At 37.2% G+C, this 115,343-nt stretch carries 103 protein-coding genes, 1 pseudogene and 2 other annotated features (2 of these 106 cut by a window edge); of the genes and pseudogenes, 75 read left to right on the top strand and 29 right to left on the bottom strand.

Annotation, left to right across the window (positions count from 1 at the left end; genetic code table 11):
- Positions 1–874 carry the 3' portion of a bifunctional UDP-N-acetylglucosamine diphosphorylase/glucosamine-1-phosphate N-acetyltransferase GlmU gene (gene glmU / locus I586_RS12510; protein ID WP_010766507.1) on the top strand. The gene continues 509 nt to the left of window position 1, outside the view, so 874 of the gene's 1,383 nt are visible here — the last part of the coding sequence; the start codon falls outside the window, past its left edge; its stop codon occupies positions 872–874.
- 98 nt (positions 875–972) lie between these two features.
- On the opposite strand, the gene I586_RS16975 is transcribed toward glmU, so the two are convergent.
- Entirely contained in the window at positions 973–1,359 is a 387-nt protein-coding gene (locus tag I586_RS16975; protein WP_162139059.1) for a DUF1433 domain-containing protein, read from the bottom strand.
- A 119-nt stretch (positions 1,360–1,478) separates the two neighbouring features.
- Here I586_RS16975 and I586_RS12500 point away from each other — a divergent pair, with 119 nt between their 5' ends.
- Together I586_RS12500 and I586_RS12495 are read left to right on the top strand one after the other, a co-directional pair.
- Positions 1,479–2,615, top strand: a complete 1,137-nt coding sequence (locus I586_RS12500; RefSeq protein ID WP_010766505.1) for a Tle-like phospholipase domain-containing protein — start codon at positions 1,479–1,481, stop codon at positions 2,613–2,615.
- A gap of 16 nt (positions 2,616–2,631) precedes the next feature.
- Positions 2,632–3,045, top strand: coding sequence for a hypothetical protein (locus I586_RS12495; protein ID WP_010766504.1), 414 nt, complete (start codon positions 2,632–2,634; stop codon positions 3,043–3,045).
- A 44-nt stretch (positions 3,046–3,089) separates the two neighbouring features.
- On the opposite strand, the gene I586_RS12490 is transcribed toward I586_RS12495, so the two are convergent.
- Positions 3,090–6,851 carry a 5'-nucleotidase C-terminal domain-containing protein gene (locus I586_RS12490; protein ID WP_010766503.1) on the bottom strand — a complete coding sequence of 1,254 codons (3,762 nt, stop codon included), beginning with the start codon at positions 6,849–6,851 and terminating at the stop codon, positions 3,090–3,092.
- Between the two features lie 393 nt (positions 6,852–7,244).
- Here I586_RS12490 and I586_RS12485 point away from each other — a divergent pair, with 393 nt between their 5' ends.
- Positions 7,245–8,216, top strand: a complete 972-nt coding sequence (locus I586_RS12485; RefSeq protein WP_010766502.1) for a ribose-phosphate diphosphokinase — start codon at positions 7,245–7,247, stop codon at positions 8,214–8,216.
- Positions 8,217–8,295: 79 nt separating this feature from the next.
- Here the strand turns inward: I586_RS12485 and celB are convergent, their stop codons facing one another.
- From celB to I586_RS12470, 3 genes are all read right to left on the bottom strand, one after another.
- Positions 8,296–9,642, bottom strand: coding sequence for a PTS cellobiose transporter subunit IIC (celB, locus tag I586_RS12480; protein WP_010766501.1), 1,347 nt, complete (start codon positions 9,640–9,642; stop codon positions 8,296–8,298).
- Positions 9,643–9,657: 15 nt separating this feature from the next.
- Positions 9,658–11,049, bottom strand: coding sequence for a glycoside hydrolase family 1 protein (locus I586_RS12475; RefSeq protein WP_010766500.1), 1,392 nt, complete (start codon positions 11,047–11,049; stop codon positions 9,658–9,660).
- Between the two features lie 191 nt (positions 11,050–11,240).
- On the bottom strand, positions 11,241–12,011 hold the full coding sequence (locus I586_RS12470) for a DeoR/GlpR family DNA-binding transcription regulator (RefSeq protein WP_010766499.1): 771 nt from the start codon (positions 12,009–12,011) through the stop codon (positions 11,241–11,243).
- Positions 12,012–12,157: 146 nt separating this feature from the next.
- Here I586_RS12470 and I586_RS12465 point away from each other — a divergent pair, with 146 nt between their 5' ends.
- The 8 genes from I586_RS12465 (at position 12,158) to I586_RS12430 (ending at position 21,429) form a co-directional block, all read left to right on the top strand.
- On the top strand, positions 12,158–14,515 hold the full coding sequence (locus I586_RS12465; protein WP_010766498.1) for a helix-turn-helix domain-containing protein: 2,358 nt from the start codon (positions 12,158–12,160) through the stop codon (positions 14,513–14,515).
- 63 nt (positions 14,516–14,578) lie between these two features.
- Complete coding sequence (locus I586_RS12460; protein ID WP_010766497.1) at positions 14,579–14,869, top strand: hypothetical protein; 291 nt, start codon at positions 14,579–14,581, stop codon at positions 14,867–14,869.
- 190 nt (positions 14,870–15,059) lie between these two features.
- The gene (locus I586_RS12455; protein WP_010766496.1) at positions 15,060–16,259 is read left to right on the top strand and encodes an MFS transporter; all 1,200 of its coding nucleotides are present in this window, start codon (positions 15,060–15,062) and stop codon (positions 16,257–16,259) included.
- Positions 16,259–16,906, top strand: coding sequence for an L-serine ammonia-lyase, iron-sulfur-dependent subunit beta (gene sdaAB / locus I586_RS12450; protein WP_010766495.1), 648 nt, complete (start codon positions 16,259–16,261; stop codon positions 16,904–16,906). The genes I586_RS12455 and sdaAB overlap by 1 nt, the downstream gene beginning before the upstream one ends.
- 19 nt (positions 16,907–16,925) lie before the next feature.
- The gene (sdaAA, locus tag I586_RS12445) at positions 16,926–17,801 is read left to right on the top strand and encodes an L-serine ammonia-lyase, iron-sulfur-dependent, subunit alpha (protein WP_010766494.1); all 876 of its coding nucleotides are present in this window, start codon (positions 16,926–16,928) and stop codon (positions 17,799–17,801) included.
- A 62-nt stretch (positions 17,802–17,863) separates the two neighbouring features.
- Positions 17,864–19,294, top strand: a complete 1,431-nt coding sequence (locus I586_RS12440; protein WP_010766493.1) for a M20 family metallopeptidase — start codon at positions 17,864–17,866, stop codon at positions 19,292–19,294.
- A gap of 151 nt (positions 19,295–19,445) precedes the next feature.
- Positions 19,446–20,729 carry an LPXTG cell wall anchor domain-containing protein gene (locus I586_RS12435; protein WP_010766492.1) on the top strand — a complete coding sequence of 428 codons (1,284 nt, stop codon included), beginning with the start codon at positions 19,446–19,448 and terminating at the stop codon, positions 20,727–20,729.
- Positions 20,730–20,856: 127 nt separating this feature from the next.
- Positions 20,857–21,429, top strand: coding sequence for a hypothetical protein (locus tag I586_RS12430; protein WP_010766491.1), 573 nt, complete (start codon positions 20,857–20,859; stop codon positions 21,427–21,429).
- Here the strand turns inward: I586_RS12430 and I586_RS12425 are convergent.
- On the bottom strand, positions 21,426–22,229 hold the full coding sequence (locus I586_RS12425; RefSeq protein ID WP_010766490.1) for a MerR family transcriptional regulator: 804 nt from the start codon (positions 22,227–22,229) through the stop codon (positions 21,426–21,428). The two genes, I586_RS12430 and I586_RS12425, sit on opposite strands and share 4 nt — an antisense overlap.
- A gap of 108 nt (positions 22,230–22,337) precedes the next feature.
- Between I586_RS12425 and I586_RS12420 the strand changes: the two genes are divergently transcribed.
- On the top strand, positions 22,338–22,856 hold the full coding sequence (locus tag I586_RS12420) for a ClbS/DfsB family four-helix bundle protein (protein ID WP_010766489.1): 519 nt from the start codon (positions 22,338–22,340) through the stop codon (positions 22,854–22,856).
- A 73-nt stretch (positions 22,857–22,929) separates the two neighbouring features.
- Here I586_RS12420 and I586_RS12415 read toward each other — a convergent pair whose 3' ends face one another.
- The 3 genes from I586_RS12415 to I586_RS12405 all read right to left on the bottom strand — a co-directional run bounded on the left by I586_RS12415 (position 22,930) and on the right by I586_RS12405 (position 27,432).
- Positions 22,930–23,754, bottom strand: a complete 825-nt coding sequence (locus I586_RS12415; protein WP_010766488.1) for a VanW family protein — start codon at positions 23,752–23,754, stop codon at positions 22,930–22,932.
- Between the two features lie 302 nt (positions 23,755–24,056).
- Complete coding sequence (pgmB, locus tag I586_RS12410) at positions 24,057–24,707, bottom strand: beta-phosphoglucomutase (RefSeq protein WP_010766487.1); 651 nt, start codon at positions 24,705–24,707, stop codon at positions 24,057–24,059.
- 16 nt (positions 24,708–24,723) lie between these two features.
- Positions 24,724–27,432 (bottom strand): glycoside hydrolase family 65 protein, encoded by a 2,709-nt coding sequence (locus I586_RS12405; RefSeq protein ID WP_010766486.1) that lies wholly within the window; start codon positions 27,430–27,432, stop codon positions 24,724–24,726.
- Between the two features lie 207 nt (positions 27,433–27,639).
- On the opposite strand from I586_RS12405, the gene treR reads away from it, so the two are divergent.
- The 3 genes from treR to I586_RS12390 are packed head-to-tail and all read left to right on the top strand — an operon-like array spanning position 27,640 to position 29,665.
- Positions 27,640–28,353 carry a trehalose operon repressor gene (gene treR / locus I586_RS12400; RefSeq protein WP_010766485.1) on the top strand — a complete coding sequence of 238 codons (714 nt, stop codon included), beginning with the start codon at positions 27,640–27,642 and terminating at the stop codon, positions 28,351–28,353.
- 33 nt (positions 28,354–28,386) lie between these two features.
- Positions 28,387–29,172 carry a sulfite exporter TauE/SafE family protein gene (locus I586_RS12395; protein WP_010766484.1) on the top strand — a complete coding sequence of 262 codons (786 nt, stop codon included), beginning with the start codon at positions 28,387–28,389 and terminating at the stop codon, positions 29,170–29,172.
- Positions 29,173–29,230: 58 nt separating this feature from the next.
- The gene (locus I586_RS12390; protein ID WP_010766483.1) at positions 29,231–29,665 is read left to right on the top strand and encodes a GNAT family N-acetyltransferase; all 435 of its coding nucleotides are present in this window, start codon (positions 29,231–29,233) and stop codon (positions 29,663–29,665) included.
- Between the two features lie 65 nt (positions 29,666–29,730).
- Here the strand turns inward: I586_RS12390 and I586_RS12385 are convergent, their stop codons facing one another.
- Both I586_RS12385 and mscL read right to left on the bottom strand, forming a co-directional pair.
- Positions 29,731–29,994, bottom strand: coding sequence for a hypothetical protein (locus tag I586_RS12385; protein WP_010766482.1), 264 nt, complete (start codon positions 29,992–29,994; stop codon positions 29,731–29,733).
- A 158-nt stretch (positions 29,995–30,152) separates the two neighbouring features.
- Entirely contained in the window at positions 30,153–30,590 is a 438-nt protein-coding gene (mscL, locus tag I586_RS12380) for a large conductance mechanosensitive channel protein MscL (RefSeq protein ID WP_010766481.1), read from the bottom strand.
- A gap of 204 nt (positions 30,591–30,794) precedes the next feature.
- Here mscL and yfmF point away from each other — a divergent pair, with 204 nt between their 5' ends.
- The 5 genes from yfmF (at position 30,795) to I586_RS12355 (ending at position 36,407) form a co-directional block, all read left to right on the top strand.
- Positions 30,795–32,063: an EF-P 5-aminopentanol modification-associated protein YfmF gene (gene yfmF, locus I586_RS12375; RefSeq protein ID WP_034702532.1), complete on the top strand. Its 1,269-nt coding sequence runs from the start codon at positions 30,795–30,797 to the stop codon at positions 32,061–32,063.
- Positions 32,056–33,348 (top strand): EF-P 5-aminopentanol modification-associated protein YfmH, encoded by a 1,293-nt coding sequence (yfmH, locus tag I586_RS12370; protein ID WP_010766479.1) that lies wholly within the window; start codon positions 32,056–32,058, stop codon positions 33,346–33,348. Before yfmF ends, yfmH begins: the two co-directional genes overlap by 8 nt.
- A 402-nt stretch (positions 33,349–33,750) precedes the next feature.
- Positions 33,751–34,698 (top strand): helix-turn-helix domain-containing protein, encoded by a 948-nt coding sequence (locus I586_RS12365; RefSeq protein WP_010766478.1) that lies wholly within the window; start codon positions 33,751–33,753, stop codon positions 34,696–34,698.
- Positions 34,699–34,893: 195 nt separating this feature from the next.
- On the top strand, positions 34,894–35,472 hold the full coding sequence (gene pgsA / locus I586_RS12360; protein ID WP_010766477.1) for a CDP-diacylglycerol--glycerol-3-phosphate 3-phosphatidyltransferase: 579 nt from the start codon (positions 34,894–34,896) through the stop codon (positions 35,470–35,472).
- A 281-nt stretch (positions 35,473–35,753) separates the two neighbouring features.
- Positions 35,754–36,407 (top strand): hypothetical protein, encoded by a 654-nt coding sequence (locus I586_RS12355; RefSeq protein ID WP_010766476.1) that lies wholly within the window; start codon positions 35,754–35,756, stop codon positions 36,405–36,407.
- Positions 36,408–36,532: 125 nt separating this feature from the next.
- On the opposite strand, the gene I586_RS12350 is transcribed toward I586_RS12355, so the two are convergent.
- Genes I586_RS12350 through I586_RS12340 form a run of 3 tightly spaced genes read right to left on the bottom strand, consistent with a single transcriptional unit; the run spans position 36,533 to position 41,723 of the window.
- A complete protein-coding gene (locus I586_RS12350) occupies positions 36,533–37,963 on the bottom strand; it encodes a DUF1958 domain-containing protein (RefSeq protein ID WP_010766475.1) in 1,431 nt (476 codons plus the stop codon).
- A 17-nt stretch (positions 37,964–37,980) separates the two neighbouring features.
- Positions 37,981–40,038, bottom strand: coding sequence for a hypothetical protein (locus I586_RS12345; protein WP_010766474.1), 2,058 nt, complete (start codon positions 40,036–40,038; stop codon positions 37,981–37,983).
- A complete protein-coding gene (locus I586_RS12340; protein WP_010766473.1) occupies positions 40,035–41,723 on the bottom strand; it encodes a molecular chaperone HscC in 1,689 nt (562 codons plus the stop codon). Before I586_RS12340 ends, I586_RS12345 begins: the two co-directional genes overlap by 4 nt.
- A 161-nt stretch (positions 41,724–41,884) precedes the next feature.
- On the opposite strand from I586_RS12340, the gene I586_RS12335 reads away from it, so the two are divergent.
- The 4 genes from I586_RS12335 to I586_RS12320 all read left to right on the top strand — a co-directional run bounded on the left by I586_RS12335 (position 41,885) and on the right by I586_RS12320 (position 45,056).
- Positions 41,885–43,579, top strand: coding sequence for a patatin-like phospholipase family protein (locus I586_RS12335; protein WP_010766472.1), 1,695 nt, complete (start codon positions 41,885–41,887; stop codon positions 43,577–43,579).
- Positions 43,579–43,797 (top strand): YdbC family protein, encoded by a 219-nt coding sequence (locus I586_RS12330; protein WP_010766471.1) that lies wholly within the window; start codon positions 43,579–43,581, stop codon positions 43,795–43,797. The genes I586_RS12335 and I586_RS12330 overlap by 1 nt, the downstream gene beginning before the upstream one ends.
- Before the next feature lie 16 nt (positions 43,798–43,813).
- Entirely contained in the window at positions 43,814–44,698 is an 885-nt protein-coding gene (locus I586_RS12325) for a YicC/YloC family endoribonuclease (RefSeq protein WP_010766470.1), read from the top strand.
- A 70-nt stretch (positions 44,699–44,768) separates the two neighbouring features.
- Entirely contained in the window at positions 44,769–45,056 is a 288-nt protein-coding gene (locus I586_RS12320) for a hypothetical protein (protein ID WP_010766469.1), read from the top strand.
- A gap of 48 nt (positions 45,057–45,104) precedes the next feature.
- On the opposite strand, the gene I586_RS12315 is transcribed toward I586_RS12320, so the two are convergent.
- The 3 genes from I586_RS12315 to I586_RS12305 form a co-directional block, all read right to left on the bottom strand.
- Positions 45,105–46,553: a DUF1958 domain-containing protein gene (locus tag I586_RS12315; RefSeq protein WP_010766468.1), complete on the bottom strand. Its 1,449-nt coding sequence runs from the start codon at positions 46,551–46,553 to the stop codon at positions 45,105–45,107.
- 185 nt (positions 46,554–46,738) lie between these two features.
- Positions 46,739–47,713 (bottom strand): WxLIP family cell surface protein, encoded by a 975-nt coding sequence (locus I586_RS12310; protein WP_279615039.1) that lies wholly within the window; start codon positions 47,711–47,713, stop codon positions 46,739–46,741.
- An 81-nt stretch (positions 47,714–47,794) separates the two neighbouring features.
- Positions 47,795–48,520 carry a WxL domain-containing protein gene (locus I586_RS12305; RefSeq protein ID WP_010766466.1) on the bottom strand — a complete coding sequence of 242 codons (726 nt, stop codon included), beginning with the start codon at positions 48,518–48,520 and terminating at the stop codon, positions 47,795–47,797.
- 541 nt (positions 48,521–49,061) lie between these two features.
- Here I586_RS12305 and gmk point away from each other — a divergent pair.
- The 11 genes from gmk to I586_RS12250 all read left to right on the top strand — a co-directional run bounded on the left by gmk (position 49,062) and on the right by I586_RS12250 (position 60,802).
- Positions 49,062–49,676 (top strand): guanylate kinase, encoded by a 615-nt coding sequence (gene gmk / locus I586_RS12300; protein WP_010766465.1) that lies wholly within the window; start codon positions 49,062–49,064, stop codon positions 49,674–49,676.
- Positions 49,677–49,680: 4 nt separating this feature from the next.
- The gene (gene rpoZ / locus I586_RS12295; protein WP_010766464.1) at positions 49,681–49,986 is read left to right on the top strand and encodes a DNA-directed RNA polymerase subunit omega; all 306 of its coding nucleotides are present in this window, start codon (positions 49,681–49,683) and stop codon (positions 49,984–49,986) included.
- A gap of 211 nt (positions 49,987–50,197) precedes the next feature.
- On the top strand, positions 50,198–52,630 hold the full coding sequence (gene priA, locus I586_RS12290) for a primosomal protein N' (protein WP_010766463.1): 2,433 nt from the start codon (positions 50,198–50,200) through the stop codon (positions 52,628–52,630).
- 23 nt (positions 52,631–52,653) lie between these two features.
- Positions 52,654–53,148, top strand: a complete 495-nt coding sequence (gene def, locus I586_RS12285; protein WP_010766462.1) for a peptide deformylase — start codon at positions 52,654–52,656, stop codon at positions 53,146–53,148.
- Complete coding sequence (gene fmt / locus I586_RS12280) at positions 53,141–54,082, top strand: methionyl-tRNA formyltransferase (RefSeq protein WP_010766461.1); 942 nt, start codon at positions 53,141–53,143, stop codon at positions 54,080–54,082. Before def (I586_RS12285) ends, fmt begins: the two co-directional genes overlap by 8 nt.
- A 5-nt stretch (positions 54,083–54,087) precedes the next feature.
- Positions 54,088–55,452 (top strand): 16S rRNA (cytosine(967)-C(5))-methyltransferase RsmB, encoded by a 1,365-nt coding sequence (gene rsmB / locus I586_RS12275; RefSeq protein ID WP_010766460.1) that lies wholly within the window; start codon positions 54,088–54,090, stop codon positions 55,450–55,452.
- Between the two features lie 15 nt (positions 55,453–55,467).
- Entirely contained in the window at positions 55,468–56,217 is a 750-nt protein-coding gene (locus tag I586_RS12270) for a Stp1/IreP family PP2C-type Ser/Thr phosphatase (protein ID WP_010766459.1), read from the top strand.
- Entirely contained in the window at positions 56,214–58,388 is a 2,175-nt protein-coding gene (pknB, locus tag I586_RS12265; RefSeq protein ID WP_010766458.1) for a Stk1 family PASTA domain-containing Ser/Thr kinase, read from the top strand. Before I586_RS12270 ends, pknB begins: the two co-directional genes overlap by 4 nt.
- Positions 58,389–58,594: 206 nt before the next feature.
- Positions 58,595–59,494 carry a ribosome small subunit-dependent GTPase A gene (gene rsgA / locus I586_RS12260; protein WP_010766457.1) on the top strand — a complete coding sequence of 300 codons (900 nt, stop codon included), beginning with the start codon at positions 58,595–58,597 and terminating at the stop codon, positions 59,492–59,494.
- A gap of 13 nt (positions 59,495–59,507) precedes the next feature.
- Entirely contained in the window at positions 59,508–60,158 is a 651-nt protein-coding gene (gene rpe / locus I586_RS12255; RefSeq protein ID WP_010766456.1) for a ribulose-phosphate 3-epimerase, read from the top strand.
- Entirely contained in the window at positions 60,158–60,802 is a 645-nt protein-coding gene (locus I586_RS12250) for a thiamine diphosphokinase (RefSeq protein WP_010766455.1), read from the top strand. The genes rpe and I586_RS12250 overlap by 1 nt, the downstream gene beginning before the upstream one ends.
- A gap of 44 nt (positions 60,803–60,846) precedes the next feature.
- Here the strand turns inward: I586_RS12250 and rpmB are convergent, their stop codons facing one another.
- Complete coding sequence (gene rpmB, locus I586_RS12245; RefSeq protein ID WP_010766454.1) at positions 60,847–61,035, bottom strand: 50S ribosomal protein L28; 189 nt, start codon at positions 61,033–61,035, stop codon at positions 60,847–60,849.
- A 265-nt stretch (positions 61,036–61,300) separates the two neighbouring features.
- On the opposite strand from rpmB, the gene I586_RS12240 reads away from it, so the two are divergent.
- From I586_RS12240 to ftsY, 16 genes are all read left to right on the top strand, one after another.
- Positions 61,301–61,663, top strand: coding sequence for an Asp23/Gls24 family envelope stress response protein (locus tag I586_RS12240; RefSeq protein WP_010766453.1), 363 nt, complete (start codon positions 61,301–61,303; stop codon positions 61,661–61,663).
- Positions 61,664–61,868: 205 nt separating this feature from the next.
- Positions 61,869–63,542: a DAK2 domain-containing protein gene (locus I586_RS12235; protein ID WP_010766452.1), complete on the top strand. Its 1,674-nt coding sequence runs from the start codon at positions 61,869–61,871 to the stop codon at positions 63,540–63,542.
- 104 nt (positions 63,543–63,646) lie between these two features.
- Positions 63,647–65,683 carry an ATP-dependent DNA helicase RecG gene (gene recG, locus I586_RS12230; RefSeq protein ID WP_010766451.1) on the top strand — a complete coding sequence of 679 codons (2,037 nt, stop codon included), beginning with the start codon at positions 63,647–63,649 and terminating at the stop codon, positions 65,681–65,683.
- A 538-nt stretch (positions 65,684–66,221) separates the two neighbouring features.
- A complete protein-coding gene (gene plsX, locus I586_RS12225) occupies positions 66,222–67,220 on the top strand; it encodes a phosphate acyltransferase PlsX (protein ID WP_010766450.1) in 999 nt (332 codons plus the stop codon).
- 143 nt (positions 67,221–67,363) lie between these two features.
- Positions 67,364–67,603: an acyl carrier protein gene (gene acpP, locus I586_RS12220; RefSeq protein WP_010761893.1), complete on the top strand. Its 240-nt coding sequence runs from the start codon at positions 67,364–67,366 to the stop codon at positions 67,601–67,603.
- Between the two features lie 261 nt (positions 67,604–67,864).
- Entirely contained in the window at positions 67,865–68,872 is a 1,008-nt protein-coding gene (locus I586_RS12215; protein WP_010766449.1) for an ABC transporter ATP-binding protein, read from the top strand.
- Complete coding sequence (locus I586_RS12210) at positions 68,872–69,816, top strand: ATP-binding cassette domain-containing protein (RefSeq protein ID WP_010766448.1); 945 nt, start codon at positions 68,872–68,874, stop codon at positions 69,814–69,816. Before I586_RS12215 ends, I586_RS12210 begins: the two co-directional genes overlap by 1 nt.
- A complete protein-coding gene (gene opp4B, locus I586_RS12205; RefSeq protein WP_010766447.1) occupies positions 69,816–70,778 on the top strand; it encodes an oligopeptide ABC transporter permease in 963 nt (320 codons plus the stop codon). Before I586_RS12210 ends, opp4B begins: the two co-directional genes overlap by 1 nt.
- A 31-nt stretch (positions 70,779–70,809) precedes the next feature.
- Positions 70,810–71,715, top strand: coding sequence for an ABC transporter permease (locus I586_RS12200; RefSeq protein WP_010766446.1), 906 nt, complete (start codon positions 70,810–70,812; stop codon positions 71,713–71,715).
- 17 nt (positions 71,716–71,732) lie between these two features.
- Positions 71,733–73,511, top strand: coding sequence for an oligopeptide ABC transporter substrate-binding protein (locus I586_RS12195; RefSeq protein ID WP_010766445.1), 1,779 nt, complete (start codon positions 71,733–71,735; stop codon positions 73,509–73,511).
- Between the two features lie 238 nt (positions 73,512–73,749).
- Positions 73,750–74,946, top strand: a complete 1,197-nt coding sequence (locus tag I586_RS12190) for an MFS transporter (protein WP_010766444.1) — start codon at positions 73,750–73,752, stop codon at positions 74,944–74,946.
- A 392-nt stretch (positions 74,947–75,338) separates the two neighbouring features.
- A complete protein-coding gene (ndk, locus tag I586_RS12185; RefSeq protein ID WP_010766443.1) occupies positions 75,339–75,740 on the top strand; it encodes a nucleoside-diphosphate kinase in 402 nt (133 codons plus the stop codon).
- A 240-nt stretch (positions 75,741–75,980) separates the two neighbouring features.
- The gene (gene rnc, locus I586_RS12180) at positions 75,981–76,673 is read left to right on the top strand and encodes a ribonuclease III (RefSeq protein WP_010766442.1); all 693 of its coding nucleotides are present in this window, start codon (positions 75,981–75,983) and stop codon (positions 76,671–76,673) included.
- 23 nt (positions 76,674–76,696) lie between these two features.
- Positions 76,697–80,275: a chromosome segregation protein SMC gene (gene smc / locus I586_RS12175; protein WP_010766441.1), complete on the top strand. Its 3,579-nt coding sequence runs from the start codon at positions 76,697–76,699 to the stop codon at positions 80,273–80,275.
- Between the two features lie 26 nt (positions 80,276–80,301).
- Complete coding sequence (locus tag I586_RS12170) at positions 80,302–81,129, top strand: Cof-type HAD-IIB family hydrolase (protein ID WP_010766440.1); 828 nt, start codon at positions 80,302–80,304, stop codon at positions 81,127–81,129.
- Complete coding sequence (ftsY, locus tag I586_RS12165; RefSeq protein WP_010766439.1) at positions 81,130–82,362, top strand: signal recognition particle-docking protein FtsY; 1,233 nt, start codon at positions 81,130–81,132, stop codon at positions 82,360–82,362.
- Between the two features lie 57 nt (positions 82,363–82,419).
- On the opposite strand, the gene I586_RS12160 is transcribed toward ftsY, so the two are convergent.
- Both I586_RS12160 and I586_RS12155 read right to left on the bottom strand, forming a co-directional pair.
- Positions 82,420–83,214: an SDR family NAD(P)-dependent oxidoreductase gene (locus tag I586_RS12160; RefSeq protein ID WP_010766438.1), complete on the bottom strand. Its 795-nt coding sequence runs from the start codon at positions 83,212–83,214 to the stop codon at positions 82,420–82,422.
- 22 nt (positions 83,215–83,236) lie between these two features.
- Positions 83,237–84,079, bottom strand: coding sequence for an aldo/keto reductase (locus I586_RS12155; RefSeq protein WP_010766437.1), 843 nt, complete (start codon positions 84,077–84,079; stop codon positions 83,237–83,239).
- Positions 84,080–84,235: 156 nt separating this feature from the next.
- Here I586_RS12155 and I586_RS12150 point away from each other — a divergent pair, with 156 nt between their 5' ends.
- Entirely contained in the window at positions 84,236–84,622 is a 387-nt protein-coding gene (locus I586_RS12150; protein WP_010766436.1) for a winged helix-turn-helix transcriptional regulator, read from the top strand.
- Between the two features lie 180 nt (positions 84,623–84,802).
- Here the strand turns inward: I586_RS12150 and I586_RS12145 are convergent, their stop codons facing one another.
- The gene (locus I586_RS12145; protein WP_010766435.1) at positions 84,803–85,681 is read right to left on the bottom strand and encodes a YitT family protein; all 879 of its coding nucleotides are present in this window, start codon (positions 85,679–85,681) and stop codon (positions 84,803–84,805) included.
- Between the two features lie 197 nt (positions 85,682–85,878).
- A complete protein-coding gene (locus I586_RS12140) occupies positions 85,879–86,373 on the bottom strand; it encodes a cysteine hydrolase family protein (RefSeq protein WP_010766434.1) in 495 nt (164 codons plus the stop codon).
- Positions 86,374–86,600: 227 nt separating this feature from the next.
- Between I586_RS12140 and gshAB the strand changes: the two genes are divergently transcribed.
- The gene (gene gshAB / locus I586_RS12135) at positions 86,601–88,871 is read left to right on the top strand and encodes a bifunctional glutamate--cysteine ligase GshA/glutathione synthetase GshB (protein ID WP_010766433.1); all 2,271 of its coding nucleotides are present in this window, start codon (positions 86,601–86,603) and stop codon (positions 88,869–88,871) included.
- 130 nt (positions 88,872–89,001) lie between these two features.
- Here the strand turns inward: gshAB and I586_RS12130 are convergent.
- Positions 89,002–89,409 (bottom strand): annotated as a pseudogene (locus I586_RS12130) (hypothetical protein).
- A 15-nt stretch (positions 89,410–89,424) separates the two neighbouring features.
- Positions 89,425–89,874, bottom strand: coding sequence for a YueI family protein (locus I586_RS12125; RefSeq protein ID WP_010766430.1), 450 nt, complete (start codon positions 89,872–89,874; stop codon positions 89,425–89,427).
- A 492-nt stretch (positions 89,875–90,366) separates the two neighbouring features.
- Between I586_RS12125 and fitA the strand changes: the two genes are divergently transcribed.
- The 15 genes from fitA to I586_RS12050 all read left to right on the top strand — a co-directional run bounded on the left by fitA (position 90,367) and on the right by I586_RS12050 (position 106,125).
- Positions 90,367–91,314: an iron chelate ABC transporter permease FitA gene (fitA, locus tag I586_RS12120; protein WP_010766429.1), complete on the top strand. Its 948-nt coding sequence runs from the start codon at positions 90,367–90,369 to the stop codon at positions 91,312–91,314.
- Positions 91,311–92,279, top strand: a complete 969-nt coding sequence (gene fitB / locus I586_RS12115) for an iron chelate uptake ABC transporter family permease subunit FitB (protein ID WP_010766428.1) — start codon at positions 91,311–91,313, stop codon at positions 92,277–92,279. Before fitA ends, fitB begins: the two co-directional genes overlap by 4 nt.
- Positions 92,276–93,034 (top strand): iron chelate ABC transporter ATP-binding protein FitD, encoded by a 759-nt coding sequence (fitC, locus tag I586_RS12110; protein ID WP_010766427.1) that lies wholly within the window; start codon positions 92,276–92,278, stop codon positions 93,032–93,034. Before fitB ends, fitC begins: the two co-directional genes overlap by 4 nt.
- Before the next feature lie 328 nt (positions 93,035–93,362).
- A complete protein-coding gene (gene fitD, locus I586_RS12105) occupies positions 93,363–94,325 on the top strand; it encodes an iron chelate ABC transporter substrate-binding protein FitD (RefSeq protein WP_010766426.1) in 963 nt (320 codons plus the stop codon).
- A gap of 200 nt (positions 94,326–94,525) precedes the next feature.
- Positions 94,526–94,764, top strand: a binding site (T-box leader).
- Positions 94,765–94,863: 99 nt separating this feature from the next.
- Positions 94,864–96,540 (top strand): peptide ABC transporter substrate-binding protein, encoded by a 1,677-nt coding sequence (locus I586_RS12100; protein WP_010766425.1) that lies wholly within the window; start codon positions 94,864–94,866, stop codon positions 96,538–96,540.
- A gap of 4 nt (positions 96,541–96,544) precedes the next feature.
- Positions 96,545–97,777 carry a peptidase T gene (gene pepT, locus I586_RS12095; RefSeq protein ID WP_010766424.1) on the top strand — a complete coding sequence of 411 codons (1,233 nt, stop codon included), beginning with the start codon at positions 96,545–96,547 and terminating at the stop codon, positions 97,775–97,777.
- A gap of 72 nt (positions 97,778–97,849) precedes the next feature.
- Positions 97,850–98,077, top strand: a binding site (T-box leader).
- Positions 98,078–98,332: 255 nt separating this feature from the next.
- On the top strand, positions 98,333–99,697 hold the full coding sequence (trpE, locus tag I586_RS12090) for an anthranilate synthase component I (protein WP_010766423.1): 1,365 nt from the start codon (positions 98,333–98,335) through the stop codon (positions 99,695–99,697).
- Complete coding sequence (locus I586_RS12085; RefSeq protein WP_010766422.1) at positions 99,694–100,287, top strand: anthranilate synthase component II; 594 nt, start codon at positions 99,694–99,696, stop codon at positions 100,285–100,287. Before trpE ends, I586_RS12085 begins: the two co-directional genes overlap by 4 nt.
- A complete protein-coding gene (gene trpD, locus I586_RS12080; RefSeq protein ID WP_010766421.1) occupies positions 100,271–101,284 on the top strand; it encodes an anthranilate phosphoribosyltransferase in 1,014 nt (337 codons plus the stop codon). Before I586_RS12085 ends, trpD begins: the two co-directional genes overlap by 17 nt.
- Positions 101,285–102,043, top strand: a complete 759-nt coding sequence (gene trpC, locus I586_RS12075; RefSeq protein ID WP_010766420.1) for an indole-3-glycerol phosphate synthase TrpC — start codon at positions 101,285–101,287, stop codon at positions 102,041–102,043.
- A complete protein-coding gene (locus I586_RS12070) occupies positions 102,040–102,630 on the top strand; it encodes a phosphoribosylanthranilate isomerase (RefSeq protein WP_010766419.1) in 591 nt (196 codons plus the stop codon). The genes trpC and I586_RS12070 overlap by 4 nt, the downstream gene beginning before the upstream one ends.
- Before the next feature lie 236 nt (positions 102,631–102,866).
- Complete coding sequence (gene trpB, locus I586_RS12065; RefSeq protein WP_010766418.1) at positions 102,867–104,060, top strand: tryptophan synthase subunit beta; 1,194 nt, start codon at positions 102,867–102,869, stop codon at positions 104,058–104,060.
- Positions 104,057–104,830 carry a tryptophan synthase subunit alpha gene (gene trpA / locus I586_RS12060; protein WP_010766417.1) on the top strand — a complete coding sequence of 258 codons (774 nt, stop codon included), beginning with the start codon at positions 104,057–104,059 and terminating at the stop codon, positions 104,828–104,830. The genes trpB and trpA overlap by 4 nt, the downstream gene beginning before the upstream one ends.
- A gap of 69 nt (positions 104,831–104,899) precedes the next feature.
- A complete protein-coding gene (locus I586_RS12055) occupies positions 104,900–105,469 on the top strand; it encodes a GNAT family N-acetyltransferase (RefSeq protein ID WP_010766416.1) in 570 nt (189 codons plus the stop codon).
- A 32-nt stretch (positions 105,470–105,501) separates the two neighbouring features.
- Positions 105,502–106,125, top strand: coding sequence for a DUF1054 domain-containing protein (locus I586_RS12050; RefSeq protein WP_010766415.1), 624 nt, complete (start codon positions 105,502–105,504; stop codon positions 106,123–106,125).
- Between the two features lie 66 nt (positions 106,126–106,191).
- Here I586_RS12050 and I586_RS12045 read toward each other — a convergent pair whose 3' ends face one another.
- The gene (locus I586_RS12045; protein WP_010766414.1) at positions 106,192–106,635 is read right to left on the bottom strand and encodes a hypothetical protein; all 444 of its coding nucleotides are present in this window, start codon (positions 106,633–106,635) and stop codon (positions 106,192–106,194) included.
- A gap of 109 nt (positions 106,636–106,744) precedes the next feature.
- Positions 106,745–107,290 (bottom strand): signal peptidase I, encoded by a 546-nt coding sequence (lepB, locus tag I586_RS12040; protein ID WP_010766413.1) that lies wholly within the window; start codon positions 107,288–107,290, stop codon positions 106,745–106,747.
- Between the two features lie 194 nt (positions 107,291–107,484).
- Here lepB and I586_RS12035 point away from each other — a divergent pair, with 194 nt between their 5' ends.
- Positions 107,485–108,570 (top strand): ABC transporter permease, encoded by a 1,086-nt coding sequence (locus I586_RS12035; protein ID WP_010766412.1) that lies wholly within the window; start codon positions 107,485–107,487, stop codon positions 108,568–108,570.
- Between the two features lie 16 nt (positions 108,571–108,586).
- A complete protein-coding gene (locus I586_RS12030) occupies positions 108,587–109,261 on the top strand; it encodes an ABC transporter ATP-binding protein (RefSeq protein ID WP_010766411.1) in 675 nt (224 codons plus the stop codon).
- Positions 109,262–109,405: 144 nt separating this feature from the next.
- Here I586_RS12030 and rpsD read toward each other — a convergent pair whose 3' ends face one another.
- Together rpsD and I586_RS12020 are read right to left on the bottom strand one after the other, a co-directional pair.
- Positions 109,406–110,017 (bottom strand): 30S ribosomal protein S4, encoded by a 612-nt coding sequence (gene rpsD, locus I586_RS12025; RefSeq protein ID WP_010766410.1) that lies wholly within the window; start codon positions 110,015–110,017, stop codon positions 109,406–109,408.
- 287 nt (positions 110,018–110,304) lie between these two features.
- Positions 110,305–111,645 (bottom strand): TPM domain-containing protein, encoded by a 1,341-nt coding sequence (locus I586_RS12020; RefSeq protein ID WP_010766409.1) that lies wholly within the window; start codon positions 111,643–111,645, stop codon positions 110,305–110,307.
- 310 nt (positions 111,646–111,955) lie between these two features.
- Between I586_RS12020 and I586_RS12015 the strand changes: the two genes are divergently transcribed.
- The 3 genes from I586_RS12015 to I586_RS12005 all read left to right on the top strand — a co-directional run bounded on the left by I586_RS12015 (position 111,956) and on the right by I586_RS12005 (position 114,296).
- The gene (locus I586_RS12015; RefSeq protein ID WP_010766408.1) at positions 111,956–112,753 is read left to right on the top strand and encodes a formate/nitrite transporter family protein; all 798 of its coding nucleotides are present in this window, start codon (positions 111,956–111,958) and stop codon (positions 112,751–112,753) included.
- A 96-nt stretch (positions 112,754–112,849) separates the two neighbouring features.
- Positions 112,850–113,497, top strand: a complete 648-nt coding sequence (locus I586_RS12010) for a DNA alkylation repair protein (protein ID WP_010766407.1) — start codon at positions 112,850–112,852, stop codon at positions 113,495–113,497.
- A 22-nt stretch (positions 113,498–113,519) separates the two neighbouring features.
- Positions 113,520–114,296 (top strand): Cof-type HAD-IIB family hydrolase, encoded by a 777-nt coding sequence (locus I586_RS12005; protein ID WP_010766406.1) that lies wholly within the window; start codon positions 113,520–113,522, stop codon positions 114,294–114,296.
- A gap of 49 nt (positions 114,297–114,345) precedes the next feature.
- Here I586_RS12005 and def (I586_RS12000) read toward each other — a convergent pair whose 3' ends face one another.
- A complete protein-coding gene (gene def, locus I586_RS12000; protein ID WP_010766405.1) occupies positions 114,346–114,909 on the bottom strand; it encodes a peptide deformylase in 564 nt (187 codons plus the stop codon).
- A gap of 353 nt (positions 114,910–115,262) precedes the next feature.
- Between def (I586_RS12000) and I586_RS11995 the strand changes: the two genes are divergently transcribed.
- Positions 115,263–115,343: the beginning of a BspA family leucine-rich repeat surface protein gene (locus I586_RS11995; protein ID WP_016249981.1), read on the top strand. The gene runs 3,789 nt beyond the window's last position; 81 of the gene's 3,870 nt are visible here — the first part of the coding sequence; the start codon lies at positions 115,263–115,265; its stop codon lies beyond the right edge, outside the window.

Genomic DNA, 115,343 nt, shown 5'->3' with positions numbered 1-115,343 from the left:
TACTGGGACATTTTGTTTTGATAACGAGGCGTTATTCAATGCTTTATCTAAAATCAATACCAACAATGCCCAAGGCGAATATTATTTAACAGATATTATTGAGATCCTTAAAAAAGAAGGGAAGACCGTTGCGGCCTATCAAATGGCTGACTTTGAAGAAGCGATGGGAATCAATGATCGTGTGGCTTTAGCTGAGGCGAATAAAATCATGCACCGCCGTTTAAATACGATGCATATGAGAAATGGCGTATCCTTTATCGATCCTGATTCAACTTATATTGATGAAGGTGTCGTGATTGGTTCAGATACAGTAATTGAAGCAGGGGTACATTTAAAAGGGAAAACAGTGATCGGGGATGATTGTTTCATCGGTGCTCATTCTGAAATCGTTGATAGTGTAATTGAAGATAATGTGAAAATCACCCAATCAGTTGTCGAAGAAAGTATTATTCGCAAAGACGCAGATGTAGGTCCATTTGCTCATATCCGTCCAAAAGCTGAAATCGGCGAACGTGTTCACGTTGGTAACTTTGTGGAAATCAAAAATGCAACGGTGGCAGAAGATACTAAAGTCGGTCATCTGACTTATGTTGGGGACGCTGACTTAGGTAAAAATATTAATGTGGGCTGCGGTGTAGTTTTTGTGAATTATGATGGCAAAGACAAACATCGGACGAGCATTGGCGATCATGCGTTTATTGGATCAGCGACAAACTTGATCGCACCTGTGAATGTTGCCGCGAATTCAGTTATCGCAGCAGGTTCAACTATTACAGATGATGTAGCAGAGTTTGACTTAGCGATTGCTCGTGCAAGACAAGTGAATAAAGAAGGCTATGGGAAAAACATGCCTTATATGAATAACGAGAAATAAATGATAAAAAAGATGAATGCCAAATTTTTGGTATTCATCTTTTTTGGTGTCTAGGAGAATTAGTTGTTTTAACATAAAAATATGTGAGTTGTTAAAATTCATTCACTATACTTTGATAAACCTGTTGAATCAGAGAACCCAGAACTTGAGTTTTCTTCTTTATTTTCTCGGCGTTCCTTTTGTTGGATATTCTCTATTTCAGAAACAGTATAGGTTTTTCTACCCTTAAATTTATCATTTTTTCTTGAAAATGCTCCATCCATGACATTGTTCCTTTCAAATTCTTTTTGATAAGGCATTACACTTCCTATAAAGCTATTTGATTTGTCAGAGTTAAAATAACCATAGAAATCGAGTGATCCCATGGGATTCTTTTTTGTTTCTGTAAAAGTAAGAGAATCAATATTATTATAATTGTATTTAAAAAATAGTTCGATTCGCTCTTTCTGTTTATTTATATAATCGTTATAACTATAGTAATTCAATCCTGCCACTCCTATTATTATTATTCCTATCCCAATTAAAAATTTATACCTAGTTTTCATAGTTTTTGTGTCCTTTTTGTGTCATAATTAAATATAAGTATACCATAAGGAGAACGAAAATGAGTAAGACAGATAAAGATTTTTTTGATATCACTACTGGAGCATACCAAGGGCTACAAATTGGAAAACAAATTGAAGGTTTCGACGGTATTATGTATGAAGTAGTGGAGGTTTTAAATAATCCAGATAAAAATGGGGCAGAAGGAATTGCAGTAGCTCCTATTGTTAATGGAAAACCGGACCTGTCTAGTATCACAATTTCTTATAAAGGAACCAATCTTGCTGATATGGATGGGGATCTAAGTGCTGATGTTCAACAAGTCACCATGGGTCAAAAAAATAAATACCAAAATGTGCATGTTCCAGGTACAACCATACGTGTTCCAGTTGAAGTTAATAGTCAATTCGATACAGCATTAGCTTTTGCTGAACAAGTAAAAAATGATCCGCGATTCAAAAATGCAACTTTTGATTACACAGGACATAGTCTAGGTGCTGGGTTAGCTTCCTACGTTGCTGCTGAATTTGGAGAATATGCTACAGTCTTTTCTGCCCCAAATATTTATCGATTATTGAGTGAAAAAGCAAAAAAATGGGTTGATGCAGGACATGCCACAGATAAAATTACAAATTATACTCATATGAATGATAGTGTTGGAAATTTTGATCAATTTGGCATGCCTTTGGTGGGGAAGAGAGTCTTCACTAAAAGTAATAAAGAGTTAGAAACTTTTATCATGAGTTTATTAACATTAGGTGGACATCCTACCGATACTTTCATGGAAATGTTTAATGGTGATGGAAGTATCATGCGTTTATTTGCTCCAGCATTGCTTCGGGCAACCGCTGCACAATATGATGCTATGAAAAGTACGGCATTAGGTATAAAAAAAACAATTGAACAATATGAGTGGGATGAAGGAGAAGAAGTGATGGCTTTACAAAAACATATCCGCAGTGAAGCTAGTGGTGGAGCTTATTCTGAATTAGAAGATCATGAAATTCAAGATATTTTGAAGTCGGTCGCATCAAACTCTAAAGGGGAGCAATACTATGCTCATAATCCAGAGGTAGTCAAAGAGTTAAAGGACAAGATGGTAACGATTGGAGATAATCTAGGCGAATTTGCCCATAGTTTGCGCATGGCAGCTGTTAAAGCAGAAGCTGCAGATGAACAAATAGCAACGTCGTTTTAAGTAAGGGAGAGAAAAAATGAATTTATCAGGTATGGATTTGACTATTGGTGGAGAATCATATAGTGATGTTATTTCAAGTTTACAGCAAAAAATTACGTTTGAATCGAGCTTAAAGGAGCCCAATTCAGCTACAGTTACGTTATATAAAATCCAACTAGAACAATATCAAAAATTAGAGAAAAAAAGGGTACAAAAAATAGCGTTGCAAGCGAAGTGCGTCAGTGTATTTAATCCATTGAAGGAAGACGCTGCTCAGATGCAAAATAAAATAAAGATGGAGCAATTTGATCTAGGAAGTAGTGTTGAAACATTCGTTCAACATGCTCCAGATATGGTAAAAGGACAAGCTGGTACCTCATTTTCACATGAAGTATCGGTGATGAGAAATAGTGTAGTTGAAGCAAGTGGTATGTGTGAAGCTGTTACATAGTTAAAAAAAGATGGTCACCAATATTTGGTCACCATCTTTTTTAGTTAGCCTATTTTCCGTCTGCGGTGATATTCGTAAAATCCATAACCAGAAAAACCAATAATGAGTAAACCTAAACTACCATAAGCAATAATTGTTTCACCCAATTTCGGGTAATCCACTGTTTTATCCTCTGGTTTTGGAGTTTTTACTTTATCAGGTTTGTTTTTATCAGGATCTTTAGGATCTGGATCGGGTACAGGTTCGGGTTTATTTTTTTGGTTAAAATCGGATTCTGAAATTGAAATGATCCGTTCGCCCGGAAAAGCTTCTTTGTATTGTGATAAGTCAATATTTGTAGCAGCATCATATAAACGAAGGTTTGCACCTTGTTTTAGATGTTTAATCAAAACGCTGTCCAGAGAAATACCCTCTTCACGCTCACCACCTAGCATATCGTAGCCATCGCCACCAGCTGCTAAGAAATCATTTGTTGCCATATAATAGGTTGCTTTTTCATCGATCGGCGCAAATTTTCCGGTCGTGCGGTCTTGAACTTCAATTTGCAATACTCGTTCTCCAACAATGGTTTTGTCTGTCCCATTGCCTTCGTCTGCTGGCAGTAAAGAACCTTTTTTAGTTGAATCATAGTGTACACGAATCGTGCTGGAAACATGAAGGAAACCGCCGTTTGCACCAAGTTTTGGTTGCTTGTAGTCGTCTAAAATGATGGCACCATTTTCATCTTTTTGCGCCATTGAACGCAGGGACAATTCAAACATATCTTTGACTTGGCTACCTGTAACACTGATTTGAGAGATACTATTTCCAAATGGCATGACGGCAATAACATCACCTAACGTTACTTTGCCAGGTTCAATGTTTGCTCGAATACCGCCACCGTTTGTGACAGCAAAATCAGTTGGGTTTTTGAAGCTTTGTTTGCCGTAAGCGAGCATAGCATCTCCAATCAAATTCCCTAGATTGGTTTCTCTCGTTCGTACATTATCGCGTTCTCCATTGAATTGATAAGGATTATTTTCAATCACAACCTCTGATCCCCACTCTTCAAAATTAGCTTTAGCTTGATCAACTAAGGCTTTGACAGCAGGATTTTCCTCTAAGCTAGCTAAAGATTCTGCTGTTGTTAAGGAAGCTGTTTTTTTACTAAGGTCTGTTAAATCAACATCTACTAAACCGACATTATTCAAGTAATTCCCTGTTTGGGTATACATGACGTTTCCAAACTGTTTGCCGCCATCTACAGCTGTATGTGAATGGCCATCTAAAACAGTGATATTCAAATCAGGATATTCTTTACTTAATGTTTCAGCCAATGTATCGCCGCGCCATTCATATGGTGTAGTTTCGTCGATGCCTAAATGACCTGTTACAACATAAGCAGCAACCGCTTCGCCAGAATCTTTGATTGTGTTGATTGCTTTTTTCGTTTCAGCGATTGGATCGGTAAACGTCACACCTTTTACATTGTTTGGGTGAGTTTTAGTAGCTGTTTCTGGTGTTGTTACCCCGATAATGGCGTATTTCTTCCCAGTTTTTTCAACGATTGTGTAAGGTTCAAAGACTAGTTTTCCATCTTTAAATGTGTTGTTGGATAAGATTGGGAAGTTTAGTTTGTTCTTATATTCCATGGCCGTGTCAAATCCAAAGTCAAATTCATGGTTACCAACAGCCATCGCATCGTAGCCCACTTCATTCATGACAGCTGCCATATCCATTCCATCAGAGAAGTTAGAAATCGGTAATCCTTGAAAAACATCCCCTGCGTCAATCATAAGGTCAGGTTGTACTAAATCTTTGTACGTTTTTAATCGAGCCATGCCTAAAACGTCTTTGCCGTTGCCTTCTAAGCGTCCGTGAACATCATTAGTATGCATAATCGTGATTGATTCAGGTGAGAAGCCAGCATCGAGAACATCTTGTTTCGTGATTGGTTTGACGTTAGGTGTTCGACCATCTGCAGCAGGTTGTGTCTGCAAGGTACCATCATTCACTAGTTTAACAGCTAGGTCACGCCAGTTCTTATTGAAATGATAGCCAATCACTTCCCAGTTATTTTCAATTTCAACTGATGGATCAAGGGTTTGTTTTTCACGGATATAATCAGCGATCAAACCGCGAAGTGTTTCTGGATCAGTGGATTTGATGGGTTCTTCCGTCACGAGACCTTGTGTTAATAATCCTTCATAACGATAATTGTTCATGGCAATCGTATAGTTTGCTGCCAGATCAACTGGCTTTCCGTCGATTGTTGGATTGATTATGCGTTCTCCATGTGGTTTAGAGATATCTATTTTATAAGAAATCCCAGAAAAGACATCATAGTTGTACACACGGATTTTTTCATTAAAGCTGATGGTTAAATCATCTGGGCTAGGAGTGTTGTAGTAATCTGCTTGATTTTCCATGTATGCTAAAAGATTTTCCCCAGTGATATTAACGCTAACTAGTGTATTTGGGTATTTATAAATGTCAAAAATGTTTGAGTATGAGATGTCTCCAGCATTTAATTTACTATCTGCTTTAAAGAGAGCAGAGGCAGCAAGTTGTGCACCTGTTGCTTTTCGTTGAACATTGTTGATCAGAGAAATCATCGCAGTCGGACGCAGTTGCGCTTCAGGAATTCCTTTTACTTCTTCAGGCGGTAAAAAGTCGCCAGTCGCTGTTCCGATTTTTTCTGAGATAAATTCTCTCGTTTTATCATGGTATTCTTTCGTTTCAGCTTTTAATGTTTCATCTGCTGGGACAGTTTTAGTGCTTATGATGGCGGGAACACTGTTTTTGACGTGCCATTTGTCTCCAGTTTTTTCGAGATCAAGGTCGATCTTGATCATTTCGGTTCCAGTATCTTTAGGACCTGCTACGGGAACAAGCCCATTTGGTCCTTGGATTTTTTCTGCGAAAGAACGGTGATCATGGCCTAAAATATACGCATCGATACCAGCGACATTCGTGATGACTTGATCAGCACTTGCAGCCGGATCAGAGTTTTCACGCCCAGCATGGATTGAAGCAACAATAATATCTGTATCGTCTTTTAGTTCAGCAACCGCTCTTTCTGCTTCTTCTTTCAAAGGATTAAAAGAAAGGCTGTCGACTTTTGCACCATCCCATAAAGGAATTTGTGGGGTGGTTAAACCAATGATTCCAACGGTTAAGTCTGTGGTGCCATCACCATCTAGGTCAATCGCTTTTTTCGTGGTTCCGCCAACAAAGCGGTTGCCTGAGTCTTTAACATAGGTGTTTGCAGATAAGATTGGAAATGCTGCTTCAGTCTCTAGTTTTTTGATTAAATCCAAGCCAAAATTGAATTCATGGTTCCCCAAAACCATGGCATCATATTTCATGTAGTTCATTGCTTTGATCATTGGGTTTGGTTTCTCGATCAAAGGTGCTTTGTTGTAAAGGTCATCCGTTAAAATCGTTCCTTGGTTCATATCACCATTATCGATCAGAATCGTGCCATTAGGATTTTCTACACGGATGTTATTCACGACAGAGCTGACCTGAGACAATCCAACAGGTGTTTGTTTGTCATCTTCATAAGACCAATCCCATAGTTGGCCGTGAACATCTGAGGTGCCTAAAATAGTAAGTCGTTGAGATGTCTCCGCCGTATCAGTTGGAGTAATGGTATCTTGTTCATCCGATGTTGTACTTGAAACAGTAGCGTTATCTGGTTGTGTTGATGCAGTTGTTTGTTGCTCGATTGCTAATGCAGTAGTGGCACTGGTACCTGCAAGTAACGTTGAAACCATCAATACTTGTAACCCAAGTTGTACTTTTTTCAAAACAGACTTTTTCACAAAATTCCTCCTTAAATTTATAGCGTAACAGGCTCATCGAGAAAAATAAACTGCTGTCATTTTCCGAAAGACTGACCTGCGAAGCTAGATAATCCATAGCTTAGTACTCGCAATCAAACACTAAAAAATAATGCGCTTTCATTTTTGGTAACCTTCTAAATAGTAATATATATTTGCAAAATTGTCATTAGAAAATACGCTATTTTTTTAAAAGAAAATGACAAAATCGACATATTTTGATGTTCCTCATTTTTTTAATGCTAAGAGTGCCATAATTTTATTAGAAAATTGTATTATTTTGGAGGAATACCCTAAAATCACTTGATTTATTTTGAAAAAGTGACTACTATTTATAAGGAAACTATTGTTCAGTAAAAGAAAGTGGAGGTCCCCATGTCAAAACATTATTTTGATCCAAGATTGAAAATCTTTTCTCTTAACTCGAATCGTCCATTAGCAGAAAAAATCGCAGCAGCTGTTGGTGTCGAATTAGGAAAATCTTCTGTCACTCAATTCAGTGATGGTGAAATTCAAGTGAATATTGAAGAAAGTATTCGTGGCTCTCACGTTTATGTCATCCAATCAACAAGCAGTCCTGTTAATGATAACTTAATGGAATTGTTGATCATGATCGATGCGTTAAAACGTGCTAGTGCAAAAACAATCAACGTTGTTATGCCTTACTATGGTTATGCACGTCAAGATCGTAAAGCGCGCGCCCGTGAGCCAATCACAGCGAAGCTTGTAGCAAATATGCTTGAAAAAGCAGGAGCAACTAGAATGTTGACATTAGATTTACACGCAGTCCAAATCCAAGGATTTTTCGATATTCCAGTGGATCATTTGATGGGTGCTCCATTGATCGCAGATTACTTTATGGAACACGGGATTCAAGGCGATGATGTTGTCGTTGTTTCTCCTGACCATGGTGGTGTGACGCGTGCTCGTAAATTAGCTGAGTACTTGAAATCACCAATTGCGATCATTGACAAACGTCGTCCAAAAGCAAATGTTGCTGAAGTGATGAATATTATTGGACACGTAGAAGGTAAAACATGTGTACTAATCGATGACATGATCGATACAGCAGGGACGATTTCATTAGCTGCTAATGCATTAAAAGAAGCGGGAGCAAAAGAAGTGTATGCTTCATGTACGCACCCAGTCTTGTCTGGACCTGCATTGCAACGTATTGAAGATTCTGCAATCAAGCGTTTAGTAGTAACAGACTCAATTTATCTGTCAGATGATCGTAAAATTGAGAAAATCGATGAAGTTAGCGTTGGAGAATTAATTGGGGATGCTATCAAACGTATTCATGAAAATAAACCAGTTAGCCCATTGTTTGAAACAAAACATCGTTAAGCACAGTAGATAAATAAAAGACAGCCATTATTCTTGTATTTTTGCATACAGGAATAATGGCTGTTTTTGTAATGTCTAATTAATCTTGTTTTAGTGCAGAGGTTTGCTCTGCATACAATTTTCCATCATACATCTTGAAAAATGGATAGTAACAAACAATCGATACCGCTAAGTTAATAAACGCAATGAGCACGGCTCTAAAATCACCGCCAGTTCCAAGAAACGCTCCGATTCCAACCGGAGAAATCCAAGGAATCCCCGTAATCACTTTATTCACTAACCCAAGAGAAGTAGCAAAATAGGCAATCGTCACATTGATCAAAGGCGTCACAATAAACGGAATAATCAAATAAGGATTATACACGATCGGTGCCCCGAAAATAACCGGTTCATTGATATTAAACAAGCCAGGCAATACGGCTGCTTTACCTAGTACCTTTAACTGGTCGGATTTTGCAACGAAAATCATCAATAAAACTAACCCAAGCGTACTACCTGCACCGCCGATAAAGATATACATATTCACAAAATCACCAGCGAAAATGTTTGATCCGCCATCAATGTTTTCAGTCAATGCCACTAATAAAATCGGATTGATAAAACTGTTCTTGATTACAGCTGTTCCGTGAACCCCAACAGCCCAAAGGAGATGGATCAATAGCATGATCACAATGATCCCTAACCAAGAACCTGTCAAATCTTTAACAAACTCAAATGGTTTTGATAACAACCCATGTAAATCAGTATGGAACGCTGCTAAAATTGTGTTGATAAACAACATTACAAAAGCAATGAAAATAGCAGGAATCAATGAAGCAAAAGCTTTACTTACACCATCCGGAACGCCTTCTGGCATCCGAATCGTAATGTTCTTTTTCACACACCAACGATAAATCTGAGTGGCTATGACAGCTGTGATGATCCCAATAAAAATCCCAACACCACTAAAACGAGTGACCCAACCTCCAAGAGCAACACCGTTATACACAATCGATGTTTCACTTTCAGATTGAACCAATTGTGCAGCGCCATCAACGATGTCTGTTTGCACGATTGTCATTAAAAAGGCAAATAACCCTAAAATCGCTCCAACAAAACTACTCAGCCCATCACTTTCTTCTTTTCGATAAATATCTGTTAAATAATAAGCCGTCGCTAAACAGTAAAAAATGGCAATCGACCCAATCGACATGGTGGTAGCCACGCTATAGATCGGAGCAAATTTTAAAATCGTATTCTCAAAAAATGGTGCGAGGGGCGGAATGATCTGAGGCAAATTATTGATGATCAGAAAGATCGACCCAACGATTGTAAAAGGCACTGTAATGATCCCTGCTTGCATTATTGCGCGAATAAAGCGCAAGTTCGCAACTTTATTCAAAGGTGGCATCAATTTTGTTTCTAAAAAAGTAAATACTTTATTCATTTTTTTCTCCTTTCTTTAAGAGGGCAGTTGATTGGTATTGATCAATGATTGGTACCAATAAAAACTATCTTTTTTATAACGAGCGAGTTCCTTTTCATCCTGTTCTGTACGATCCACATAAATAAACCCATAACGCTTACTGATGCCTTCGTGAACACTAATTAAGTCAATTGCTGACCATGGGCTGTATCCAATCAAATCAACACCTGCTTCAATGGCTTGTAAGCATTGGTCGATATGTTGCTCCAAGTAGTTGATACGGTAAGGATCTTGTACTTTGCCATCTGCTGTTAACTCATCTTTGGCTCCTAAACCATTTTCGGTAATAATAATTGGCAAATGATAACGATCATAAAGAGTTTGCAAAGTTGTTTTCAAGCCATCTGGATCGATCGTCCAATTAAACTCATTTTTCTTTAAATAAGGATTGGTAAACCCTTTATAAAAGCCCCATTCCATGATGTCTTCGCTTTGTTGATCACTTATACCGTTTGCCATGTCGTCTTTTTCGGTTGGTTTTTCTACAGTAACAGTGGTATAAAAATTCATCGCGACGAAATCCGGGAAATTAGTTTCCATCAATTCTTGGTCTTCATTAGCAAACTTGATCGTAATATTATTGCGGTTTAAATAGTCTTTGAAGACTGCATTATAACGACCAAAACAAGAAAAATCTAGATAGGCCCAATTGCGAACGCTATTAAAATAAAGGGCGGCTTGATTATCCATCGGTTTACTCGTGGCTGGATAGACTAGGGAAATGTTTGGTACAGGACCAATTTGTCCACCTTCGATCAATTCGTGGCAACGCTTGAAAGCATACTTTTCAGCAATCATTAGATGATGGAATTGTTGGTATTTTTCTTGCAGCGGGATTTCTTTTCCTAGAATTTTTTTATCCACTAATAACATGATGTTTGGCTCATTGATCGTTAACCAGTGTTTTACGCGATCACCATAGGCTTCAAACAGTGTTTCAGCATAAACTTTGAAAGCATCTACGGTACTGCGATTGCTCCAACCTCCTTCATCTTCTAAAGCTTGAGGGAGATCAAAGTGATTTAATGTAATGTAAGGTTGAATCCCATATTTTAGCAATTCATCAATGACATCGCTATAGTGTTGTATTCCTTTTTGATTAAGTTCCCCTCGTCCGTTTGGAAAAATTCTTGTCCAAGCAATCGAGAAACGAAAAATGGTGATTCCCATTTCAGCTAATAATCGAATATCTTCTTTGTAATGATGGTAATGATCAACTGCTACGGTAAAATCGGCGATGTCATGGTTGTCTCGTGGTCGTGTGTCTTGAACACTTTGACCTTTACCGTCTGTTTGATAAGCGCCTTCTGTTTGATGGGCGGAAATAGATGCCCCCCATAAAAAATTCTCTGGAAATGTATGTGTCATTGGTTTCTCCATTCTATATATATTTTGTAAAGCGTTTTCTTTGGCTTTAGAATAAAGGATTACTTGAGTGAATTCAATATAATCAAAAGAACTGTTCATGAAAGAATTTTTATGAACGGTTTAAGATGAACGGTAAATGCCATTTCATCATTTATGCAAGAAAAGCCAACTTTTTTAGTATACCTTTTTTATTAAGATAACACGTGAATGGGGATTCCATGGGACTGATAATGAGTCAAAATATCAGGTGATATCGTGGAATCAGTATATAATGCATCAAATAAAAATGTTTTATCGATCATAAAGGAACTTACTGTTTCTAGGTTGAACGCAGAGGTGTAAACAATTTTTGGGCCTTTTGTATGTTGAATCATGGTGCGATAGATAAAGGATTCGTTCAATGTTTTAGTCGTAACTTCATGTGTGTTAAATCCCGCTGCTTCAATGATACAAAGGTCTGCTTGGATTTTATTGATAGAATGGATAGCAAAATCGCCCACTAGTGCCTGTGTCTCACGTTCTAATTCTCCGCCACTAAGTGAAATAACGGCTTTTTTCTTAGGATGATCGATCGCAATCGCACGGATATCGTTGGTCAAAATACTGATTTCAAAAAATGATAATGCATAAATGATTTCTTTAGAGAAATGGCCAGATCCAACAAAAAGCTGAGCTCTATTTGGCATAAAAGTACTGAATTTTTCAACAAAACTTGCTACAGGAAAAGGTTTTTGTTCATGCATTAGCGGTTGCGATAAAGGTGATTCATGAATCAACTTAACTCCGCCATAGAAACGTTCGATCATTTTTTTCTTTTCTAAAAATAGTAAATCCCGTCTGATCGTAACAGCAGAAACATTAAAAAAATTTGCTAATTCAGTAACAGTCAAGTGCTGTTCTTTTTTTAGACGTTCAAGAATATTTTCTCTTCTTTTAAACACATCGCCTTGGCTTGCTTTCATTTTTGTCCTCCCGTGTATAAAGCCTGTCGTTTTTTAAATTACTCCTAGTATAGACAATCTTTTAGAAGAAAGACAGCTTGTTTGAAGCGTAATTTGATGATATATTTTGTTAAACAACACTGAAGAAACTAAGGAAGGTCAAACTTATGGATGAATCAAAGCAATTTCCTTTCCATCTATCCTTGATGAAAGTCAGCTATGCGCCGCCACAAATCAGTGATTATTTCACGCTTTTTCTAATGCTTAGCGGCAGTGTAGTGGTCACAATGGGAGAAAAAGAATATCAACTCACTGCGGATGATCTGCTGGTCATCAATCCGAGACAACAGTTTCAAGTCAAAAGTACAGAGAAAAATTTACTGTTGTTGCTACGAATTTCCAGAACGCCGATTACGGCTCATTTTAAAGAAAATTGGCTTCCCTACATTGAATGTTCTACTGCTGGTGGAACCAAAGTGGCTGAGGCTGAAAAGATTCAACAACTAAGGGAATCGTTAGTTCATTTAATGGCTGCTTATTTCAAACAAAGTGGGGAAAGTGAGTTGGAGATTTATCAACTGTTCTTTACCGTTCTCACACAATTAGTGAAAGGATTTAAAAAAGAAGTCGTTCCTTTACCACAAGTGCCAACGGAAATTGCAGATGAACGTCTGAATCGCCTGTTAGAACAAATTCAAAAGGAGTACGACCAGCCAATCTCATTAGAAGAACTGGCTGAATCTAGCGGGATTTCTTATTACCACCTTTCACGTTCGTTTAAGAAGCAAGTCGGAGTTACATTTACCGAATATTTGAATCAGATACGGTTGATGCATGCAGCAGAAGCGTTGGTTTTAACATCTCAATCAGTCATTCGAGTGGCATTGAACAATGGTTTTTCCAACGCAAAAAATTTCCATCAAGTGTTCAAAAAGCATTATGGTGTAACGCCCGCTAATTATCGAAAAAAGTACTCATTAACCCATGATCAGGAAAAACAACCAACGGAAAGTGCTGACTATCAAGAGATAACAGGTGCAGCAGCACTACAAGAGCTGGCCAAATATTTAGTAGAAAATGATATTGAAGATGAAAATGCGGCAATTGAGCAAAGATTGCAGTTAGTTTTGCCAAAGGAAACACGACCAGAATACCATAGTAGTAAAAAAATCATCAAAATCGGGCCTGCTGGAGAAGGGTTAGCAAATGGCGTACAGAGAGAATTATGTATTTTACAAAATGAGTTAGCATTTGATTTGGTTCAATTTGAAGGCTTTTGTGAAGAGACGAATTTTGAAGATGATGTGATGCTTGTATCGGAATACATTTTAAATAATCAATGGTTTGATTTCCTAGTGAAAATCCAATTGAAACCTATGATTCAGCTTTATTTGCCTGAAAAATACACTACGACAGAGGAGGTACAATTGTGGTGTGATAAGCAGTTGAAAATTATCCGTCACTTCTTGAATCGTTATGGGAGAGATGAAGTGAATCAGTGGTATATTCAATGGTCATTGCCTAAAATCAGCGGTATCTGGAATGAAGGCAGCCGTTTTGGGTATCGCTATTTATACCGTAAACTAAAACAATTAGTACCTGCGCTCAAGTTTGGGCTAATGTCATTACGTTCATTAGATGAAAAAGAATATCAGCAATATCAATTGTTTATCATAGAACAAGCAGAACAATATTGCTTACCAGATTTTATTAGTTTTCATGCTGACCCATACGCAACTACGTTGATCAAAGATGAACATGCCATAAGGTTTAAAAAATATCAGCAAGCAATTTTAACTAGAGTAAAATCCGTGATCACAACAAGCCGAAATGAGTTAGGGGCTATTCCCCCATCTTGGCAACCAGAACTGTTTTTAACAGACTGGAACACCTTAGTTGGTGAAGGAAACACGTTTTCAGGGACCTTTTTTCGCTCGGCATTGATTTTAGAGTCAATAGTAGAACTCTCCAAAGAAGTGACTGGGATTGCGTATTGGTTGAACATCAAGGTGAAAGAACGACAGACACATATGAGGGAAGATAGCAGTTTATCGGTTTTTCTTTATGAAGAACTTCGACGTCCTTTGTTTTTTTCATTGCGTTTTTTAGATCATTTAAAAGGGGAACTAGTCGCCAGTGGTGATGGGTATCTTTTAACAAAAAATCAAGGTCAATATCAACTGTTACTTTATAATTCAAGTTATCTCGACCCGTTGTATTCAGTGGATACATTCCAAGTTCAATATCAGACGAAGAAAGTAAGAATTCATTTGAGTGAGCTACCTGCAGGAAATTATTTGATACGTGAATACGTATTGGATAAGGATCACGGTGGGATTTATAATGATTGGATCCGAGTCGGTGGGCAAGTAGAGTTGGATTATGAATTACAGAAATACTTGGAACAAAAGATTTTACCAAGGTTTGAACTAAAAAAAGAGCGAATTGATTCATTTGGCTACGAAATGGAAGCTACGTTGACATTAAATGCTTGTCAGTTGTACTTGTTTCAGCCGTTATATTAGGAATCGCCTAAGTTAATATCAACTTTTCGTATCGTTATAGAAGATGTAAATGGGGGGATTATTTTGCTTGATAAAAAGAAACAGGCCTCTACATTTGGGGTCAAGCTTGCTATTGTTAGTTACTATTTTTTGCCAAGAGCTCAAATCGTAACAGCTTCTTCTTATGTGAATCTAGCCTTTGACATTAGAAAGTTTGTTGTTTTTTTCTTAACGATTGGGTTGTTTACTGTTGCGTTTCAAAAGACTTATTCGACTAAATGGCCTAACGTCAATTTAGCTAGAATGGTCACTGGGGTCTATATATTGTACGGTTTCGCTAGTATTTTTTATAGGATGATTCTAGAATTTATTTAACCTATTCCTATTTATTTTGTAAAACAAAGCAAAAAAGACTACTACTTTTTTGCTTTGTTTTTTTATTTTGCTTCATAATGAAAATATTAACACTACATAGCGCAATTAAAGTGATTTTTATTTGTGAAATGTTTCGTATAATGAATTCATAGAAAACGTTTTCTTATATTTGAACCTATGGAGGAAAAAAATGGAGACACAAGTTGAAAAAGTAACAACTAAAAGTAGTGCTGGGTTGATTTTTGCCTTAATGGCAGGATATTCGATGATTTACATGGACAAGAGCATGATCTCTACAGCAGTTTTACCGATGGCGAAAGAATTTAATTTAGATGCAGGCCAAACGGGTATGATCATGTCCTTCTTTTTCTTAGGATATTCGTTGATGCAAATTCCAGGTGGTTGGTTAGCCGATAAAATCGGAGCAAAAAAAGTATTAATGTTGTCACTCGCAATTATTTCAATTTTTTCATTCGCTTTTGGCGCAGTAAGTAGTTTGATGTTATTCATGGCAATCCGCTTTTTTGCTGGACTTGGTCATGGAGGGTATCCACCAAGTTGTTCAAAATCGATTGCTGATAATTTTCCGCAAGAACGCAGAACATTTATTCAATCGTTGATTCTTTCAACATCAGGTATTGGTGGGATTTTGGCCTTTACTTTAGGAACAAACTTGATCAATGCAAATTGGCGTTATGGTTATCTAGCATTAGGAACGATGTTTGCAGTAGCATTCATTCTTGTAGGTATCTTTGTTCCAAAACAAGTAGTTAGTACAAAAACTGGTTCAACAAATAAACCAACAATGAAATTTAGTCAAGTAATTACAAACCGCAATGTGTTGATTTTATTTATCTCAATGTTACTATTGAACTTTTTACTTTATGGAAATATGTCTTGGTTACCAAGTTTCTTAGCACAAAAATTTGAGATCGACATTACAACGATTGGTTATTTGTTAGCTGTGAACGCAGTCTTCCAAACAGTTGCAACAATGTTTGCAGGCGTATTGTTATCAAAATTATTTTTAGGCAAAGAGCGTATGTTTATTCTTAGTGCCACAATTTTAGCAGCAGTTTTAGTTGTAGCGTTTGTTTTATCGAATAATTTAGTGTTATCAATGATTTGTTTAATCGCCGTAAGTATGGTTTCAGTAGGCGCATTCACCGCAATCTTCACATGGCCACATAAAATCATGGACCCATCCATTATTGGTTCTTCAATTGGAATTATCAATACAGGCGGAACATTAGGCGGATTTTTAGCACCAATGATTTTAGGACAATTAATCAAAGCCGCTGGTGGTTCATTTACGTTAGCCTTTGGCTTTATGGCAGCAGCGAGTCTACTTTGTGGGCTTTGTGTATTAGGAGTGAAAAAAGAAGCGTAATGTCAGACAAAAAATTTAAATACAAAAGTGCCTTTGATATCATCGGCCCAATCATGGTCGGACCCTCCAGCTCTCATACAGCTGGAGCGGTCAGAATTGGTAATATGGCAAGAGAATTATATAAACATACACCCCAAAAATTAATCGTGACGTTTTTCGGCTCATTTGCAGAAACCTATAAAGGTCACGGAACAGCTGTTGCAATCGTTGCTGGGGTTTTGGGTTTTGAAACGCATGACGAACGTATTCCAAATGCTATCGAAATAGCTGAAAAACAAGGAGTTAAGATTGAATTTTTAGTGAGTACTAAAGAAACTGAACACGCGAATACCGTTAATTTAGAATTGATCGATGAACAAGAGAAACTGAATTTGACGGCCATTTCAATTGGTGGTGGGAGTATTCAATTGACGGAAATCAATCATCATTCTACTTTGCAAGGGAATGGATTAGTGTTCACCACTGATCAAGAATCTGCTCTTCCATGCGTAGAAAATGCATTGGAAAGCCCTGAATTCGTAGAAGTTCAGCAACTAAATAAAGAGACAGTTTTCTTTGTTGAAACAGTTAGCGATATTAGTCAAAAATTAGTAGCAAAAATAAGAGAGATACCGGGAATAACAGCAGTCTTGCCAACGACCGGCTAAATTAGAGGACGTGAATTTTTTGTTTGAATCAATTGAAGAACTCGTGCAAAGAGCCAACGAGAATCAGTGTACAATATCTGAGATCATGATCGCTCAGGAAATAGAAACTTCTGGACGTACTAAAACAGAAATCATGAACCAAATGGCTTTAAACTTAGAAACAATGGAGGCCGCCGCAGCAAAAGGGATTCAAGGTGTTCGTTCTCATTCAGGTTTAACAGGTTATGATGCGAAAAAATTACAAGCTTATTTAGATCAAAAAAGTGTACTGACAGACAATACATTTGTGAAAGCATTGTGTTATGCTGTGGCAACAAACGAAGTCAACGCAGCGATGGGAATGATTTGTGCCACGCCTACAGCGGGTTCGGCGGGCGTTGTTCCAGGGGTTTTGCTGGCTTTTAGTGAAAAATTTGGCTCAACCAGAGAAGAGATGCTGAACTTTCTATTTACGGCTGCGGCTTTTGGCTTTGTTACAGCAAACAATGCAATGATTTCTGGTGCTGAAGGTGGTTGTCAGGCTGAAATTGGTTCGGCTTCAGGTATGGCCGCCGCCGCTTTGGTAGAAATGGCAGGAGGCTCACCTAAACAAGCCAGCCATGCTTTCGCCATCGCACTAAATAACTTAATTGGATTAGCCTGTGATCCTGTTGCAGGATTGGTAGAAATTCCGTGTATCAAGCGAAATGCAGGTGGTACATCCAATGCTATTAGCGCTGCAGAAATGGCTTTGGCAGGTATCGAAAGTGAAATCCCAGCAGATGAAGTAGTTGAAACAATGTATCGTGTTGGCCGAAGTATGCCGGCAGATATTCGTGAAACTGGAATTGGCGGTTTAGCTGGAACAAAAACTGGGAAACGTATCGCAAAAGAATTATTTGGGATTGACCGTTAATGAACACAAACAGACTTAAAAAAATAGAAAATTGATTGTAGTCAAGAAAGGAAGAACTAAGAATGGATGCAAAAAAACAAATTTCAGCATTAATCGATGCAAAAAAAGACCAATTTATCACAGCAGCAGATCAGATTTGGGGGACTCCTGAAACAAGATTTGCTACAACTGAATCTGTAAAACCTTTTCTAGAAATTTTAGAAAAGGAAGGATTCTCAATTGAAAAAGGTGTTGCCAATATGGAACATTCATTTGTTGCAACATATGGCAGCGGCAATCCTGTGATTGGAATTTTAGCAGAATACGACGCTTTAGGTAATTTAAGCCAAGTTGCGGATTTAGGTGAACAAAAAGCGGAAATCGAAGGCGGTAACGGACACGGATGTGCCCATAACTTATTAGGAACTGGTGCATTAGCAGGTGCTGTTGGTGTTAAAGATTTAATGGAGCAAGAAAAATTACCAGGTACAATCAAATTATTTGGTTGTCCAGCTGAAGAAAGTGGCTATGGAAAAGCCTTTATGGCAAGAGATGGTGTATTTGACTGTCTTGATGTTGCTCTTTCATGGCATCCAATGGATACAAGTATGGCTTGGGGTCTTAGCAGCTTAGCTGTTTACCAAATTTATTATAACTTTAAAGGTGTATCTGCCCATGCCGCAGCAGCTCCAGAACAAGGACGTAGTGCTCTTGATGCAGCAGAATTAATGAATATCGGCGTACAATTTTTACGTGAACATATTATTGATGAAGGACGTGTTCACTATGCATTTATGGATGCAGGTGGCGAGTCAGCGAATGTGGTTCAACCGACATCTAGTTTGTATTACTTTATTCGCGCACCAAAACTAGAACAAGCAGAAGAAATTTACAAACGTGTGAACAAAATCGCAGAAGGCGCAGCTTTGATGACTGAAACAGAATTAGAAATCGTTTTTGATTCAGCCTGTGCAAACTATTTACCAAACCAAGCAGTGACTTCAGCTATGTATGAGAACTTAACAGAGTTTGGGAATATGAATTTAACGAAAGAAGACCAAGAATATAGCCAAAGATATTACGACAGCTTAAACGATGCAACAAAAGCTGGGTTGATTGCAAGAGCGAGACAAAGCAATCCATCGGCGAGTGAAGAAGAAATCGAACGACTTGGTACAATGCCGGTCTCAGAGCAAATTAGTCCACTATTCTTTTCAAATGCAACGTCAGGCTCAACAGATGTAGGAGACGTTAGTTGGGTTTGTCCAACAGCTCAAGTCTTGATTGGGTGCGAACCACAAGGAACACCACCACATTCTTGGCAGTGGGTTGCAAACGGTAAATCATCTGTAGCACATAAAGGGTTACTAGCGGCAGGAAAAACAATTGCTACAACGGCATATGATTTATTAGTCAATCCAGAGTTAGTAGCAAAAGCTAAAGCAGAACACCAAGCAACGGTTGGTGGTAAAAAATACCAATCGGCTATTCCAGCAGAAGTTATGCCTAAATAATTCAAAAGAACTAGTTTATGCGAATCGCGTAAGCTAGTTATTTTTTACAATTAGTAGTTGTTATGATGATTAGAATTTGATAAGATTAAGTCGTGTATGTTAAAAAAATATAACTTTAAACGCTCGTTAGGTTAGTTTTAGGAGGAAAAGGATGAAAACAATAAAAGGCTTGATGTTGGGAATCATGTTTAGTTCTACACTGTTATCATTTTCGGTGCCCGCATTTGCTACAGAAGAAAGTTCAACCACTGCAAGTGAAGCAAGTGTAACGACTGAAACGTCTGTAACAAAAACAAAGGCTATTGAAGAAAAAAAGGAAATCGATATTACCCCGAAATTTAAAATCAATGAGATCAAAACCACAGTTAGTAATAAAGGAACGATCGAAGTTGAACAAGTTGAGGGCATGACAGGCTTAAAAGGAACATTCAAAGCAACCGTAGCAGATAAAAGCGTCCTTTCAATCAATGCTCAAGGGCAATGGCAAGGATTGCAAGCAGGCAAAACAACAGCATCATTGGATTTTGATTGGGATGCCAAATCAATGAAAAAAATTCAAGAAAAATACCCGAATCATCAATTGATCAAAAGAGATATCGCTCAGGAAGTTGCTGTAGAAGTGACCCCAGATGAAGAGAAGTCTGTAGATATCACGCCTAAATTTAATGTAGGAACGATCAATGCAAAAATAGGAGATACCGGCCAATTTAAAGTAGCTCCTATGGGTGGTGTGTCTAATCCAACAGGAACATATACAGCCTATATCCCAGATACTGCTAAAGATATTATTTCTGTAGATGCAACTGGAAAGTGGAAAGCCTTAAAAACAGGAACAGTAGACTTTACTTTAGATTTCAAACTTTCCGCTGAGTCAACGAAAGAGATTCAAGATAAAAACCCGGGTAGTACGTTGACGAGGCTTGATATTGCTACTATGATCAAAGCAGAAGTAAAACCAGTTGGGATAGTAGATATTACACCAACAATCGAGGGTGCTTCTATTGAAGGAAAAGTTGGAGACACTGGACAACTAAAGGTGAAACCAATTGAAGGAATCGAAGATACTACCGGCTTGTTTACAGTGTCTATTCAAGACCCCACTATCATAGAAGTAGACACGACAGGAAAATGGAAAGCCTTAAAAGCTGGGACAACCGAAGTCACGATTATGTATAGCTGGTCTGATGAAACAATGAAAAAGCTGGCTGAAAAATACCCAGGCTATGATTTTTCTATGAAAGAAATGGCACAAGTAATCAAAGTAACCATTTCAGAAAAAACTACAGGTTCAACTAAACCTGTTGGGACAACAAAACCTACAGGAAAACAATTGCCAGCAACAAATGAGACGAGTACAAATATGACTTGGATCATAGGCATGATGATTTTAGGTTTAGCCGTGGTAGGTTGGTATAAGAAAGAATCAGTAAATTAATAAGACAAAAGGCTGAACATCTAAAGGAAGCAGATGTTCAGCCTTTTTTGCGTGGCGGTTGCTAAGTTTATTTCGTTTAAACTGTAGTATAATAGGACTACGACAAAGCAAGGACAGGAGTGATCAAATGGCTATTATGGAACGACCAGATGAACGAAAAGCATTAGAAATCCTTCAGTCGGTAGAACCCCAAAAGTACCAAGATGCAGTCCTAATCGATAAACCTGATATCCAAAATCCAACACATGATATTGGTGTGGAAGTCACTCAATCCTTAAAAGAAAGTGTGCTAAAAGTGTTAGAACTAGATAGAATCAATGTACACAATGATAAAAAAATTCTTGGCATCATCAAGGAAAGATATGGCAATGATGTCCTTAAAATCGATTTACCTTTACCAGACAATACAGAGAAAAAGATTGCTATTTCAATAGCCAACTGGCATTCGCTATTTAATTTGATTGAAGCCTACGATAACAAAGTTGAAAAACTTCAAAGCGGTAATTATCAGCTGTATAAAGAAAATAATCTATTCATTTTTGTGTTTGGTGAAGATGAAAAAAGTATTCAAGAATTAGCGAAACATATCTATAGAAACAAGGTCGGTAGACAATATGATTTTATATATGTCTACAGCCAACCCATGTTATATACAATCGACCGTCAAAGAGATATTGTCTTGAATAAACTTAGTATTTAATCATTTTGCTTTTTTATTGGATAACAAATTTCTGTGATGAACAATTCTTCGTGCTCCTCTGTAGCAGGGCTGGAATGATAAATATTAAATAATTTTCCTGATAGTGTGTAGGAATTTAATTGCAGCCATTCACCCATATCAGTGTGGATTTTAGGTATCGTTTCATAAGAACCGCTAATCACGACAGAGGCAATCAGACCAGGACTAAATACTTTTGCTTCAGGATAAATGGATTTGAGCTTTTTAGGAATACCAATCATGACTTCGATATCTATAACATTTGGTGAGCTATTATGGAAGATGGCGATCGCTTGGCCTAATGTTGTTTGATCTTGGGGTCTGATTTTAGCGAATAGCGTCTGCCAAAGTTGTTCTTCATGGTAATAAGACGCTACTTTTTGGCGATAGCTAAGAACAAAGGTATCATCCATTATTTTTGATTCAATCGGATAATTTATTATTTCGACTGTGTCGGCAGCACATTTATTTTCCAGTAAAGCTAAATAGGTCAGTTGCAGCTTTTTATCAGCGATGTCCCGTTCAAGTGAATTTCGCTGTTTAGCTAAATAATCATGTAAATCAAATTCATCGTTTAAAAATGACTGGATCTCTTTCAACGGAAAACCAGCATTTTTAAGTGAAAGAATTTGATTTGCCTGATTGATTTGTTCTGGAGTATAGTAGCGATAGCCATTTTCCTTTTGGACATTCGTTGGTTTTAATAGATTGAGTTTATCATAGTGACGTAGCATACGTGGACTTATATTTGTTAGTTCGGAAAATTCGCTGATTTTAAACATATTTTGGCTCCTTAAAATTAGTTGATCGATTGTTATCAGTATACTTGACTTTGACAGTATGACAAGGTTTAAACTAAGGATAAATGATGAAATGAAAGGAGCGCCAACATGCGCACATATGAAACGAAGCAAGAACTGATTGCAGAAATCAAAAAAAGATACGAGAAGTATGACGTAGAATTTGAACAAGTACCTGAAACCTTAAAAAATGAACGAATTGAAGAAGTAGATAAAACACCTTCTGAAAATCTATCGTATCAGCTAGGCTGGGTGAATCTGATCCTGCAATGGGAGAAAGATGAGAAGGCTGGGAAAGTAGTAACAACGCCTGCTCCAGGTTACAAATGGAATAATTTAGGTGGACTCTACCAATCATTTTATGAAACATATGGAAAGTATAGCCTTACTGAACAAAGAAGAATGTTAAATAATTCAGTTACCGAGTTGTGTGAATGGCTTCAAACACTTTCCGATAAAGAGTTATTTGAACCTGGACAAAGAGATTGGGCGACGACAAAAGCGATGTGGCCCGTCTATAAATGGGTGCATATCAATACCGTAGCGCCATTTACAAATTTTCGTACAAAGATACGGAAGTGGAAGAAATTATCAAAACATAGCGAATAAAAAGAGACTAGAACGAACGTATCTTCCATGTTTGTTCTAGTCTGTATTTATAAGTAATATAATGGCTAATCCATTAATGCGTTTCTTTTATGTCTAAATGTTCTGTGTCATATACCACACGCGCATGATTCTCTTTGATTAATTTATTTTCTACTAAATTGCCTGTTCTTTTATCGATACATTTTCTAAAAATTTGACCATTACGGAAGACCTGTCCGTTTTCCCTTGAAAAATAGTCATTTTTAGCACGAATATGGTAGCTGTTCATTTGTTCATTGTCTGAGCGAAGTTCACCATTAAGATGGGTTTCACTAACTGAGATAATCAGTTGATACGTATTTTTTGTATTATTTTTAAAACGGTAATCTAAATAATTATAAACGATCGATGTCCCAGTCCCAAAAGGAATTTTACGCCCATAATCTGGAAACAAATCTAAGCCATCATGGTGATGATGTTCAGTGATTTCTAACGGAGAATGGAGAATGATCCAATGAATCAAATTAGTAAATTGGCAAAGACCACCACCAAGACCAGGTCGAACAGCATCATTAAAAACCGTTACGCCATCTTTATAACCTTTACGTGTAGAACATTTCCCTACTAAGTACCAAAAAGAAAAAGATTCATTTGGTTTGATTAAAATATGTGATACTTTAGGTGCAGCAATTCGCAGATTCGTTGCCTTATTTTCCTGCAATGTCAAATCGGTATTTCCTAATTTTCGGTGTATCAAAGAAGTATGTTTGTAAACGGATACAGGTAGAGGTTCAATTTGTTTCGTTTGGGCAAGATTTTCATCTTGGATAAAGTCTCGTAGTTTTCTTTGCAGAATATTCTTTTTCACAGAGATTTTGTAAGTCAGAGGTGATAGTTCGCTAAACAATTTCCTTTTCATTATTCTATAACTCCATTCCTTTTTTGTAATCATATTGTAACATAATAGACTTGTTTTTGAAACTATAATGTAACATTTGGTGGATTTAAGAATTTTTTGTTCAATGGATCGACAAAAAAAGAGCCTGAGACATAACTTTTTTAGTTATGTCTCAGGCTCTTAGTGTCCGAATAAACGGTGGGCGCAGAAGGAACTACTGCGCTTCGCTTCGATCACATCAAATTCTAAGTGCTAAGCACTAAGATTTGAAGGCTTCTTATTTCTCGGAGTTAAGCACTTCTGTCCCAATCTCTCGTTCTTTTTTAAATATGCATGAACTGTTCAACAGATAATTCAGTCATAGAAGCTACTTGTAAATCAGCTCCAGATAATGTTTCTGTCTCAGAAATGCCTACAGCATACATTCCAGCTGCTTTAATTCCTTCAATCCCTGCTTGGGCATCTTCAAAACCAATTGCGTCTTTTGGTTCAACATTGATACTTTCAGCGGCTTTTACGAAAATTTCTGGATCAGGTTTTCCTTTTTTTAGTGTTTCTGGATCAACGATATGACCAAAGAAATCAAGTACACCTAATTTTTCTAAAATCATTGGCGCGTTCTTAGAAGCTGAAGCAATAGCACACGGGATATTGTTTTCTTTTGCTTGAACTAAAAAGTCGTGCACGCCTGGTAATAAATCTTCGGCTGAAAGATCGGCTAAAAGTTTGACGTATTCATCATTTTTTGTTTGGGCCAAGGCTTCTTTCTCTGCCAACGTAAAATCATTTTCTCGGTTTCCATAAGTTAAAATTTTATCTAAGGAGTCCATACGGCTAATGCCTTTTAAAGTCTCATTGAAGGCTTCATCAATGGTGATACCTAAATTTTTGGCTAAATCTTTCCAAGCAATATAGTGGAACTTAGCTGTATCGGTGATAACACCATCTAAATCGAAAACAAACCCTTTTTTCATACGTATATTCTCCTATCTAATAGTTGATTGTTGTTTCTTTATGTGCAGTCAATTGATGAGACTGATTTTTAACAATGACCATTGTATCTTGTGAGGCTAAAATTTGAACAGAGTGTTTTCCAACAGTTAGCTGATAGTGAATGCCTTTATGATCGATATTAAACGTCATATCAGTCCAGTTTTTTGGTAAATTTGGTTGAATCGTTAGATGTTTCTTTTTAATGTCGATTCCAGCATACGTAGTTAATGTAACATAAATTGTCGCAGCCATTACACCAGTATGGATTCCTTCAGCTGTTGTTCCTCCTTGAATATCTTGATAATCAGAGTATAAAGCTTCTTGATACAATTTCCAAGATAGATCATGAAAAGCCACTTCTTCTGCTAATTGCGCATGGACGATTCTGGATAAAGTTGACCCATGAGACGTTCTATTTAAATAGTATAATAGATTTTTTTCAAGATAATCTTCAGGTAAATCGTACCCAAGTTCCTCTAATATCTCATCGATTTTTTCTTTGTTTAAATTATAAAACAGCATTAACGTATCTGCTTGTTTAGAAACTTTGTAATCATCGGGCGATTGACCTTCTGCTTTTAAGATACGATCCATGCGATAAATATTGCCATACTTTTCTTTCGCTTGTTCCCAGTCGATTTCTTTTAGATCAAAATACCCTTCGTATTGGGCGATGATCCCTTCATCGTTGACTTCAATCGATAGTCGTTTGCGAATGTCATTCATTTGTTTCAAAATTTCTTGCGTGATTCCTGTTTTCGTAAATAATTCCGCTTTTTCTTGCGTATTTAATAGTGAAAGGATGTTTTCTAATTCTTCAAATAGCCAAACGACCATCAGGTTTGTGTAGGCATTATTTTTTAGACCACTTTCATGACTATCAGGGTATGCTTCATGGAATTCATCGGGTCCCATGACTTTGTCGATATAGTAACGTTGGGTTGTTTCATCAAAGGTTGCTGCACTACGCCAAAAATTAGCGATTTCTAGCAGCATCTCTGCGCCATATTCTTTGATGAATGTATCATCACCAGAATTATTCCAATACATCCAAACATTATACGCAATTGCTAATGAAACATGGCGTTGAAGAATACTATGATCTTCACCCCATTCGCCGTTTAGCGGATTTAAATGGAGTTTTTGTGTATCTTCGCTTCCGTCAAGACCAGACTGCCAAGGATACATAGCGCCTTCGTAATGACTTTCTTTAGCATTTTCTTTTGCTTTCCCTAAACGATTATAGCGATACATTAAAAGTTGTTTTGCCGTTTGTGGGAAATGCAAGATATAAAACGGCAAGATGAAGATCTCGTCCCAAAAGATATGACCACGGTATGCTTCACCGTGCAAACCACGAGCAGTTACTGAAACATCTAAGTCGTTATTGTTAAATGGAGAAGCAGAGACTAACAAATGATATGTGTGGATTCGCAATAATTTTTGCGACATCAAATCTCCTGTGATTTGAATATCGGATTTGTTCCATAGTGTTTCCCAAGCTTGTTTGCTTTCCTCGAATTCTGCGTCGAAAGAAGTTGCTGGAAGTAAGTGTTCATGCCAATTTTCTTCAGCTATAGAAGCCTTGACTTGAACATGCTTTTCAAAAGTATACCTCTTGTTTTGTTCCGCAGTAAAAGTAACCTCTTGTTCAATGATTTCATCACCAATAGAATTTTTGATAGTATTTGCCTCAAAAAAATTACCAGTAATATAGGAAGTTTGTTGGATATCTATTTTTGAATGGTTGGTTTGGACTTGAATGACTGCATTATTTTCTTGCGCTTGTAGTTGTGTGATATGGAAATGTTTGGCAGTCAAATTACGATATCTTTCTACATTGAAATTATATACAGAACCATCAGTTGTTGTTTTAATTGTGATATCTTTAGAAAAGTTCAATGGTTCAATCGAATATTTAATACTATAATTGTTCTTTTTAGCCATATTTACTACTTTATAGGCGGTGATTTTTAATTGATGTTTTTGAGTATCTTCAATAATCATATGAGCGGTAAATAGCCCTGTTTTTAAGTCTAAATTTCTGTGTAGCAAGTGTAAAGTAGCTGTCTCAAGAGTCAACCATTCTTCTGTTCCGTCTACTCGAATACTGATAAACTGGTTATTTGGCGTGTTGACAAAGTCTTCATTTTCAACAATTTGACCAGCAACTTCTGATTTTTCTTCATTGTAAAGGCCAGCGATATAAGTTGCTGGGTAATGATCTTTTGAAAGGGTCATTTCAGGGATAGTTCCACGCAAGCCCATAAAACCATTTCCGATTGTTAGCAATGATTCAACCGAATATTCTTCTTTTCCTGGCGTATAGCCAAAATAATCTAGATTCCACGTTAAATAGGCTGTTTTTTCCTCAAATGCTGCTACTAAATCTGAGGAAGATGCAAGTTCAGATGACGTAAGAATCGGAAAGCCTATTAATTCTGAAAAGTGTTTGATAAGATTTTCTCTACTCGCATTTAATCGTGATACTTGTGCATGTTCAGTATAAAATTCCATTGGTATATCATTAAAAATAGAGCCTTGAGCAGTTGGAAATTGCTCTTTGATTTGGCTAGCTAAAACCTCAACAGTTTTTGGAAAGTCAAAAGCTGAAAAGGGAAGTGTTTGTTCTGAGAGTATGCGTTGTTGCTTTTTTTCTTGGATCATTAAACTATTTGGATTAAGGGTTAATGATAGATAGTTCATTTATAAGGCTCCTGACTGTGATTATTTTTAACTTGTATAGACATGTTGTTGTTTTCGTTTTCATTATAGTATGAAAGTCTTATAAATACAAGTGAGAGAATCAAAAAGAATTGTGTTGATTTTAGAACGTGCTTTTTGAGAATGCTATTTTTTTAAGGCAGAATGTGCTATCATTTTCTTTGAGTATCCTAAGGTGGAGGGGTGGACATGAATAAGTTTCATGATATATTTTTAGAACTTGAAAAAGGTATTTTAGAAGGTGACTATCAACCAGGCTCATTGTTACCAAGTGAAAATCAGCTAGTTGAACAGTACTCTGTTTCAAGAGAAACAATCCGTAAGGCGTTGAATTTGTTAATAAATGCTGGATATATCCAAAAGAAACAAGGGAAAGGTTCGATTGTTTTAAATGTTAGAAAGTTTGATTTACCAATATCTGGAGTGATCAGCTACAAGGAATTACAGAGCGCACAACAAATACATAGTGTCACTAAGGTTGTGGAACTAGAGGAGGAAAAAGTGAGTGAGTCTTTGGCTCGTCTAACTGGATGGAAGAAAGATAGCGCTGTTTGGCGTTTAGTCCGACAAAGAGAAATCGATGGTGAAGTAGTGATCGTGGATATTGATTATTTGCTAAAAGACATCGTTCAAGAATTACCTGAAGATCGGGCGGCAGATTCTATTTACGATTATTTTGAAAACGATTTAGGCTTAGCAATTAGTTATGCTCAAAAAGAAATTACAGTAGAGCCTATAACAGATGCCGATCAAGAATTAATGACTATTCACCAAGATACCCATGTCGTTGTTGTTCGTAGCGTTGTAAGTTTAGAAGATACCCGTTGTTTTGAATACACGGAGTCTAGACATAGACTAGACAAGTTTAAATTTGTTGATTTCGCTAGACGGAGAAAAGGGTAAAGAGGAATCGATTATTTTTAGGAGATGAAAATAGTGTATGTAGGAATTATTTATTTTATTGTTATTATTTTGGCCAATACTGTCGGTGCAATTTCAGGCATGGGTGGCGGAGTAATTATAAAACCAGTACTGGATACAATGCATTTTCATTCATTAGCAGCTATTTCCTTTTATTCCAGTGTAGCTGTGTTCACCATGTCGATCGTCTCTACATTAAGACAGCTGAAGAATGGGTTGAAATTACGATTTCCGATTGCTGTATTTGTTTCTATAGGTTCAGTAGTAGGCGGAGTTACTGGAAATACAGTGTTTGAGTCTTTATTGCAGTTGTTTTCTGAGGAAAAGTATGTTCAATTGATCCAAATCATTTTGACGATTTTAACATTATTATTTGCCTACTTTTATACAAAGATTGGTAACGGGCGTTCATTTGAGCTGACTCAACCTATATGGTATGTGATCGTTGGTCTGTTTCTAGGATTTATTTCGACTTTACTAGGAATTGGTGGTGGACCGATCAACGTAGCATTATTGATGTTGTGCTTTGGCATTGCAATCAAAGAAGCTACTGTGTATTCGATCATCACGATTTTCTTTTCACAAGCAGCTAAATTAGTTACGATAGCACAAGTAACAGGTTTCGGACGATTTGATTTGTCTGTCTTGTTTTACGTAGTGCCAGCAGCAATTTTGGGTGGTTTTGTAGGAGCTCTGATCAGTGGTAGAATTTCATCTGAACGAGTAACCCAAGTGTATCAAATCGTAATTCTGCTTGTTTTACTTTTAAATAGTTGGAATGGAATTCAATTGTTTTTATAATGAGTTTTGAAGAAAGAATCAACGTGTAGATGTAACGAACGAGTGATGGAGGGATATAATGGATTATCATGTAAAAGAGTTTACGGACCTTACAACGAAAGAGTTTTTAGAAATTGTAAAGCTTAGAATCGCTGTATTTGTAGTTGAACAAAACTGTCCCTATCAAGAAGTAGATGAAGCGGATGAGCGGGCATGGCATACATGGCTACAAGAGGGAACAACTATTATTGGTTACACTCGAATCATTGATAAAGGAGATACTGTAACGTTTGGAAGAGTATTGATCAATCCAGATTATCGTGGCAAGAAATTAGGGCAAAAACTTGTAGCAAAAACGTTAAAAGTAGTTGAGGATAAGTACCCAAATCGACCAATTGTTATTGGCGCTCAAGCACATTTAGCAGATTTTTATGGCTCGTTTGGTTTTGAGCGAATTTCTGAAGTTTATTTAGAAGATGATATTCCTCACGTAGATATGAAAAAAACAAACTAAAAAGAAAGCGGAACAAAAGGGGATAGACACTTTTGTTCCGCTTTCTTTTTAGTTAGAAATAGAAATTAAAACGGATGATTATTGAACCCCGTTACATAATATAGAAATAAATAGCCAAGCCAAAGAACCCCGCAGCTAAATACAATGCGAGCCAGCCAGCTTCTCTTTAAATCCCATCGCCAACCGCTAACTATGAACGTGATCCCTAACACACAATTGAAAATAAGTGTTCCTAAACGGGGATAACTGTCTTTCAAAATAATTTCCAAAATAAACCCGAAAATAAGAATATAGAGAAGGTAATTAGACGTAATCTGCTTCTTTTTCATTTTTTTCCTCCGTAATGTATGCTTTCTATTAGTATACATTACATTTTAGGTCATGAATATGTTTTCACATGTTGTTAATTAAAAACGTTCTCCAGTAAATACCTAAGGATTTACTGGAGAACGTTAGGTTATACGCAATTTAGCGTTGTAAATAATGGCTATTTTTTACTGTTTTCAATTGTATCTTTTGGGACAGTTGTTGTTTGAGCGGCCAACAAATCACGGATTTGCTCCAACAATTCATCTGTCGTTGGTCCTGAAACTTCTTCTTCCTCAGCTTGCGGTTTCTTTTTCATCTTGTTAACAGCTTTTACGATTAGGAATAACACAAAGGCAGTGATTAAAAATGTAATAAGAGCACTGATGACATCGCCAATGTTGAACGCTACGCCTTTTACATGAAACACTAAGGCACCCAATGCGTCGTCTGCACTTTTTTCTCCAGTAGTCAATACAAATACTAAACTAACTAAAGGCGTAATCAAGCCATTAACGATCTGTGTCACGATAGCAGTAAAAGCAGAACCGATCACGACCCCAACGGCCAAATCAAGAACATTTCCACGCATAATAAATTCTTTAAATTCTTTGATCATAAGTTTAACCTCCCTTTCTCAATTTTAGTATACAGAAAAATTAGAAAAAATTAAAATGAAAGACTCTTACATCAAGGAAAGACAGTTGAGCTGTGCTATAATTAAATGAATACGGAAAATCTTAAAAAAACATTTAAAAACGTCCAGATGATTGTATTTCAAGCTGGGCTTTATTATGATGAAAAACAAAGAGGAGCTGATAAGATGCCGATTGCATTAGCACAAGGGGTCAACTTACATGTTGTTCCAACCGAAAAATATAAGACAGTGCGTATTTTAGTTCGTTTTAATACGCGTTTGAATAAAGAAACAATCACGAAACGAACACTTTTATCTAGTCTATTAGAAACGAATAGTTTAAATTACCCAGATCAAGTGAAGCTAAGTGAAAAGTTAGCAGAATTATATGGTGCTAGCTTTGGGATCAATGTAAATAAAAAAGGAAATTTACATTGGTTGAACCTCTCAATGAACTTAGTGAATGATAAGTATTTAGGGGAGAGTCACGTTTTAGCAGATGCTGCGGATTTTGTAAAAGAAATTTTGTTTTATCCTAATATTATTGACGGAAAATTCGAAACTGAAACGTTCCAACGTGAAAAAGAAAATCTAAAAGCCTATTACGAAAGTATTTCAGAAGACAAGCAAGTCTATTCTTCTTTAGCTTTGCAAAATTTATACTTTAACCAATCTGAAGATCAAAAAATGCCAAGTTTTGGGACCGTTACTGATTTAGAAAAAGAAACTGCAGAAAGTATTGCTGCGTATCACCAACAAATGTTGCGAGAAGACCAAGTGGATATTTTTGTCCTTGGGGATGTGGATGAAGCGGAAGTCACAGCTTTATTTAGTCGTTTGCCGTTTGAAGATCGTATATCTGGGATTGCGGATATTTTTTATACGCAGCCTTCGAGAAATGTGATCGAAGAACGTGCGGAACAAGAAACATTAGCGCAGTCTAAATTGAATTTAGGCTACCATACAGATGTGTATTATGGCGACGAAAATTATTTTGCATTACAAATTTTCAATGGTGTCTTTGGTGGGTTTCCTCATTCTAAATTGTTTATGAATGTCCGTGAAAAAGAAAACTTAGCCTACTATGCATCAAGTAGTATCGATACATTCCGTGGATTTTTAAGCGTTCAAACAGGGATTGATGGTAAAAATCGTAATCAAGTTCTGCGTTTGATTTCAGTGGAATTAGAAAATATCCGTAAAGGCAATGTGACAGATCTTGAAATTGAACAAACCAAAGCAATGTTGAAAAATCAATACTTACTTTCTTTAGATAATGCAGGATCTGTATTAGAAAATGAGTATTTGAACGATTTGATTCCTCACCTTCGTTTAAAAGATGATGAATGGATTCGCCGAATGGAAGCTGTCACATTAGCTGATGTTCAGCGAGTTGCTAAGTTAGTGCAACTACAAGCCATTTACTTTTTGGAAGGAGAAAAAGGCGATGAATAAAAAAGAATATCCACAAATCAATGAAGTACTCTACACAGAAGTCTTAGAAAATGGCTTAACTGTTTATTTGCTACCGAAAAAAGAATACAACAAAACCTATGGCTTATTTACAACAAACTATGGTTCGATCGATAACGAATTTGTCCCGATAGGCGAAAAAGAGTTTGTGAAAGTACCAGATGGTATTGCGCATTTCTTAGAGCATAAAATGTTTGAAAAAGAAGATGGCGACGTGTTCCAACAATTTGGGAAACAAGGAGCTTCAGCTAATGCCTTTACAAGTTTTACAAAAACAAGCTACTTGTTCTCTACAACGGATCAAGTAGAGAAAAACTTAGAAACTTTACTTGATTTTGTTCAAGAACCTTACTTTACAAAAGAAACTGTTGAAAAAGAAAAAGGGATCATCGGACAAGAAATTCAAATGTATTTAGATGATTCTAACTGGCGCTTATTTTTTGGCACATTAGGGAATCTTTATCCAAAACATCCGTTGCATATCGATATTGCAGGAACTGTGGAAAGTATTGCTGAAATTACTGCAGAAGATTTATATACTTGTTACAACACCTTTTATCACCCAAGTAATATGACGTTATTTGTTGTCGGTAAAATGGAGCCAGAAGAAATGATGGCCTTTATTCGTAAGAATCAGTCTGCTAAAACATTTGCGAAAGCTGAACCGATCAAACGTCATTTTCCAAATGAAACAGCAACAGATATCGTTAAGGAGAGTTCGTTGTCGATGGCGATAAGTCGTCCCAAAGTTATTGTGGGTCTAAAGGGCTTAGATAACGTTCCTACAGATGGAAAAGCTTTGCTTAAATACAAAACAACAGCAAATCTATTATTCCAATTACTATTTGGAAATACGTCACAAAACTATTTGAATTTGTATAATGAAGGGTTACTGGATGATAGTTTTGGGTATGAATTTAATTTAGATCGTAGCTTCCATTTTGCAGATTTTGGTGGAGATAGTGATCATCCTGAACAATTAGCTGAACGAATCGAGGAGATTCTTTTAACTGTGGACGAAAGTTCTGAAATAACTGAGGATAATTTATCACTATTAAAGAAAAAAATGATCGGAAAATATTTTCAATCATTAAATTCACTAGAATATATTGCGAATCAATTTTCGCAATCACTCTATGGAGAAACAACGTTGTTTGATACACCAGAAGTGATTGAAAGCATCCAATTGACTGACATAAAAGATTTAGCACAATCTTTTATCAACAAAGATGGATTAAGCCGTTTTTACATGTATCCAAAAAAGTAAAAAATAGACAAGGGTAGTTGATAAAAAGAGATCTTGTACGCTGATGATTTTCCTCGTTTATGAGAAAAATCATCAGATGCTACAAGGAGAGATAGGTTAAATAAAAAAAGTCCGATATTTAGTTAAAACTTTCAAAATTGTTATCCTCATCAGTATTTTTTTATGTTATCCTTAGAATAGTCGGGTGCATAGAAATAACTAACTATTTGATTGAGTAAGTTTTGCTATTTCACTCAAACGTTTTACATAAAATAAAGTCAATGAATGACGTATACCAATCGCAGTTAGACACGAATCTATTCAGAGATGATTTATCTTAATCACCTGAAAACTGCATAATTAAAATCGCCTGATCGAGAGAGGCAAAACTGATAAATTAGAGAGACTGGAGAAGATGGACGAGTGGCCAGCGTAAATATAGGAAAAAAATTAAGAGACGCACGACTGCAGCAAAATATGTCATTAGACGAACTGCAGCAAATTACTAAAACACAAAAGCGCTATTTGATAGCAATTGAAGAGAATGATTTTGACTCTATGCCAGGGACTTTTTACGTACGCGCATTTATTCGTCAGTATGCAAGTGCAGTTGGATTAGATGGCAACGAATTAGTCGAAATTTATGATGGGATAGACGAACCTGAAGACATAGAAACAGCGATTCAATATGAAACGCTAGATGAATCACGAACACAAATGTACGATGAATATAGTCCGACAAAACGCTTCATACGTAGTTTGCCAGCAATTATTTTTTCTTTGATCGGATTAGCGATTGCAATTGTTGTTTTTTACATTACGTGGCAAGACCGTCAAGCAGCACCGATGATCACACCACCTGCTTCTGAAATTATCAGAGAATCTGAGTCATCATCAAGTTCTGAAGCAAGTCAAGCATCAGTATCAAGTTCAAGCAGTACAGAATCTTCGACTAGTTCTTCATCAGAACCCAAGGCACCAACGGAAGTGAGTTTTATTGGTGAGTCTGGGCAAACAGTCAATATGAGCGCAACAAATGTAGCAAGTCCAGCTAAACTTGAGTTTAATGCTGTGACAGGACCATGTTGGGTCGGTGTCTATATTGCGACTGAAGCGAATAATGACCATGGCTACTTTTACCAAGAAACGATTCAGCCTGGACAAGCTAAATCAGTCGAAATACCTGCAGGAACAACGCAAGTGGTTATAAGTTTAGGCGCATCTGAGTATATGGAATTCAAATTAGACGGCCAAACAGCACAATTTAATCCGAATAATACTGGAATCGGACCAAGAAATATCAACTTGAGTTTGGCTTATGCACAAACACAACAATCAGAATCAACAGAACAATCTCAACAACCACAATAAACAATTGTTCATAATAATAGGAGCGAGAAAAATTTGCGATAGAGGAGAAGTCGACGCAAGTATTTTTCTCGCTCATTTATTAAGAGTAGGGAAAGCTTAGCGAAATAAGTTTTTTAGATTAAAAATTTGTCTTTTTTCGTGACAGCTTCTATGAGATAACGTAAAATGAGTAAGAGAAGAGAGGGGTAACAAGCATTGAATTTACCAAATAAATTAACAGTTATTAGAATATTTATGATTCCGATTTTTATTGCAGTTGTTAGCATCCCAATGGATTGGGGCACAATCACGGTTGCAGGGACATCATTAGCAGTCACGCAATTAGTTGGTGCAATCATTTTTGCAGTGGCAAGTATTACCGATTGGTTAGATGGAAAAATTGCTAGAGCACGAGGTTTAGTAACGAACTTCGGTAAGTTTGCTGATCCATTAGCAGATAAAATGCTAGTGATGACAGCATTCATCGTTTTAGTTGGACAACAAAAAGCACCTACTTGGGTAGTGGCAATCATTGTTTGTAGAGAGCTAGCTGTTACAGGATTACGTTTACTATTAGTTGAGGGCGGCGAAGTAATGGCTGCTGCGTGGCCAGGTAAAGTAAAAACAGCAACACAGATGGTGGCAATTATATTATTGTTCATCAACAATATTCCTTTTGCAGCAATTGGCTTCCCGTTAGATCAAATCATGTTGTACATTTGTTTGATCTTTACGATTTATTCAGGAGTCGATTATTTTGTAAAAAATGCAAGTGTATTTAAAGGTTCTATGTAGAAATTGTTCCTAAAGAAGCTTAAAAAACTAACTTTCCTGCTTGAAATAAAGCGTGAAAGTTAGTTTTTTTTATTTTGTGCAAGTATTTTTTGGATAAAAAGAGGGCAGTAAACCTTGATATATCAGTTATTTTCATTTTTTTCGATAATTTCCAAAAAATTTGATACTACTATTTATAAAATAATAGTTTACTTTTTTTGAAACTGTGGTTATAATCTGTGTATCGGAACTATTATCATATGAACAGTAGTGTTCGAATAAAAAAATTGGGGGAATTTATAATGAACAAATTTATTAAAGGTGCAGTAGTTGCTGGTTTAGCTTTATCAATCGGAGGAACAGGTTTAGTTGCGACTTCAGCTCAAGCACATGCTGCTTCAGCTCAATTAGTAGATAACACAGCGAAAATCAATGCATTGATCCAAGAAAAACAAGAATTGATCAATAGAAAAAAAGTTAGTCGTGATCCACAAGAGCAAAAAGCATTAGGTATTCGTATTGGCGAAATCGAACGCGAAATCAAAGTATTAAAAAAAGGTGGTTCAACTGGAAGCACAACAACACCTACAACACCAGGTGAAGATACAGCTTCAAAAATCAATGCTTTAATTCAAGAAAAACAAGAATTGATCAACAAGAAAAAAGTGAGCACTGATTGGCAAGAACAAAAAGCACTAGGACTTCGTATCAGCGAAATCGAACGTGAAATCCAAGCACTGAAAAGTGGAAATACAACAAGTGGTTCAACTGATAATACAACACCACCATCAACACCAGGAGAAGACAATGCAGCAAAAATCAATGCGTTGATTCAAGAAAAACAAGAATTAGTGAACAAGAAAAAATCATCACGCGATAAAAACGAACAAAAAGCTTTAGGTAAACAAATCGATCAAATCGAAAAAGAAATCAAACAACTAAAAAAAAATAAATAATCTTTTAATAATGAATCACTACCTTTTAACCTTCTAACCCTTATTTGTGTGAATTTTATAAAATGTACTCGTTATTAATATAGACTAATAAAAAAACAGCACCTTGCTCAGGGTGCTGTTTTTTATTAGATCCAAGGGCCAATAACAACAGTGTAGACGCTGGAAGCTATTCCTGCTAAAACAAGCAAGATTCCTAAAATAAATAAGAGATTGAATTTATTTTTTTTATTTGATGTCGGTTCTTTTTTAAAGAGTTTCGATAATGCAAGAAATAGGAGCCCTAAAATGATGAACAAGCCGTTAATAAAAAAGGTCGAAAATACATTTTTTTTCTTGCCAGTTTTTAAGAGAGCAGAGTTTTGTAATGCCTTTAGTTTTTTTGCATATTTAAAGGATACACTTGGAGCTTTGATTGTTGGTGAGACTTCGGTAAGACCAGTCTCCATCTCTACTTTGTCAGCAGATAGTTTAAAGTTAGGTGTAGTATTTCGTTGAATCACACCATAAAAATCTTGATCCAAAATGACTTCTTCTTGGCTTATGGTATTGTTTCCTTTAGAGAGTAATTTCTTGTATTCATAAGTAGCAAAAGCTTGATCAAAAATCGCATTACCAAACGCGTGACGCTGCAATTCTCCTTCTTGATCTTCCCAATCACCTACACCTAACACGACTTCGATCAGGCGTGTGTCTTCTCGTTTGGCTGTCGCTGCATAATTAAAACCACCAGAGGGGCTAGAACCTGTTTTTAAACCGTCTGCACCTTCATAGCCGTAAGCTAAGCCAGGTAAAGAATAATTATGATTCTCTAAAACCTCTGCATAAGGTGTATTTTCCATGATCGTAATTTGAGTTGGACTAGTATAAGTAACAGTATCAGGATAATTTTTTAGTAAGTGATAAGACAAAATGGCTAAATCCCGTGCAGTCGTTACGTTGTCAGCATTTTGATCGATCCCTTCAGGCTTATAATAGCCATTGAACGATCCTGTTTCAGCACCGCTACAGTTATAAAATGTTGAATTGGTCATGCCGAGTTCTTTTGCTTTGTCATTCATCATGTGGATGAATTTTGCTTCGTCATTCGCCGTAACAAGATTGGCTAACATGACAGTGGCAACATTTGATGATTGAACGAGTGTGGCATAAAGTAAGTCCTTAACGGGATATTCTACACCAGCAACGATTGAATTGTTACTTAATTCATAGATTTGCGAAATCGCTTGATCGCTTTCTGTGGCTTTAACCATTGTATTTAAAGTAAATTGCCCTTTTTCCATTGCTTCAAAAACTAAATAAACAGACATTAGTTTAGCAATGCTGGCAGGGTTCCATTTTAAATCAGGATTGTCTGCCCAGAGGACTTGTCCAGTTTGAGCTTCAATCACGATTGAGGCTTTAGGCTTATAAAATTCATCTGTCTGGTAACCAGCATTTTGAGTGACTGTCAGAATATCTTCTTGTGCATAGGCATTAACGGCTGTAAAAATGCCTGAAAGGTAACCTAGTGCTAAAACAAGAGAGCTGAACTTCAGTAAAACGTTTCTTTTTTTCATATAAACATCCTTTGTGATTAATCAGGTTCTTCTAGTAAAGTAGAAATATTTTTAAAAGCTTCTCTATTGGAGTAATGAATCATCTCTTCGTCGACTTCTTCCCAGTTTGGGCCGAAAACATGTGCCAATCTGCCTGATTCATCAAAAGTAAGAATCAATTTTTCTTCATTCTTATTTAAATCAGAAACAATCATTTTCACCTGGGGTTCGCGTACGAGATATAGATAGCCTTTTTCCATATTTACAGGAATGGGTGCATTTAAGTTGTTTTCTATTACTATTTTCATATTTTCTGAAAGGTAGTCAGTGTATTCTAACAGATTTTGTTGTTTGTTGTCAGAAAATAGGAATTTTCTCAGAAAAATTGTCGTAGTACTTTCTGGATTTATGCGTATGGAACGAGACATGCTTTCCAATTGCGCATCAGAAAGTGGTTGCCATTGATCTCCATAGATATCATCCAAAAGAACTTTATACTTCCCAAATACCAAAATACATAGGAATTCATCCTTGTAGTAAACGGCAATTTTTTGGTTTTCGGAATCGCTCAACGCATCAGATTTGAATTTAAATGCAGACATGTCACTGTACTTGTTTGTGTCTTGGTATACATAATGTTCTAAACGTTCTTTCAATTGATCATTATAAACCGTTGAATCAATAAATAATTGCTTGCCTTCAGGATCATTGGAGGCATAAAAATAATAAACGAATTGTTCTTCTAAAGGACCATCGTAGAGTTGTTTCGTTTCGCTGAACTCTTCCATATAGTGCTCTTGTGACGCTGATAATGTTTCATCAGGGAGATGGTTATCAGATGTTCCATTACTAAGGAATGCAAACGCGACAATGATCACTGGAAAAGTAAAAAATTGCATAAGAGCCAACAGAACGGGATGCTTTTTCTTTTGAACGTTTCGAATTTCTTTCTTAATCTGTCTATATTCCTTTTTTTCCTGTCTAGGCAGATGACGAGAGATGTCCTCTAATTGTTTTTTTAAGGCAATTTTCCTGGACAAGCTGAGTTGTTTCCAGAGGTTGAATGCAGGAACAAAGTCCTTTTTGTGAAAGAAAATAGAACCCAGTATCAGAATAAATAATTCATCGGGGAGAGTCAGTTGTTCTTTGTTCCAATTGAAAATCGAATCATCTTTAGCGTCACCCTTTACTAATTGGAAGTACGCAATCAAGAAAGTGGTTGTGGGATTGTCATTCATCGTTTGCGTACGGGTAATGAAATCTTCAACTAATTCTTTAGATTCATAAGTATCCACCAAGCCATTTGTCTTATCTAGCCAATCGATCATTTTAAGATTCCAAAGTTCACTATCCTCAGCAAATAGATCCGCACATTTTGCTATCAGGTCTTCAATATTTACAGCGAAACCTTGTTTTTGCGCAATTAGCTGATAAATGTCAAAACGTAAAGTAAAATACTGTTTTCGTAGGTTGGCAGGAATAGTTTCTGCAAGTTGAAAAGAAAAGGGCGGTACAGTATAAATTGTTTTTTTTAAATAGAGAAATGTACTCGAAACAAAGAGTTCTTGTCCAATATGATCCGTTAAATTAGTTAAATCAAATGTTTTAAATAAGAAACGAATGATTTCTCTCGCTAAACAGGAATAGTTTTCCACCAAGAATAATTGAATCGTATACGTATTTTGCATATATTCATCAATAGACCATTCATTAATCGAGGCAACTAATTTCTCCCAAACAGCTAGATTTCCAAAATAATTCTCATAGCGTATTATTTGTTGTAGCGCATCGGAAAAGGAGCTTTTTGTTTGGGAAGCGGGGAAAACAAGTCCTTCATGATTGTACATATCATCCTCTATAGAGGGAGCAACTGATTCAAAAGAATCAGACATATCAGCAAATAAATTGTACGCATCATCTTCTATTAAACTATCGTTTTTTGCCAAAGTCAACGCTAAATCAAATGCTGTTTTTAAACGCTGAAACTCTTCGGGTTGTTCATCAGGTACAAGCAGTTTAAGTTTAGTAGCGTAGGCTTGTTTGATTGCACGTTTATTTGAAGTTGCTGTGATTCCTAATAGTTGCCAAGGATTCATAGCCACAAGTCTTTTTCAAGTTCATTTAATTGCTGGGTAACGTCTGCAGCGGTTCTTTTTGTTAAAATCTCTTCTTGTTTTTCTAAGACGCTTCTAAAATGAAATAATAAAGCTTGGATTTGTTCGCGTTGTAATCCAGTCGTTTCTGCATAAAGTCTTTCTAAGCGAGCAAGTAATAAACGATTTTCAGCGCGGTCTCGCGGATGAACTTTTAGTGCATTTAATTTTGCGAAACTCTCTTCCATTTGCTCAGAAGTCAGTTTTCCTGGTGCACTTTCAATAATCAGCTGTTTAGAATGACCACTTTGATCAGTGACAATAACTTCCAAAAGACCATTTGAGTCATAAGTAAAACGACAATCAATCGGTGTATTTTCTGGTGCTCGTGGAATCTTGATCTCCAATTCGCCAATTTTTAAATTATCTTTGGCCATTGGATTTTCACCTTGATAAATAGCGAAATTCACATGTTCTTGGTTGTCTCTTAGTGTATAAAAAGTTTTCATTTTACTAACAGGAATCGTAGTGTTTCGCTCAATAATCGGAGAAAAAACACCTTCAATATAGCCGGTACTTGTTTGACTGACAGAATCAACGCCCAATGTGTGGGCACAAACATCTGTTAAAATCATTTCATTGACCATAGAACGGTCTTGTTTTAATGCTGCTTGGATACCTGCACCATGACCAACCGCTTCATCAGGGTTGATTTGTGTATAAGGGATGGTTTTTAACAAGCGGGCAAAATAGTTGCGGACGATTGAATTTTTCGTAGCGCCACCAATCAAAATGACTTGATCGATATCTTGGATCGTGATTTGTCCATCGTTTAAAACACGCCCAATCGGTTGTCTCATTCTTGCTAGCAATGGTTCACAAAGAACCTTGTATTGCTCTTGATTCAATTGATAAGAATAGGTATGTTCTTCCCAATCAAATTCAAATGAACCTGCTTCTTGTGTCGTCAGGGCATGTTTTAATAATTCCGCTTTTTGATATAAAACTGACTGTGTTGTGGCAGATAAAACAGTGCCGGTCAGTTTATGTTCGCTTAGACAATCTCGCACAATAACGTGGGTAAAATCTTCACCGCCTAAGTGATTATCACCAGATATTGCTTCAACTTGCATGATACCGTCAAACATTTCGAGTAAGGATACGTCGAAAGTTCCACCACCCAAGTCTACGACTAAAATCGATTGATCCGCTTCTTTATGGAAACCATATGCCATTGCGGCAGCAGTGGGTTCACTAATTAAATTTTGTACGGTCAAACCTGCTAATTTTGCTGCTTCTACTGTTGCTTCTCGCTGGACATTATTAAAATAGGCAGGGACACTGATCACCACTTCCGTACAAGGCTGCTTCAAAAAGGCTTCGGCATCCTCTTTTAAACTACGTAAGACTAGAGAAGATAATTCCACAGGTGTGAAAGTATGTTCTCCTAAATCATACTGTTTATCGGTTCCCATAAATCGTTTAAAGGTTGCAGCAGTTAGCTGTGGATGACTGATCAGTCGTTCTTTAGCGATTGCTCCAATCAAAATATCCCCATTATCATCGATACCAACAACAGAGGGTGTGAGTGTTTGACCAAATTGATTTTTGATCAATTGGACGGCTTCTCCATCCCAAAATGACACCAAACTATTTGATGTTCCTAAATCAATCCCAATTATTCCCATATTCTTCTCCTTTATTAACCAACTTCTATATAATTATAATAAAAAGTATACCATTATTATTCTACGTTAAAAGGGAAATCAAAAGGTTCTTTTTTTCTTTATTTAATAAAAAGTAAATTTTAAGAAATTTTGGTATACTTTAACTGATGGAGGTGTTTGGAATGAGAAGTGAACAACTGGTTGCTTCAGAGTGGTCTAAACTTTCACACCAATTATCTAAAAGTATTCAATTGCTACCGTTTTACGAGACACATACGATAGCGAGGCAAGTATTCAGTAAAAATGTACGGGGTAACAGTGGTACGGCCTATGTGATTTATAAAGGGAAAACGCCCTATTTATTTTTAAGCGTGGAAGCAGGGAATGTAACGAACGTATTGATCCAAGAAACTAGCAAAACAAGCTGGTCTATTGTCTTTTTAGCAATTGATCGATTTTTTAAGCAAACGTTTCAGTCTAGGGTGATTTTTTCGTTTCCCCAAGCGCTTAATTTACATTTACAAGAAGTTTTTCTAAAACATGATTACGTAATAAAAGAAGATAAAACAGCTGTCAAAAACTTAGCGTATCATACGGGCTTAGTTTTAGGTGGCGGAGGGGCACGTGGTGCTTATCAAATCGGTGTCTGGCAAGCATTAAAAGAGCTAGCGATCCCAATCGAAATCATTACAGGAACATCAGTTGGTGCGCTAAATGGTGCGTTGATTTTACAAGATGATTTTGAAGCGGCTAGAAATATGTGGGAAAAAATCGATACGCAGAAAATTTTGTCTTTTCCCACAACTGTAGCATCGAGTGATACTTTAGGCGGAATGGTGAGTCAAATTGGTTCGTTTACGCTAAGTGCAATTCAATCGATGGGTGTTTCCACACAACCTTTACAATCTTTGATTCGTGATACATTCTCACAAGAAAAAATGGCGGCAGTGACCACCGATTTCTATTTGGTTGCTACAGAATTACCAAGTATGCAAGAAAAAAATATTCATTTTAACGAGTGTCAGCGTGATCAATGGCAAAGCTGGTTGCTCGCTTCTGCCTCCTTTTTTCCAGCCATGGCAGCAACGAAAATTGCGAATAAATACTATGTAGATGGTGGATATCGAAATAATATTCCAGTTGATCTTGCATTACGTAAAGATGCAACAGAATGTATTATTGTAGATGTGAAAGGGCCGGGAATCACTAAAGCAACCAAAATACCCGCAATGGTGAGCTGTCTAACATTACAAACACCTTGGACAATGGGCGCAGTCTTGTTGTTCGATGGTATTCGTTCAGCAAAGAATATTCAATTAGGGTATTTAGAAACAATGAAAGCACTCAGTAAAAAGTACGTTGGTTATTGGTACACATTTGATGAAACAATGAGTAGTGTAGAGGCATTTCAACAGGAATTTTTTACCTTTGTTGAAGAGACGTATCAATTAAAAATAGGAAATACTACTGAAAAACAAAATAAAATCTGCAAAAAATTGCGTAAAGTTTATAAAGACAGGGTGTATACTGAAAACATCGGTTTAGTTTTAGTGGAGTTGCTGGCAAAAAGCCAAGACATTTCTGCTTCTAAGCTTTATAACATCAACGAATTAGTAGGGATTTTACGAAAGAGTGAAGAAATGAAACCTGATTTGGTTGAGGCAATCGGAATGATTTCTATTCAAGAGTGGTTGAAGAAGTATTACGAAGATTACTTTTTACTTTCGGATAAACAACAGCTGATACTGATGAACAATGTACTTGAAGCAGATAGAATAGAAAAACCACAACGGCTGATGTTTTTCCTGGATAAATTACCAGTTCAAGCATTACAAATTTTAATGAAAGAGTTTATACAAGAAGGAGCGAATGAATAATGGCACAAGAATTTTCATATGAAATCGTAGAAGAAATTGCTGTATTATCAGATAACGGAAAGGGATGGCGCAAAGAATTTAACCTAGTTAGTTGGAATGGTCGTCCGCCAAAATTTGATTTAAGAGATTGGTCTGCGGATCACGAAAAAATGGGCAAAGGGATCACATTAACAAATGAAGAATTTGAAATTCTATCGAATGCAATAAAATCTATGTAGAGAGGACACCCTGTCAATGAAAAGTATGACTGGTTTTGGGAAAGAATCATTTTTAAATGATACCTATCAAATCGACGTTGAGATCAAAAGCGTCAATCAACGTTTTTTAGATATTCAGTTACGTATGCCAAAAGAAGTGAATCCTTACGAAATGGCGATTCGTCAATTAATGAAAGAAACGCTACAACGCGGACGTGTCGAAGCCTATATCACGATCAAGCAAACAGGTAGCGGCAATAAAGAGGTGGAGGTTCATTGGGGGTTGATTCATCAATTGTTAGAAGAGGTTCAACAAGAACTATCTGTACATTATCCAGAAGCTCAATTTGATCCTGCTAAAAACATCAATCAACTGTTGAACAATTCAGATTATGTTGAGGTTACAGAAAAACAAGAAGCCGACGAGACCTTTGGCGTATTGATTTTAGAAGTTGTAAGAAAAGCAATCGAACGGGTGGATGCAAGTCGATTACAAGAGGGTCAAAAAATTCAGCAAGTGATGACTACTTATAGCCAAGATTTCATTGCGTTAGTAACTGAGTTGGCAAGTTTTGTTGAGATTTATGAAAAAGACTATCGGGAAAAATTTGAAATACGCTTAAATGATTGGTTAGGTAGTCAAGTTGACGAAACCCGCTTGTTGACAGAATTGGCGATTTTACTTGAAAAAGGAGATATTCACGAGGAACTAGATCGTCTAGCGATTCATGTGGAAAAATTACAAGAACTATTGAACCAATTAGAACCAGTTGGCCGTGAATTAGATTTCTTGATTCAAGAAATGAATCGTGAAGTGAACACGATCGGTTCAAAGTCAAGTCCAATCGAAATCAAGAACATTGTTGTACAGATGAAAACAATCCTAGAAAAAATTCGTGAGCAAATCCAAAATGTTGAATAATAATAAATAGTTTGTGATTCTAAGTTTTAAAGATATAATAAAAGAGAAGAAAGTACAGAGGTGAATAAGTATGTCAAAATATTATGATGTTACATTTCATGAATTAAGTGGAAAATCAGTTGTGAAAAGAGAAATTATCTCAGATAAAGAACCTTTTGATGTTTGGGAAGATGCTTGTGCTTCATTTACAGATGATGTGTTAAATATTCGCGTAAATGAAGATACATTTGTGGCATTGAATCGTCGTTTTGTCGTCCGAGTGGATGTAGAAGAAGTCGATGGTCCTGTAGATAAAAAAATAAAACGACATGATGAAATCATGGGTGTTGTAAACACGTTATCAAATATGGGCTTTTAAAAGAATGAATAAAAAAGAAAGAGAGTGGGATAAACTCTCTTTCTTTTTCTATAAGAAGATAATTACGATGATGGCTGAAAGAATGAACAAAGCACCTAAAGTACATAATAGACGTGATGTGGTCGTAGAGGTTTTTCGACTGCCACGTCTCACGCCAGAAATACGTTTTCTAAATAACCTTGAAAAAGCGATTAGTAGTATACCTAAAGCTGCTAAACTACCACTTAATAAGTAATTATGGCCTCTTTTTTCTGTAGGAGCCTGTTGAGTCTTCTTTTGTTTAGCTTGTTTATCTGTCTGAGTATCAGCTGATTTTTGATCTGATTGTTGATAGCGAACACTTTGAGCTGGGATATTTGGAGACACCTGACCGAGCTCATTGTCTAATGTCAATTGCCCATTTGACAAAGCAAAGCGAGGTCCACTATTCTGTTTTACAAACCCATAAAAATCTTCGTCTAAAATTATGTTTTCTTGATTAATCGTATTGGGGCCTTTTGAAAGTAATTTTTTATATTCATAAGTAGAAAAGGCGTGATCTAAAATGGCATTTCCAGCTAAGTGGCGTTCATATTCGCCTTCCTGATCTGACCAATCGCCTACTCCTAAGATTACTTCTATCAGTCTCACATCGCCTTTTTTAGCAGTTGCGATATAGTTGAATCCGCCAGATGGACTTGAACCAGTTTTTAAACCGTCAACCCCATCGTAGCCATATTTAGCGCCTGGGAGTGAATAATTATAGGTTTCAAACGTTTCGGCATAAGGAGTATCTTTCATCGTCGTAACAACTGGCTGACTAGTATAGGTTAAAACATCAGGATATTTTTTAATTAAGTTATACGCCAAAATAGCTAAATCCCTCGCAGTTGATAAGTTATCACCATTTGGATCGATCCCTTCTGGTTGATAAAACCCTTCGAATGCGCTCACTTGTGCACCGCTACTATTATAGTAAGTTGTATTCGTCATTCCTAATTCTGCCGCTTTTTCATTCATTTTATGAATAAATGCTGCTTCATCATTATCGGACACAAGATTAGCGACCATTAAAGTTGCTACATTGGATGAAGGAACGATCATCATTGAAAGCAAATCGCGTACGGGATAATCAATGCCAAGCGTGATTTTATTATTGCTAAGTGCATAAATTTGAGAAATATTGACATATTTTTCATTTGCCACAACGGTTGTATCTAAAGTAAATTTGCCTTGTTCCATCGCTTCAAAAGCTAAATACATGGTCATGATTTTAGCGATGCTTGCAGGATGCCAAGCTAAATCAGGTTGATCTGCCCATAAAATTTGTCCTGATTCAGCATCGATTACGATGGATGCTTTTGGCTGATACCCTTCTTTGATAGGATAGCCTGCTTCTTTTGCGAAATCCATTAGGTCTTCTTCAGCGTAACTTGTTTGAATAAAACTTCCGAATGAAATACAAGCAGCCAGCAGAAGACAACTAATTATTTTTAAAGGTGTGTTTCTTGTGAACATAGATTTAAATCCCTTCATTGTTAGTACTTTTCTCATATCAGTACAATTGAGTAACAACTTTATTCTACTTGAAAAATAGGCAGAGTGTATACTGTTTTTTGTACTTTTTTGAAAAATTGTTTGCAATGAAAAAGGGAGAGTTTGGTCCAATTCAATAAACTAATTTTAGGCTGGAAGATGAAAGCTCACTTTTTCATTCGTTTTTTCTTTTTTCGTCGCTTTAAGTGTTCTTTTTTTAACTTGTGTTGTTTTATTAACAGAATAAGGAGGGCAATTAAAAGTAAAATAACAATAAGAATCCCTATTAAAATATAAATGAAGAGTGAAGTTGGCTGTTTTTTTAGTGCCGTGTTCTTTTTTACTTTTGCCGTTTGTTTAGAAATATGGAAAGTATCATCGAAAGTCCAATGCCATTTATTTTTTTCGGAAGAAGCATGAATCTTGATTTGGTATGTTCCTGCTGGTAGATTTTCTGGTGTGGGGATTTGAAAATTAAGCTGCGTATTCGGAGCCATCTGTAATTTTTTTGTTTCGTCAGAAAAAACTTTCTGTTTCACATCCCCTTTAGTTATTTCTGTTTTTAATGATAAGTCATTGATGAAGGTACTAACTGGATTTTGAAAGACAAGGTTCAACGAATCAGAACGTTGCTTCAATTCTAAATAATTGAGCTGTTTCTCTAGTACAGTATCTTTTTCACGTATGATTACACCAATTTCATAAGCGATTTTGCTATTAACTGCATCTGTTTGTGTGGTATCAGCTTGCGTGATTCTGATACCGCCAGCTAATATCCCTGTAAATGCTTGTTTTGGCATTTGTAAGGTCAGTTGAGCATCGATTTTAGAATTTTTAGGTATGATATATGATGTCTGAGCAGGTGTTAGCAACTCTTTTAAATCGTACTTTAGCGATTCATCCTTAGGCAGCTTCTCCTTATTCGAGTAGTCAACTAGCCCTAAGGCACTAGTTGTTGCTGAATCAGTTTGAATGTCTACTTTGATATCTGTTGCTTCCTTATTTTCAATTGTGATAGAGAGTGTTTGGTTTTGACCAGGTTCTGTTTTCAAATCGAAATAAGAAACGGCTTTATTTTGTTGATTATCTGGCTGATGGGTGCGAACAGAAAACTGTTCAGCATAATGTTTGGTCGGGAAAATTGAAAAAACAGCTATTATAAAGAAAATAGCTGTAATTTTGTTGAGTGCTTGTTTGATAATGAACGACTCCTTTGTTGTTGATTACTGAATCTCAATTACATAATCGCCGGGAGTATCTGTCAAAGTCCAAGTGATTTCAGTTGATAATGATCCTTCTTGATTTGATGTGCCACTAGGGATCTCTAAGGTAATATCATTTGTTGTATATGGACCTGGCGTGAGAGCGTAGTTGTTTTGTTGTGCGCCTACGAATTTTATATTTTCAAAGAAACTAATTGCATGGCGTCCTGGAGCGTAATCACCCGTGGCATGCACGATTTGTACAGGTGTATTATTTGATTTTAATTCAAACGAGTTAGTATGTGTCGTCAGTTGATTATAATGATCTATCGGTTTTTTTAATATTAATTTCGCATTAGTAATTTCAGAACCTGTTGTTTTGTTTTTTAGAGGGGCCATACTTGCAACGAGTTGCCAGGTATGATTTTCCATAACACGATCATCTTTAATCTCGATTAATGAAGGGTTTATAGGACCCCCAGTCCAGCCAATTGGTAGAGGCTCTAGAAAAGCCGAACGATAACTATTAATGTCATTAATTCTTACAGGTATCTCTTGTTTAGTAGATGAATATTTTATTTCTCCAAATTCTAGTGGGTGAGCGGCTACTAACTCCAATTCTCCTGGAGTAACGTCTATGCTGACCTCACTTTTGGCTTGTATTTCTTCTGCTGCGACACTCGTTGCGCTCAACATAAGTGTACATACAAGCATAGAAGTACCAACAACTAACTTTTTGATTTTCATATTTCAACATCCTTTCTTTCGTTGATATAAAGAGTTTATATCAGCGAATTTCAATTTTACCATATGTCACAAATAAATCAATAACATTAGTTTTGAAAATATTCTACAGTAAAGTCTTGAAAATTGCTGAAAAAAAGTGCATTATAGAACTAATACTTTATTAACTTATCTAGCTTCATGAGCTAGTCTCTCGGAAAAAAGATAAAACCTGAATGAGGCAGAAAGCGCCTTAGTCCTGTTTCTTTATTTTTCAGTCAGAACTAAACGGGTTCATTCAGCTTTAAAATGTCTAGCTTTACAGGCTAGTCTCTTGGGAAAAAGATAAAATCTGATTGTGGCAAAAAGCGCCACTCTCATATTTTCCTATTTTCCAGTCGACCCTAAACGAGCCTGTTCAGCTTTTAACTTATCTAGCTTTATGAACCAGTTCTTCGGAAAAAAGATGAAAGCTGCTAGTGCCAAAAACCGGCACAATCATCTTTCCCTATTTTTCAGTCAGAACTAAACAGGTTCATTCAGCTTTTAATGAAAGGAAGTCATCATGTCAGAGCGTGGATTATTAATTGTACTATCGGGTCCTTCCGGGGTTGGTAAAGGAACGGTACGCAAAGCAATTTTTGATAGTGAAGAGAACGATTTTCAATATTCTATTTCTATGACTACCCGTAAAATGCGGGAAGGCGAAGTAGAAGGAGTGGATTACTACTTCCGTACAAAAGAAGAGTTTGAAGCGATGATCGAAGCTGGTGAAATGCTAGAATATGCACAATACGTTGGAAATTACTACGGAACACCACTTTCTTATGTCAACCAAACGCTAGATAAAGGAAAAGATGTCTTTTTAGAAATCGAAGTCCAAGGCGCAGAACAAGTGAAAGAGCAGGTGCCAGATGGTGTCTTTATCTTTTTGACACCACCAGATTTAGCTGAGCTGAAATCACGAATTGTCGGTCGTGGGACAGATGATCATGATGTGATCGAAGAGCGAATGCGTGTGGCTCGCGAAGAAATCGAAATGATGGCATTATATGATTATGCTGTTGTGAATGACGAGGTACCATTAGCTGTGAAACGAATCAAAGAAATTATCGCGAGTGAACACTTTCGCGTTGATCGAGTAATTGGTAAATATATTAAAATGTTGAAGGAGATGTAGCCTTATGATGTTAAAACCATCTATTGACTCATTATTAAAAGAAGTACCATCAAAATATTCACTTGTTATCTTAGCAAGTAAACGTGCTCACGAATTAGACGAAGGTGCACAACCAACACTAGAAAGCTTTGAATCTGTAAAAAGCGTAGGCCAAGCATTGGAAGAAATCGACGCTGCAACAGTGATCAATGATCCTCGCCCAGAAGAAAAACGCGAAAGAATGCGTATGGCAAAAGAAGAACAAAAAATGAGACACGAACAAGAACAAAAAGAACTTGAAAACCGCATTCGCGAAGAAAAAAGTTTATAAAATAGTTGAAACTGGGATGAAACCATAAAAAGTTTTCATCTCAGTTTTTATATGTTTCGAAGTGGAACAATGAATAAGTGCTTTAATTTTTAGTAACAGAAATCAGAGGAACAAGACAAATGCCTGATTCTTTAGTACAATAGGCAAAGAAAAGCTGAGCAGATTATCTAGTGATGGCATAATTCAATAAATACAGAATGGAGGAATAGTTATGAGAAAAGCGGCCCAAGTGATCGTTGATGTACCGACAATGCAGACAGATCAACCGTTTACTTATCTGATTCCTTTTAACTTAGAACAACAATTAACGGTTGGGATGCGAGTAGAAGTTCCTTTTGGGAATGGAAACCGGCATTTACAAGGGTTTGTTTTAGCGATAGACGACGTTTCTGACGAAGTGATTGCAGCTCAAAAGTTCGAATGGAAAGAAATTCTTTCTGTATTAGATTTAAAACCAGTCCTTAATACTGAATTGTTGGAACTGGCTGATTATATGAAAGAAAAAACATTTGCCTTTAAAATCACTTGCTTACAAACAATGCTGCCTAGCGTAATGCGTGCAGATTATAGCAAATACATATATTTAACAGATGAATTAAATGAAGTACTGCAAGACGAGTTATTTTACGGCTTAGATGAAATTGCTTGGGAAGATGCTTTGGCTCGGAATATTTTACCGCAGTTGATGCAACTTAGAAAACAACAAAAAGTGGATATTCGCTATGAGGTAAATACGCGAAACAGAGTAAAAACGATTCGTTATATACAAGCATTAAAAGATTTCAATCAGCTAGAAGAAGCACGAATGGAGCTTAGAAAAGGCTCACAGAAAAAAGAACAATTGATCAACTACCTACAGCAATTAGGCTTAGAAAAAATGACTACGGTCAAAGAAATGAAAGAGCTAGGCTTTAGTACAGCTGTGTTAAATGACGGAGCGAATAGACAATGGTTGACGTTCATAGAAGCTGAAGCGTATCGTGATCCATTTGCAAATCATACATTTGAAAAAACAACAGCATTAGCGTTAAACGATGAACAACAAAATGCCGTAGATAAAATTCTAGGATCGATGAATCAAGGCCTAAGTAAAACATACTTACTAGAAGGAATTACGGGTAGTGGGAAAACCGAAGTTTACCTCCAAGTCATTGCAGAAGTCTTGAATCAAGGGAAAACAGCTATGATGCTAGTACCTGAAATTTCGTTAACGCCTCAGATGGTCCATCGCTTTAAAAGTCGATTTGGCGAACAGGTCGCAGTCATGCATAGTGCGTTATCTCAAGGTGAAAAATATGATGAATGGCGCAAAATCGAACGTGGTGAAGCCCAAGTTGTAGTAGGCGTACGTTCAGCGATTTTTGCTCCATTGGAAAACTTGGGTGTTGTGATTATAGATGAAGAACATGAGGCGAGCTATAAACAAGAAGAAACGCCACGTTATCATGCACGGGATTTAGCGATTTGGCGAGGTGTGTATCACAATTGTCCAGTGGTTTTAGGAAGCGCGACACCTTCATTAGAGACACGAGCACGGGCGCAAAAAAATGTGTACGAACGCTTAGTGTTATCCAAAAGAGCCAATCAAACAGCGACACTACCAACAATTGAGGTTGTGGATATGCGGGAAGAAATTCAAAATAAAAATACTTCATCCTTTTCACTAGCGCTACAAGAGAAAATCCAAGATCGTTTAGTAAAAAAAGAACAAAGCGTGTTATTACTAAATCGTCGTGGCTATTCTTCTTTTGTGATGTGCCGAGATTGCGGGTATGTTTTACCTTGCCCAAACTGTGATATCTCGCTGACGCTCCATATGGATACCAAAACAATGAAATGCCATTATTGTGGTCATGAAGAACGTATTCCTTATCATTGTCCAAATTGCGGGGGAGATAAAATCCGTTATTATGGAACTGGAACGCAAAAAGTGGAAGAAGAGCTTAAAGCGTTATTCCCTGAAAGTCGTGTTTTGCGAATGGACGTGGATACAACAAGGCGAAAAGGAGCGCATGAGAAAATTTTGACAGCTTTTGGTAATCATGAAGCAGATATTTTGCTTGGAACACAAATGATTGCTAAAGGATTGGATTTTCCAAATGTAACGTTAGTTGGTGTTTTAAATGCTGATACCGCACTTAATTTGCCGGATTTTAGATCAAGTGAACGAACATTTCAGCTATTGACCCAAGTCAGCGGTCGAGCAGGGCGAGCAGAAAAGCCGGGAGAAGTGATTATCCAATCGTTTAATCCTGAACATTACGCTATTCAATTAGCAAAAGCCCAAGATTATGAGGACTTTTATCAAAAAGAAATGTACGTCCGTCATCGCGGGGATTACCCACCGTTTTATTTTACGGTACAAATCACAGCAAGCCATCCAGAAGAAAATCAAGCAGCGAAGCAGATGTTTGAAATCGTCAAGGAACTGAAAGCAGGCTTGTCTGACCAAAGTATTTTACTTGGACCAACGCCTAACGCGATCATGCGTGTCAATAATCGTTACTTTTACCAAGTAATCATAAAATATAAAAACGAACCTAATTTACAAAATATCTTAAAAAAAATACTGACCGACACTCAAAGAGCAACAGCTCATGGCTTGAAATTATCGATCGATGCTGAGCCGATGAACTTTATCTAGCTTTATCAAAGAAAGGAAACTCTATGCGCTATCCTATAGTGATACACCCTAATGAACGTCTGAAACAAAAAGCAAAACCTGTGACTATGATCACGGATGAAACCATTACACTTTTAGAAGATATGTATGAAACAATGGTTGCCCATGACGGCATCGGTTTGGCAGCACCCCAAATTGGGAAAAATCTTCAACTTGCAGTGATTGAAGTCGATGAAGAAACAGGTTTATTTGAATTGATCAATCCTGAAATCATCGAGCGTAAAGGTAGCGATATCGATGTGGAAGGCTGTTTGAGTATTCCAGAGACTTATGGAACTGTGGAGCGAGCCGATGAGGTAACTGTTCGTTATTTTGATCGCGAAGGAGACGAAATCGAGGTAACGGCATATGGTTATCTAGCTAGAGCGTTTCAACATGAAATCGATCATCTCAATGGGGAATTATTTATTGATAAAATCATTGACCCAATCAAACCAGAAGATTTAGAAGCATATATGGAGGAACATTTAGATGACTAAACTAATTTTTATGGGAACACCCGCTTTTTCAGTGCCTATTTTAGAAGGACTGATCGAAAATGGTTATGAAATACAAGCAGTCGTGACACAACCTGATCGACCAGTTGGACGGAAAAAAGTAATCACGCCAACACCAGTAAAAGAAGCAGCAGTCAAACACGGATTGCTTGTTTTACAACCAGAAAAAATCTCAGGTTCACCTGAAATGGAAAAAATCATCGAACTTGCGCCTGATCTAATTGTGACAGCCGCTTTTGGACAATTTTTACCAGAGAAAATTTTAAACGCACCTAAGTTTGGTGCAGTCAATGTTCATGCGTCATTATTGCCAAAATACCGTGGCGGCGCTCCTGTTCATTACTCCATTATCGAAGGAGAAAAAGAAACAGGCGTTACAATCATGGAAATGGTGAAGAAAATGGATGCTGGCGATATTCTTTCGCAACGGGCGATTCCAATCACCAAATCGGATGATGTAGGTACGATGTTTGAACGTTTAAGTGTGGTCGGAAAAGAATTGTTGTTAGATACATTACCTAAACTTTTAGCTAATGAAATTACACCGATTCCTCAAGACGAAAATCAAGTGACATTTTCTCCAAACATTACAAGAGAACAAGAACGAATCGACTGGGCGAAAACAGCAGAACAAGTGGACAATCAAGTGCGTGGCATGCGTCCATGGCCAACTGCATTTACCACATATAATGACACGAACTGGAAGCTATGGGATGTTACACCTATCGCAGAAACAACGACAGCTATTCCTGGAACAATCATCAAACGTAGTAAAAAAGAGCTATGGATCGCATGTGGCGAAGGAACGGTTCTTTCGATAAACACGATTCAGCCTTCGGGTAAAGGTAAGTTATTCATCCAAGACTTCTTAAACGGGGTCGGCAAAACAGTTGCAGAATCAGATAAGGTGGGCTAGTCAATATGGGGAAAAAAATACCAGCAAGAGTAAAGAGTTCTGTCCGCTATGTGGCATTAAGAACGATTGAGCGTGTAGATAACGGTGGAGCGTACTCCAATTTATTATTAAATGAAATGATCAATAAATCGGCGTTAGGAGAAAAAGACAGTCGTTTGTTCACGGAACTTGTGTATGGCACAATCAGCCGCAAGTTGCTACTAGAATATTATTTAACACCCTTTATTACAAACCCTAAAAAAGTAGATAGCTGGGTGAAAAATTTACTTAGCTTGTCGATTTACCAATTAGTATTTTTAGATAAAATTCCTGATCATGCTATCATCAATGAAGCCGTGGAAATCGGGAAACACCGAGGAAATGTCGGCATCGGTAAATTTGTGAACGGTGTACTTAGGGCATTTCAACGTGAAGGAGCACCTAGCTTAGAGGCTATCCAAGATCCTGTGGAACGATTATCTGTAGAAATCAGTATGCCAAAGTGGTTGACTGAGAAACTGATCAATCAAATGGGACTGGAAGAAACTAGAAAATTAGGATTATCGCTTTTTGAAAAGAGTCATGTTAGTGGGCGTGTGGATCTTCGTGAAATCAGTATTGAAGAAGCCTTAGAAGAATTGCAAAAGGATCATATTGATGCGTCTGCCAGTCAAGTTTCACCTTATGGAGTAGTTGCTGAAAAAGGTTTTTTAGCAGGGAATTATTTATTCGATGCTGGTAAATTGACGATCCAAGATGAAAGCTCGATGCTTGTTGCCCCAGCCATGCAGATCGAAAAAAATCATGTTGTATTAGACGCATGTGCAGCACCTGGAGGGAAAACAACGCACATTGCAACGTTCCTTGATGCAACAAAAGGTGGTCGGGTGAAATCTTTAGATATTCATGATCATAAAATTAAATTAATCAAGCAAAATGCTGAACGTCTTCATGTAAAAGATGTCGTTGATACTGAAAAATTGGATGCGCGCAAGGTAGGAGAAGAGTTTCCAGCAGAATATTTTGATCGTATTTTAGTAGATGCGCCTTGTTCAGGTCTAGGACTAATGCGCCGTAAACCAGATATTAAATACAATAAATCTGCACAAGATTTTGAACAATTACCTAAAATTCAGCTAGAAATTCTAGAAAGTGTTGCCAAAACATTGAAACAATGCGGTATAATGGTCTATAGCACATGTACGATTACCGAAGAAGAAAATCAAGAAGTTATTGCAACATTTTTACAAAAGCATCCAGAATTTAAGAAAATCGACGTGAGTGTTAGCGAGGCTGTTCAGCCTGCTATACAAGATCAGATGCTCACATTATACCCGCATCAATTAGGGACGGATGGATTTTTTATTTGTTGTATGCAAAAAGTTTGCTAAACGAGGTGAAGCATAGTGGAAATCAATTTTCAAACAGATGTCGGACGGAAACGAAATACGAATCAAGATTATGCAGGATTATTCGAGAATCAGTCGGGAGTGTCTTTAGCTATTTTAGCGGACGGAATGGGTGGTCATCAGGCAGGAGATGTTGCGAGTCAAATGGCAGTCAACAATCTTGGTGAACGTTGGCAAGAGAGCCTTATTGATACATCTGAAAAAGCTGCGCAGTGGCTGATCAAAGAGATTCAAGATGAAAATGAGATGATTTATGAAAAAGGCCAGTCTCGACCTGAATATTTAGGTATGGGCACGACAATCGTCAGTGCAGTATTATTAGACCAATCATTTGTATTGGCTAATATTGGGGATAGTAGAGCTTATTTAGTCCGCAATAATGAATTACGCCAACTAACAGAAGACCATTCTTTAGTAAATGAACTAGTAAAATCTGGAGAAATCACGCGGGAAATGGCTGCCAATCATCCAAGAAAAAATGTCCTGACACGCTCTTTGGGAATGCCAAGAACGGTGGAAGTCGATGTGGCAAACCATCTTTGGGTGCCCGATGATTACATTTTACTATGCTCAGATGGCTTAACAAATATGGTCTCAGAGGAGACTATTTTAACTATTTTACTTTCAGAAAGACCATTAAATGAAAAAGTTGAAACGCTGATCGCAACAGCAAACGAAGCAGGTGGCGCGGATAATATTACCGTGTTAGTGATCCATTTTGACGAGCAGAAGGAGGAAAACCAATGATCGAAATCGGCAGAAAATTGAATGGTCGATATCATATTATTGGCAATATCGGTAGCGGCGGTATGGCAAATGTGTTTTTAGCACATGACTTGATTTTGGATCGTGATGTAGCTGTTAAAGTACTACGTTTTGACTTCCAAAATGATCAAGCAGCAATTCGCCGCTTTCAAAGAGAGGCCTTAGCTGCAACCGAATTGGTCCATCCTAATATCGTCAGCGTTTATGATGTAGGCGAAGAAGATGGATTACAATACTTAGTAATGGAATATGTAAAAGGAATGGATCTGAAAAGATTTATTCAAACGCAATACCCAATTCCATACGCAAAAATCGTTGATATCATGGAACAAATTTTATCAGCAGTTTCGCTAGCGCACGAACATAGAATCATTCATAGAGATTTGAAACCACAAAACATTTTGATGGATGAAAGCGGCGTTGTTAAAATCACTGATTTTGGAATCGCAATTGCGTTGACGGAAACTTCCATCACCCAGACGAATACTATGCTAGGCTCTGTTCATTATTTATCGCCAGAACAAGCTCGCGGTAGTATGGCGACGAATCAGTCAGATGTCTATGCAGTGGGAATCATTTTATACGAGATGCTGACTGGAAACGTACCGTTCGATGGTGAGTCCGCTGTAACAATCGCTTTAAAACATTTTCAAGAAGAAATGCCATCGGTTAAAATGTTTGATCCTAATATTCCGCAATCTTTGGAAAACGTGGTCTTGCATGCAACGGCAAAAGACCCAGCTGATCGCTATAAGACGGCTGAAGAGATGTCACGGGATTTATACACTGTGTTGGCAGCAAATCGTTTAAATGAACCCAAATGGCAACCAACTGGTTTGATGGGGGAAACAAAAATTTTAACGCCGATCACAGATGAAATGGCGATGCCATCTTCGTTTAAAACAATGGAAACTCCGAAAGAGGAGCGAAATGAGCATCAAGAAATCGAAGAGCAAGATGTAAAAGTAAAGAAGACAAAGAAAAGGTTAGTTATTGCTATGATTATACTGACAATCACTTTAGTTATCGGTGGTCTAGTCTTTTTTGCGAGTCGTGGCAGCAGTGAAGCCAAGATTCCAAATGTAGCGGATAAAACAGAAGCAGAAGCACGAAAAATGTTGGAAGATGCTGGTCTAAAAGTTAAAGCAGAGGCAAAGCAAATACAAAGTGACGAGATTGAAGAAGGAAACGTGGTCAAGACAGATCCTGAGATAGATTCGACTGTCAAAAAAAATCGTGAAGTCGAGCTATACGTCAGCTCTGGAAACAAAAAAATCAAGATTGTTGACGTTACAGGTGACAGTTATAAAGTCGCTATTGAAAAACTTGGTGATCAAGGGTTTAAAGAAAGCCAAATCAAAATCGAAAAAGAAAAAGACTCTAAAGTAGAGGAAGACAAAGTCATCAGCCAGACGCCAGAAAAAGGCGAGGAAGTTGATCCAAAAACAGATGAAGTCACGTTGGTCGTTAGTGAAGGACCTGATGACATCTACCTAGCGGATTATGCAAGTTTAGGCTACAGCTACGACAATGCAATAACAGAGCTGTTAAGTTATGGCATCAAAGAAAGCCAAATCACTCGAGTGGATAAACCAAGCGATACAATAGCAAAAGATCTAGTTATCGCTCAAAATCCAGCTGCAGGCAATCCATTTAATCCTAAAAAAGGTAAAATCACCTTAACAGTAAGTTCCGGACCAGATAAAACAACGACGAGTTCTGAATCAAGTTCTATTTCTTTAGGAAATTACGTAGGACGCTCTTATGAGAATGTCGTGACGGATTTAGTTGCCCTTGGTATAAAGTATGAACAAGTCGATGAAGCGAGTGACACGGTAAACAAAGGAACAGTGATTTCTCAAGAACCAAAAGAAGGAACATCATTTGATATCAAAACAGGTAAAGTAATCCTACGTGTCAGTTCAGGCCCAGAATCGAGCGTAGTTCCAGATGTTACGGGATTATCTGAATCTGAGGCGAAAGCCAAGATAGAAAGTAATGGTTTTGTCTATGCAGCAGGTTCGGGTGATCGCTCAAAAGGAACTGCTTCAAATACATCACCAAGTGCTGGTGAAAGCCGTGCAAAAGGAAGTACTATTACGGTTAACTATTCAAACACAACAGATTCAACAAGCGATCAAGAGAATCAATAAAATATGTTAGTCGGCTAAAATTTAAGTATAAGATGTACGAGAGTAAACACTTTTATTTTCGCTATTTATCCAGATTTCATAAGGCTGAGTCATGACGTTACAAGTTATGGCTCGGTCTTTTTTTTTGTGAGAAAAATTGATTTCTCAAGCCCTGCGTTTAGCTTTTCTCCAACCTATGGTAAAATGAAACCAACAGAGACGAGGAGGTGGCATTTCTGAAAGGTCAAATTAGAAAAGCATTAAGCGGTTTTTACTATATTTATGCAGAGGGCGCAACATTTCAAACGAGAGCCCGCGGGAATTTTCGTAATCGAAAAATCACGCCATTAGTCGGTGATGAGGTTATGTTTGAAAGTGATAATCCAACGGATGGCTATTTGCTTGAAGTATTTCCTAGACATAATGAGTTGGTGCGTCCGCCAGTGGCGAATGTGGATCAAGGTGTAGTTGTCATGAGCATGATCGAACCTAATTTCTCCTACAATCTATTGGATCGTTTTTTAGTCACGTTAGAAGATAAAGAGATTGCGCCAATCCTATACTTAACGAAGATTGATTTGCTGAACGGCACAGAAGCAGTCAGCGTGGATGAGGTTAAAAGAGTTTATGGAGAAATCGGTTATCCAGTCATTGCAGCAACGAAAGCCAATGATGAAGAAGCAGTACGCGCACTGGAACAATATTTTCCAGAACGCTTGACCGTTTTCATGGGGCAATCAGGAGCAGGGAAATCGACCTTGCTAAACAAAATTTCGCCGGATCTCCAATTGGCTACAGATGCAATTTCTGAATCGTTAGGGCGAGGGAAACATACGACGCGTCATGTAGAACTATTGCCATTGTACGATGGGTTAGTTGCAGATACCCCTGGATTTAGCTCAATCGACTTTTTAGAAATGGAAACAACTGAGTTGCCAAAGCAATTTCCAGAATTTGTAGAAGCATCTTCATCCTGTAAATTTCGCGAATGTATGCACCGTAAAGAACCAGGTTGCGAAGTGAAAAGTCGCGTAGAAGCTGGAACGATTGCTCAAACACGTTATGATAATTATCTGCAGTTTTTATTAGAAATAGAAAACCGTAGACCAATTTATAAGAAAAAATAAGGGAGTGGCTTTAATGAAACTAGCACCATCGATTTTAAGTGCCGATTTTGCCAATTTAGAAAGAGATATTCAATTAGTCGAAAAATTAGGAGCAGATTACATTCATGTGGATGTGATGGATGGTCAATTCGTCCCGAATATTACCTTAGGACCTAACGTAGTTTCGGCGATTCGACCAGTAACTAAGTTACCGTTAGATGTTCACTTGATGATCGTTCAGCCAGAAAATTATATTGAGGCTTTTGCTAAAGCTGGTGCGGACATTATTACGATTCATGAAGAATCAACACCTCATATCCACCGTGCTATCCAAATGATCAAAGCATCCGGTGTCAAAGCAGGCGTGGTGATCAATCCAGGCACACCGTTATCTGCGATTGAATATGTATTAGATTTAGTCGACCAAGTCTTGATCATGACAGTGAATCCTGGCTTTGGAGGACAATCATTTATAGAAAGTTCACTTGATAAAATCGCGCAATTAAAGGAATGGAAAGAATCAAAAGGGTATACGTACGATATTGAAGTGGATGGAGGCATTGTTCCAGAAACAGCTAAGCGCTGTAAAGAAGCTGGAGCCAATGTATTTGTAGCAGGTTCTTATATCTATGATTCAGAAAGTCCTAAAGAGCGTATAGAAGCGTTGAGAGCTGTGTTGGATTAATGAATATTCTTCTTGTGGCGGGCGGCTCGCCTGATGATTGGCCGCAGTTTGAGCCAACAGCATTTGACTATTTTGTAGGGATTGATCGAGGAAGCTTATATATCGTGAAACAAGGTTGGTCATTGGATCTTGCAGTCGGTGATTTTGATTCATTAACGTCCACTGAATATCAACAGATTCAAAAACAAGCAAAAGAGCTAGTACAGGCACAAGCTGAAAAAGATGATACAGATACTCAGTTAGCATTAGCACTGACTGTTGAAAAGTTTCCTGAATCGGAAATAACGATCATAGGTGCAACGGGTGGTCGTTTAGATCATTTTTTAGCCAATTTATGGTTGCCTATGGAGCCACGTTTTCAACCATTTGCGCATCAAATAAAACTTAGGAATCATCAAAACAGTATTGCGTATTACCTTCCAGGAAGTTATGTAGTGGAAAAAGAAGAAGGGATGGACTATTTAGCGTATTGCTGTCTAACACCAGTCAAAAAGTTGACTTTGACAAAAAGCAAATATACATTAGATCAGGTGGATGTAAAAGTCCCTACTTCGTATGCAAGTAATGAATTTGTTGGAACGACTGCTGAGTTTTCATTCGGTGCAGGAATAATAGCCGTAATTCAAAGTTGTGATGGTAAATAAAAAAAGCTGAACGGCATGCCGTTCAGCTTTTTGATTACGTTCTATTAAACACGCTCGATTTTACCAGATTTCAAAGCACGAGTTGACACCCAAACTTTTTTAGGTTTACCGTCTATTAATACACGAACTTTTTGCAAGTTAGGTTTAACAGTACGTTTAGTAGCGTTCATTGCATGTGAGCGGTTATTTCCGCTAGTTGTCTTGCGACCAGTAAAGTAACATACTTTTGCCATTTTTAGTTTCCTCCTTTGCTTTGATCTCGGAGCGTTAGTCTTCAGCTCATACTAACTTAATTTATCATAAAAGGCATTTTTTTGCAAGAGAATTTTCAAATCAGTTTGACATTTTCCTACAAACGATGTAAATTATACAATTATTGGTAAAATAGATGAGACCTCTATAATTATCTAGATAAGTTCCTTTTCATTAAGGTACGGCTATGTTAAAATATTATAGAAGAAAATAGGGCAATTATGCTCTTTAAGGAGGCTTTCATCAATGGCTGTAAAAATCAAAACACCAGCAGGCACCATTGAGATTACCAATGATGTTATCGCCACTGTAGTAGGCGGAGCTGCGACAGATATCTACGGAATCGTCGGTATGGCTAGTAAAAACCAAATCAAAGATAATTTAAATGGCATTTTGCGTAAAGAAAATTATTCTAAAGGTGTTGTCGTACGTCAAGAAGAAAATGGCGTTGCGGTCGACGTATATACAATCGTAAGTTATGGAACAAAAATTTCAGAAGTATCTCGTAATGTACAAGAAAAAGTAAAATACAACCTTGAAACACTATTAGGTGTGACTGCTAATTCAGTCAACGTATTTGTGCAAGGTGTTCGTGTGTTGCCTGACTAGGTAGCCAGCTGTTAGCAAGAGTTTAGCTGGACGTGATCGTTTCACTTTTTATTGATCTAGCTCCACGAACCAGACCTCTCAACAAATAGAGAAAATGCCGAAAAGACACAGAGCATCTTTCCTGCATTTTCCTAATTTGTTCGAGGTCTAAGCAGTTCGTTTCGCTTTTCTATGCAACAGTGAATCTCAAAGGAGGATTTTTTAGGTGAATGTAACAGAAATCAGTGCAAGTCAGTTCCAAGAGATGGTTCAGGCTGGTGCGAGTCGTTTGCATGTGAATGCAGAGTATGTCAACTCATTGAACGTTTTCCCTGTGCCAGATGGCGATACAGGAACAAATATGAACTTATCTATGACGAGTGGAGCGAAAGCGGTAGCTGATTCTCGCTCAGAAAAAGTCGGAGAATTAACAACAATTCTTTCAAAAGGATTATTGATGGGTGCTAGAGGTAATTCTGGCGTTATCTTATCGCAATTATTCCGTGGATTTTCTAAACAAATTCCAGATGTTGAAACGTTGAATGCAAAAGATTTAGCAGCAGCGTTTACTCATGGCGTTGAGACTGCCTATAAAGCAGTAATGAAACCCGTAGAAGGTACAATTTTAACTGTTTCTCGTGAAGCTGCTCGTTCAGGTGAACGTAAAGCCAAAGAAACAGATGATTGTATTGAAGTGATGGAAGCTGTAGTAAAAGGTGCAAAACGTGCTTTAGCGAAAACACCAGATCTTTTACCTGTATTAAAAGAGGTTGGTGTGGTCGATAGTGGTGGTCAGGGATTATTATTTATCTATGAAGGCTTTTTAGAAGCTTTATCAGGTGAATTTTTGGCTACTGAAGTGTATGAACCTAGTCCAGGTGAAATGGATGAGATGGTCAATGCTGAGCATCACCGTGGTGTCAGCGGACATGTAGCAACTGAAGATATCAAATTCGGTTATTGTACAGAAATCATGGTTCAAATCGGTGAAGGTCCAACTGTGGACAGTGATTTCGATTATGAAACATTTAGAAACTACCTAAACGAATTAGGGGATTCTTTACTTGTTGTAAACGACGATGAAATCATCAAAGTTCATGTTCATACAGAACATCCAGGTGAAGTAATGAACTATGGCCAAAAATTTGGTTCATTAGTGAAAATCAAAGTAGACAACATGCGTTTACAGCACGAAACATTAGTTGAACACGATGCTCAAGCAGCAGCTGTTCAAAAAGCACGTGTTCCGTATGCAGTTATTGCAATTGCAGCAGGAGAAGGTGTGCAAGAGTTGTTCCGCAGTTTAGGTGCTAGTTACATCATCAGTGGTGGTCAAACAATGAACCCAAGTACTGAGGACATCTTAAAAGCCGTTAAAGAAGTTAATGCGGATCAAGTAATCATTTTACCTAATAATAAAAATATCTTCATGGCAGCAGATCAAGCAGCAGAAGTAGCGGATATTCCAGTAGCAGTCGTACCAACTAAAACGATCTCTCAAGGGATGACAGCAATGCTTGCATTCAATGATCAACAATCGCTTGAAGAAAATAAAACAACGATGACAGAAATGATCGAAAGTGTTGTTAGTGGACAGGTAACAACAGCTGTACGCGATACAACAATCGATAATGTCGAAATCAAAAAAGATGACTATCTAGGAATGATCGACGGTAAGATCGTTGTTTCTGAACCGGATATGTTCAAAGCATCATTGGATACTCTAAAACGAATGATCGATGAAGATACAGAAATCGTCACGATTATTGTCGGCGAAGACGGCACAATGAAAGAAGCTGAAAAATTTGTAGAAGCATTGACTACTGAATTTGAAGATCTAGAAACAGAGCTCCATGAAGGTGGACAACCTGTTTATCCATACTTGTTTTCAGCTGAATAATAACTGATTTATTGAAGCCAGACACTAGTTGTTTGGCTTTTTCTATATAAAATAGAATAAATACCGATAATATTCGTATTTAACAGATGAGAGGAGGAAAATCAATGGACTTGTCAGATGACATTGGTGTGTTACCAGGAGTTGGTCCAAAACGAGCAGAAAACTTAAAAGAATTAGGGATTCAAACGATCGAAGATTTACTGTCCTACTACCCTTTTCGTTATGATGATATTCAAGAAAAAGAGTTGAATGAAATCCAAGATCAAGAAAAAGTCACTCTAAAAGGCTTAGTAGTATCCGATCCTGTTGTTAGTCGTTATGGGTATAAAAAAAGTCGAATGATGTTTCGAATGATGCAAGACCATGCTGTAATCAACGTTTCCTTCTTTAATCAGCCCTACTTAAAAGATAAAATTGTAATGTCAGAAGAAATCGCCGTCTACGGAAAATGGGATGCAAAACGTAAATCATTGAATGGAATGAAAATTTTAGCGGCCAAAAATGATGGAGAAGATTTTGCACCAATTTATCATGTGAATAAGAAAGTTCGACAAAGTAGCTTGATTCAGCTGATTCGCACAGGATTCGAAAAATATGGTGAGCTGATTTCTGAAATTCTACCAAAAGACTTGTTAGAGAAATATCGTTTGATGCCACGAAGAGAAGCAATGGTTGCGATGCACTTTCCAAGCAATCCAGAAGAAAGCCATCAGGCGAAACGGCGAGTTGTTTTTGAAGAGTTTTTCTTATTTCAATTAAAAATGCAAGGATTGAAAAGGCAAGAAAAAGCTGAAAAAAATGGCTTGATCATTCAATATGATGTGGATCGTCTAAAATCATTTACGCAAAAGTTGCCTTTTGAATTGACTGCAGCTCAAAAAAAGGTGACCAATGAAATTTGTCGAGATTTAATGAGCCCCAATCATATGCAGCGGCTACTTCAAGGAGATGTTGGGAGTGGTAAAACGGTTGTCGCGGCGATTGCACTTTATGCTACGATGACAGCTGGCTTTCAGGGGGCTTTAATGGTGCCGACTGAGATTTTAGCGCAACAGCATATGGAAAGTCTACAGCAGTTATACGATCCTTTAGAAGTTCGAACAGCCCTATTGACGGGATCAACTAAGACGAAGGAACGTCGAGAAATCCTTGCACAATTGGCTATTGGTGAAATCGATATAATTATCGGAACGCATGCGTTGATCCAAGAAGATGTCTTGTTTCACCGATTAGGATTAGTTATTACGGATGAGCAGCATCGATTTGGTGTGAATCAACGTCGAGTCTTGCGAGAAAAAGGCTTGAAACCTGATGTTTTATTCATGACGGCGACGCCAATTCCAAGAACCTTAGCGATTACAGCTTTTGGTGAGATGGATGTTTCGATTATTGATGAAATGCCTGCTGGCCGAATACCGATTGAAACTCGTTGGATTCGCCCGCCACAATTAGATACAGTTTTAGAGTGGATGGAAAAAGAATTAGCTCGTGGTCATCAAGCCTATGTGATTTGTCCGTTGATTGAAGAATCTGAAGCATTAGATGTTAAAAATGCCACAGAAATTTTTGAACATATGTCTGCTTTTTTCAATCCGACGTATCAAGTTGGTTTGCTTCATGGTAAAATGAAAAACCAGGAAAAAGAAGAGATCATGCAGGAGTTTAAAGAAAATGATCTTCAGCTCTTAGTTTCAACAACTGTAATTGAAGTAGGGGTCAATGTTCCAAATGCAACAGTCATGCTGATCATGGATGCAGATCGTTTCGGATTAGCGCAATTGCATCAACTTCGTGGACGTGTTGGACGAGGATCAGATGCGTCATATTGTATTTTAGTTGCCAACCCTAAAAATGAAATGGGTGTGGAACGGATGAAGATTATGACAGAAACAAATAATGGATTTGTTCTGAGCGAGAAAGACTTGGAGCTTCGAGGGCCAGGTGAAGTATTTGGTGCCAGACAGTCTGGCGTTCCACAATTTGCTGTGGGCGATATTGTGACAGATTTCAATATTCTTGAAGTTGCTCGTCAAGAAGCAAGTACGATTTGGAAAAAGGAACAATGGTGGGTATTGCCGGAGTATCGAGGAGTTGCGGATAAAATCAAACCCAATGATAGCGAGCAGCAGTTTTTTGATTGATCAGTTGTTGAGATGAGAAATGGGATTTTCTTTTCGCGGAATTTTTCTGTCAGAGCAAAGCGGCTCATTCCGCTTTTCGCTGATCCAGTTGCACGAACCAGACTTCTCAACAAATAGACAAAATGCTGAAAAGATAAAGAGTATCTTTCCATCATTTTCCTAATTGCCTTGACACACAACGAATAGAAAATGAGTTGATGTAGAAAGGTACCTACTTGGTTGTTCGAGGTCTAAACGGTTCGTTCCGCTTTTCGTGATCCAGCTGCACAAAGCAACTCTCAAGGAAAATAGACAATCTGACTATGAAACAAAAACCGTTTCTTAGTCAGATTCCTAATTTTCATGAGAGCTAAACGCTTTGTTCCGCTTTTCGCTGATCTAGCTGCACGAACCAGACCTCTCAACAAATAGATAAAATGCTGAAAAGATGAAGAGCATCTTTCCATCATTTTCCTAATTTGTTCGAGGTCTAAACGGTTCGTTCCGCTTTTCGATATGTTATACTACTTATTGTAATTTACCTAGGAGGGACTATGTTATGAAGATTGCAGTAGATGCAATGGGTGGCGATCATGCGCCGCAGGCTATTGTTGAAGGCGTGATGTTGGCCAAACAGGATTTTCCAGAGGTTGAGTTTTTACTATATGGAAAAGAGTCTGAAATAAAAAAATATGTGACAGATGAAACAAATATCACGATTATCCATACGGATGAAAAAATCAATAGTGACGATGAACCAGTTAAGGCGATTCGTCGTAAGAAAACAGCTTCAATGGTCTTAGCAGCACAAGCAGTAAAAAATGGAGAGGCAGATGCGATTTTCTCGGCAGGTAACACAGGTGCGTTACTAGCAGCTGGTTTGTTTATTGTTGGGCGGATCAAAAATGTTGAGCGTCCAGGTCTAATGTCTACCTTGCCAGTAATCGGTCAACCTGATGGTGGCTTTGATATGCTGGATTTAGGGGCGAATGCTGATAACAAGCCGGAACATCTTGTTCAGTATGCTGTATTAGGCTCTTTTTACGCGGAAAAGGTAAGAAATATCACAAAACCCCGTGTGGCCCTTTTAAACAACGGAGCTGAAGAAACTAAGGGAAGTGAATTGACTAAAAAAGCCTTTGAATTACTTTCGGAAGAAGAAAGTATTCATTTTATTGGTAATGTAGAGGCACGAGATTTGCTAAGTGGCGCAGCTGATGTAGTTGTGACCGATGGATTTACAGGAAATGCTGTATTGAAGTCAATAGAAGGAACTGCTCTAAATATGATGGGTCTTTTAAAATCATCGATTCTTGCAGAAGGAGTCAAAGGGAAAATGGGCGCCTTGCTTTTAAAAAATGCATTACGTGGTATGAAAGATGAAATGGATTATTCCAAACACGGCGGAGCAGTTTTATTCGGTTTGAAAGCACCAGTCATTAAAACACATGGATCAACGGGTCCAGAGGCTGTTCGGTATACAATTCGTCAAATTCATACGATGTTAAAAACAGAGGTTGTACCGCAACTTGTTAGCTATTATGAAACGAAAGAATAACTTTGTTCGCAACCTATTTGCAACCGAATTGTAATGGTTTTGCAAAAAAAGATGGACAAATCGATGATTTGTGAGTACAATGTATCATAGCGTTTAACTCAATCGTGAGAAACGCTTTTCAAAAGCAGTGGAGGTGAATACAGTTGACTCGTGAAGAAGTACTTGAAAAAGTAGCGAAGATTATCTCAAACCACTTTGATATTGAAGCTGAGAAAGTGACAGATCAATTAAACATTAAAGATGACTTGAATGCAGATTCAATTAGTGTAATGGAATTTGTTTTAGAGCTTGAAGATGAATTTGGTACAGAAATTTCTGATGAAGACGCAGAGCAAATTGAAACAGTTGGTGCCGCTGTAGATTATATTATGAATAACTTATAAGTTGAAATGAAAAAAGTGGAACAAAACAAATCCTGTTTTGTTCTACTTTTTTGCTTATTTGGGAAAATTTACATTACCAAAATGTTGCAATTTTTACAAATTTTATATACAATTGCTTAAATATGATTACAATGAGAATATGGGTTTATTAAAAACGATTACAATGAGGAAAAGAAAAATAATTATTAAAAAATGACGTTTTTTTAATAAGTTTCCCTGTTGTGATAAGTTATTTAACCGAATATGGAGGAGTGTTTAAACGTGAGTGATGGTAATCAATTGTTAGATGTCCAACATCTACATACAGGTTTTCGTATTAAAGATGAATACTATGATGCTGTTGACGATGTATCATTTGAGTTAGGAAAAAACGAAATTTTAGCGATTGTTGGTGAATCAGGTTGTGGTAAAAGTACATTAGCTACTACGATTATTGGGTTACACGACGCAAATAATACTCGTGTAACGGGAGAAATTCTTTATAAAGATTTAAATTTAACGACATTTAATGAGCAATTATATAATAAAATTCGTGGCAATGATATTGGGATGATTTTTCAAGATCCATTGTCAGCATTGAATCCTTTGATGCGTATTGAAGATCAGATCAAAGAAAGCTTGTCCTACCATACAGATATGAAAGCAGAACAAAAACAAGCGCGAGTAATTGAATTATTGACACAAGTAGGTATTCCTAATCCTGAACGTGTTGGAAAACAGTATCCTCATGAATTATCTGGAGGAATGCGCCAACGTGTCATTATTGCAATCGCTATTGCGTGTAAACCGGCAATTATTATTGCGGATGAGCCGACAACTGCATTAGACGTAACGATCCAGGCTCAAATTTTAGATTTACTCAAAGATTTACAAGAAGAAACAGGTTCGGGAATTATTTTGATTACACATGATTTAGGTGTCGTAGCTGAAATGGCCGATAAAGTAGCTGTGATGTATGCTGGGCAATTTGTTGAGGTTGCAACAGCTGAAGAATTGTTTAACAATCCAAAGCATCCATATACACGCTCATTGCTACAATCTATCCCACAAGAGAATTCAGATGATAGTCAACTGCATGTGATCGAAGGTGTCGTTCCTTCATTGAGTAAATTACCAAGAGAGGGATGCCGTTTTGCGCCAAGAATCCCTTGGATTTCAGAAGATGCTCACGAAGCAGAACCAACATTGCATGAAGTGTCAGAAGGGCACTTTGTTCGTTGCACTTGTTATCAGCATTTCCATTTTAGAGACGATCAGGAGGAAGTATAATGGCAGAAATCATTCAAATCAAAGACTTGAAAGTTCATTATCCTATCCGTAGTGGTTTCTTTAACAGAGTGACTGATCATGTGTTGGCGGTTGATGGTGTGGATTTTATTATCGAAAAGGGTAAAACGTATGGCTTAGTTGGTGAATCAGGTTCTGGAAAGTCTACCACAGGTAAAGCAATCATCGGTTTAGAAAAAGTGACTAGTGGTAGTATTTTATACCAAGATCAAGATGTAACGAAAGCTCATAATCGTAAAGCCATGAAATACAATAAAGATGTTCAAATGATTTTTCAGGATTCTATGTCTAGCTTAAACCCAAAGAAAAGAGTATTGGACATCATAGCAGAACCAATCCGTAATTTTGAGCGCTTGAGTGATCAAGAAGAAAAGAAAAAAGTTAAAGGGCTTTTAGATATCGTTGGGATGCCAGAAGATGCATTGTATAAATACCCTCATGAATTTTCAGGCGGACAACGTCAACGTTTAGGAGTAGCTAGAGCGGTTGCGACTAGTCCAAAACTGATCATTGCAGATGAGCCAGTTTCGGCCTTGGATTTATCAGTTCAAGCACAAGTATTGAACTTTATGAAAAATATCCAAGAAGAATACGGCTTGAGTTATCTATTCATTTCACATGATTTGGGCGTTGTAAAACATATGTGTGATAATATTGCGATCATGTATAAAGGGCGCTTTGTTGAAATTGGGACTCGTCAAGATATTTATACAAACCCACAGCACATTTATACGAAACGTTTACTATCAGCTATACCTAAAATAGATGTTGCACATCGTGAAGAGCACAAGGCGCAACGCCGTAAAGTAGAAAAAGAATATATCGAACATCAAAAAGAGTATTACGATCAAAACGGCCGTGTGTATGATTTACGTACAATCAGTACGACACATCAAGTAGCGTTAAAAGATGGAGGTGCAATCTAATGTGGAAGACGATTTTACGACGTGTACTCTTTATGATTCCTCAAATCTTGATTTTAAGCGTACTTATTTTCATGTTAGCTAAAATGATGCCAGGAGATCCTTTTACTGGTCTAATCAATCCAAATACCGATCCAGCAGTTATTGAAAAAATGCGTGAGTCAGCTGGGCTGAATGATCCGTGGACAACACAATATGTTCGTTGGATCGTCAATGTTTTCCATGGCGATTTTGGAGAAAGTTTTATTTTCAAATTACCAGTATCGACATTGATTGGAAGCCGTGCAGTAAATACGATTCTCTTATCTTTAGTAACCGTCGTGATCATGTATGCGATCGCGTTACCATTAGGCGTTTTATCGGGCCGCTACCAAAATTCTATTTTGGATAAATTTGTCGTGGTCTATAACTTTTTCAGTTTTGCAGTACCACCGTTTATTTTTGCACTCGTTATGCTATTCATTTTTGGTTACCGTTTAGATTGGTTCCCTACAACGGGGTCGATTTCCAGTGGTGTCGAGCCAGGGACAGGTGCTTATATTTGGGATCGATTCTATCATTTAATCTTACCAGCACTCTCTCAAGCACTTCTTGGAACAGCGATCACGATTCAATATTTACGAAATGAGGTCATTGATTCTCAGTCATTGGATTATGTTCGGACTGCTCGCTCAAAAGGGGTACCAACCAATAAAGTTTATACGCGACATATTTTCAGAAATGCTTCTTTACCAATTGTTTCTCAATTAAGCTACGAAATCACAGCGTTGATCAGTGGCTCAGTCGTTATTGAAAAAATCTTTGGTTACCCAGGTATTGGGAAATTATTTATCGACTCGATCGGACAACGTGATTATGCAGTAATCACAGCCTTAGTATTGATTTTAGGAGTTGCAACACTTGTCGGAAATCTGATTTCAGATATTGTGATGAGTCTTGTAGATCCAAGGATTCGGGTTCAATAGAAAATCAATTTTAAGGAGAGGAAGAGACGAGATGGATAAAAATAAAGAAAATGCAGCAGTTGCTGTGCCAGAAACGATCCCTCCAATGGGATTTAGAATGATCGCAAGAGAATTCAAAAAAGATAAATTAGCGATTTTCTCACTAGTGTTGTTAGTAGCCATTTTATTGGTTGTTTTTATCGGTGCTCTTGTGACTGATCAAGACAAAGTAATGACAGTTAGTATTTTAGATAAATATGCTGAACCTGGTGGGAACTTTATACTAGGTGCTGATGAAGGTGGACGTGATGTATTGGGGCAACTGATTATTGGTGCCCGTAATTCTGTTGTGATTGGGTTTGCAATCACTATTCTGACTTCGATCATCGGTGTAGGTATTGGTATTGTTTCAGGTTATTATGGTGGAATGTTTGATAATGCAGTGATGCGTGTGGTTGACTTTATCATGATCTTACCGATTATGATGATCATCATTGTGTTTGTTACGATCATTCCTAATTATAATGTTTGGTCTTTTGTGGGAATCATGAGTGCCTTTTACTGGGTCGCAAAAGCGCGGCTATTTAGAAGTAAAACGCTATCTGAAGTTCGCAGAGATTATGTCAGTGCTTCAAAAACGTTAGGAACAAGTGATTTTAAAATCATGTTTCGTGAAATCATGCCGAATCTAAGTTCATTGATCATCACCAACTTAACAATCAACTTTGCGGCAAATATTGGGATCGAAACAACACTGACGTTCTTAGGTTTTGGTTTGCCGACAAATGTACCGAGTCTTGGAACATTGATCGGATATGCCAGCAATGGCGATGTTTTAGCAAATAAAACATGGATCTGGGTACCTGCATCAGTACTGATTTTAGTAATGATGTTATGTATAAATTATATTGGCCAAGCGTTTAAACGTTCAGCAGATGCTAGACAACGTTTAGGTTAAGAAGAGGAGGAAGTAGTGTGAAAAGCAAAAAACTTTTGGGTTTAATTACATTGACAGCAGTGGTAGCTGTAACATTGGCTGCATGTGGTGGAGGTAAGAAATCAGATTCAGGCAACAAGAATGTAGAAACTGAGGATATCAGCAAATTTGCAATGAAGGTTAAAAATGACAAAGAAGCAATCAAAGGCGGGACTTTGGAAGTTGCAGTTGCGTCAGATACTCAGTTTAAAGGATTGTTCTCTAAGATATATTATCAAGATGCTTATGACTATCATTATATGAGACCGTCTGATGAAGGACTGTTCGGTTATGATGAAGATTTCGTTATTACAGATGATGGTGCTGCTAAGCTAGATTTAGATGTTGATAATAAAAAAGCAACAATTACACTTAAAGAAAATATTAAATGGTCAGATGGTGAACCTGTAACTGCTGATGATTTGATTTATCCATATGAAGTAATCGGAAATAAAGATTATACAGGAATTCGCTATGATGACAACTTTACTAATATTGTCGGAATGGAAGAATACCATGATGGAAAAGCTGATACTATTTCTGGTATCAAAAAAGTGGATGACCAATCAATCGAAGTAACATATAAAGAAATGAATCCAGGTATGTTGCAATTAGACGGTGGCGTTTATACAAGCGCAATGCCGAAACATATCTTTAAAGATATTCCGATCAAAGATCAAGAAAAAAGTGATGCAGTCCGCAAAAATCCTGTAACATACGGTCCTTACTACATGAGTAAAATCGTAACAGGTGAATCAGTGGAATATTTACCAAATGAACATTACTACAAAGGAAAACCTAAATTAGATAAAATTGTATTTACTAACGTGCCTACTGCTTCAATCGTTGAAGCGGTGAAAGCGAAAAAATATGACATGGTTTACTCAATGCCGACAGATAACTTCCCAACATATAAAGATTCAGAAGGCTATCAAATGTTAGGTCGTGAAGAGTTAGCATACACTTATGTTGGATTCAAACTAGGTACTTTTGATAAAGAAAAAGGCGAAGTGATCATGAATCCAGATGCAAAAATGGCTGATGTGAAATTACGTCAAGCAATGGGTTATGCGATGGATAATGATGCAATCGGACAAAAATTCTATAATGGGTTGCGTACTGGTGCGACAACATTAATTCCACCAATCTTCAAAACATTACACAATACAGATGTCAAAGGCTACCAATATGATCTAGATAAAGCGAAGAAAATTCTAGATGATGCTGGCTATAAAGATACAGATGGCGATGGACTTAGAGAAAATCCTAAGGGCGAAAAATTAACGATCAACTTTGCTTCAATGGCAGGTGGCGAAACAGCTCAACCTTTAGCTGATTACTATCTACAACAATGGAAAGAAATTGGATTAGATGTGAAATTAGCTACTGGTCGTTTGATTGATTTCCAAGCATTCTATGATAAAATCAAAAATGATGATCCAGAAATCGACGTATTCCAAGCTGCTTGGGGTGTAAACAGTGCGCCATCACCAGCAGGATTATACAGCCGTAACGCAGCATTCAACTACTCTCGTTTTGCTTCAGAAGAAAATGATAAATTGTTAAAAGCAATTGATTCAAAAGCTTCATTTGACGATACAAAACGTAAAGAAGCATATGATGCATGGCAAGAGTATATGTTTGAACAAGCACCAGTTATTCCAACATTATACCGTAATGAAATCATGCCAGTTAATGACCGCGTGAAATCATTTACTTGGAATTATGAAGAAACAAAAGACTTTTATGACATTGAATTAACATCAGAAAAACGTTAATTTATTGAGAAAAAAGACACTTCCAGTATTTCTTGGAGGTGTCTTTTTTCTTTGAGAGGTTGAACTAAATGTATTAATATGAGAAAATGATTATAAAAGTTGGTACGAATAAAAGAATATACTAACTTTTATTAAATCTGGAGGAAATTACTTATGAATATTTAAAATACTTCACTTGGTCAAGAACGAAAAAAATGAAGAACGAAATTTTCGTTTCTTCTAAGTGAAGGTGAGAAAAATGAATAAAAATAAAGCGTTCAATAAACTTATTATAGGTCAGATGATTGCCAATATTGGAGACACTATTTATACGATTGCGATCGTTAGCTCGGTATTTACATTAACGAACTCTGCATTAGCGGCTTCTATTGTACCGGTTATTATCACAGGAAGTATGGTTTTATCAGGACTGTTAACACCATTGATTGTTGTAAGAGTATCACTGTCAAAAATTTTACAGATAAGCCAGTTGTGTAAGACATTGATTTTAGCGGGATTAGCGGTTTATTTGCAAGTGGCTATCGAGCATCTTGACTTAACTATTTTGTATGTATTTATCGTAGGGATTGCTTTTTTAGACGGATGTGCTGAACCAGTTAGCACAGCTTTAATTCCTTATTATGTGGCGGAGTATTACTTGATTCGTGCAAATAGTATATTTAGTACGATGCTGCAAGTTGTTAGTATAGGTAGTTGGGCGATTGGTTCATCATTGTTGATTATTTTTTCTGTGACGAATCTTGTGTGGTTGGATGTAGGGTTATTTTTGCTGTCAGCTATTATTTTATGGCTGTTGCCACAAGTTGCTAAAGGCGCGGAATCAGAGAGAAATGAATGGGAAAATTTTATTATGGGTTGGCAAGGGATTCGCAAGTGTTCTCTGGTTCGGGTTGTTGTCGGAATGGATATTCTTGAAACCATTGCCAATACAGCTTGGGTTTCAGCGATTGTTTTGGTTTATGTGAAAGAAGTGTTACATGTCTCTGAAAGTTGGTGGGGGTACATAAATGCCACTTACTTTGCTGGTGCGATGGTTGGAAGTGTGATTGTAATGCGGAATTCAGATTGGATCAACCAGCATAAATCGAAAGCTGTGATTATGGGTTCATTGTTCGGCGGAGTTGTAACCTTTTTAGTTGCACCAGGGTGGAATCCTGTTTTTATTTTGATTTGTTCTGTCTTTGTGGGAATCTTTTCTCAAATCAAAAATATTCCTCAAGCAACCGCTATACAACAAACGATTCCAAAAGACATGCTTGCTCCGATCTATGCTGCAATGAATGTACTTTATACAGGTACATTTGCATTGTCTTCGGTATCGATGGGATTGATTTCAGAGTCCTTTGGTGTGCAAACAGTATTTGGGGTATCGGGAACATTGTTGTTTATAGTAGCAATGATAGCGAAGAAAAAAAGGACATTATTCGATGAGTAATTTCTAAATTAAAAGGATTAAATAAGATAAACAATGAAGAAGATATTTTTGATTTCAGGTGGCTGGGGGTGTAACTCATATAGTTATGTCCAGTCACTTTGGTTTATTTCTGTTGAGGTTTACCAGATCAAGTCAGTAATTGGCATGATATCCATTAGACGTAATACTCAACGCTTTTATCAAAGTATGGGAAAAAACTTACAGACAGTACTCAGTTAGAATGTGTATATTTTAAGAAGCTTGGCTAATATTTAACAAGTGACAAAGGGAAAACTTTTTTTGTCACTTGTACACTAGACAGAATTTTTGAATCGTGATAACCTTCTTGTTAAGCGCTTCCAAAAAAGTGCGGTCCAAATCAAACGATAAACAAGAGCAAGGGGAGAAATCAAATGGAACAAACACTAGTCATTATCAAGCCTGATGGCGTTTCACGTAAATTGGTTGGAGAAATCCTTCAGCGATTTGAGAAAAAACAACTGAAGCTTAGTCAATTAAAAGTTGCTAAGATGTCTCGTGAATTAGCAGAAGAACATTATGCACATGTTAAAAAATTTGATTTCTTTGAAGATATGATGACCTACATGACTTCATCAGAAGTGGTTTATCTTGTTTTAGAAGGAACAAGCGTCATCAAAACAGTCCGAAAAATGATTGGGGCAACTAACTGCTTAGAAGCAGAACCCGGCACGATTCGAGGTGATTATGGCGCTAATAGTTATGAAAATATTATCCATGCGTCAGATTCACCAGAAGCAGCAGCGGTTGAAATTAAACGATTTTTTACTGAATAAAATTAAATCAAAAGCGTATCAAGATTTTCTCTGATCTTGAACGCTTTTTGTCTTTTCAAACTGAAAGAATGCGAGAAATTTTACAGTTTATGATAAAAATACCCTAAAATCATTAGGAAACTCTTCAAATACGATGAATTCAGCTGTCATTTTAGGGCAATTACCCCCTAACCATTTAAAAATCACGCAAAAAAAAGTATAATAGAGAAGGTTGTAAATAAACTTAAAGGAATGTAGCAAATGGACAATCAGTTAACTACCGAATTGAAAGAACGTTACGGCATTGTTTTCCATGATGTCAACCTATTAGAACAGGCTTTTACCCATTCATCCTATGTGAATGAGCATCGATACTTAAAGCTATCTGACAATGAACGATTAGAATTTTTAGGAGATGCCGTTTTAGAATTATTGGTTTCGCAATATTTGTATAAACAATTTCCAGAGTTGCCAGAAGGTAAACTAACGAAAATGCGTGCAGCAATCGTTCGTGAAGATAGTTTATCCAAATTTGCGAAAGAATGTCATTTCGATCAATATATTCTTCTTGGCAAAGGTGAAGAAAATTCAGGTGGACGCACACGTCCAGCATTACTTTGTGATTTATTTGAAGCATTTTTAGGTGCTTTGTTCTTAGATCAAAAAGTCGATGCAGTCAAGAAATTCATTGCAGAAGTCATTTTTCCGAAAATCGATGCCGGTGCTTTTTCACATGAGATGGATCATAAAACCCATTTACAAGAAGTATTACAACGACAAGGGGACGTCAACATCGACTACCGTTTAGTCAATGAAGAAGGCCCAGCTCATGACCGGATCTTTTTTGTTGAAGTGTATGTCAACGAAAAAATGATCGGTACAGGTCAGGGCAAATCGAAGAAATTAGCAGAACAGGACGCCGCTGAACGAGCGCTGAAACAAAATCCTGAGTAAGCTTGGAAGGAGCCGTTTTATTCGTGTATTTAAAACGAATTGAGATCGCAGGATTTAAATCCTTTGCGGATCGAACTGTTATAGAGTTTGAAAATGGTGTAACGGCCGTCGTTGGACCAAATGGCAGCGGGAAAAGTAATATCACCGAAGCGATTCGCTGGGTTTTAGGTGAACAATCTGCTAAAAGTCTACGCGGCGGCAAAATGCCAGATATTATTTTCGCAGGCTCAGAAGGCCGTAAAGCATTGAATATTGCCGAAGTAACGGTTGTATTAGATAATAGCGATCATTTTTTACCGTTAGATTTTACTGAAATCAGTGTGACACGGCGATATCGTCGATCGGGTGAAAGTGACTTTTATATCAATAAACAAGCTTGCCGATTGAAAGATATTCATGATTTATTTATGGATTCTGGACTGGGAAAAGAATCATTCTCAATCATTTCTCAAGGGAAAGTTGAAGCAATTTTTAATAGTAAACCAGAAGATCGCCGGGGAATTTTTGAAGAAGCGGCCGGTGTCTTGAAATACAAGCAACGCAAGAAAAAAGCAGAACAAAAATTGTTTGAAACAGAAGACAATTTAAGCCGTGTGCAAGATATCATCTATGAATTAGAAGATCAATTGACTCCTCTAGCTGCGCAGAGTGAAGCAGCAAAGGAGTTTTTGAAACTTAAAGAGAGTTTGACTGAAATCGATGTTAGTTTAACCGTGACCGAAATTGAAGCAGCTAAAGAAGTTTGGGAAGTCAAAACGGCGGAGCTTGCAGCAATCGAAGAAAAACTACAGATAGCAAGCAAAAAAATCCGTGATTCAGAAGATGAATTATTCCAATTACGTAGCAAACGCAATAAATTGGATGAAAAAGTCGAAACGGAGCAACAACAACTTCTCCAAATCACAGAAGCCTTGAAACAAACTGAAGGACAAAAAGATGTCTTAGTTGAACGCTCAAAACATACGATGCAAACAACTAGTGAATACCAACAGTCTCTCGAAGAAAATGCGGAGAAAATCACTCGCTATCGTGAAGAAGTCCAAGAACTACAGGCAAAAGTGGCTGAGAAAAGAGCACAACGTGAATCATTAGTTGAAGAAATCAAAGCATCTGAATTAGAAGTTGAAAAATATAGCAAGTCTTCAAAAGAATTATTAGAAGAATTACGTAGTCAATACGTTGAAGTGATGCAAGAACAAGCGAATACAACCAATGATTTAAAATACCTAGAACGTCAGTATCAACAAGAAACAGCCAAAAATCAACAATCAATTGAAAAGCATGAAGCATTAGAGAAACAAATGCAAGATGCACTGACTGAAAAAGAGCGACTAGAAGAAACTGTTTCTACGTCGGAACAATCGTTGATCGATCAAAGAGAACAATATACTCAATTGAAGCATCAACTAGATCAAAAACAAGGTCAATTAGCTGTAAAACAAAAGCAAATGTATCAAGCGATGAACCAAGTTCAACAAGCGAAAGCACGTCAAAAAAGTTTACAAGAGATCCAAGAGAATTATTCAGGATTTTATCAAGGTGTTCGAGCCGTGTTGAAGCATAAAGACCAGTTAACAGGAATCGTTGGCGCAGTTGCGGAATTAATCGACGTGCCCAAGGAATATACGTTAGCAATTGAAACAGCTTTAGGTGGCGCAGCGCAGCATGTCGTTGTAGAGACAGAAAAAGATGGCCGTGCTGGCATTACGTTTTTAAAACAACAACACAGCGGTCGAGCGACCTTTCTGCCATTAACTACGATCAAACCGAGAAATGTTTCAGGAGCTGTACGTGATCGGGTCAATACTATTCCTGGATTTCTTGGAATTGCTAGTGAAGTAGTCCACTTTTCTACTGAAGTCAGTAATGTAATTCAAAATCTTCTAGGGGTGACGCTACTAGCTGAAACACTTGAAAGTGCCAATCAGTTAGCAAAAGCGGTCAATTATCAGTATCGTGTAGTTTCACTAGATGGTGATGTCATGAACTCAGGTGGGTCAATGACAGGTGGGGCCAACAAGCGAGGAAATCAGGGGAGTTTATTCTCCCAAACACAAGAACTTCAAACGTTGACTGAGCAGATGGAACGAGTCGAGAAACAATTAACACTCAATGAAAAAGAAGTTCAGCAGCTAACAGATGAAGTGAAAGAACTCAATGAAAAACTTGAGCAATTGCGTTCAACGGGTGAAACAAGTCGTTTAAAACAACAAGAATTGCAAAATAAATTAACAAACCAAGAAGAAACCATCACTCGTTTAACAAAAGAGCAACGTTTATTTGAATTTGAGGCCCGTGAACTGCATCAATTTTTAACAGAATATCAAACGAGAAAACAAGAATTGACAGAGCAACAGCAAGAACTGAATGAAACCAAAGACCGCTTAGATCAAGAAATGAAGCAAGTAGACCAAGAAGCGAGTCAAATGGAAACATTACGAGCTGAAGCATTTGAACGATTTAATCAAGTGCAAGCGGATCAAGCAGTTGTAACAGAACAATTAGCTCATTTAACCGAGCAAGTAGCAGAGAAGCAAACACAGCTTGATGAATTTTTAGCAAGAGAAACTGCCTTACGTCAACAATTACAACAATTGAATGATCATTCGACAGATCATCAGGTGACGGAAGAAAGTTTAGCTGTTCAACTAGAGCAACTTGCCGAGAAAAAAGAGCAACTGCAGACAAGTATTCAAGAGGCTAAAAATACTCGCCAGCAACTACAAGGACAAGTCGATCAAATCGATACTGGTTTGGCCGAAGAAAATAAACAACAGCAACATTTATTGACGGAACAAACGAAAATCGAAGTTGAGAAAAATCGTTCAGAAATCAAATTGGATAATTCTTTACAATACTTGCAAGAAGAATATAGTTTAACCTTTGAGCGTGCGAATGAAGATTACGAGTTGACGATCGATAAAGAGCAAGCAAAAATCGAAGTAAAACGCTTGAAACGTGACATTGAACGCTTGGGTCCAGTCAATCTCAATGCAATCGAACAATATGAACAAGTCAATGAACGTCATGAGTTTTTAGTATCTCAGCGTGATGACCTATTAGATGCTAAAGAGCAGCTGTTTGAAACAATGGGTGAAATGGATGAAGAAGTCAAAGCCCGCTTCAGTGAAGTTTTTGAAGCGATTCGTGCACAATTTAAAGTCGTATTCCCTAATATGTTTGGTGGCGGTCGAGCGGAGCTGATTTTAACCAATCCAGAAGATCTACTAAATACTGGGGTGGAAATCGAAGCGCAACCTCCAGGCAAAAAATTACAAAACCTAAGCTTGCTTTCTGGTGGAGAACGAGCATTAACAGCAATTGCATTATTATTCTCGATCATTCGTGTTAGACCTGTTCCTTTTTGTGTCTTGGATGAAGTTGAAGCAGCATTAGATGATGCGAACGTTTCTCGTTTTGGGCATTATTTGAGTGAATTTGAAGATGATACGCAGTTTATTGTAGTAACACACCGTAAAGGAACGATGGAAGCGGCAGACGTATTGTATGGCGTTACGATGCAAGAGTCAGGTGTTTCAAAAATCGTTTCGGTTCGTTTGGAAGAAGTAAAAGAGGGCGGCGCCATTGTCGCTGAAGCATAGATTTATCTGATGGGAGGCAAGACAAGTTGATTAAATTAGTCGCTATCGATTTAGATGGCACATTATTAGATAGTAAAAAAGAAATCTCTGAAAGAAATAAAGCAGCTTTGGCACAAGCAAAAGCTGCCGGAGTGAAAATCGTTATTTGTACAGGGCGGCCGTTGGCAGCAATTGGTATCTATTTAAAAGCCTTAAACTTACAAGATAACGGTGATTACAGCATCACCTTCAATGGTGGTTTAGTTCAAAAAAATGATACAGGTGAAATTATTGAAAAATCATCTATGTCCTTAGAAAATGTCCATGACTTATTTGAGTTGGCCACATCATTGAATGTGCCTTTGGATATTTTATCTGACGGACTCGTGTTACAATTACCAACAACACAGGAGTATAAATCCTTATACAGCCAATTAAACAAACTACTGACATTTGAGCCTTACGAAATAGCTCAATTGACTATTGATAGAATTTACAATAAGGCAGTTGTTGCAGTGGATGAGACGTATTTAGATGAACAAATCAAACAAATACCAGCTTCATTTTATGAACGCTATGAAATCATCAAAACAAGAAGCAATCTTTTAGAATTTATGCCTAAAGGAATTACGAAAGCGTATGGGATTTCATTATTAGCTAGAGACTTAGACATCAAACAAGAAGAAATCATGACGATCGGTGATGAAGAAAATGATTTACCAATGATTGAATATGCAGGACTTGGTGTAGCGATGGACAATGCAGTTGCTAAAGTTAAGGAAATGGCTGATGTGATCACAGACACAAACGACAATGACGGCGTAGCACAAGCTATTGAAAAATTTGTCTTAGAACCATTGAGAGGAGGGAATTAAATGGGATTTTTCGATAAAATAAAAAAGGCCTTTATGAACGAAAAAGAAACACCGCCTGCTGAAATAAAAACAGACGAAGAGCTGATAGAAACCGTTCCAGAAGAAGATGCAGTAGCAAATCAAGTGGATCAAGAAACGCTGAAACAAGAACAGTCAGCTTCTCTTGAAACAGCCGAAGAGGCAGCCGCTGAAACTGAACTAGAGCCTTTGATCCCTAACGATCCTGTTAGTCAAACAGAAGAACTTGTAGAACCAGAACCAGAAATCATTGAAGAACCTGAAGAGGAACTTGTTGTACAAGAAAAATATGAAAAAGGCTTGGAAAAAACACGTAAAACATTTGGTGAGCGTTTGAATGAGTTATTTGCTAATTTCCGTTCAGTCGATGAAGATTTCTTTGAAGAATTAGAAGAAACCTTGATTGGTGCCGATGTTGGTTTTGATACAGCGATAAAAATCACTGAGTCACTCCGTCAAGAAGTGAAGTTACGCAACGTGAAAAAGCCAGCTGCAGTTCAAAATACAATCATTGAAAAAATGGTTGATTTGTACGAAGCAGAAGGTATTGAAGAAAACAATGCGTTGAATATTCAAGAAAATGGCCTAACAGTCATGCTGTTTGTAGGAGTCAATGGTGTTGGGAAAACGACCAGTATCGGAAAACTAGCACATGAATTCAAGCAGGACGGCAAAAAAGTTTTAATGGCAGCAGCGGATACCTTTAGAGCAGGCGCTATCGATCAATTAGTTGTCTGGGGAGAGCGTGCTGGTGTAGAAGTTGTTCGTGGCAAGGCTGGCGGAGATCCAGCTGCGGTTGTATTTGATGCAGTGGAACGTGCTAAAGCTGAACAGGCGGATATCTTAATGGTAGATACGGCTGGACGGTTGCAAAATAAAGTCAATTTGATGAACGAATTGGAAAAAATCAAACGTATCATTCAACGTGAATTACCAGACGCGCCACATGAAGTTCTGCTTGTAGTAGATGCAACAACGGGACAAAATGCGATGTCTCAAGCAAAACAATTTAAAGAAACAACAGATGTCACTGGTTTAGTCTTAACAAAACTAGATGGGACAGCAAAAGGTGGGATCGTCTTAGCAATCCGCAATGAGCTGCATCTTCCCGTGAAATTAGTTGGACTTGGAGAAGGAATCGATGACTTAGAGCCGTTTGATGCAAATGATTTTGCTATCGGATTGTTTAAAGGATTATTGAAAGTAGAAGATTAAAAATAGAAAAAGCCAATTGACTTACTATTCAGCATAGTAAGTCAATTGGCTTTTTTCTTAGAATATAGTTGGAACCATCCCGCCATCCATACGAATGGCGGCTCCACTAAAAGCAGATGCATAGGGACTGCTAATAAACGCGGCCAAACGTCCGATTTCTTTTGGATCGATCAATCGTTGAATTTGTGATAAAGGGCGGTTATTCACCATAAATAGGTTTTCTTTATCCGCTAATGACAGTGCGGGATCAGGGTACATTTCCTCGAGCATATCACGCACGCCTTCGGTCATTGTGGAGCCTGGTAGAATCGTATTGACCGTTACATGTGTCCCTTTGGTCAGCTTGGATAAGCTTTTGGCTAACGAAAGTTGCATCGTTTTTGTCATACTGTATTGTGGCATTTCGCCTGAAGGCATGATCGCTTCCTCACTAGCAATAAAGAGAACTCTGCCGAAGTTTTCTTTTAACATGTTTGGTAAATAGAATTTGACTAGTGAGTTAGCGGCAAGCACATTTGTACGGAAAAAAGTTTCCCAAGTCTCATCGTCGATATCTTCGTAAGCCATAGGTTGAAAAATTCCCATGTTATTGATCAGAATATCCACATGAGGAAACTGCTCAAATAAACGGTGACGATCATTAACAGAAACTAAATCCCCAACGGCCGCTTGAGGCGACGTTTCGGGAAACCGTTCTTTTAATTCGGTAACGAAGGTTGTGACCTCGTGTTCATTGCGGCCGTTGATCAAGACATGTGCGCCTTCTTTTGCTAGCTCAATTGCGATTGCTTTGCCAATTCCTTTTGTTGAGCCAGTCACTAGTGCCACTTTTCCTTTGATATTCATTTCCATTCGAATAGCTCCTTACACTAGTTTAGTCAAAGAAGAATTTATCTGGATGTGGACCAACACGGGTTCCATCATCTAGTTTGTCAATCATGCGCAACTCTTCTTCTGATAATTCAAAATCAAATATGGCAGCATTACTTTTAATTCGAGAGTCCTTAACGGATTTTGGAATCACAACAATCTCATTTTGGACATGCCATCTTAAAATAATTTGTGCTGCAGATTTTTGATGTTTTTTGGCAATTGCCAAAATGGTTTCGTCTTTTAACAATTGACCTTGCATAAGTGGAGACCATGCTTCAGTCAAAATTCCTTTTTCTTTTCCGAAAGCTCGAATTTCTTTTTGTGCCATTCTTGGATGAAGCTCCACCTGATTGATCACAGGTGTAATTCGTGCTGTTTCAAGCAATGTTTGTAGATGGTGGATTTCAAAGTTGCTAACACCGATGGCCTTGATTTTTCCACTAAAGTACAAATCTTCCATAGCAGACCAAGAGGTTAAGAACGCATTATTTCCAGGCCAGTGGATCAAGTAAAGATCTAAATAATCCAAGCCTAATTTGGTCAAACTGTCGTGATAAGCCTCGATGGTTTGATCGTAACTTAAATGATGGTTCCATACTTTACTTGTGATAAAAAGATCTTCTCGAGATTTGCCAGTAGAAGCTAAACCACGACGTATCCCTTCGGCAACACCTGCTTCATTTTCGTAAATTTGTGCAGTATCAATACTGGTGTAACCAGCCTCAATCGCTTTTTGGACAGATAATATCGTATCGTCATTGCTTACTTGAAATACACCAAGACCAAAACCTGGCATATTTACCTCATTGTTTAATGAAACTGTATCTGTTAAAGAATTGATCAATAGTCCTCTTCCTTTCGTCGTTAAAGTAAACTTATCGTAACAGCAACGAATGAAAAAGAATAGTACGTACTTTAAAGTTCTATACAAACAAAAAAGTAATTAATTGATTTATAGGGATTTTTTTGATTAAATATATGCTAGAAGGAAGTGTTGGAAATGGAATCTGTACAAGCGTCAGTGGCAAGAACCTATAATATAGGTGTGGAAGTTACGATGGATGTTATTGGTGGCAAATGGAAACCAATCATTCTTTGTAATCTAAGGCATCAAGTTATGCGCACGAGTGAATTACGTAGAGCAATACCGAATATCTCTCAAAAAATGTTGACACAACAGCTACGTGAATTGGAACAAGCTAATATCGTTAACAGAAAGTCTTATAATCAAATTCCGCCAAAAGTTGAATATAGCTTGAGTGATTATGGTGAGTCATTAGGCGAAATTCTCGATTTACTTTGTTCATGGGGCGAACAACATGCAGAACATTTAATTAGTAATGGTGAAGCAATCACGTTGAATTGTGACAATCAAGATAATGCATAAATAAAATGAAATGAGGTTGCTTTTGCTCCCACCGTTTATTCGTATACCAGGTGTTTGAGATATGACTCGCAGAGTTATGTCCCAGACCTATTAAATCAATCAGAATAAGGTGTGTCAGCTAATGAAAAACCCCTGAAGAATGCGTCTCTTCAGAGGTTTTTCATTAGCTGATGCTTTTTATCATAGATTATTCGATTCAATCCCATAATCTTCTGCGATTTTTTTCAAACTGAATCCTCGACCAAAAACTTCACTTGCGTTCATTGAAACAATAAAAGCTTCTTCATCGATTGCCATGACGTTCTCTTTGATCTTAGCAAAGTCTTTTTCGCTGATTACGGTCATCATGAGCATACTTGGATTTTTTTGATAGCCACCTTCGATCGGGATCATAGTCAATCCTTTGTCCATATCCACTAAGATTTTCTCTTTGATTTCCGCATATTTTGGTGAAATAATCAGAACATTCTTAGAACGAACAAAACCGACTTGTACCATATCTACCACTCGTCCAATAAGGTATAAACAAATCAGAGAGAATAGGACGGTGTCAGTATTGAAAACAAATAGAGCGGATAAAATCACGATGCCATCCACAAACAAAATCGATACACCTAATGAAATTTTAAAATATTTATTGACGATTTGAGAAATAATTGCTGTTCCACCAGTTGAAGCATTCCCTCTAAATTCAAGACCTAATCCGATACCTGTCAAAAGACCACCGAATATCGTTGCAAGAAAGATATTATGGGTCAGTACAGGTAAATGAGTAGTGATCCCCACAAAGAAAGGATAAATCAAACTACCATAAATTGTTTTGATCCCAACTTCTTTTCCTAAAAGTAAGAAACAAAGAAGCAATAAGGGTAAGTTGATAGCGTATAAAACCAAGGCTGGGTTGATACCAAACAAATAATTGATGACAACGCTGATCCCATTGGCACCGCCTGCTACGATTTTATTTGGCAGTAAAATCGAGTTGATCGATACTGCTAAAACAAAAGAACCAATCGTTACGTATAACGTATCTTGGATTTGTCTTTTTGAAAATTTCATTTAATGTGTTCCTCCATTTTCATAAAATATCAGGGCATCTATGTTGAATAGGAAATAAGAGCAGAAGAAAAATAGTTCAATAAATATCCCCTAGTTATACTATCATGAATGACTAGGGAATATCATGAGATAATTTTAATTTTTTAATCAACGAGTATGGTAAAATTGGAAGGCATAGAAAAACAATTGCTATTTAATCAAAAAAAGGTCAAAAAACGTTGATCCCATAAATTCTCATGGTGCTGTATAATTGTTTTTGCGTCTAATAAGTCATTAGTCAAAGTAGTGCTTAGCCCTCGTTTCATAAAACAAGTATAGCCTAAGCCATGAGCCATGCGGATTGTTGTATCAACACAATATTCCGTTTGGGCACCACAAAATTCAAGTTCGGTTACTGAAAGTTTCTCTAAAAGATCTTTTAGATTGGTTTTGAAAAAGGAGTTAGCGTGAGTTTTTCCAATATAGAAGTCCTCTTTATGGGCATCCAATTGATCAAATAATTGCCAAGCATGACTTCCGACAACGAGTTCGTTATCTTCATGTTGGATAAATAGAATCGGCTGCTGTTTGTTTCGGTAATCTGCAATTCGCTGATTTACGCCAGTTAAAACAGTTGTGAGCTGAAATAAACGCGTGTCAGAATGTTCAAGACCATTTTGAAGATCAATAACAATCAATGCTTTATTATTCATTGGATATTCTCCTTTTGTTCCGCATGTTTTTCTTTTTAGTATACAATGAACTTTAACAGCTTGAAAGGATATAGTGTAATGGAAACAGGATACAAAGACAGAATTTAGTCTTAATTAATAGATTTTCTTTCATTTTTAACAAAATTTAAGCTAAAATATTCTTTTTGCTTCTCTTTTTCTATATAATGATGAGTAATGGAATAATAACGGGGAAGAAAGGCGACAGTATGAAATTTAAAGAGTTGTTACAGAAAAAAAATGCGCGCCCATATGTCATGGCTGCACGTTTTGGATTAGAAAAAGAAAGTCAACGTACGACATTTGACGGTCAGTTAGCAATGACTGATCATCCAGAAATTTTAGGGAATAGAACGTATCATCCCTACATTCAAACTGATTTTAGTGAAACACAAATGGAATTGATTACGCCAGTGGCAAATTCTATTCATGAAATGATGCGTTATCTTGCTGCAATTCATGATGTGGCAATCCGTTCGATGAATAAGCATGAAATGCTTTGGCCGCTAAGCATGCCGCCAAAATTACCACTAAAAGATGAAGATATCAAAATTGCCAAGCTTGAGCAGTTTGAAGGGATTCTTTATCGCCGCTATTTAGCAAGAGAATATGGCAAACGCAAGCAAATGGTTAGCGGGATTCATTTTAATTTTGAATATGATATCGAATTGGTTCAGCAGCTTTTTGCAGAGCAAACAGAATACGCTACGATCGAAGAATTTAAAAATATTTTATATATGAAAGTCTCACGAAATTATTTACGCTATCGTTGGCTGATTACGTATCTATTTGGTGCGTCTCCTGTTAGCGAATCAGGTTATTTCACTGAGCAGGAAGAACGTCCTAAAGAACCAGTTAGAAGTCTACGTAATAGTTCATTTGGCTATAAAAATAATGAAAATGTCAAAGTATCGTATGAATCTTTGCAACAATATATCAACGATATCCACCGAATGGTTGAAAACGGCATATTATCAGAAGAAAAAGAATTTTATTCAGCAGTGAGACTACGTGGTGGCAAACAGATGGCTGATCTACCTAAGACAGGCGTTCGCTATATTGAGCTAAGAAATTTGGATTTAAATCCATTTGCCCCATTAGGTGTTGAGGAAGAATCGCTTGAATTTATTCATTTGTTTATGTTGTATTTATTGTGGACAGATGAAAAAGAAGCGCCGAATGACTGGGTAGCAACTGGTGATTTCTTGAATGAGCAAGTTGCGCTAGGTCATCCATTTGCCCAAGTGAAATTAGTCGCAGAAGGTGACCGGATTTTTGCTGAAATGGACGAAATGATTGAGGCTTTAGGTTTATTTAGAGCGAAGAAATCCTTAGAAATCCATCGAGCACAATTAAGAACACCAGATTTAACGATTGCTGGGAAAATGTGGACAATTATTGAAAGTAACTCTAATCAAGAATTAGGAATCATTTTTGGGAAAGAATACCATGGGATGGCTTTTGAGCGCCCTTATCAACTAGCAGGGTTTAGAAATATGGAGTTATCGACCCAATTACTATTATTTGATGCGATTCAAAAAGGTATTGAAGTCGAGTTATTAGACGAAGCAGAACAATTCTTGAAACTGAAACACCATGACCATATCGAATATGTCAAAAATGCAAATATGACGAGTAAAGATAGCTACATTGTTCCATTGATCATGGAGAACAAAACGGTTACGAAAAAAGTGTTGGCGGATGCTGGTTTTACGGTTCCTGCTGGAGATGAATTTGATACCATCGAGCAGGCAGAGCAAGCTTATATAAAATATTCTGAAAAAGCGTTTGTGATCAAACCGAAAACAACCAATTATGGTTTGGGCATCACGATTTTTAAAGAAGGAGCTTCTTTGGCTGATTATACTGAAGCTTTACATTTAGCTTTTAAAGAAGATTCTGCTGTTTTGATCGAAGAATTTCTACCAGGAACGGAATATCGTTTCTTTGTATTAGATGGTCAAGTACGAGCTATTTTATTACGTGTACCTGCAAATGTTATAGGGGATGGCATTCGTTCGGTCGAAGCGCTGGTAGCAGAAAAAAATCTGAATCCTTTACGTGGAACACATCACCGCTCTCCTTTAGAATTGATTCAGCTAGGCGATGTTGAGCGGTTGATGTTAAAAGAGCAAAATCTTTTGACTACTTCTGTTCCTGAAAAGGATCAAATCGTCTATTTACGAGAAAACTCAAATATCAGCACAGGTGGTGATTCCATCGATGTGACAGATAATTTTGACGAAAGTTATAAGCAAATTGCGATTGAAGCAGTTCAAGCTTTAGGGGCAAAAATATGCGGAATCGACTTGATTGTTCCAGATAAATCAATCAAAGGAACGAAAAATAGCCGTACGTATGGAATCATAGAAGCCAACTTTAACCCAGCTATGCACATGCATGCGTATCCACATTCAGGGCAAGGACGTCAGTTGACGATGGATGTACTAAAAATGTTGTACCCAGAAGTTTTTGAATAATATCCGATAAAGAAAGAGTAAAAACAACTGGAAGATGCCACCAAGGAGTCATTCGTTACGTTATCAGAGATAAATAAAAAGAGAGGTTCGTCAGCAGTTGCATGACCGAACCTCTCTTTTTATTTGTTTATTAATAGTCCAATTCTTTAATCACAATCGTTTGTTTGGTCTCTTCAATATCTAATCCGGTCTTTGTTTCCCACCATTGTTTTATTTCGCGCTCATACGTTGTTGGAAATGCTGCGACGACCTCACTCATTGTTTTCCCCTGTAAACGAGCATAGGGATAATTCAAAATCAAATTATATTTTAGTTCCGTTAACAAACTATAATATTGAAACATCATATAATTCAACGCTTCGTCATCATCATCTACGAGCACTTTAGGCGATCAATCCAACATAAAACCAAAACTACGCATCATAAATGTAAAAGCATCCATATGATCTATTTCGATTTGTTCTACTTCGCGTAGTAATTTGATGTGGGCATTTAGTGCGTCTGCTAAATCTTGTTTCAATAAAGTTGGGCTTACCATAATAGTTCCTCCTGTTTAATGAAATAATTTATGCCAGAACCCTTTTTTAGGTGATTCTGTTTGTGTGGTAGCAGTGGTTTGTTTTGGGTATTTTTGTTCGATATCGATGGTTTGTTCATTGACTGCTTCTTTGGCAGTTAAAATTAATCCGAACGAGTCAGGTGTATTTTCAACAAAGTCATTGACCACAGTGAATTTTATGTTTTGCTCATTGATCAATTTAATATAAACCGACTGCAAATCTATAGACATAGCACCATTCAAAAGCACCGTTGCATCAGGATATTTAGTCAATTCTTTAAGAAAGTTTGCTTTATCGACTGCATTTTTCATTTGTGCAATCGTCATGGTTAGGTAACATCTTTCACGAAAGGTTCCCATATATTTTCGTTGTTCCTCTGGTTTCAGTAGCGGGGTGCCATACATTGCATTATCTAAATGTTTCTGTAAGTCATCTTGTGCCATTAATTATCCAACCTGCTTCCATTTAGTCTTACTTCAAATTATAGCATAGAACAAGATAGAAACACCCGAAAGAACTGATTTTCCTTCCTAATTGAGAATGAATAAAAGGCAAAAAAGTATTGCATTTATTGGCAAGTTCGCATAGACTAATAAGTAAGAATGAAAATCATTCTCAATTAGAAAAGCTGAGCAAGCTCGTTTAATTCTGACAGAAAAATAGGAAAATGCGATCGTGTCGCACTTAGACACGAGGAAGTTTTATCTTTTTTCCGAAGAATAAGCTTGTAAAGCTAGACAGAGAGAAAAGCTGAGCAAGCTCGTTTAATTCTGACAGAAAAATAGGAAAACGCAATCGTGTCGCACTTAGACACGAGGAAGTTTTATCTTTTTTCCGAAGAATAAGCTTGTAAAGCTAGACAAAGAGAAAAGCTGAACAAGTTCGTTCAGTTCTCGGGTAGTTCATTCTAGCAAGTAGAAAAACGGAGCAAGTATATGAAAAAAATAGGCCTATTTGTTCTCTTACTCCTTTTGATTGTAGCATCGATTTTTGTTGGAGTGAAAGATATCTCTCTAACACAATTATTTCAATGGGATTCTCAGCAACAATTAGTATTGTTGACAACACGATTACCTCGAACAATTAGTTTGGTCATTGCGGGAAGTACAATCAGTATTTCTGGATTGATCATGCAACATTTAACACAGAATAAATTTGTTTCGCCAAGTACGGCAGGTACGATGGATAGCGCTCGATTAGGGATTTTGGTAGTCATGATTCTTTTTCCTAGTGCGCCGTTATTATTCCGTTCGTTTATTGCCTTCCTATTTGCCTTTGGCGGCACATTGATTTTTATTTATTTAACACGATTTTTACCCGCAAAAAATCAAGTCATGATTCCATTGATTGGCGTGATGTTTGGAAATATCATCGGTTCGGTGGCCACATTTTTTGCCTATCAGTTTCAATTAGTTCAAAATATGTCGTCTTGGTTGCAAGGGAATTTCTCTACAGTAATGAAAGGAAATTATGAATTGCTTTATCTGACGATTCCGCTTTTGATTATCACGTATCTGTTTGCTTATCGTTTTACTGTGGTCGGTATGGGTGAAGATATGGCGACGAATCTAGGTCTAAATTATCAGCGTATCCAATTATTTGGCTTAGGGATCGTGGCGTTATCTAGCGCAGTTGTTTTGATCATGGTGGGGAATATTCCGTTCTTAGGTGTCATTGTGCCAAACCTTGTATCCATGCGATATGGTGATCATATGAAAAATACATTAGCAATCACAGCGGTTGGTGGCAGTATCTTTTTAGTAGCGTGTGATGTATTAGCACGCGTCGTGATAGCGCCGTATGAAGTGCCTGTGAGTGTTGTGGTCGGTGTGTTAGGTAGCGTTATCTTTATCGCATTATTGATGAGGAGGAAAACAGCATGAAAAAATTCTTCCAATCATCAGCGGTAAAAGTTAGTTTATTGTTGATCGCCGTAATTGCGGTTTGTGCGTTATACCTGTCGTATAAAACGTATGGGAATTGGGCATTTGCCCTAGAGCTTAGAGGGAAAAAGTTATTAGCGTTTGTTTTTGTCGGGATTGCAGCAACATTTTCGACAATCAGTTTTCAGACTATGACACAAAATCACTTTTTAACGCCAAATATTTTAGGTTTAGATTCACTATATGTTTTTATCCAAACGTTATTGTTCTTCTTTTTGGGTGGACAACAACTTTTAGGCAATGAAACGATTGCTACATTTTTATTGAACGTTTTATTGATGGTCAGTGCCAGCATTATGTTGTCCCGTTTTCTATTGAAAAAAGGTGGGAATGATCTTTTTCTATTATTGATGATCGGGATTATTTTAGGAACCTTTTTCAATAGCATTAGTACGTTTCTACAAGTCGTGATGGATCCAAATGAATACGATCTATTACAAGGGAAATTATTTGCCAGTTTTGGAAACGTAAACAGTCAGCATCTGTTGATAGCAGGTATTTTGATTACTCTTTTAACGGGCTTTTTGTGGATAAAAAGTCATGCGTTAGACGTTTTACATTTAGGGAATGAGCAGGCAACAAGTCTTGGAATCAATGTGCCAAGATTTCAGTTTGTATTATTGACTGTTATTAGTGGTCTGATCGGTTTATCGACTGCTTTAGTGGGACCAGTGACGTTCCTTGGATTTATTGTGGCAAACATGAGTTATCAATTGATGGGGACTTATAGGCATCGCGAATTGTTCTTAGGTGGTAGTCTATTGTCTATTTTGTTGTTAGTATTTGGTCAGTTTCTTGTAGAGCAAGTGTTTCAATTAAATACGACGTTAAGTATTGTGATTGAATTTGGCGGCGGTGTTTATTTTGTTGGAAAGATTATTAGTGAAAGGAAGCAGCGCAGATGATCGAAATCAAAAATGTTTCAAAAAGATATGGTGAAAAAATTGTTGTTTCAGAAGTTCAATTGCCGATCACAGAGCAAAAATTAACTGCTTTTATCGGTCCAAATGGGGCAGGGAAAAGCACGCTGCTTTCAATGATGAGTCGATTGATTCCTAAAGACACAGGTGAAATTTATTTAGATCACAATGAAGTGAAAACGTGGAAACAAAGTGAATTATCTAAAAAACTATCGATTTTAAAACAAACGAATGGAATCAATTTAAAGATCACAGTCAGAGAGCTTGTTAATTTTGGACGTTTTCCTTATAGCAAAGGCCGTTTGAAAAAAGAAGATCATGAAAAAGTGGAAGAAGCAATGGAAAATCTTGGCTTACTTGATCTTGCAGATGAACTAATCGATACGCTATCAGGTGGTCAATTACAACGTGTTTATATTGCAATGGTTTTGGCACAAGATACAGATTATATTTTGCTGGATGAGCCGTTGAATAATTTAGATATGAATTTTGCAGTCCAAATGATGCAAACATTACGACGCTTGGTCGATGAATTTGGGAAAACAGTTATTATCGTGCTTCACGATATCAATTTTGCGGCAAGCTATGCAGATGAAATCGTCGCAATGAAAGATGGCCGACTATTTACCCATGGCAATACAGACGACATTATTCAGTCAGAAGTATTGAATAAGCTTTACGATATGAATATCCGAATTTGTGAGATCGAAGGAAAAAGATTTTGTATGTATTTTAGTTAGAAAAGCTGAGAGAGTTGTCCAGCTCTTGAGCAAATTAGGAAAATCATTCAAAGGTGTTCCTTACCGTTGAAATGATTTTATCTATTTGCCGAAAGAGCTAACACTTGAAGCTAGATCACTAGAAAAGCGGAACACGTTTGTTCAGACTTTGAGCAATAAAAGAAGAAAAATTATAGCAGAGTGTTTTTCTCTGTGAATTTTTAATCGTTATTGCCGAAAAGACTAACGTGTGAAGCTAGATCACTGGAAAAGCGGAACACGTTTGTTCAGACTTTGAGTAATAAAAGCAGAAAAATTTAAAAACATTAATTAAATTGGGGGAAATAAAATGAAAAAGAAATTCTTAGCCTTTGCAACAGTATCAATGATTGCATTACTTACTTTAGGTGCATGCACTAACAATGACAAAAAAACAACGGACGGTTCTGGCTCTAAAGAATCAAGTTCAGAAGCAACAACAATCACAATAAACGATTCAAATGGTTCTGTTGAAGTACCCAAAAATCCTAAAAAAGTTGTTGTTTTTGATAACGGATCATTGGATACGATCGATGCATTAGGTGTTGGAGATACCGTTATTGGCGCACCAACAAAGAATTTACCTGCATATTTATCTGATTATAAAAAAGTAGAATCAGCAGGCGGAATCAAAGAACCTGACTTAGAAAAAATCAATCAATTAAAACCAGATATGATCATTATTTCTGGTCGCCAACAAGATTTTCAAGATAAGTTAAGCAAGATTGCCCCAACTATTTATCTATCAGTAGATGCTAAAGATACTTGGAATTCTACAAAAAAGAATATTGAGACACTAGCTGAAATCTTTGATAAAAAAGATGAAGCTAAAACAAAAATTGCTGATCTTGAAAAAGAAATTGCAGACGTTAAAGAAAAAGCAGAAGCAAGTGATGAGAAAGCATTAGTTGTGTTAGTAAATGAAGGACAACTATCAGCTTACGGAACAGGCTCTCGTTTTGGGATTGTGCATGATACTTTTGGCTTCAAACAAGCAGATGATGCGATCGAAGCTTCTACGCATGGACAAAGTGTTTCTTATGAATATGTCTTAGAAAAAAATCCAGATATCCTATTCGTGGTTGACCGTACAAAAGCAATCGGTGGCGATGATACAAATGACAACGTAGAAAATAACGAGCTCGTTAAACAAACGAATGCAGGCAAAAACGGGAAAGTAATTAGCCTACAACCAGATGTTTGGTACCTAAGTGGTGGCGGATTAGAATCTACACATTTAATGATCGAAGATGTGCAAAAAGCGTTGAAATAAATTAAAAGAAGTATCTATTTTTATCGTTATTATCCTATCAGATGTGATAATAATGGATAGAGTAGATACTTTTTTATTCCTTAAATAAAGAGAGAAAGCCTACCATTATGGTTTTTCTATGGATAAAAAAAATTACCCACCTATATTGACGATTGTTCTAACTATATGCTACAATTCTCGTAATACATTATCTATTAAAATTAAATGTGAAGATAAGGAAAGTATTTTTCAGATAGCTTAAAGAGAGTCTCTGTTGGTGGGAAGAGATAGTGAATATGAAAATGAAAATGGCCTTTGAACAAATTGATCGAACACGTTGAGATCAATTCAGGTGCGCCTGTTATAGCGCCTCAGTATGTTTGTACTGAAAGAGTGGGTCTAATAGTCATTAGACCAATTGAAGGTGGTACCGCGAAAGTTAGAAACTCTCGTCCTTTTTATAGGACGGGAGTTTTTTTGTTGTCAATCGCCATGAGTGGCTATGCCAGAGTAAAGGACAACTTATTTTCAACATTCACATACAGGTAGGAGTAGTTTAATGTATACAGATACTGAAGGGGGAAACAAAGTGAAGAAAAAATTATTAGTCGTAAGTGCAGTATTAACGGGATTATTACTAACAGCATGCGGGGGCAATGACAAAAAAGAAACAACCAAGAATGAAAACGGAACAATCGCAGCCAGCCAAAAAATTGAAATCAGCTCACCAACACCACTTTCAACCTTAGATACAACGCAAACAATGGATAAAAACACCTTTACGATCGTGCAACATCTTTTTGAAGGTCTTTACCGTTTTGACGACGATAGCACACCGATTCCAGGTTTAGCGGAAAAAGTTGACATTAGTGAAGACGGTTTAAGCTATAAATTTACGCTAAAAGACAATATCAAATGGAGTAACGGTGAACCAATCACTGCACAAGATTTCCTATATTCATGGAAAAAATTAGTAACGCCAGCAACGATTGGCCCAAACGCTTATTTATTAGACAATGTGAAAAATAGCAATGCGATTCGCAATGGTGAAAAATCTGTAGATGAAATCGGGCTTTCAGCACCAAGTGACAAAGAATTTGAAGTGACATTAGAACAAGCGCAGCCATCATTTTTAGCCGTTGTTTCGATTGGTTGGTTGGCACCGCAAAATCAGGCTTACGTTGAAAAACAAGGAAAAGAATATGCGGCTGATAGCGATCATTTGATTTACAGTGGACCATTTATCTTAACCGATTGGGACGCATCATCTGATACCTGGACATTAAAGCAAAATCCTGAGTACTATGATGCTGATAAAGTGAAACTAGAAGAAGTCAAAGTCAATACAATCAAAGAAGAGAATACAGGAATCAATTTATATCAATCAAATGAATTAGATTTAGTTCGAATCAGTGGTCAATACGTTCAACAATACAGCGACGATGCGGGATATGTAACGCATTCAGATGTGGCGAACAATTATTTAGATTTCAATAAGAAAGAAGGAACAGCGCTTGCAAATAACCATTTACGAAAAGCAATCGCATATGCAATCGACAAAGATGCCTTAACAAAAAGCGTGCTAAATGATGGCTCAAAACCACTGAACGGTCTGATTCCAAGTGGATTATATAAAAATCCAGAAACGTCTGAAGACTTCCGGAAATTTAGCGGAGATCATTCAGTTTATGATGTGAAAACAGCTCAAGCCGAATGGAAAAAAGCGAAGGCTGAATTAGGTGATAAAATCAAACTATCTCTTTTAGTTTCGGATGATGACAATGGGAAAAAAATCTCTGAATATGTTCAAAGTCAATTACAAGAAAACTTAAAAGGCATTGAAATCACGATCAATGCACAACCTAAAAACAATGTGATACAAACACGTAAAGATAAAGACTATGAACTATCATTATCAGGTTGGATTGCTGGAAGTAGTGATTTAGATTCGTATTTCAATTTGTATGCGGGAGAGTCTGCTTATAATTATGGTTCATATAAAAATGCTGACTACGACAAACTAGTTACAGATGCACGAACAGTCAATGCTAACACACCAAACAAGCAGTTTGAGGACTACAAAAAGGCTGAGGATATCTTGTTAGATCAAGATGCAGCACAAGTACCATTGTATCAAAGTGCATCAAACTACTTGATCAATCCAAAAATAAAAGGCATCAGTTATCACTTATATGGTGATTATTTCAATCTTAGAACAGCTTATTTAGAGGAGTAGAGAGATGAGTCAATTACTAGAACGATTTATTCGTTATGCGAAAATCAATACACGTTCTGACGCAACTAGTCAGAACGTTCCTACCACACCAGGACAAGTTGAATTTGCTAAAATCCTTGAAAAGGATTTAGGTGAAATAGGACTTTCTGATATTCAGTACAATGAAAAAAATGGCTTTTTAACGGCAGTTTTACCCGCGACAACAAAAGAGCGCGTGCCAACAATCGGTTTTATTGCACACTTGGATACAGCAGATTATAATGCTGAGAACATTCAACCAACTGTATTTCCAAATTATGATGGTCAGGATGTTGTGCTAAATGAAAAATTAGGAATAATCATGGAAACAGAAGAATTTCCGAATTTAAAAGAGTACGTAGGTCAGACCTTGATCACAACAGATGGCACAACGTTATTAGGAGCAGATGATAAGGCTGGGATTGTTGAGATATTAGATGCAGTGGAATATCTACTTGCACATCCTGAAATTTTACATGGTGAAGTCCGTCTTGCATTTGGGCCAGATGAAGAAATCGGACGGGGAGCCGATCGCTTTGATGCTGAGAATTTCCCAGCAAAATTTGCCTATACTATAGATAGTGGCAGAGTGGGTTGTTTTGAATATGAAACATTTAACGCAGCACAAGCAGTCATCACAATTGAAGGAACGAGCGTTCATCCAGGTACGGCTTATGGTGTAATGGTCAATGCCATCAAACTTGGTGAGTACATTGATGCCCAACTATCCAAAGAGGAAGTGCCTGAAAAAACACGCGGACATGAAGGGTTTTATTTACTATCAAAATTTATGGGAACATTGGATCATGCCGAACTGACCTATATTATTCGCGATCATGACAAAGAACTGTTCCAAAAAAGAAAACAAACACTGTCTAATATCGTTAACGAATTAAACGAAACATTTGATAAAAAAAGAATCACAATCGATTTCTTAGATCAGTATTACAACATGGGCGAAATTATCGAAAAAGATATGACCCCCGTAGAGATTGCGGTCAAAGCAATGAAAAAAATAGGAATCCAACCAGATATCCAGCCTTTTCGTGGTGGCACAGATGGGTCAAAAATTTCATTTATGGGCATTCCAACGCCTAATTTATTCACAGGTGGCGAAAACTTTCATGGACAATATGAATTTATTACCTTGGAATCGATGGAATTGGCCTCTCAAACAATTGTAGAAATCATTAAACAAACCCTTGTTCATTCAAAGTAATGAGTAGAAATTCTGAATTTATATAAAAAATAGTTGACAATATTAGCATTTTCTACTATCATTAGTTTCAATAACAAAGCTTTGAGAAAGAGGAGTAACAACACAAGAACTTTTCAGAGAGCTGATGGGACTGCGAATCAGTAGGGGATGGGTTGTGAATGGACTTTCGAGCAAAATGTTGAACTGTAGTAGGCATTTTCGGGAACTCCCGTTATAGAGTAAGGTCGTTGATAGACGACTGATAAGAGGAAAGAATTTCTTTCAAACTTGAGGTGGCACCGTGAATATATCGCCCTCAAACCACAGATTTTGTGTGGTTTGAGGGCTTTTTTGTATATTACGAAGCACAAAGAGAAAGAAGTAACATTTAGAGGAATCACTCAATCGTATACTCCAATAATGATAAGGAGAACGTGATTCCAGAGTTACTTAAAAGAATTGTCTTTCCATTGAGGTGGTACCGTGGATAGTATTATTCGCCCTCACAGAACAGATGACCGTCTGTTTTGTGAGGGCTTTTTGTTTTACCTTAAAAAATAGAAAAGAGGAAATCGTATGCAATTGATTAAAGAGCTTCAAGCGGATTATCTAACAGCAATTTCGGCCTTTTTAAGAATCCAAGGAACAAACAAATGTCTTTTAGAAAGTATTCCTAGAGATAAAAGCAAAGGACGTTATTCGATCATTGCTTGGAATGCTGTTTCTGAGATTACCTGTTATGGTAATCAATTAACGATCGATGGACAACCGATTACGACAAAAGACCCATTGAAAGAAATTGAAAAACACGTCTTGAAACAAGAGAACCTTCCAGTTGATTTACCATTCCAAGGCGGCGCGATCGGGTATGTTGGATATGATGTGATCGCTTGTTATGAGCAGTTAGGCGAGCAACCTTTCGATGAATTAAATGTACCAGACATTCATTTTTATTTATTCGATTCCTATCTTATTTTTGATCACGTGAGTGAAAAGATTAGTTTAGTTGAATCAGATAGTTACTCTAAACGTGGAGAAAAAGACCTAGAAGAAGCCATCGAACAAACAATAAAAGAACTTCAAATGCCAAATGAAGAAGAGCAAAAAATAATCCAGTTAAAAAAATTGAACTACCAAAGTAATTTCACTAAAGAGGGTTTTGAGAAAGTGGTTACCCAAATAAAAGACTACATCAAAAAAGGCGACATGTTCCAAATGGTTCCATCACAACGTTTAACTGCCGATTTTGATGAAGAGCCCTTCGACTATTACCGCAGATTAAGAGTTACGAATCCATCAACCTATTTATATTTTCTAGATTTTGGCGAGACATATGTGATTGGTTCGTCCCCTGAAAGTCTTGTCAGTGTAAAAAAACAAGTGGTGACCACAAACCCAATTGCTGGAACTCGGAAACGTGGACAAACAGTCGAACAAGATTTGCAGTTGGAACAAGAGTTGATCCATGACGAAAAGGAGCGTGCGGAACATTTGATGTTGATCGATTTAGGGCGTAATGATGTAGGGAAAGTTAGTGAAATTGGCTCCGTTGAGGTTCCTGTTTACATGGTGGTTGAGAAGTATCGCTTCGTCATGCATATTGTTTCGGTCGTGACAGGAAAACTCAAACAAGGCTTAACGGCAATGGATGCTTTAAAGGCTACACTGCCAGCTGGAACAGTAAGTGGTGCACCTAAAATTAGAGCGATGCAACGAATCTATGAAATCGAGCCAGTAAAACGAAACATTTATGCTGGAGCAGTGGGTTACTTGTCGAAAAATGACCAAGCTGATTTTGCAATTGCAATTAGGACGATGGTGATCCATAAAAACAAAGCCTATGTTCAAGCAGGTGCTGGTATCGTATATGATTCTGATCCATCAAAAGAATATGAAGAAACACTACACAAAGCGAAAGCACTGTTGGAGGTGGGACAATGATTTTATTGATCGATAATTATGACTCGTTTACCTATAATTTGGCGCAATTGATCGGAAAAAATCAAGAAGTCGTGATTACGCGAAACGATTCAGATGATGTTCTTCAGCTAGCAGACAAGGCGGAGGCAATCGTTATTTCACCAGGTCCTGGAACGCCCAAAGAAACTGGCTATGTAAAAGAAGTGATTCGACGTTTTTATCAGACAAAGCCATTGTTGGGGATTTGTTTAGGCCATCAAACAATCGGTGAAGTATTTGGAGCCAAAGTGATTTTAGCAAAAGAAATTCGGCATGGAAAGCAATCGATTATTACGATTGATAAAGACAGTCGGCTGTTTAAAGGTATCTCTGAGGAAAGTTCGGTTATGCGATATCATTCACTGATTATTGATCACCAAACCTTGCCAAAAGAATGGATAGTTACCGCAAAAGCAACAGATGATCAGGAAATCATGGCAATTGAGCACCAAGACTATCCAGTGTTTGGCGTTCAGTTCCACCCAGAATCAATTGGAACGACGATCGGTACAAAGATCATTAAAAATTTTATCCAACTAATGGAGGAAAAACAAGATGAACGAACTATTTGAGAAAGTTTTCAACAAGGAACATTTAACACGTAATGAAGCAGAACAAGTCGCAGAACAGATTTTTGAAGGGCGATTAACTGATAGTCAAATTGCAGCCTTTTTAACAGCGTTGAAGTGCAAAGGCGAAACGGCAGAAGAAATGGCAGGAATTGCTGAGACAATACAGCGAAAATCGGTCACTATCGATTGTCAAAAAGCGAATGTTATGGATAATTGTGGAACGGGTGGCGATCAATCAGGCAGTTTCAACATTAGTACAACGGCGGCTTTTGTTTTGGCGGCAGGAGGTGTAACGGTAGCTAAACACGGTAATCGTAGTATTTCTAGCAAATCAGGAAGCGCAGATATTTTTGAATGTTTGGGTGTCGATATTGCTCTTTCATCAGAAAAACTAAGTACAGTACTGAATGAAGTGGGGTTGGCTTTTCTCTTTGCACCACATATGCACCCGAAAATGAAATATGTGATGAACGTTAGGAAAGAACTTGGAACACCAACAATCTTGAATTTGATTGGACCTTTAACAAATCCAGTCTTACTAGACTCTCAACTGATGGGAACCTATCGACGAGATCTATTGGAAGAAACGGCAAAAACACTTGGTGAATTAGGCCGTAAACGAGCAGTCGTGGTGAATGGTTCAGGTGGTTTGGATGAAGCAACCTTGGCTGGAACGACCCATTTCGCCTTGCTAGAAGAAAAAAAAATCACGATGCATACGATCGAGCCAGAAGAGTTTGGGTTTAATCGTCTTCCTATAGAAGCTATTCATGGAGGAAATGCTGAAGAAAATACAGCAACCTTATTGTCTATCTTGAAAAATCAAGCAAGTCCTTATTTGGATACCGTATTATTAAATGCTGGATTAGGTTTTTTCAGTAACGGGAAGGTAGAGACTATCCAAGATGGGATTGTATTGGCGAAAGAGTGTGTAGCGAGTGGTGCAGCTTTTGATAAGTTACAACAATTGATAAAGATCCAAAAGGAGGTTGCTTAAATGGATTTTTTAGAAACGATCATTCAAGAAAAGAAAAAAGAAGTACAAGCTATGGCACTAGAGGAAGTTAAATCGCTACGTAAAACCTACTCATTTTATCAACAGATCAAAGATCATCCTGAAAAAATGCATATCATTGGGGAAGTCAAACGTGCATCTCCATCCAAAGGTGCACTCAATCTTTCTGTCAATGTAATCGAACAGGCAAAAGCATATGAAGAAGCGGGGGTTACTGCAATTTCTGTCTTAACAGATGAGGTCTTCTTCAAAGGCTCAATCGAAGATTTACGAAAAGTGACGACTGAGGTTACGATTCCTGTTTTGTGTAAAGACTTTATCATTGATGAAAAACAATTGATTCGAGCAAGAAATGCGGGGGCAACGATTATTTTATTGATTGTTTCAGCATTATCTAAATCAAAATTAGAAGAGCTATATAAGAAAGCAACTGTTTTAGGTTTAGAAGTCTTAGTCGAAGTTCATGATGCACAAGAACTCGCAATAGCAGAAAGCTTGTCGGCGCAATTGATTGGTGTGAATAACCGGAATTTAAAAACATTCGATGTATCGGTGGAGGTCAGTCAAAAATTAGGAGAGAAACAAACGACAACGGCAGTCTATATCAGCGAATCAGGTTTTTCGACAAGTGAACAAGTCGAACGTGTAAAAGAAAAATATGAAGCGGTATTAGTCGGAGAAAGTTTGATGCGGGAAAATGATCCTAAAGAAAAAGTTAGAGAATTGCAGGTCTTACGATGAAAGTGAAAATATGTGGGTTGAAAACGGAAGAGCATGTGAACACTGCAGTAGCGTACGGTGCGAATTATCTTGGTTTTGTTTTCGCAAAAAGCAAACGTCAAATTACTCTTGAGAAGGCAAGAGAAATTACAAAAAATGTACCAAAAGAAGTAAAAAAAGTAGGCGTCTTTGTTTCTCCGAGTTTGTCAGATGTTGAGCGGATCATTCAACAAGCCGAGCTGGATATGGTGCAGATCCATGGACTATTAACGGCAGATCATTTTTCAGTCCCGCTTATTCGAGCGGTGCCTGTCGATGGACTAACGCAAGAAAAACTGATTCAAGAAACAACAGCAGAATTTTTATTATTTGATGCGCCACCCAAACAGTTTGTTGGTGGAAATGGGGAAGTATTTGATTGGCAAAAACTAGATACCCGTTCTATCAAAAACAAGAAAATCATCATCGCTGGTGGCCTAACACCAGAAAATGTTCAAAAAGCCAAACAAACATTTGACCCATATGCGGTTGATGTATCAAGTGGGGTCGAAACAAATGGAGAAAAAGATGTAGAAAAAATAATCGCTTTTTTAAAGAAAGCAATCTAGCATCTCGGAAAAAAGATAAAACCTGAATGTGGTAAAGAACACCAGGTTCATGTTTTCCTATTTTTCAGTCGAACCCAAACGAGCCCACTACGCTTTTATTTTATCTAGCTTCATGGGCTAGGTTCTCGGAAAAAAGATAAAAATGGAAAGTGACAAAAAGCGTCACAGTCAATTTTTCCTATTTTTCAGTCGAACCTAAACGAGCCCATTACGCTTTTATCACAAGGAGGAAAATTATGTATAATCAGCCAAAAGAAGGATTTTATGGAGAGTTCGGTGGTCAATTTGTTCCAGAAACATTGATGTATGCTGTCAAAGAATTAGAGGAAGTTTATGAAGCGTCGAAAGAAGATGAGGAATTTCAAACTGAGTTGAATTATTACTTGAAGCAATATGTTGGGCGCGAAAATCCGCTGTATCTTGCAGAGCGTTTAACAGAGTATGCTGGTGGCGCTAAGATTTATTTGAAAAGAGAAGATTTGAACCATACTGGAGCGCATAAAATCAATAATACGATTGGTCAAATTTTGCTAGCGAAAAAAATGGGGAAGAAAAAAATTGTCGCAGAAACAGGAGCGGGGCAACATGGTGTGGCAACTGCTACGGTGGCTGCATTGTTTGGAATGGAATGTACGGTGTTTATGGGCGCTGTCGATGTAGCGCGCCAATCGTTGAATGTTTTTCGTATGGAATTATTAGGTGCGAAAGTTGAAAGTGTGACATCAGGTAGTAAAACACTAAAAGATGCAGTCAATGAAGCGTTGCGCTTTTGGGTTGCGAATGTTGAAGATACACATTATGTGATGGGGTCTGTTTTAGGGCCACATCCATTTCCAGAAATCGTTCGTGATTATCAAAGTATTATTGGAATTGAAGCCAGACGGCAGTTTTTAGAAGCAGAAAATAAATTACCTGATGCGGTGGTCGCTTGTGTTGGTGGTGGTAGTAATGCAATGGGGATTTTCTATCCATTTATCAATGATGATGTGGCATTGATTGGTGTTGAAGCTGCTGGATTAGGGTTGGAAACAGAGTCGCATGCGGCATCGATCAATAAAGGGAAAACAGGTGTCCTGCATGGTGCCATGATGAAACTATTGCAAGACGATAATGGACAAATTTTAGAAGCATTTTCTATCTCAGCTGGGTTAGATTATCCAGGTCTAGGCCCAGAACATTGTCATTTAAATGAAACGCATAGAGCAAGCTACGAATCGGTGACGGATCAAGAAGCATTAGATGCTTTTAAGATATTATGTGAAACTGAGGGAATCATTCCAGCATTAGAAAGCGCTCATGCTGTTAGCCATGCGATAAAAGTGGCCAAAGAACTTGGATCAGATAAACAAATCATCGTTTGTCTTTCTGGTCGTGGAGACAAAGATGTACAGCAAATCAAAGAATTGTTCGAACAGGAGGATAATCAATGAAACCATTAACAAAACAATTAAAAGAGAAGCAAGAAGCAAATGAAACGATTTTTGTACCGTACATTATGGCAGGAGCACAAGGTCTGGATCAATTGGCAAATGAAATTCAGCTGCTGACAGAAGCTGGTGCAAGTGCAATCGAATTAGGAATTCCTTTTTCAGATCCGGTCGCAGATGGTCCTATCATTCAAGAAGCAGGCCTAAACGCATTAAATCATGGGGTGACACTAAAAAAAATAATACAACAGCTCAAACAAATCGAAACCTCAACGCCTTTAGTGATCATGACCTATTTCAATCCAATTTTTAATTACGGCTTAGATTCGTTTGTAACAGATTTAGGGGAGACAAATGTCTTAGGATTGATCATTCCAGATTTACCGTATGAACACCAAGACTTACTAACACCGTTGTTAAAGAATAGTGATATCGCATTGATTCCGTTAGTTGCATTGACCACGCCAAAAGAAAGAATCCCAGAATTAGTGAAAGCGGGGGAAGGCTTTATTTATGCAGTGGCAGTGAATGGTGTGACAGGAACTGGTCGAAATTATCAAGAAAGCTTAGATGAACATTTGGCGTATATTCAAAGTGTTAGTGACAAACCTGTTTTAGCTGGTTTTGGTGTTTCATCGAAGGAACATGTTGTGCGTTTTAGAAAAAGTTGTGCAGGTGTCATTGTAGGGAGTAAAATCGTTCAACTTCTCAGTGAAGGAAAACAAAAAGAAGTCCGATCATTCATTGAAGCTGCAGTAAGCAACTCGTTTTAAATTTTTTATTTTTCCTCTTGCCTATGAGCGTTTCTTTCTGTAAAGTAGTATGAAAAGTAGGTGAAGTATATGGAAATTGTTATGAATCGAAATTTGATTTTTGCGGAGAATCAATATTTGGAGACTAATCGTTTAACGCTGCGTCCGATAACCTTAAAAGATGCAAATGACATGTATGAATACGGTTCTGATGAAGAAACGGTAACCTATGTTTTTCCTATCCATCAGTCTATTAAGGACACAAAAGAAAGTATTGCGAATTATTTTATAGCAGCACCTTTAGGGAAATACGGAATCGAGTTGAAAGCCACAGGAAAGTTGATTGGAACGATTGATTTACGTGTAGAAAACCAACATAATATCGCAGAAATCGGTTATGCGTTAAATAAGGATTTTTGGGGAGTTGGTTATGTACCTGAAGCGGCTACTGAACTACTTCGACTAGGGTTTGAAGAGCTGCAGTTAATGCGGATTTTTGCAATGCATGATATTGATAACCCACAATCAGGACGTGTAATGGAAAAAATCGGCATGAAAATAGAAGGAAAAGTTCCCAATGCACGAATGTGGAAAGGAAAAGTCGTGACAGATATCATGAGAGGAATCACGTTAGAGGAATGGCAGCAACTTCATAACTAAATCACAGAACAGCTCAGAGGAGAAATGAATACATGTTGATGTTTACTGAAAAAGATTTTGATGTTTTTACAATTGAAGGATTGGATCCTAGAATGGCAGAAATTCGTTCGACGATTCAACCTAAATTTCAAGAATTAGATGATTATTTTGCTGAAAAGTTAGGCGCTGAATTAGAAACGGAGTTTTTTGTTCACATTGCGCAGCATCGTCGTAGAACAGTTTATCCGCCAGAAAATACATGGTCAGCACTGAGTCAAAAAAAACGTGGCTACAAAATGGAGGCGCACTTCCAATTAGGGATTTGGTCCGATTATGTATTCATGTGGTTGTCACTGATCGATAATCCTAAAAATGAGAAAGAAATCGCCCAAGCTTTTTTAGATAATCAAGCGTTATTTGAACCACTGGATGATGACTTTTACTTGTCGATCGATCATACACAACCCGAAATCGAACGCTTGAATGAGGCTGATTTAGAAAAACATCTCACTCGTTTGCGCGATGTAAAAAAAGGGGAATTTCAGATTGGTCGAGTGATTAGAAAGACAGATGATCTATTAAATGATCCAGAAAAAGCCCGTGCGTATATGTTGAAAACATACGAGGAATTATTACCGCTCTATCGACTAGCAATTGAATTACAGCAAAAAGATTAAAATAAAAATGGCGTCTGGTTCAGGTTAACACCTGAATACGACGCCACTTTTTTTATCTAGGCAAATTTAAAGCCAGACTAAACGATCAAATTCATTTACTGTAAGAGCGTACTGTGCAAGGGAAGTGGAAAGAAGTTGTTTTGGATCAGCAAGTGTACTGTTTTCTCGAACTAAAACATCGATTCCGGCTGGTGTTACAAGCGAACGCTCAAATTTGATTACTAAAATAATATCTGTTACAGCCAAGACAGACCATTTACTACTTAAAAATCTTAATAACCCGCGTCCTCTCCAAATGAAGTGATTTTGTTTGTAAGTGTCAATCCCAATAATTTCTTTTGTTTGGCCTTTAGCATTTTGATAGTTGACGATGTCTAAAAATTGAAGAGGATCATTTTCGAGCTTTTCGTATTTTATAGTAGGATTATGCCGTTTTTGTGATAGCCAGAGAGGAAAAGTAGTTCCTCGTATAATCCAACGGCCCTCTAATAAGTGCAATGCGTTTGCCATTTTTTGACTCCTTTCGATTGCTAAACAAAAAGACTGTACAATGTTTTAACATTATACAGCCTATCATAAAATCACTCCAACACTCAGCTTTTAAAACAATCACTAAAAATTATTGCACGCCGATTTTATTCAATGGATAATATCTGAAATAAACCACACCTACAATAGACTCCTCATCTACAAAACCAAAATAACGACTATCATCAGCTTTTCGTCGATTATCACCTAATACGAAATATTTTCCTTCTGGAACGACGGTTGCTGGGCCTGTTGCACTATTGTCCAAAGAAAAATCAGCAGTTAGAGGCTGACCATCTGTCAAAGTCTTTTTAAATTCATCTAAATAGGGCTCATCATATTTTTTGTCATTGATATATAGTTGATCATTTTCCATCCGAATCGTATCACCAGGTAAACCAACAACGCGTTTTACAATACGTTTCCCATCCCGAGGGCTAGGAAAGGTCGCAATATCAAATCGTTTTGGACTGACCAAGGATGTTTGCCACAAGCGATCAGATTCATGATAAGTCGGTTCCATCGAAATGCCAACAACTTCCACTGGTGTTAAAACAAAGGTTCTTAAAAACAGGGCGAATAACAAAAGCACCGAAAATTGGATTACCGTATAAAGTGTTCCTCGTTTCTTTTTCATCTATAAACTCCTTTTTACTTGTTTATTCTTTTAGTATATCAGAATAATTTTTAGAAATAAGAAGAAATTTAGACAAATCTGTGTCCTTTCTATTTTTTTTAGTTCATGAGTAAAGCAGATATTTTGTTGCTTTTACTAAAGTTTGCTATACTTTTTTTATAGAACTTATCAATCGATAAGGAGGAGGAGAATCTATGTTTTTAGCTTGGAATGAAATAACTCGCTCGAAGTTACGGTATGCACTGATTATCAGTGTGATGTTTTTAATTTCTTATTTAGTCTTTTTTTTAACAGGATTAGCATATGGGTTAGCTGAAGACAATCGAACAGCTGTGGATAAATGGCAGGCGGACGGGATTGTTCTTTCAGACGAGTCAAATACGAATATCAATATGTCGATGATTCCTATTAAGTCATTGGATGAAGTAGAAGCAAAAGAAAAAGCATCATTAGGTCAAACTGCCGCGGTGATTCAATTAGACAAAAAAGGATCAGAAAAAATCAATGCAAGTTTTTTTGGTATTAATAAAGAAGAGTTTTTGATGCCCAACATTATTGAAGGAAAAGCCTTTGCAAATGAAGATGAAGCTGTTGCTGACAGCAGTTTGAAAAAAGAAAATGACCTCAAAATTGGTGACACTATTAAATTGGCGGGAAACGATAAAAAACTTAAAATCGTTGGATTTACAGATAAAGCCAAATTTAACGTTGCACCAGTTTTATATGTATCGACCGCAGCGTTTCAACAAATCCGTTTTGAAAAATCAGATACTTCAGAAAACGCTCGTGTTAATGCAATCGTTTTTCGGGCGAAAGATGGCGTATTAAAAAATGTTCATGTGAAAGACGATGGACTAACTCGTTATAGTATTTCGACATTTATCAATAAATTGCCAGGTTACAGCGCTCAAGTACTGACATTTGGGTTTATGATCGGCTTTTTGATTGTAATTGCAGCAATTGTTATCGGCATTTTCATCTATGTGTTGACCATGCAAAAAGCAACGATTTTTGGGATCATGAAAGCACAAGGTATTTCTGGTTTTTATATTGCTGTTTCTGTCATTATTCAAACATTTGTTTTAGCAATCTTAGGAATAGCAATCGGTTTACTTGGTACAGTGGGAACATCACTTGTATTGCCAACAGCAGTTCCATTTCAAACGAATTGGCTATTCTTTTTAGGAATCGGCGGCATAATGTTGATTATTGCAGTATTAGGAGCATTGTTCTCGGTTCGGACGATTGTCAAAATCGATCCGTTGAAGGCAATTGGTTAGAAAGGAGCGAAAAAAGATGAAAGCTATTGAATTTTTATCTGTGGATAAACAGTTTTTGGATGGAGATACGACAATTGAAGCATTGAAATCCACAGATTTTTCTGTGGAAAAAGGTCAATTTGTCGCTGTTATTGGACCAAGTGGTTCAGGGAAAAGTACCTTTTTGACTCTCGCTGGAGGGTTGCAAACCCCAACAAATGGTGAAGTAAAGATAAACAATGAACCGTTCAGTGAAGAAAATGAAAAAACACGATCTAAGATTCGTTTCTCTGAAATAGGGTTTATTTTGCAAGCGTCTAATTTGGTTCCATTTTTAACTGTGGAAAAGCAACTACGTTTGGTGGACAAAGTAAAAAAAGAAAAAACCGATGTGGAAAAAGTCAATAAGTTATTAACAGAGCTGGGAATTGAAAAGCTAAAGAAAAAATATCCAGACGAAATTTCAGGTGGAGAACGTCAACGTGTTGCGATTGCTCGAGCGCTTTATAATGATCCATCCATTATTTTAGCGGATGAGCCGACCGCTAGTTTGGATTCCGATCGGGCGTTTGAGGTGGTCAAAATATTAGCGAGAGAAACAAAAGAAAAAAACAAAGCAACGATCATGGTTACGCATGACCAACGCTTGATTGATTATTGTGATGAAGTGTTTATTATGAAAGATGGTGTCTTGAAAAAGCAACACTCATAATAACGATAGAAAATGAGGGTAGGAGGTGACGTGTAGAGTCATGTTTCACCCTCTTTTTTATGTAAAAAAAAGCCTTGTCCATAAAATGAACAAGACTTGATGAAAGATAATCGTGAAAAGCATAAAGCCTTTCTGCCAACTATCTTAAAGTTTTTGGTTGTAGTATTCAACGACAAGAGCTTCGTCGATTTCAGGATATAATTCATCACGTTCTGGTAAACGAGTGAAGCTTCCTTCTAATTTTTCAGCGTCAAAGCTTACAAATGCTGGGCGACCAACAGTAGCTTCAACAGCTTCTTTGATTGTTACTACGTTTTGAGATTTTTCACGAACAGAAATCACTTGACCAACTTCAACGTGGTAAGAAGGGATATCTACGCGTTTGCCATCTACAGTCACGTGACCGTGGTTCACTAATTGACGTGCTTGACGACGAGTAGTTGCTAAACCTAAACGGTAAACGACGTTATCTAAACGTTGTTCTAGTAAGATCATGAAGTTAACACCATGTTTACCTTCTTTGATTTTGCTTGCTTTAATAAACAAGTTAACGAATTGACGTTCGTTCATACCGTACATATGACGTAATTTTTGTTTTTCAGTTAATTGCATACCGTATTCAGAAACTTTACCACGGCTGTTTGGTCCGTGTTGTCCTGGTTTGTATGGGCGACGTGCTAGTTCTTTACCAGTTCCTGATAGAGAGATACCTAGACGACGAGAGATTTTCCATGATGGTCCTGTATAACGTGACATTAAAAATTCCTCCAATAAAATAAGTTTTTTTGGAGTAAAATAATCTTCTGAAAAATTCATATTCGTTCAGTTCATTCTTCAACCTTCGCCCTTTGCAGCCGTGGGTTACGCAGTTGAACCTGAAAAGAATAGCCGATAAGATTGTTAAACCTTAGAAGCTAGACATCTATCAAGGCAATGAAATGTTGACGAGTCTATTATTTTTCTGCTGCATTATTTTACACAAAGATTAGTATAGCGTAAAATCAGGGATAACTCAAGCTTTTTCTTGTGTTATCCCTGATAAATTACCAGCCACCAGATGCGCCGCCGCCACCGGATGACCCGCCACCGAAAGATCCCCATGAAGAGCCACCGCTTCCACTTCCAGAAGAATCATTGTCTGACCAATTACTAGAATTATAGTTAGACGCCAGATAGGCAGTAGTCAAAATATCGCCATTACCTGAATAAAGCGTATCCCCGATTAAAATACGGCCAAAAGCTTTTGGTTGAGCAGTAGGATTTTTTAATAGCCGTCCTCTAGTTATGGCACGACGTAGTCCTCTTCTTGATGCTATTAAAAAATAGTCGCTTAACATAATATAGTAAAGATCGGTTTGTTTTATTTTTTCAAAAAGTGATTGAGTATCCTCTTGATCGAATTCGTGAGCGTAAGCGGCTAGTTGTTCTTGATACTCATTGTAGTTTGCTTTTAAAGACTTTCTTGCGCGTATAAGTCTGACAATCAAGAATAAACTAACCATTATTAGCGTGACCAACAAGACGAAGAGACCACCGTGGGCAAACCTAGCCGAGTTTTTTTGTGCTTGAATTTGATTGATTTTAGAATCTACCAAAGCTGTTTTTGTATTCATTAACTTAAAAACTCGATCCACTACTTGATTTACAGCAGCAGCAAAGTTTTCATCTTTGAAATCGTCCACGATCGCATCATCATTGATAATATTGCTTGCTACGCCATCAGGAATCAACCCTTCCAATCCATACCCCACTTCTAGACGGAATTCTCGGTCATCCAAAGCAATCAAATATAAGACACCGTTGTTTTCATCTTTGTTACCGATTCCCAGTTGATTGAAAATTTTATTGGCATAAGATTCAATGTCTTCACCGCCAGGTAAATTACTGACTGTTACGACTTCTAGTTGAGCGCCATTAGTACTAGCAGCTAACTGTTTGTTTAAATCATAAATCTTGTTCTTTACAGTAGCATCTAACATATTTGCGTTATCTGAAACAAATATATTATTTTTATTGATGACTAAACTACGATCTGTTCCTTCTACAACAACAGAATAATTATCTTCTTGTTGAGGATATTCTTTTAAGTTATCTAAGTTTTCTTGCAGAACTGTATCAAACGATTTTTTTGTTTCCGTTATTTTTCCTGACTCAATGTCTGCTCGTTCTTGTTGAAGAGTGACTAATTGTTGATCATAGGACGCCACTTTTTCTGGATAATGATTTTCTGTTATAAAAGATAAACTAAAAAGAAAACCGCAAGATAAAGTAACCAAAATTAAAATGACCGTAAAAATCTCATTTCTTCGCTTTAAAGACCGATAGTTAGTAAGAATGTGTTGATTTAATTGTTGTGGATGATTGTTTTGTTCAGACCGATACATGATGCTCCCCCCCTAACTCAAATATAATACCAAATTCTCTTTTTCATTTTGTGTAGAATGAAGTGTTGATATAACTATTTTACCATTCACACAAGCAAAGTCATCCTACTTGGGATGGATTTTTTAGACGAGCAAGCCAGTAAAGAAATAGAACGATTTGTTTGGACGTTTTCGGCCTAATTTGTTATGCTATGAAAAAAAGTACGACTTTGTATGAAAAAGCACTAGACAAAACCCTCACTGGTCTTTAGAATGGTAAAGGATGTTTTTGAAAATATTAGATGAAAACAAATTGAAAAGGAGAAACAAAATGAAACCTGTATCACCATTATTTGAGCAAATCGACAAATCAATTAGTAAAAAAATGAACTTATTCCAAAGTAGTTTCATGCGCTATGCATTTCGTGCTGTCCTTGCTTGTATGTTTTTAACTTTAGGAACAGCGGTTGCTTTTGCGATTGCAATCAAAGGTGAAGGCATGGTACATGGCTTAGGTAAGATTCTTTATGCCTTCATGTTCAGCTGGTCACTTGTGATGATTCTTTATATGAACGCGGAACTAGGGACATCGAACATGCTGTATATGACAGTTGGAGTTTACCGGAAAAAAATCAACTTCTCTTTCGCAGCAAAAATTTTAGTTACATGTATTTTCTTTAATTTAGTTGGTGGCGTTCTTTTTGGTTACTTGATTTCGTTGACCGTTCCTTTCCAAGACTTACCGGCTGACAGCTTTTTCTTTACATCGATTGCAGGTAAATTAGATAAAACAACAACACAAATTTTAGTTGAAGCAATTTTTGCTAATATTGTGGTAAATACAGCAGTGCTTGTTAGCATGCGTATGAAAGATGATGCAGGTAAAGTTGCGGCTATTGTTTTCATCATTTTCATCTTTGCTTTCTTAGGATACGAGCACGTTATCGCCAACTTCCCAGCATTTAGTTTAGCGTATTTCGCTTCTCACGGAACATTGGCAGCAATGACAGTAGGTAGCGTAGCACACAATCTATTCTTTGCATTGATCGGTAACTTTATCGGCGGTGGCTTAGTAATGGGCTTAGGATACGCTTGGTTGAATAATGCAGATACAAATTATTTAGATTAGTTAAATGAAAAGCTAGATGGATTTCCATTCTAGCTTTTTTTGCTGTCTAATACGATTTGAAGTAAAATGGAGGAAAGAAGAAAAAGGAGCAATGGAATGAATGAAATTGTGTTTCCTAAAAATACAGAAAAAGCGAAGCAAATGGCTGCTTACATGAAAAATTTGTTTCCTTTTGCTGGGGTTACAGCACCAGAGCGCGCAACGGTTGAAAAAGAACTTTTGAAAATCAGTAAAAAAATGCCCTTTACGAAATTACTTGACTTAGTTCGTTTTTACTATCAGAAACCAGAGCGAGAATATCAGTATCTAGCAATTGATTTGGCGACGGTCAATGTAAAACGTTTTTCTTTTGAGGAAATGATCTGCTTTAAACCTTTCGTAATCACTAAAGCTTGGTGGGATAGTGTGGACGCTTGGCGTAAGTTTTTTGGACTTTGGGGTGCTCACCATTTTGAAGAAATGCCGCAGTTATTTGCCGCCTTTTTTGGCGAAGAAGATTTCTGGCACAGACGTATTGCAATCAATTTGCAACTGTTATATAAAGAAAAAACAAACACTGTGTTATTGAAAAAAGCGATTATTTATGATAAAACTACAGATGAGTTCTTTATTCAAAAAGCAATTGGCTGGTCCTTGCGTCAATATAGTAAAACCGATCCAGATTGGGTCAAAACATTGATTGAGACAACGAAATTAAGCCCATTAGCGATTAGAGAAGGCAGTAAATATTTGCCAAAATCATAGAAAGCGAGCGAGTTATTACGCCATGAGAAGAAAACTTTTTGCATTTGATATTGATGGAACACTACTTGGAACTGACAGACAACCCTTAGAGAGTACACGAGAAGCATTACAGATTTTAAGACAACAAGGACATCTCGTAACAATTGCAACAGGTCGTAGCCGTTTTATGGCGCAAGATATTATTTTAGATTTAGATTTTTCCAATTATGTTCTTTGTAATGGTGCAGCAGCATTTTTGGATCATGAACAATATTACCAAAATCTATTGGATCAAGATGAATTGCATCGTTTTTCTTCAGAAGTTGAAAAAAGAGAAATCGGTTTGGCGTATGTTGGATTAGACGATGTGAAGAAAAATAATCATCACCGTCGTGCACAAATGGCTGAAGCCATGGGATCAATTGATTTTGAAGCACCAGAGTATGATGTGAATTTCCAAAAAGAGAATGATGTGTATCAGGCGTTAGCTTTTTATGATCATTCTGCAGATGGCCTGTTCGACCAAGCATTTTCTAAATTTCGTTTTATCCGTTGGCACTCAGAAAGTGTAGATATTGTCCCTAAGAACGGTTCTAAATCGGCAACTTTACTGAATTTAGCGGATCGTGTCGGAATCGCTCGCGAAGATATCATCACATTTGGCGATGGTGAAAATGATCGTGAAATGTTGCGGGAAGCGGGGATCGGTGTTGCGATGGGCAATGCATTGCCGCATATCCAAAAAGAGGCAAAATTTGTGACAGATACTAATGACAACGACGGTATTTGGAAAGCATTAAAAGAATTAAAGGCGATTTAAACAAAAAAACAATCAAGACAAACGAAACTCGTCTGTCTTGATTGTTTTTTTATTCAATTACCAATACGCCATCTTTCAACGCATAAGGATTTTCTTGATTGATGTGATCGTAAAACATTACACCATTCAAATGATCGATTTCATGTTGTACAACGATCGCTTCGTAATTTTTCAAACGAATCTTTTGTTTAACGCCTGCTGCATCTACGTAAGATAACGTAATTTTATTGTGGCGTACCACATAACCAGGCACTTCACGGTCAACAGACAAACAGCCTTCCCCTTCGCCAAGACAAGCGTCTTGAACAGAATGGCTCAAAATCTTAGGATTATACATCACCGCACTCAATGTCGGTTCTGGATTTTCCAAGTCACCACTTGGGACATGGACTGCGATGATTCGTTTAGAGATGTCTAATTGTGGTGCTGCTAAACCAACGCCTCCGCGTAATCCTAATTCCTCTGCTTTGACAGGATCTTGACTATTATGCAAGAATTCCATCATTTCTTCGCCTAACTTGATATCTTCATCAGAAAGCGGCACAGAGACTTCTTTTGCCACTTCTCTAAGTGTTGGGTTTCCTTCACGGATAATAGTATCCATTGTAATCATTCAAAATCTTCCTTTCAATACAATAAAGTATTAAAGTTATTTATCCTTTATTTTATCATATAAAAGGTTCGGAAAAAACAGAAAAATATAGTAAAGATAGTGAAACAATAAACCGACGTTTATTAAACAAAATGAAATAAATGTATTTTTAAACCATATAATTGTGTTAAAATAACATGGTGTCAAAAAGAAATATAAAATAAATATAACGGAAGTGTCAAACTTTATTTTTCATCTAAAATCAAAAAACACGCTGGATAAATTGTTTCAGAGTGCTTTTTAGATTTTAGATGAAAAAAGATATTTTATGTTTTTTTGTGGTACGAAAAGAAAAAATAAAAAAGGGGAAAGAAATGAAAAAAACATTATGGAGTTTAAGTGTTGGGTGGCTGCTACTATTTCCAAGTATAGTAAAGGCTGAAGAACTGGAGGAA

This window comes from Enterococcus moraviensis ATCC BAA-383 (assembly GCF_000407445.1).
Taxonomy (GTDB): Bacteria; Bacillota; Bacilli; order Lactobacillales; family Enterococcaceae; genus Enterococcus_L; species Enterococcus_L moraviensis.
Note: the sequence above shows the minus strand (reverse complement) of the source record. Positions and strands in the feature narration are given on the sequence as shown.

Coding starts and splice junctions, on each gene's coding strand:
- I586_RS12500 (WP_010766505.1), top strand. CDS start 1,479: ATGAGTAAGACAGATAAAGATTTTTTTGATATCACTACTGGAGCATAC.
- I586_RS12325 (WP_010766470.1), top strand. CDS start 43,814: ATGAAAAGTATGACTGGTTTTGGGAAAGAATCATTTTTAAATGATACC.
- treR (WP_010766485.1), top strand. CDS start 27,640: ATGAATAAGTTTCATGATATATTTTTAGAACTTGAAAAAGGTATTTTA.
- trpC (WP_010766420.1), top strand. CDS start 101,285: ATGGATTTTTTAGAAACGATCATTCAAGAAAAGAAAAAAGAAGTACAA.
- I586_RS12160 (WP_010766438.1), bottom strand. CDS start 83,214: ATGGAAATGAATATCAAAGGAAAAGTGGCACTAGTGACTGGCTCAACA.
- I586_RS12340 (WP_010766473.1), bottom strand. CDS start 41,723: ATGGGAATAATTGGGATTGATTTAGGAACATCAAATAGTTTGGTGTCA.
- I586_RS12420 (WP_010766489.1), top strand. CDS start 22,338: ATGCGCACATATGAAACGAAGCAAGAACTGATTGCAGAAATCAAAAAA.
- pgmB (WP_010766487.1), bottom strand. CDS start 24,707: ATGAAAAAAGGGTTTGTTTTCGATTTAGATGGTGTTATCACCGATACA.
- I586_RS12200 (WP_010766446.1), top strand. CDS start 70,810: ATGGATAAAAATAAAGAAAATGCAGCAGTTGCTGTGCCAGAAACGATC.
- I586_RS12020 (WP_010766409.1), bottom strand. CDS start 111,645: ATGTATCGGTCTGAACAAAACAATCATCCACAACAATTAAATCAACAC.
- trpE (WP_010766423.1), top strand. CDS start 98,333: ATGCAATTGATTAAAGAGCTTCAAGCGGATTATCTAACAGCAATTTCG.
- celB (WP_010766501.1), bottom strand. CDS start 9,642: ATGAATAAAGTATTTACTTTTTTAGAAACAAAATTGATGCCACCTTTG.
- ftsY (WP_010766439.1), top strand. CDS start 81,130: ATGGGATTTTTCGATAAAATAAAAAAGGCCTTTATGAACGAAAAAGAA.
- opp4B (WP_010766447.1), top strand. CDS start 69,816: ATGTGGAAGACGATTTTACGACGTGTACTCTTTATGATTCCTCAAATC.
- I586_RS12405 (WP_010766486.1), bottom strand. CDS start 27,432: ATGAACTATCTATCATTAACCCTTAATCCAAATAGTTTAATGATCCAA.
- I586_RS12030 (WP_010766411.1), top strand. CDS start 108,587: ATGAAAGCTATTGAATTTTTATCTGTGGATAAACAGTTTTTGGATGGA.
- I586_RS12465 (WP_010766498.1), top strand. CDS start 12,158: ATGGATGAATCAAAGCAATTTCCTTTCCATCTATCCTTGATGAAAGTC.
- I586_RS12415 (WP_010766488.1), bottom strand. CDS start 23,754: ATGAAAAGGAAATTGTTTAGCGAACTATCACCTCTGACTTACAAAATC.
- I586_RS12345 (WP_010766474.1), bottom strand. CDS start 40,038: ATGAATCCTTGGCAACTATTAGGAATCACAGCAACTTCAAATAAACGT.
- I586_RS12005 (WP_010766406.1), top strand. CDS start 113,520: ATGAGAAGAAAACTTTTTGCATTTGATATTGATGGAACACTACTTGGA.
- I586_RS12125 (WP_010766430.1), bottom strand. CDS start 89,874: ATGGCACAAGATGACTTACAGAAACATTTAGATAATGCAATGTATGGC.
- I586_RS12475 (WP_010766500.1), bottom strand. CDS start 11,049: ATGACACATACATTTCCAGAGAATTTTTTATGGGGGGCATCTATTTCC.
- I586_RS12150 (WP_010766436.1), top strand. CDS start 84,236: ATGGAATCTGTACAAGCGTCAGTGGCAAGAACCTATAATATAGGTGTG.
- def (WP_010766462.1), top strand. CDS start 52,654: ATGCGCTATCCTATAGTGATACACCCTAATGAACGTCTGAAACAAAAA.
- rnc (WP_010766442.1), top strand. CDS start 75,981: ATGGACAATCAGTTAACTACCGAATTGAAAGAACGTTACGGCATTGTT.
- I586_RS12035 (WP_010766412.1), top strand. CDS start 107,485: ATGTTTTTAGCTTGGAATGAAATAACTCGCTCGAAGTTACGGTATGCA.
- mscL (WP_010766481.1), bottom strand. CDS start 30,590: ATGATCAAAGAATTTAAAGAATTTATTATGCGTGGAAATGTTCTTGAT.
- pepT (WP_010766424.1), top strand. CDS start 96,545: ATGAGTCAATTACTAGAACGATTTATTCGTTATGCGAAAATCAATACA.
- recG (WP_010766451.1), top strand. CDS start 63,647: ATGGACTTGTCAGATGACATTGGTGTGTTACCAGGAGTTGGTCCAAAA.
- I586_RS12385 (WP_010766482.1), bottom strand. CDS start 29,994: ATGAAAAAGAAGCAGATTACGTCTAATTACCTTCTCTATATTCTTATT.
- I586_RS12045 (WP_010766414.1), bottom strand. CDS start 106,635: ATGGCAAACGCATTGCACTTATTAGAGGGCCGTTGGATTATACGAGGA.
- I586_RS12390 (WP_010766483.1), top strand. CDS start 29,231: ATGGATTATCATGTAAAAGAGTTTACGGACCTTACAACGAAAGAGTTT.
- fitA (WP_010766429.1), top strand. CDS start 90,367: ATGAAAAAAATAGGCCTATTTGTTCTCTTACTCCTTTTGATTGTAGCA.
- pknB (WP_010766458.1), top strand. CDS start 56,214: ATGATCGAAATCGGCAGAAAATTGAATGGTCGATATCATATTATTGGC.
- I586_RS12305 (WP_010766466.1), bottom strand. CDS start 48,520: ATGAAAATCAAAAAGTTAGTTGTTGGTACTTCTATGCTTGTATGTACA.
- fmt (WP_010766461.1), top strand. CDS start 53,141: ATGACTAAACTAATTTTTATGGGAACACCCGCTTTTTCAGTGCCTATT.
- rpe (WP_010766456.1), top strand. CDS start 59,508: ATGAAACTAGCACCATCGATTTTAAGTGCCGATTTTGCCAATTTAGAA.
- rsmB (WP_010766460.1), top strand. CDS start 54,088: ATGGGGAAAAAAATACCAGCAAGAGTAAAGAGTTCTGTCCGCTATGTG.
- I586_RS12485 (WP_010766502.1), top strand. CDS start 7,245: ATGTCAAAACATTATTTTGATCCAAGATTGAAAATCTTTTCTCTTAAC.
- I586_RS12050 (WP_010766415.1), top strand. CDS start 105,502: ATGTTGATGTTTACTGAAAAAGATTTTGATGTTTTTACAATTGAAGGA.
- I586_RS12250 (WP_010766455.1), top strand. CDS start 60,158: ATGAATATTCTTCTTGTGGCGGGCGGCTCGCCTGATGATTGGCCGCAG.
- I586_RS12085 (WP_010766422.1), top strand. CDS start 99,694: ATGATTTTATTGATCGATAATTATGACTCGTTTACCTATAATTTGGCG.
- def (WP_010766405.1), bottom strand. CDS start 114,909: ATGATTACAATGGATACTATTATCCGTGAAGGAAACCCAACACTTAGA.
- priA (WP_010766463.1), top strand. CDS start 50,198: ATGAGAAAAGCGGCCCAAGTGATCGTTGATGTACCGACAATGCAGACA.
- I586_RS12440 (WP_010766493.1), top strand. CDS start 17,864: ATGGATGCAAAAAAACAAATTTCAGCATTAATCGATGCAAAAAAAGAC.
- gshAB (WP_010766433.1), top strand. CDS start 86,601: ATGAAATTTAAAGAGTTGTTACAGAAAAAAAATGCGCGCCCATATGTC.
- I586_RS12470 (WP_010766499.1), bottom strand. CDS start 12,011: ATGAAAGCAAGCCAAGGCGATGTGTTTAAAAGAAGAGAAAATATTCTT.
- trpB (WP_010766418.1), top strand. CDS start 102,867: ATGTATAATCAGCCAAAAGAAGGATTTTATGGAGAGTTCGGTGGTCAA.
- sdaAB (WP_010766495.1), top strand. CDS start 16,259: ATGTCAGACAAAAAATTTAAATACAAAAGTGCCTTTGATATCATCGGC.
- I586_RS12315 (WP_010766468.1), bottom strand. CDS start 46,553: ATGTTCACAAGAAACACACCTTTAAAAATAATTAGTTGTCTTCTGCTG.
- I586_RS12495 (WP_010766504.1), top strand. CDS start 2,632: ATGAATTTATCAGGTATGGATTTGACTATTGGTGGAGAATCATATAGT.
- I586_RS12240 (WP_010766453.1), top strand. CDS start 61,301: ATGGCTGTAAAAATCAAAACACCAGCAGGCACCATTGAGATTACCAAT.
- fitB (WP_010766428.1), top strand. CDS start 91,311: ATGAAAAAATTCTTCCAATCATCAGCGGTAAAAGTTAGTTTATTGTTG.
- I586_RS12070 (WP_010766419.1), top strand. CDS start 102,040: ATGAAAGTGAAAATATGTGGGTTGAAAACGGAAGAGCATGTGAACACT.
- I586_RS12015 (WP_010766408.1), top strand. CDS start 111,956: ATGAAACCTGTATCACCATTATTTGAGCAAATCGACAAATCAATTAGT.
- I586_RS12455 (WP_010766496.1), top strand. CDS start 15,060: ATGGAGACACAAGTTGAAAAAGTAACAACTAAAAGTAGTGCTGGGTTG.
- I586_RS12055 (WP_010766416.1), top strand. CDS start 104,900: ATGGAAATTGTTATGAATCGAAATTTGATTTTTGCGGAGAATCAATAT.
- trpD (WP_010766421.1), top strand. CDS start 100,271: ATGAACGAACTATTTGAGAAAGTTTTCAACAAGGAACATTTAACACGT.
- I586_RS12435 (WP_010766492.1), top strand. CDS start 19,446: ATGAAAACAATAAAAGGCTTGATGTTGGGAATCATGTTTAGTTCTACA.
- rpsD (WP_010766410.1), bottom strand. CDS start 110,017: ATGTCACGTTATACAGGACCATCATGGAAAATCTCTCGTCGTCTAGGT.
- I586_RS12140 (WP_010766434.1), bottom strand. CDS start 86,373: ATGAATAATAAAGCATTGATTGTTATTGATCTTCAAAATGGTCTTGAA.
- fitC (WP_010766427.1), top strand. CDS start 92,276: ATGATCGAAATCAAAAATGTTTCAAAAAGATATGGTGAAAAAATTGTT.
- I586_RS12355 (WP_010766476.1), top strand. CDS start 35,754: ATGAACAAATTTATTAAAGGTGCAGTAGTTGCTGGTTTAGCTTTATCA.
- rpmB (WP_010766454.1), bottom strand. CDS start 61,035: ATGGCAAAAGTATGTTACTTTACTGGTCGCAAGACAACTAGCGGAAAT.
- lepB (WP_010766413.1), bottom strand. CDS start 107,290: ATGAAAAAGAAACGAGGAACACTTTATACGGTAATCCAATTTTCGGTG.
- I586_RS12350 (WP_010766475.1), bottom strand. CDS start 37,963: ATGAAAAAAAGAAACGTTTTACTGAAGTTCAGCTCTCTTGTTTTAGCA.
- I586_RS12100 (WP_010766425.1), top strand. CDS start 94,864: ATGTATACAGATACTGAAGGGGGAAACAAAGTGAAGAAAAAATTATTA.
- I586_RS12425 (WP_010766490.1), bottom strand. CDS start 22,229: ATGTTTAAAATCAGCGAATTTTCCGAACTAACAAATATAAGTCCACGT.
- I586_RS12430 (WP_010766491.1), top strand. CDS start 20,857: ATGGCTATTATGGAACGACCAGATGAACGAAAAGCATTAGAAATCCTT.
- fitD (WP_010766426.1), top strand. CDS start 93,363: ATGAAAAAGAAATTCTTAGCCTTTGCAACAGTATCAATGATTGCATTA.
- gmk (WP_010766465.1), top strand. CDS start 49,062: ATGTCAGAGCGTGGATTATTAATTGTACTATCGGGTCCTTCCGGGGTT.
- I586_RS12335 (WP_010766472.1), top strand. CDS start 41,885: ATGAGAAGTGAACAACTGGTTGCTTCAGAGTGGTCTAAACTTTCACAC.
- I586_RS12210 (WP_010766448.1), top strand. CDS start 68,872: ATGGCAGAAATCATTCAAATCAAAGACTTGAAAGTTCATTATCCTATC.
- I586_RS12190 (WP_010766444.1), top strand. CDS start 73,750: ATGAATAAAAATAAAGCGTTCAATAAACTTATTATAGGTCAGATGATT.
- I586_RS12330 (WP_010766471.1), top strand. CDS start 43,579: ATGGCACAAGAATTTTCATATGAAATCGTAGAAGAAATTGCTGTATTA.
- I586_RS12320 (WP_010766469.1), top strand. CDS start 44,769: ATGTCAAAATATTATGATGTTACATTTCATGAATTAAGTGGAAAATCA.
- ndk (WP_010766443.1), top strand. CDS start 75,339: ATGGAACAAACACTAGTCATTATCAAGCCTGATGGCGTTTCACGTAAA.
- I586_RS12010 (WP_010766407.1), top strand. CDS start 112,850: ATGAATGAAATTGTGTTTCCTAAAAATACAGAAAAAGCGAAGCAAATG.
- plsX (WP_010766450.1), top strand. CDS start 66,222: ATGAAGATTGCAGTAGATGCAATGGGTGGCGATCATGCGCCGCAGGCT.
- yfmH (WP_010766479.1), top strand. CDS start 32,056: ATGAATAAAAAAGAATATCCACAAATCAATGAAGTACTCTACACAGAA.
- trpA (WP_010766417.1), top strand. CDS start 104,057: ATGAAACCATTAACAAAACAATTAAAAGAGAAGCAAGAAGCAAATGAA.
- rpoZ (WP_010766464.1), top strand. CDS start 49,681: ATGATGTTAAAACCATCTATTGACTCATTATTAAAAGAAGTACCATCA.
- yfmF (WP_034702532.1), top strand. CDS start 30,795: ATGCCGATTGCATTAGCACAAGGGGTCAACTTACATGTTGTTCCAACC.
- I586_RS12145 (WP_010766435.1), bottom strand. CDS start 85,681: ATGAAATTTTCAAAAAGACAAATCCAAGATACGTTATACGTAACGATT.